This window comes from Streptomyces sp. NPDC111628 (genome assembly GCF_055635195.1).
The window spans coordinates 82,469-197,811 of sequence record NZ_JBVKBZ010000003.1; the positions used below are offsets into that span (position 1 = coordinate 82,469).

Here is a 115,343-nt window from a genome sequence, read left to right on the forward strand (position 1 = left end):
GTCGTCGATGTAGCCGGGGGCGACCGACGGGGACCAGACGAGGTTGTGGGCGCGGGCGTAGTCGCCGGCCTGCTTCCAGCCGGGGGCTGTGGCACCGGCGATGCCGTCGTAGGTGTACATCCCGGAGAAGTGCCGGATCTTGGTGGTGTCGGTGGTCTGGGCGAGCACGATGCTGTCGCCGGTGACCTCGTCCAGTGCCGTCCAGTCGGTGATGTCGAGGCTGCTGAAGATGTAGAAGGCGCCCTTGTTGCCGTGCTCCGCGGAGCGGTAGAAGGCCGGGTGATCGCCGTAGGCGGTGTTGAGGTAGCGGATGTCGGCGGCGGTCGAGGCGGCGGTGCGGCCGGCGTACGGCTCCAGGTGCCAGGCCACCTTGATGCCTTCCTTCTGCGCGGCGTCCAGGACGCCGCGGGCGATGCGGTCCTCGTAGCCGCCTTGGCCCCACCAGCTGTAGACGAGGACGCCGGCGCCGGAGCGGGCGATCCACTTCATGTGCTGTGCCACGGCGCGGGTGTAGTCGGCGGAGTCGTACGGGCCGAGCGCCGGGTACAGGTCGGCGCCGATGTCGTCGGGCGGTGCGTGGCCGCCTTGCTGCCAGTGCCGCCAGTCGCCGTTCACCGCCGGGCTGCCGTACCAGGGGTAGTAGAACAGGTGCACGTTCTGATTGAGGGCGTTGGTGGCCGGGCCGGTGCCCAGGGTGAAGGTGTCGATGTCGAAGAGCGCTCCGCTGCCGCCGGTGAAGGTCAGGACGAGGGGGCCCGCGGCGGAAGTGGTGAGCGTGGTCGACACGGTGGTGAAGGTCTCCCAGCCTCCGGTCACCGGTACCTGCGCCGAGCCGAGCAGGGGGCCGGTGGGCGAGCCGGAGCGCACCTGGATCGTGCCGCCGCCTCCCGCCGAGGACACGGTGGCCGTGAAGGTCGAGGCACCGTCCGTGGAGAGCGCGGCGTAGGCGGCCCAGTCGCCGTTGTCGATGTAGCCGAGGGTCTGGCCGCCGCTCGCCGCCGCGTGACCGGCCGCCTGCACGCCGGAGGCGGAGGTGTAGGACTCCGCCTCGGTGGCTCGGGGGCCAAGGGGCGAGGAGCAGTCGGCCGGGGCCTGCCCCGCGGCGTACCGTACGGCGCCGAGGAGCAGGTTCTTGAACGCCGGGTCGTTGTAGGACTCGGCGGTATGACCCAGGCCGGTGTAGAAGGAGCGGCCCTCGCCCTGGGGGTGGCACCACGTGATCGGGTGGTCGGCGCCCATCCCGCCGCCGTCGTAGGTGCTTTCGTCGAGGGTCTGCAGGACGTGCACGTCGGAGCGAGGGTTGGTGCGGTAGTCGTACCACTCGTCGGTGCGGGTCCAGGTGGGGCCGAGGTGCGCGGTGGCCGGGTGGGTGCGGTCCTCGTTGTCCACAGTGGCCTGCTGGACGGCGGGGTGGCTCTTGAAGTGGGCGCCCACCAACTGGTGGTAGTAGGGCCAGTCGTATTCGGTGTCGGCCGCGGCGTGGACGCCGACGTAGCCGCCGCCGTTGTCGACGTACGACTGGAGGGCGTTCTGCTGGGTGGCGTCGAGGACGTCGCCGGTGGTGTTCAGGAAGACGACCGCCTCGTAGGGGGCCAGGGCCGCGGGGCTGAAGGCGGAGGCGTCCTCGGTGGCCGTGACGGAGAAGTCGTGCTGCTGGCCGAGCGAGCGCAGGGCCGAGGTGCCGGCGGCGATGGAGTCGTGGCGGAAACCGGCGGTCCTGGAGAAGACCAGGACGTCGAAGGCGGCGGCCGCCTCGGGGGCGGCGGCGTGGGCCGGGGCGGTGGGCAGCAGCAGCGCGCCGGCCGCTGCCACGGCGAGGGCAGGCAGGTGCCGGGGAGTGCGTCGGGTGCGTCGGCTCATGGTCAGCGCCCCTTCCGTGCGGAGGTGGTGAGGGTGAAGGTGTCGATGTCGAAGAGTGCTCCGCTGCCACCGGTGAAGGTCAGGAACAGGGGACCCGATCCACCGGCGGTGAGTGGCGTGCTGACGGTCGTGAAGGTCTCCCAGTCGCCGGTGACCGGAACCGTGAGGGAGCCGAGTCGGGGTCCGGTCGCCGAGCCGGCGCGGATCTGCACGGTTCCTCCGGCTCCGCCGGAAGAGACCCTGGCCGAGAATCCGGTGGCCCCGGCGGTGGGGACGGAGGCGTAGCCGGCCCAGTCGCCGTTGTCGATGTAGCCGAGGGTCTGGCCGCCGCTCGCCGCCGCGTGGGCGGCGGCCTGCACGCCGGAGGCGGAAGTGAACGCTTCCGCCTCACGGGTGGTGTCGGCCGCGCCGGTGCCGAAGGTGAACGCGTCGAGGTCGAAGAGGTTGCCCCGGCCGCTCGGCCCGCGGAACACGAGGTACAGCTCAGTGCTGGTGGCCGGGATGTCGGACAGGCCGTTGGAGACCTCGGTGAACGCCTCCCAGCTGCCGGTGACGGGGACGTCGGCGGCGCCCAGGAGAGTGCCGGTCGCGGACCCCGCACGGATCTCGATGCTGCCGCCGGCTCCGGCGGAGGATACGCGGGCCGAGAAGCGGTCGGCGCCGGTGAGATGGTACGGCTTGAAGGAGATCCAGTCGCCGTCATCGGTGAACCCGACGGTCTTGCCGCCTTCCGCGGTGCCGTGTACGGCGGTCTCGACACCCGACCGGGCCGTGTGGTGCTCGGCCTGGCGGTGGCGGGGCTGGAGGGTGCGCACGGAGTGCCCGGTGAGGCCGCCGTTGTCGGTGTACTCGGCGTCGAGGACGCCGTAAAGGTTGGCGGCGCTGTCGTGTTCGCCGTCCTGGGGCACGTCGAGGGTGCCGTTGCAGCCGCTCGCGGAGGTGATGGAGTGGGTGTGGCTGTCGTGGCCCAGGAGGTAGGTGACCTTGACCTTGGCGCAGTCGACGGTGGTGTCCTCGGGGTCGGTGACCTGCACACGGAAGGGCATGGTGTCGCCGAAGGAGAACAGGGCGCCGTCGGCCGGTGTCTGGAGGGTGACCGTCGGTGCGGTGTTGCCGGTGGTGATCACCAGGCTGGCCGTGCCGGTGAGGCCTTCGGGGTCCTTCACGGTGAGCGTGGGGCGGAAGGTGCCCCGGGTGGTGTAGGTGTGGCTCGGGTCGGGCTGGGTGGAGGTGGAGCCGTCGCCGAAGTCCCACGAGTAGGTCAGTGGCCTGCCCTCGGGGTCGCTGCTGCCCTGGGACGAGAACCGCACCGTCAGCGGCAGGGCGCCGGAGGTTTTGTCCGCGGCCGCCTTGGCCACCGGATTGCGGTTGCTGCCGCCGACGTACTCGATCCGGTACAGGGCCTGGTTGTTGCCGCCGGTGCCGTAGTCCAGCACGTACAGCGCCCCGTCGGGTCCGAAGTCGGTGTCCATCACCTGGGTGCCGTTCCAGGGGAAGTCCTCGATGGTGCCGTAGGACCCGTCGCCTCCCACCTCGACCGTCTTGATCCACTGCCGTCCGTACTCGGCGGCGAAGAAGCGTCCGTCCAGGGACCGGGGGAACTTCACGGGCGAGTCCAGGGCCGGGTCGAAGCGGTAGACCTCGCCACCCATCGGGGACTCCGAGCCACCGCCGAACTCCGGCGGTGAGCCCTCGCCGCCGTATCTGATCCAGCTCGGCTTCGCGGGTGGCAGCTTGCTCCGGCCGGAGTTGTGCGGGGAGTTGTTCGTCGGGCCGTCGGCGCAGTCGTACTTGCCGCCGGAGGGGCCGTTGGGGAACGTGTACTCGTTGTACGTCTCGGCGGTGGTGTTGGTGCCCGTGCAGTAGGGCCAGCCGTAGTTCCCCGGACCGGTGACGCGGTTGAACTCCACCTGGCCGCCGGGACCGCGGCCGGCGTCGGCGCCGCCCGCGTCGGGCCCGTAGTCGCCGAGGTAGACCACCCCGGTCGCGCGGTCCACGGACATGCGGAACGGGTTGCGGAAGCCCATGGCGTAGATCTCTGGCCGGGTGCCGGGAGTGCCGGGGGCGAACAGGTTGCCGGCGGGGACGGTGTAGCCGCCGTCGGCGGTGGGCTTGACCCGCAGCACCTTGCCCCGCAGGTCGTTGGTGTTGCCCGAGCTGCGCTGCGCGTCGAACTGCGGGTTGCGCTCGCTGCGTTCGTCGAGGGGTGCGTAGCCGGCGGAGTCGAAGGGATTCGTGTCGTCACCGGTGGTCAGGTAGAGGTTGCCGGCCGCGTCGAAGTCGATGTCCCCGCCGACGTGGCAGCACTGGCCGCGGTCGTTGGGGACCTCGAGCACGACCTTCTCGCTCGCCGGGTCCAGAGTGTTGTCGCTCTTGAGGACGAAGCGCGAGAGGTTCAAGTGCCCCTTCCACGGGGCGAAGTCCGCGGCGCTTCCGGTGACCGGCGCGTCGCCTGCCGGAGTGTCCAGCTTCGGTGAGTAGTACACGTAGACGTATCGGTTGGTGGCGAACCCGGGGTCTGCGGCCACGCCCTGCAGGCCCTCCTCGTCGTGGGTGTAGACGTCGAGCCGACCGGCCACCTTGGTGTTGCCGGCGCTGTCGGTGTGGCGGACGGTGCCGTCCCGTGCGGTGTGCAGCACCGAACGGTCGGGCAGGACGGCCAGGGACATGGGCTCGCCCAGTTCGGCGGCACCGGTGGCCAGTTGGACCTGCTGGTAGTCCCCGGGCGGGATGTCCCGCGACGCCGCTGCCGCGGTCGACAGGGGTGCCGCGGCGGCTGCCGGGAGGAGCAACGCGAGTGCCATGAGCCATCTGAGCCCCGTACGGGGGCGCTGGGACATGTCGGAGTTCCTTCCTGACGGTGGGGGAAGTCAGGCAAGGCGCGCGCCGGCCGCGCTTGCCGCGTGCAACAGCGGCGTACCACTGCAGGGATCTTTACGCGATCTACTCAGCGAATTTCTGCTCTCTGCAGGTTAGTTGCATCGTGGTGAGGGGTTGAGGGTTTGTCAACTCCCTGAACGAAGGCGGATTGGACTACACCAAGCCTTGACAAGACGTTTCACTCACCCCTTAACTCACGCAATGAAGTAACCTCCTGCCACCCCCACCGCCGCTCGTCGCCCTGATTGCATGTCATGTGCATGATCTTTCGGCGGGCAGAACAGGACAGGGACTCGTGATCAGCGACTCTCACCTCCGCCCCACCGTGCGTACCGTGCTGGGCACAGCGGCTGTCGCCGCACTCCTCGCAGGCTTCGCCTCCTTCCCCGCCGACGCGGCCGTGTCCGCCTCGGGGCGGATCACCGGCGTAGGCGGCAAGTGCGTGGACGTCGCGGGCGCCGCCACCGCCGACGGAACGGCCGTCCAGCTCTACGACTGCAACGGCACCGCCGCCCAGCAGTGGACGACAGGCTCGGACGGCACGCTCCGCGCCCTCGGCAAGTGTCTGGACGTCACGTCCGGCGCCACCGCCGACGGAACCCGCACCCAGCTGTGGACGTGCAACGGCACCGCCGCCCAGCAGTGGACCGTCACCGCTGCCGGGGACATCGTCAACCCGCGGGCCGACAAGTGCCTGGACGCGACGGGCAACAGCTCCGCCAACGGCACTCCGCTGCAGATCTGGACGTGCACCGGAGCCGCCAACCAGAAGTGGACGGCACCGGGCGGCACCGGCGAACCGCCGACGGAACCCGGGCCGGGATCGATGGCCGTCGCGCCGTACCTCTACAACGGCTGGGGCAGCCCGCCCAGCCCCACCACCGTGATGAACGCCACCGGCGTCAAGTGGTTCACCCTCGCGTTCGTCCTGAGCAACGGATACTGCAACCCTCAGTGGGACGGGGGCCGTCCCCTGACCGGAGGAGTCGACCAGCAGACGATCAACACCGTCCGCGCCGCGGGCGGGGACGTCATCCCGTCTTTCGGCGGATGGAGCGGCAACAAGCTGGAGAGCTCCTGCGGAAGCGCGGGCGAACTGGCCGCCGCGTACCAGAAGGTGATCAACGCGTACGGCCTCAAGGCCATCGACATCGACATCGAGGCCGCCGCCTACGACAGCCCGACCGTGCAGCAACGCACCGTCGACGCGCTCAAGACCGTCAAGGCCGCCAACCCCGGCCTCAAGGTGTACGTCACCTTCGGCACCGGCCAGAACGGCCCCGACAGCAGCCTCATCGGCAAGGCCGCCGCCTCCGGTCTCACGGTGGACAGCTGGACGATCATGCCGTTCAACTTCGGCGGGGCCGGACAGAACATGGGACAGCTCACCGTCCGGGCCGCCGAGGGCCTCAAGACGGCCGTGAAGAACGCCTACGGGTACACCGACGACCAGGCCTACCGGCACACCGGGATCTCCTCGATGAACGGCATCACCGACAACGGCGAGACGGTGACCGTCGCAGACTTCCGCACCATCCTCGCCTACGCCCAGCAGCGGCACCTGGCACGGCTGACCTTCTGGTCCGTCAACCGCGACCGGCCCTGCACCGGGGGCGGAGCCGACACCTGTTCGGGCGTCTCCCAGCAGCCCTGGGACTTCACCCGCGTCTTCGCGCAGTACGCCGGCTGACCCGCGCTCTCGTTCTCCCCGCTCCCCGCGCGGGTCTCACTCCGCTCCCCCGCGCGGGTTCTCACCCCACTCCCCCGTTCCCCCACTCGAGCCGGTCCCCGAACCGGGCTCACAGGAGACGACACGATGTTCCGACTCCCGCCACCGCACACCCGCTGCGTCGTCCGCAGACCCTCCGTGCGGCGCACACCCCGCCCGTGGGCCGCCGTCCTCCCGGCCGCCGCCCTGGCCGGATCCCTCCTCACCGCCGCCCAGCCGGCCCAGGCCGCCACGGCACCCCACGCCGGTGCGCCCTCGGGCTCCCCGGCGGTCGCCGCCGCCCTGCCCACGGGCTGGTCCACCGTGGTGAACTCCGGCAGCGGCAAGTGCCTCGACGCCCGGGCGGCCGGGACCGTCAACGGCACCGCCGTGCAGCAGTACACCTGCAACAACAGCACCGCGCAGCAGTGGAGCCTCACACCGACCGGCGACGGCTTCGTGCACATCGACAACCGCAACGACGCACAGCAGGTCGTGGACGTGAGCAACGTGTCCACAGCGGACAACGCGGCCGTCCACCTGTGGACGTACGGCGGTGGTGACAACCAGCAGTGGCAGGCCGTCGACGAGGGCGGCGGCGCGTACCGCTTCGTCAACCGGCACAGCGGCAAGTGCCTCGACGTCCCCGCCGCCTCGACCGCCGACAGCGTCCAGCTGGTGCAGTACACCTGCAACGGCACGCCCGCCCAGCGATTCCAGGTCACGCCCGTGAGCAGCGTGCCCGGAGACGTCGACCTCGGCCCCAACGTGGCCGTGTTCGACCCCTCGATGCCGTCGTCCACCATCCAGGAGCGGCTGGACGCCATCTTCCGCCGGCAGGAGACCAACCAGTTCGGCTCCCAGCGCTACGCCGTACTGTTCAAGCCCGGCACCTACCACAACGACGTCAACGTCGGCTTCTACACCCAGGTCGCGGGCCTCGGCCAGTCACCCGACTCGGTGACGATCAACGGCGCCGTGCACGTGGAGGCCGACTGGTTCCCGCCGCAGAACGCCACCCAGAACTTCTGGCGCGGCGCCGAGAACCTCTCCGTCAACCCGACCGGCGGTACCGACCGCTGGGCCGTCTCCCAGGCGTCCGCGTACCGGCGGATGCATGTGCGCGGCAACCTGGAGCTCAGCGACGGCGGGTGGTCCAGCGGCGGCTTCATGGCCGACTCCAGGATCGACGGCCAGGTCCGCTCCGGCACCCAGCAGCAGTGGCTGACCCGCAACTCCCAGCTCGGCGGCTGGACCGGATCGAACTGGAACATGGTCTTCGTCGGCAGCCAGGGAGTGCCCGGCACCAGCTTCCCCAACCCGCCCTACACCACCGTCGACCGGACACCCACGGTGCGGGAGAAGCCCTTCCTGTACGTGGACGACTCGGGCGCCTACAAGGTGTTCGTCCCCGCACTGCGCGCCAACTCCTCGGCCGCCAGCTGGGCCGACGGGGACCCGGCAGGAACCTCGCTCGGCATCGACCAGTTCCACGTCGTCAAGCCCGGCGCGACCGCGGCCCAGGTCAACGCCGCCCTGGCCGAGGGAAAGAACCTCCTGGTCACCCCCGGCGTCTACCACCTCGACGAGACCCTGCGCGTGACGCGGCCCGACACGGTCGTCCTCGGTCTCGGCCTGGCCACCTTCGTCCCCGACAACGGCATCACGGCGATGACCGTCGCCGACGTCGACGGAGTGAAGGTCGCGGGCCTCCTCTTCGACGCCGGAACCACCAACTCCCGTACCCTCATGGAGGTCGGCTCCGCCGGAGCGTCCGCCGACCACGCGGCGAACCCCACCTCCCTGCACGACGTGTACTTCCGGGTGGGCGGAGCAGCCGTCGGCAAGGCCACCACCAGCCTCGTCGTCCACAGCGACGACGTCATCGGCGACCACATGTGGATCTGGCGCGCCGACCACGGCAGCGGAGTCGGCTGGAACACCAACACGGCCGACACCGGACTCGTCGTCAACGGCGACGACGTCACCATGTACGGCCTCTTCGTCGAGCACTACCAAAAGCACCAGACCCTGTGGAACGGCAACGGCGGCCGGACGTACTTCTACCAGAACGAGATGCCCTACGACCCGCCCAACCAGGCCGCCTGGATGAACGGATCCACCCAGGGCTACGCCGCCTACAAGGTCGCGGACTCGGTCACCACCCACCAGGCTTACGGCCTCGGCAGCTACTGTTTCTTCAACGCGAACCCGGCCGTCACCGCCGAGCACGCTTTCGAAGTCCCCAACACACCGAACGTGCGCCTCAGGAGCATGGTGACCGTCTCACTCGGGGGAACCGGCACCATCCGGCACGTCGTCAACGACCGGGGCGGCCCCTCCAACTCGTCCACCAACGTCGCCAACCTGGCGAGTTACCCGTGAACATCTCGCCGCATGTCTGCTGGTCCCGCCCGCAATCTGCGCACCTGACTCGGCTCGGCGAGTCCCGGTGTGAAGTGGAAGGCACTCTCCAAAGCGATGGGTGATCGTTGTCCGAGGTGGGGGTGTCGGCGTCGGGTGTTGTAGCGGTGGAGCCAGCTCAAGGCGTCGAGTCGGGCCTCGCGCTCGTTGGGCCGGCTCCTTCGACCCCGGACAGGGGTCAACCGCTGACCGTGATGTTCGAGCTTCCACTGCTCTGGTAGCCCTCGGTGGCCATGATCATGTAGTACTTGAACTGGCCCATGCTCATGCCCGCGCGCGCCCAGGCGTCGAAGTGGTTGCCGGTGGTGATGGTGCCGGAGCCGCTGGTCACCTTTGACTGCCGGACACTCCAGTACTGCTGGAAGGTCTTGGTGCCTTCCACGGACGGGGCGTTGTACCGGGTCGTCTGGTAGATGTCGTAGGTACCGCCGTCGCTGGAGACCGTGCCCTTGTACGTACCGGTGGGCCGGTAGCTGCCCCAGTTGTCGACGATGTAGTACTCCACCAGCGGGTTCGAGGTCCAGCCGTAGAGGCAGCCGTAGCCGTTGCCCGACGGGTTGAAGTAGCCGTTGTAGCGGACTGTCCTGCGTCCGCCGGTGCTCCAGCCCTTGCCGGCCACGAAGTTGCCGCAGTTGGTCCACTGGGTGCTGTAGCTGCCTCCACCGTTGAGCGTCATGGAGACGGAGCCGCCGCCGTCGGTCCAGAACGAGTAGTACATGCCGTCGGTGCCGGTCTGGTTGGTGGTGATGGTGGTGGCGGCGTGGGCGGTGCCGGGCAGCAGCAGCCCGGACGCGGTACCGAGCGCGAGGGTGCCGACGCCGCCGAGGAAGCCTCGTCGGCTCACTCCGTCGAGGGGGGCGGCGTTCTGCTTGATCCGGTCCTGCTGTGTGCGGTCCTGCTGCATGAGTTCTCCCGAAGAAGGCTGGTGGGGGGCGGGCGGCTTCTGCCGCCCGCGGCCTTGCCCGAACCACGGGGAGGGTCGCCCGGTCGCCACGCCGTGACAACCGACGCCGTACTCGGCCACATGACGTGAGCGAACAGACGGCCTCCTGTCGTTCAGTGGCCACAGCTTTCGTAGAGCGCCATGACCCTGTCAACAGTTTCGACAGAGTTTCGGAAACTTCTCCCTTGCGAGAAGAGGTCTCGGCGACACTTATTTTGCTGGTCACAGCGCTTCTCACATGAGTTTTCGCGAGAGAAGCGCCGAGGCGCGAGAGGGATATCGCGCAATCGCATGCATATCGTTCGAAAGTTTCGAGAACTCCAGGAGCAAGTCTCCAGCGGAGACGGAGGAGGTAATACGGTGCGCTTGCTGCCGTCGGCCAGCAGGGCACGGTGTATCGCACCCCGCCCCGGGACCGTGCCGCACTGAAGGGCGATGACGTCCTGGTGGTACGTGATGGATCCCGCTGCACGAGAAGGTGGCCGGCATCACGGATGGCATCGCTGCCGAAGCTCCTGCTTACTGCGGCAGGATGTCCCACTCTTGGGTGCCATCGACCAGCTGTGAGCCGACGCCCTCGAGGTATGTATCGAGCCGAGCGCCCCGCCGCGTCGCACCCTGGATCAGCCTGCTTCGGTCAAGGCCGCGTGCGCGGCAGCGAGGATCTCCCCGGAGAGTGGGAGGCCCCTGGTGGCCCGGGACAGGGCCAGCGCACCGAACAGCGTAGAGGCGGACGATGCCGTCCTGGTCGTCACAGGCCAGGAACTCGGCGAAGTCGGCCACCCCCTCGGCGTAGACGCGACGAGCGTCGCGGTGCTCGACGGCCGCGCAGGCCGCCGGCAGTTCGACTGCTTCCCGGACGTGAGCTGGTTAGACTCTCGGCACCCGGCTGCTCGAGGGGAAGACGCTTCCATGCATATGTACGGCAATCCGGTGATCAGTGGCTTCCACCCCGATCCGAGCGTGTGCCGGGTCGGTGACGACTACTACCTGGTCTGCTCCAGCTTCGAGTACTTCCCCGGGCTGCCGCTCTTCCACAGCAAGGACCTCGTGCACTGGGAGCAGATCGGCAACGTGCTCGACCGGCCGGGGCAACTGCCGCTGCCTCTCCCCGGCGCCAAGGCGTCCGGAGGCCTCTACGCCCCGACCATCCGTCACCACGGCGGCCGCTACTGGGTCATCAACACCAACGTCGACGGTGGAGGCAACTTCGTCGTCTCTGCCGAGCGGCCCGAAGGGCCCTGGAGCGACCCCGTGTGGATCGACCTGGCCGGAATCGATCCCGACCTGGCATGGGAGGAGGACGGCACCTGCTGGTGTGCCTTCTCCGGCCCCGAAGGGGGGATCAACATGGCCAGGATCGACCCCGTATCGGGTGAGGTGCTGGAGAAGCCCTTCGCCACATGGTCGGGCAGCGGCCTCAAGTACCCCGAGGCGCCGCACCTCTACCGCATCCGCGACTGGTGGTACCTGCTGGTCGCCGAGGGCGGCACGGAACGCGGCCACAGCGTGTCGGTGGCCCGCAGCCGCTCGCCGCGCGGCCCGTGGGAAGGCGCGCCCGGCAACCCCCTGCTGTCGCACAGCGGGACCGCCCGCTCCATCCAGAACACGGGCCACGCCGATCTGGTCGAGGCTCCCGACGGCAGTTGGTGGATGGTGCTGCTCGGTGTCCGCCCCCGCGGCTTCACCCCCGACGTGCACGTGCTCGGTCGCGAGACGTTCCTGACCCCGGTGGAGTGGGACCGGGACGGATGGCCCGTCGTCGCGCCCGTTCCAGTGAGCCATGCGACCCCGGGTGGTGCCTGGCACCCCCTTTCGGCCCCGTCCGCCCGTGACGACTTCGACGGGCCCGCCCTCGCACCGCACTGGATCTCGCCGTTCGCCCGCCAGGAAGGCTCCTGGTCGCTCACCGAGCGGCCTGGCTGGCTGCGCCTCGGCGCCACCGGCCCAGCCCTCGACCGCCCCGGGTACACCTTTGTCGGGCGGCGCCAGCAGCACCACGACTGCCGCGTCACTGCCCTGATCGACCCGGACACAGGACGCGGTGGTCTCTGCGTGCGCCTGGACGAGGCCCACCACTACGAGGTGGAGGCCGGGGGCGGGGAAGTCCGTGTCGTCGCCCGGATCGGGCCCCTGCGCCAGACCGTGGCCCGCCGACCGGTCCCGGCCGGGCCGCTGCACCTCACCGTGACGATCCGGACGTCAGGCCTCGTTCCCGCGTCTCCCGAACTCACCGACGGCGGGACCACGGGGCCCGACACCATCGCCTTCGGGCTCGGCGACCCGGATGCCCCGGGCAACGGGCCGCTGGCCGAGTTGGACGGGCGCTACCTTTCCACCGAGGTCGCCTGCGGCTTCACCGGACGTGTGATCGGCATGTACGCCACCGAGGGCGCGGTCGCCTTCGACTGGTTCGAGTACGCCCCGGCACCGTCCGTGTGACGCCTGTGAACGGCCTTCGGTCCGTTCCGACGTCGGCGGGGCCGCCCCGCTGTCTCGTCCCGGCAACAGTTCACTGGCAGGGTCGTCCTGTGGCGGAAGCGGAACTCTGGTCAGGCGTCCCCCGCGCTCGCTTCCCCGGGCTAGGCTTCGGGCCTGCCCTTCGTGAATGCCGCTTGCCCACTCCCAGCCGGGCTTGGGCGATACGACCCGCGGGTCGCTGGAAACCCGGGCGTCACGACGTCGTCCGCTACGCCTTCGAGCACTCCCAGCCCAACGCGTCTTGACCGGCACTGGGTCGTTGGTCCCGCTCAGGGGCGAAGTCCCTGCCCGGTTTGCAGCGTCACCCTGCCAGAGGGTATGACGCACATCAACACGACGGACGGGGATGCGCGATGGAGCCCCCCAATGCGAGGCCATCCACGGAGGCTTCTTCAGCAGCGGAAGTCGTCAACGAGGTCGGCGACTTCTTCGAAGGCGAGGAGGTGCGAATGTTGGCCGAGGTCTGGTCCACCTCGCCCCGGGCCCTCAGTTTGTCCAGCACCGCCCGGTGGGGCCGACAACGGGCCGGCCTCGGTAACCGTTTTCGGCGGATTGCCGGCCCGCGCCGGGCGGTGGCCCGGTGACACGCTCTCCCCGTCCCTGACCGGCGCAGGCATCCCCCACGCGTCCGACGTCAGACTCCCCTGACATCCCCAGGAGTGCGCGGCTCGGCGGTGAGCAGTGCGGTGATCTCGTCGGCGAGGTGCGCGCCGAGTTCGCCCCAGCCGTCCTTGTAGCCGTAGACGGCGGCCAGGGTACGGGCGTCGTAGTCGCCGTTGAGTATCTCGATGTCCGTGGGCGTGATGAGCCCCGGGTGGGCGACACCGACGGCCGCCGAGAGCTTCGTCAGCTCCTTGCGCAGGGTGCGCAGGTACACGGCGGCGCGGGTGGCCTTCGACTCCGGGTCGAGTCCACGGGCCAGCCACGGGCTCTGGGTGGCGACACCCGTGGGGCACTTGTCGGTGTGGCACCTCTGGGACTGGATGCAGCCGATGGACAGCATCGCCTCACGGCCGACATTGATCATGTCGGCGCCGAGGGCGAAGGCGACCGCGGCGTTGTCGGGCAGGCCGAGCTTGCCGGAGCCGATGAACGTCAGGTCGTCGGTCAGTCCCAGCTCGGCGAAGGTGCCGTAGACCCGGGAGAAGCCCATCCGGAAGGGCAGCGACACCGAGTCCGTGAAGGTGAGCGGCGCCGCCCCGGTGCCGCCCTCGCCGCCGTCGATCGTCACGAAGTCGACGCCGCGGTCGCCACGCGCCATCAGCGTCGCCAGCTCGTGCCAGAACTCCATCTCCCCCACCGCGCTCTTGATGCCTACCGGCACACCCGTCTCGGCGGCGATCAGCTCGACGAAGTCCAGCATCGAGTCGACGTCGCCGAACGCGGTGTGGCGCGACGGGGAGGCGCAGTCCCTGCCCTGCGGGATGCCGCGGATCTCGGCGATCTCCGGGGTGACCTTCGCCCCGGGCAGCATCCCGCCCAGGCCCGGCTTGGCCCCCTGGGAGAGCTTGATCTCTATCGCCTTGACCGGGGCGCCCGCGACCACGTCCTTGAGCCTGGCGAGGTCGAAGCCGCCGTCCTCGTCGCGACAGCCGAAGTATGCCGTGCCGATCTGGAGCACGAGGTCGGCGCCGTTGCGGTGGTATGGAGACAGTCCCCCCTCGCCCGTGTTCTGCATCGTCCCGGCCAGCGCCGCCCCCTTGTTGAGAGCCGTGACCGCGGCGCCGGAGAGGGACCCGAAGCTCATCGCCGAGATGTTCACCACGCTGTTCGGCCGGAACGCCCTGGCCCGGCCGCGCGGTCCCCCCAGGACCTTGGCGGACGGCACGGCATCGGGAAGGTCCGGCCGGCCGTGCGCCTCGGGGAGGCTGTCGGCGAACGTGCGCTGCTTCACGTACGCGCGTCCCTGCACGTGTTCGACGTCGACGTCGGTGCCGAATCCGAAGTAGTTGTTCTCCTCCTTCGCCGACGCGTAGATCCAGGTGCGCTGGTCACGGCTGAAGGGGCGCTCCTCCTCGTTGGAGGTCACGATGTACTGCCGCAGCTCCGGCCCGATGGTCTCCAGCAGGTACCGGGCATGCCCGACCAGCGGGAAGTTGCGCAGCAGCGCGTGCTTCTTCTGGACGAGGTCGCGGGCGGCCACCAGGGCCAGTGCTGCTGCGGTGGCGGTGCCGATGGTCCGGGCGCGCATGTTTCTTCCCCCTTGTCGACGGCCGGTCGCCCGCGCCGACGGTGGACGTCGTCCTGCCGTGCGGGCAGCGGTGCACGGCCGACGTCGGTGTCGGTGTCCGTTGCGGAACGCAGTGCGATGTTAGGCGGTGGACGAGAGGAGACGAGGCCCGGGGCGGCCGAGGTCCTGACAGTGCTCTGGGAGTTTCCTCGCCGACCGGCAGGCGCGTGACCCCCAAAGGATGCATTTCGGTCATTTCCATCACGCAATCGCTCGCGATTCCCATCGGGCTCTCATAAACGCTCATCACGTTTCCATCGCCTGCGGCGAGCGTTGGTCTCGCCGCACCAGACCGTGCGGCCTGACAACGAGCGGATCAGGGAGAGCGAATGATCGAGGTTCGCGGGCTGACCAAACGCTACGGCGAGGTCCTGGCCGTCGACGATCTGAACTTCAGCGTGCGTCCCGGCGAAGTGACCGGCTTCCTCGGCCCGAACGGCGCCGGAAAGTCCACCACCATGCGGATGATCCTCGGCCTGGACGCCCCCACCTCCGGGACCGCCGCCATCAGTGGCCGGCCCCTCGCCGAACATCCCGTGCCGATGCGGGCCGTGGGAGCCCTGCTGGACGCGAGCGCGGTACTGGGGAGCCGGAGCGCCTATCACCATCTGCTGGCGCTCGCGGCGAGCAACGGGCTCCCCCGCAGCCGCGTCGACGCCGTCCTGGACGAGGTGGGGCTGTCGGGAGTGGCGCGCCGGGCGGCCGGCACGTACTCGCTCGGCATGCGGCAGCGGCTCGGCATCGCGGGGGCCCTGCTGGGCGATCCGCCGGTGCTCGTGCTCGACGAGCCCCTCAACGGACTCGATCCCGAGGGCATCGTGTGGATCCGCCGGCTGATGCGGCGCATGGCCGCCGAGGGGCGGGCGGTGATGGTGTCCAGCCACCTGATGAGCGAGGTCGAGCTCACCGTCGACCACCTGGTCGTCGTCGGCCGCGGCCGGCTGATCGCCGACACCGGCATGGCGGACTTCATCGCCGCGGTCGCGCACCAGGAGGTCGTGGTGCGCAGCCCTCAGGCGGTCCCGTTCGCCGGCCGGCTCGCGGCGGCCGGAGCCGCCCTGCGGACGGGCGAGGAGGACGAACTGATCGTGACCGGGCTCGACGCCGCGCACGTCGGCGCGCTGGCCGCCGCGATGGGGGTCGAACTGCACGAACTGGCGCCGCGCCAGACGTCTTTGGAGGAGGCCTTCATGGAACTGACCCGGGAAAGTATCGAATTCTCCGCCGAAGGGGAGGCCGCGTGATGAGCCGGAGCACGGTCGCCACCCGCGTGCCACGCCTGAAGCGGCCCGCGAGGCCACGGCGCATGAGACACGAGGATCCGTCCACGGGGCCCGTGAGGCGGGCGACGTTCGGTCACAGTCTGCGCGCGGAGTGGATCAGGTTGCGCACGATGCGCTCCACCCTGTACGTGGTTCTGGCCACCCTTGGCGCCGGCGCCGGTCTGGGCATCCTGAACGGATCCTCGGCGGGCGACGAGTACGCCGTGATGTCGGCCGCGGACCGACTCACCTTCGACCCGTTGGCCACCAGCCTCAAGGGCGTCATCCTGGCCCAGCTCACCCTGGCGCTGCTCGGAGGCCTGGCCATCGCCTCCGAGTACGGAAGCCGCACGATCGTCAGCACGCTGACGGCGGTACCCCGCCGCGGCCGGGTGCTCGCGGCCAAGGCCTTCGTGGTCCTGGCGATCGCGCTGCCGACCGGACTACTGACGACCCTCGGGGGATTCCTCGCGGGCCAGTCGGCACTGGACTCCTCGGGCGCCCCGTACGTCGCGCTCGGCGACGCGGGGGCGTGGCGGGCGGTCCTCGGCGGCGGGCTCTACCTGGCTCTCTCCGCCCTCCTCGGGCTCGCCGCGGGCACCATGATCCGCAGCACCACGGCCACGGTGACGACGCTCTTCTCGACGACACTGCTCGTTCCCGCGCTGGCCCCGTCCTTTCCCAGTGCGCTGGCGGACTGGGTGGCGAAGTACTGGCCGCCTTCCGCGGGCGGTCAGATCGTGACCGGATACCACGATCCCGAGCTGCTGGGCCCGTGGCCCGGCTTCACCGTGATGGCGGGCTGCGTCGCCGTCCTGCTGGGCGCGGCGTTCTTCACCTTCCGCCGACGGGACGCGTAGAAGGATCGGTACGGGGCGACCGGCAAGAACGACAGGTACGCGCGATCACGCGACCGGAACGGGACGGACATGGCGGAACAGCTCCTGGTGGTGGAGGACGACAGCACGTTGCGTGAGCTTCTGTCCGCGAGCCTGCGACTGGCCGGCTTCGAGGTCCGGGCGGTCACGACGGGCGCCGAGGCGGTGGCCGCGGTGCGGAGCGACCCGCCCGACCTCATCGTCCTGGATGTGATGCTGCCGGACTTCGACGGGTTCGAGGTCGTACGCAGGTTGCGTGAGGGCGGACAACGGCTGCCGGCGCCGGCCGGACCCCCGCCGGTGCTGTTCCTCACCGCCCGGGACGCGGCCGAGGACCGGATCAGCGGGCTGAGTGCGGGAGGCGACGACTACGTCACCAAACCCTTCAACCTGGAGGAGCTGATCCTGCGCATCCGGGCCATCCTGCGCCGCACCGGCGGCCGGCAGCCGGACGCCGACCTGGTCGTCGCGGATCTCGCTCTCGACCCCGAGGGCCATCACGTCACCCGCGGCGGGGTGCCGGTCCCGCTCTCCCCCACCGAGTTCAGCCTGCTGAAAGTGCTGATGGAACACGTCGGCCAGGTACTGACCAAACGGCAGCTGCTGGAGGCCGTGTGGCACTACGACTTCGGCGGCGACGACAGCATCGTCGCCTCGTACATCAGCTACCTGCGGCGCAAGGTGGACGCCACCGAGCCCAAGCTGATCCACACGGTGCGCGGCACCGGCTACGTACTGCGCAGGCCCTCGCGGTGAGCAGGATGCCGAGCACCGTGACGCGTCGTATCCGGGGTCTCTCGCTGCGCGAACGTCTGCTCGTCATCACCCTGGCCCTGCTGGTGGCCGCTCTGCTCGGCAGCACCGGGATCGCCGTCGACCAGCTCCGGCGCGGCCTCGTGGCGCAGGTGGACGAGCGGGTCCGCGGCGTGGCCGAGGTGACCGCGCGGCTTCCCGTCCTGCCGGAGGTGGTCGGTGAGGACGACGCTCCGCGGGTGCGAGACGCGGTGGAGCTGCAGTGGGTGCGGGACGTCTACATCGCCTACCTGACACCCGAGGGCCGGGTCGAGCGCGTGGTCCGGCCTGCCGTACGGCAGCCACCCGCGTTGCCGCGACTCGGCCGGGCGGAGGTCGCCGAGCGTTCCGGCGAGCCGTTCACCGTCGAGGGCAGGGGCGGCGCGGGCGACTGGCGGGTGGTCGCGGTGCCGTTCACCGCCGGGCCCGGTGCCCGGAGCGGCAGCGTGGTTGCGGCCGGCTCGCTCGGTGAGGTCGACGACGCCGTGTGGCACCTGGCCGGCCGCGTCCTGGTCCTCGACACGGTCGTCCTGGCGCTTCTGGGGGTCGCCGGGTGGTTCGCGGTACGGGCGGGGCTGCGGCCGTTGCGTCGTATCGAGACCACCGCGGCGGCGATCGCGTCCGGCGACCTTTCCAGCCGGGTGCCGCGGCTGGCCGCCCCGCGCACCGAGCTGGACCGGCTGTCCACGGCACTCAACGGCATGCTGGACCGGATCGAGGCGGGCGACGCCGCTCGCGCCGACACCGAACGGCGCATGCGCCGGTTCATCGCCGACGCGAGCCACGAGCTGCGCACCCCGCTCGCCGGCATCAAGGGCTTCACCGAGCTGTACCGCATGGGCGGCATGCCCGAGCGTGCCGACGTCGACGCCTCGATGGGCCGGATCGAGCGCGAGGCCGCCCGCCTGGTCGACATGGTGGAGGAACTCCTGCTCCTCGCCCGGCTCGACGAGCACGGCACCGCCGCCGCGCTCCCACTGGACTTCACGCCGATGGACCTGCGCACCCTGGCCGTCGACGCGCTGCACGACCTGCGCGCCCTGGACCCGGGGCGACCTGTCGAACTCACCGGACTCGGTGGCGGACGGCCCGGTGCCGCACCCGTGCTCGGCGACGAGGCCCGGCTGCGCCGGGTCACCTCCAACCTCGTCGGCAACGCCGTCGCCCACACGCCGCCCGGCACGCCGGTCCGCATCGGCGTCGGCACCGAGAGCGGGCACGCCGTCCTGGAGTTCGCGGATGAAGGTCCCGGGATGACGGGCGAGCAGGCCGAACGGGTCTTCAGCCGCTTCTACCGCGCCGACCGGGCCCGCGCCCGTACGGGAGAGGGCGGCGCCGGTCTGGGGCTGGCCATCGTCGACTCGCTGGTGCGCGCCCACGACGGCCGCGTCGACCTCCGAACGGCCCCCGGCGCCGGTGCGACCTTCCGGATCCTGCTGCCCCGTGACACGTCCGAGTGACCGGGTTCAAGCAGCCCGACAGCGGTGTTCCGGCTCCGTCAGAGTTTGCCTTCCATGAGGACCGTGCGATGCCCCCCGAGCGCGCGGGAGAGTGCTTCGAGGAAGCCGGGTCCGAAGTCGGGCCAGTCCCAGAACTCGAAACCGAGGTACCCGAAGGCGAAGTAGCCGTCCGACCAGGTCCACGCAGTCAGGTCACCGGGGCGCCGGCAATGCGGGCAGGCGACTGCCGCGCTGTCTGTGTCGCTCCAGGCGCTGATGGCCTCGCTGAAGGGTTCCCACGCTCCCTCGATCTCCTCCAGCCGGTCGGTGTAGAAAGCCGCCCGACCGGAACAATGGGGGCACACCGCGAACCTGGGTTCGCCCTGACCGCAGTTGAATACGGTACGGCCGGTCTCGACCCTGAGTCCGTCGCTGGGCTCCCAGTCCTCCTGACCGACCGCCTTGCCCCAGGAGGGACCGGGCGGATGCCCCAACGGAGCCCCGAGGACACAGTCGGTGCGCTCGGCCCGAACTATCCCCTCCCTGATCAGCCAGTCGAGTCCGCTGTCTGCCAGGGTTTGGGCGTCCGCATGCGTGGCGTCGAGGTCGACGACCGTCTGAAAATAGTTCCCCATGCGGCAACAGTAGAAGCATCCGCCAACAGCACGTCACGCGCGACTTCGACACCTACCGGTCCTTCAGATCCCCGAATGTCGGAGCCGGCCCGAGAGGGGGTGTCACACGAAGTGGGCGGGGAGTTCGGTGGCGGGTACGGCGAAGCGGCCGGATGCGTGGGGACCGAGGCCGTAGTGGGTGGGAAGGATGTCCGTGCGGACGTGCGTCCGGTTCGTGCCTCGGACAGTGACGGCCGCGGTGAAGCCCTCCCCCGGCCAGGGCCGCGGGCCTGGTCGTCCCGTCTCCGGTCGCCTTGAGCAGGGCTTCCTTGCCTGTCCAGCGCGCAGCAGCGCGGCCCACCGGTGGGTGGGCGGCAGCAGCAGGTAGCGCGCAATTCCTCGGGGGTGAGCACGGCGCCGGCCAGGTCGTCCAGGTCGGGCGCTCGCGCCGGACCTGCCGACAGGTGCTCCAGGTCCACTCCGACCTCCGCACCGCGGCACACCACGATCAGCGCCCGGTCCCGGCTGTGGCTCAGGCTGAACCGCGGCCCGTACTCCAGCGTGATCCGGCCCGGGGCCACGCCGAGGTATCCCGCCAGCAGGGTGCGCAGCGCCACCCGGGCGGCTGTCCACCGCCGCCGGTCCTCCCGGAGGACGAGCCGGCGGCGCGGGCGGCCTCCTCCGCGTCGAGTACCTGCCCGGCGGCGGCAAGCGAGTCGTCCGCCGCCCGGCCGCCGCACTGGGGTGAGCGGTGTGCGCACGTCGCACGCCGGGTCCGGTTCGGTGCAGGTCGGCACGGGCGGTACGACACCGCGGCCCGTGGTGAGCGCCGAGGCGACTCTCCACGACGCCGGAGGCGGCCGAGCCGTGCCCGGTCATCAACTTCACCGCGCTGACCGGCAGTTCGGCCGTCCGCTCGCCGAGGACCTGGTGCAGCGCGCGGGCCTCGGTGACGTCGTTGAGGCGGGGCGAGGTGCCGCGCGTTGACCGTGTCGACGTCGGTGTCCACCGCCGGCCCGCAGCAGCCGGACGGCCTCCGCCATGGCGCGCAGGCCTCCGGAGCAGGTCGCCTCCAGACGGACCGGGAGCACGGCGGTGCCGAGGCGTTCGGGGATCTCCCTCGGGCAGGCGGAGGCACGGGCAGCCGGTGGCCGGGCGGTTCGTCCGGGGGCAGCGCGGTTGCGCTCGGCACCGAGGAAACCGAGAGGATGGACGTGCCACCAGATGGCGTGGCCGGACCAGAGCACGGGAGCCTCCGTCAACGGATTCCGGCGGACGGTCAACGCGTTCGAGGTGGGCCGGTGGCGGTTCCGGACGTCAGCGGGTACCGGGTGGGCGGCCGGACCGGCCGGTCGGTGAGTCGGCGAGGCGGTTCATCAGTCGGGCGGCGAGCAGCAGCACCTGCCATACGGTGTCGGTCAGTTCGTCGAGGGCGCCGTCGAGCCAGGTGTCGCGCTGGGCCGTGTCCCGGGCGAGCGCCTTGCGGCCCTCCTCGGTCAGTTCCAGCACCCGCTGCCTGCCGTCGTGGAGGTCCCGGCTGCGGCTGACCAGACCGTCGCTCTCGAGTACGGCGAAGACTCGGGTCAGGGACTGCGGCTGCTGGTGGTCGGCGGCGGCCAACGCGCCTGCCGACATGGGTTCGTTGCGCCGCACCGTCCGCTTCGATACGAACCGGCTGCACCTGCCGGCGACGGCCGTCACCATGGACACCGTGCTCGGCACCTACGCCTGGTCCCTGCTCGTCGAGCATCTCGCCGGGCTGCGTGTGGACAGCGTCGTCCAGGCCGTCGTGGTGGCGTCCGCACTGGGCCGGATGCAGCGCGCCTTCGACCACACCGACCGGCTGATGGCCTGCGCCGTGCTGCCGTGCGCCGCGGCCGAACCGCCGCCGCCCGGGGGCACGCGCCCGCCTCAGCCCCGGGCGGGGAGAGTGATGCCGTAGGCCCGCATCTTGCGGTAGATCGTCGTGCGGGAGATGCCGAGCCGCTGGGCCGCGAGCAGTTTGTTGCCGTCCGCCTCCAGCAGCGCCTGGACCAGGGTGTCGCGCTCGGACGCCTCCCAGACGCTCAGGGACCGCCTGCCCGCGCTGTGCAGGGACGGCGGCAGGTCGCCGACCTCGATCCGGTACGTACTGCGGGCCGCGGCGGCCTTGCTCAGGACGAGGCTCAGTTCGCGGACGTTGCCGGGCCAGTCGTGCCGGCGCAGCGGCGGCAGCACCTCCGGCGCGCATTCCACGCCGCCGCCGATGCGCTGCAGCAGGCAGTCGACCAGGGCCGGGAGGTCGGTGAGGCGGTGCCGCAGGGCGGGCGCCGCCGCCGCTTCGAGGAAGCAGTGCCGGAGCGACTCCGGGATGCCCGGTGCGCGCTGCAGGGTGCCGACCACCCAGGTACCCAGGGCCGCCGCCGTGTCCAGCGCTTCGGCGACGGCGGCTTCGTCCTCAGGGGTCACCTCGTCGACGTTGCGCAGGATCAGGGCGCGGCCCGGTCCGGCGGGCGCCGCGCGCAGGGCGGCCGCCGGGTCGTGCCCGGTGTGCGGGGTGCCGGGGGCGGCGGCGTCCACGACGACGGGCGTCCAGGACGCTCCCGTCAGCGCGTGCGCGGCACGGACCAGGGTGGCCTTGCCGGTGCCGGTCTCGCCGTGGAGCAGGAGCGGGGTGCGGTCGCGGGCGCAGCGCGTGACCGTGCGGGAGACCGAGTTCCAGGCCGGGTCCGTCCCGGCCAGGCCGGGCAGCGGCCAGGGCCCGGCCGGGACGGACCCGGCGCGGGATCCATGACGGAATCCGGTACGGGAGCCCGTACCGGAGCCGGAGCCGGGGCCCGGGTTGTCGGCGGGGCGGTCCGTGAAGGCCAGCTCCAGCAGGTATCCGGCCGCGCCCGCGGAGCTGTCGACCTGCCGGCAGCGCATCATGACGCTCTCCCCGCCGGTCAGCCGCACCTCTCTGCGGGTGCGGGGTGCGTGGCCGTACTCGGCGGCGGCCTCGTGCAGCAGCCGGTGGTCGTCGCCCGTCAGTCTCGCCGAGGCGGCGGTGTTGGCGAGCACGAGGTCCTGGCCGAGACAGAGCACCGGCCGGTCACCGTAGTGGGTGACCTGCTGGAACGCCTCCAGCAGGGCGCGCTGGTGCGCGCTGCTGGACTCGTACATCACGCGTTCGATGTCTTCGACGGCTTCCTGCACGAGGGCAGCCATGAGGGGGCGTGCCGGACCGTTCCAGCAGGTCAGGTTCATGGCTCCCTCGACCCGCCCGGTGACCGTGTTGCGGATCGGGGCGGCCGCGCAGGAGACGCTCTGCAGGCGTTCGTTGAAGTGCTCGGTGCCCAGGACCACGTTGGGGCGGCGTTCCTCCAGCGCGACCCCGATGCCGTTCGTGCCGACGAACTGTTCGGCGTAGTTGAAGCCGGGTGCCAGGTGGACCCGGTCCAGGTGCGCCGAGAGCCGCTTCTCCCCGACGCGGCGGTCGCGCACCCAGCCGTTGCGGTCCGTCACGATCACGCCGGCGTCCGAACCCGTCAGTGCCTGTTCCAGCCGGTCCAGAACCGGCGTGGCGGCGCGCACCAGGCGGCTCTCCCGGTCGTAGTCGGGCTGGTAGGGGACGACCACCTCGTCCGTGCCGATCCCCAGGTATTTGGAACGCTGCCAGGAGTTGAGGATGCCCTCGGGCACGACCGCCGCAGGCAGTTCCGCGTTCTGAAGGAACTTCAGGCGTGCTCGCGCGATGGTTCGGTCGCGCGCTGTGCTGTCACTGAGCATGGCGCTCCTCCGATGAGCGTGTTTCCGCCATATTACGAACGCGTTTGCACCTGTCAACGGGTGGTTCGGTGCGGCTTTTCCCCGCGTTCGCCGTGACCTGATCAGGGGCGGACGCCGGGTGTGTTCCACATTGAAAAAGTCGACGGCGCTGCCCGCCCGCACGCTGTTGAGCAGCACCGCACAAGAGCGCGGACGCTCACCGCCGAGCAGTCGAACCCTGGAGGACCCATGACTTCCGTCGACAACGCCACCCCCCGTATCGCCGTCGTCACCGGCGCGGCCCGGGGCATCGGCCGCGGCATCGCGGAGCGGCTGGCCGAGGACGGTCTCGACCTGGTCGTCGCCGACCTGCCCGGTATGGCCGAGGAGTTGGGCGCGGTGGCGGCCGGGATCGAGAAGACGGGCCGCCGGGCCCTCGCCGTGCACGCCGACGTGACCAGCAAGGAGCAGACCGATGCACTCGTCGCGGCGGCTGCGGACCGCTTCGGCCGGGTCGACGTCTACGTGGCCAACGCCGGTATCGCCCGGGTGACCCCGCTGCTGGAGACCGGCCTCGACGAGTTCGAGCAGGTCATGGCAGTGAATCTGCGCGGTGTCTTCCTCTCCTACCAGGCCGCCGCGCGGCAGATGATCGTCCAGGGCGGCGGCGGCAAGATCATCGGTGCCGCCTCGATCGTCGCGCACCGCCCCTTCGTGCTGCTCGGCACCTACTCGGCGTCGAAGTGGGGCGTACGCGGGCTGACCCAGGCCGCGGCGATGGAGTGGGCGCGGTACGGCATCACGGTCAACGCGTACTGCCCGGGGATCGTCGGCACCGACATGTGGGACCTGATCGACGAGCGGCTGGCCGAGGAGGCGGGCATCCAGAAGGGCCAGGCCATCAAGAAGCACGCGGAGGCGATCGCGCTCGGCCGGGTCGAGGAGCCCGCCGACGTCGCGTCCTTCGTCTCCTACCTGGCCTCTCGGGACTCGGACTACATGACCGGCCAGTCGGTGATGATCGACGGCGGCATCCAGTTCGCCTGACCCGAGCCGTCGGGCCCTCCTGCCCCGCACCGCCGAGCGCCCACTGGGCGTACCACCCACCGCGAACCAAGGAGTAACCGATGTATTCCAAGGACGGCGAGAACTACTTCGTCGTGGACGCGCACGTCGCCCTCTGGGACGCGCGCCGCGAGAACCAGCGCAACATCCACGGCAAGCAGTTCATCGACTGCTTCTACGACTACCACCGCAACCTGAGTCCGGCGTCGGAGCTCTGGCCGTACGAGGACTTCCTGTACCAGGGCGGCGAGCAGCTGATGAAGGACCTGTTCACCGACGGGTACGTGGATCACGCGATCTTCCAGCCGGCGCATCTCGGGGCGTTCTACAACACCGGCTTCGGGCAGACCGAGGAGGCCTTCGCGCTCACCCGGAAGCACCCCGGCAAGCTCACCTACAACCACTGCTTCGACCCGCGCTTCGAGGAGGCGGGCCTCAGGCAACTGCGCGAGGACGCCGCACGCTTCGGCCTGCAGGGCGTCAAGCTCTACACCGCCGAATGGAAGGGCGACTCCCGCGGCTACAAACTCAACGACCCGTGGACCTACCGCTACCTGGACGCCTGCCGGGAGCTGGGCATCAAGAACATCCACATCCACAAGGGCCCCACCATCCGGCCGCTGGACCGGGACGCCTTCGACGTGGCGGACGTCGACGCGGCGGCCACCGACTTCACCGACCTGAACTTCGTGGTCGAGCACTGCGGTCTGCCCCGCCTCGAGGACTTCTGCTGGATCGCCACCCAGGAGCCCAACGTCCACGCGGGGCTCGCCGTCGCGATCCCGTTCATGCACACCCGGCCCCGCTACTTCGCGCAGATCATCGGCGAGCTGCTGTACTGGCTGGACGAGGACCGCATCCAGTTCTCCAGCGACTACGCGCTGTGGACGCCCAAGTGGATCGTCGAGCAGTTCGTCGACTTCCAGATCCCCGACGACATGACGGGCGAGTACCCGCAGCTCACCGTCGCCCAGAAGAAGAAGATCCTCGGGTTGAACGCGGCCGCCATGTACGACATCGAGGTCCCGGCCGGGCTGGGCCTCGCCGAGCCGGCGGTGGTGTGACATGTGGGCCGCGCAACTCGAGGCGGCGGCGCGCGCCGCGCTCGACACCGTGTACGACCCCGAGCTGGACGAGCCCATCACCGACCTCGGCTTCGTGCGCTCGCTGACCGCCGAAGACGGCCGCGTCACCGTGCACCTGCGGCTGCCGACCTCGTTCTGCTCACCGAACTTCGCCTACCTGATGGCCTCCGACGCCAAGGACGCGCTCAGCGTCCTGCCCGGCGCCCGGGAGGTCACGGTCCGGCTCGACGACCACCACGACTCCGGCCTGATCAACCGGGGGCTGGCCGCCGACGCCGGGTACCGCGGCACCTTCGGCCACGAGGCGGAGCAGGACCTGGAGGAGCTGCGGGGCATCTTCCGGCGCAAGGCGCACACCGCCGCGATGGAACGGGCGCTCACCGCGCTGCTGCGCGCCCGGCCCGCCCTGGCCGAGGAACAGCTCGGCGACGTCGTCCTCGGCGACCTGCCGGACACCTCCGCCACCCGGGCCCTGCTGCGCCGCCGCGCCGCCCTCGGGCTCGGCACCGCCCCTGCCGACCCGGTCCTCGTGGACGACGACGGCCGGCCCTACCCGCTGGGGGAGATCCCGCTGCGGCTGCGGTTCGCCCGCTCCGTGCGCATCTCCATCGACGGCAACGCCCACTTCTGCCGGGGCCTGCTCCGTACCCGGTATCCGCAGTCCGGGGCCGACCAGTCCGCGCGCCCGGAGGAATTCCCCGCGGGCGGGAAACCCGTAGAGGCCGGGGAACCCGTACCCGCGGGTGAGCTCTTGCGGCTCTCCGCTCCAGCGAAGGAGAACGTCTCGTGAAAGCAGTCCAGGTGGTGGGCTACGGCAAGAACCTCGAGATGGCCGAGGTCCCGGCCCCCGAGGTCACCGGCCCGTACGACGTGATCGTCAGGATCGGCGGCGCCGGGGTGTGCCGTACCGACCTCCACATCCTGGAGGGACAGTGGGCCGAGAAGTCGGGGGTGGAGCTGCCGTACACGATCGGTCACGAGAACGCCGGGTGGGTCCATGCGGTCGGCAGCGCCGTCACCAACGTGTCCGAGGGCGACAAGGTCATCGTGCACCCGCTGATCACCTGCGGGCTGTGCCGGGCGTGCCGGGCCGGTGACGACGTGCACTGTGAGAACAACCGGTTCCCGGGCATCGACACCGCGGGCGGTTACGCCGAGTACCTGAAGACGTCCGCGCGCAGTGTCGTACGGCTCGACGACTCCCTCGAACCGGCGGACGTCGCCGCTCTCGCCGACGCGGGCCTCACTGCGTACCACGCGGCGGCCAAGGCGGCCCGGAATCTCCGGCCGGGCGACCGCTGCGTCGTGATCGGCGCGGGCGGTCTCGGGCACATCGGCATCCAGGTGCTGGGGGCCCTCACCGCCGCCGAGATCGTCGTCGTCGACCGCAACCCCGACGCGGTCGACCTGGCCGTCTCCGTCGGGGCCGACCACGGTGTCCTCGCCGACGGCGGCCAGGTGGACCGGGTACGCGAGCTGACCGGCGGGCACGGGGCGGAGGCGGTGATCGACTTCGTCGGTGAGGGCGGCTCCACCGGGGACGGCGTCGGCATGCTGCGCCAGGCCGGCGACTACCACGTGGTCGGCTACGGCGAGAACATCGACGTCCCGACCATCGACATCATCTCCGCCGAGATCAACTTCATCGGCAACCTCGTCGGTTCCTACAACGACCTGTGTGAACTGATGGTCCTCGCGGCGCGGGGGCGCGTGCGCCTGCGCACCGCCAAGTACTCTCTCGACCGTTTCCAGGACGCCCTGGACGACCTGGACGGCGGCCGCATCCGGGGCCGCGCGATCCTTGTCCCGTGACCCGGCCCCGGGTGGCGGAGCCCCCAGCACCAACAACGAAGGAAGCAAGGTCTTGATCTTCATCACCGCGAAGTTCCGTGTCCTGCCCGAGCATGCCGACCAATGGCCGCAGGTGGTGGAGGAGTTCACCCGCGCGACGCGGGCCGAACCGGGATGCCTGTGGTTCGACTGGTCCCGCAGCCTCGACGACCCGACCGAGTACGTCCTCGTGGAAGCCTTCCGGGACGACGAGGCCGGCGCGGCCCACGTGGGCTCGGCGCACTTCAAGGCGGCCCGGCGGACGCTGCCGCCCCACCTCGCGACCACCCCCAGGATCGTCAACGCCAACGTGCCCCAGGACGACTGGTCGCTGCTCGGCGAGATGGCGGTCGACGCGGGCTGACGCCGACGAGCGTGACAGTGGGGCGACAGCCGGTCGTACGGCTGCCGCCCCCCTTCGCCGTCAGCCGATCTCCTTGATCACCCGGGCGGGTACTCCCGCGACGAGGGTGCCCGCAGGGACATCACGAGTGACCACCGCACCGGCAGCCACTACCGCGCCGGCGCCGATGGTCACCCCCTGCGTGATCACGGCGGCCGTCCCGATCCAGACGTCGTCCTCGACGACGATCGGGGCGAAGGAGAGGTATGAGCGGCGCTCGGCCAGGGGCAGCGGATGGCCTCCGGTGATCAGGCTGGCCTTCGGAGCGATCATGACTCCGTTCCCGATACGGATGCCTCCCTTGTCCATGAAGGTGCACCCCTGGTTGACGAAGACGTTTTCCCCGAACGTCGTGTTGAGCCCGTACTCGGTGTAGAACGGCGGGTAGATCGTCACCGATTCCGGCAGCGGACCACCGAACACAACGGAAAGTAGTTCCGAGCGACCTTCACTGTCGCTGAACGGAAGCACGTTCAGTCGAGACGTCGCATCGGTCACCTCCACGATCCGCTCTGCATGACGCGCGAACTCGGGCGAATGGACATACATGATCTGCTCTGTGCGGGTAGACATGCGCTGATCCCACCACCGTGCAGAACCTTCGATCAAACAACCATCACCGCAGCAGACACAACCCGCAGTTGTGGAAGTACGCTGGACAACGTGGATGTGGAAGCGCTACGGACGTTCGTGGTCGTCGCTGAGGCCGGCCAGTTCCAGGCTGCCGCCGACGAGCTGGGGATCAGCCAGCAGGCGGTCTCCAAGCGGATCGCGGCCCTGGAGAGGCATGTCGCGGTCGCACTCCTGGTGCGCAGTTCCCGAGGCTCCCGGCTGAGCCTGGACGGGCAGGTCTTCCTGCCGCACGCCAAGAAGGTCCTGACGGCCATCGAGCAGGCCGAGCGGGCCGTCAACCCCGGAAGCCGTCCGTTGCGCGTCGATGTCCTCAATCGGCGCATCTCCCCGGCCCAGGCCGTCTACCGGTTCTACCGCTCCCGCCCCGATAGGGACCTGGACGCGGTCACGCTGGACAAGGAGAACGCCGCCCAGGCCGCCCGGGCGGTGCTCGAAGGGATGGTCGACGCGTCCTTCCGTGCCTTGCCGGCCGACCAGGTCCCGGCCGGGATCAGCGCCGAACGGCTCCTGGACGAACCCCTGGAACTCCTGGTCGGCCCCGGCCACCCGCTGGCCGACGCGCCCCGGATCAGCCCTGTGGACCTGGCCGGCCACCGCATCTGGATCCCCGGGATCAGGCCGGGCACGGAGTGGGCCGCGTTCTACCAGGCACTGTCCGAGGCCTTCGGCCTGAGTATCGACGCGCTCGGCCCCAACTTCGGTGACGAGGCCCTGATGGACGCGCTGGCGGACTCGGCCTCACTGGCCACCCTCGTCGGGCGTGGAGACCGGTACCTGTGGCCGCGAAACCACGACCTCCGGCGCATCCCGTTGCACGACCCGACGCCCATCTACCCGCACGTGCTGCTGTTCCGCGCCGGAGATCAGCACCCCGTACTGACCGCTCTCCGTGACCATCTGCGCACCACAGCCCCGCGAACCCCGCAGGACGCGTGGACGCCGGACTGGGCAGCGCACTGACCGATGGACCGAGTGGCACGGCGGCCGGCCATCGACGATGCCGTTCGTACACGGTTTTCCAGGATCGACGGCGGCAGGTGTCCCTAGCCCCTCCGCCCTGCGAGCGTGTCCAGGACGTCCGCGACCGGGGTGGGATCCAGCGGGCCGACGTGTGACGCCCCGGGGAAATCGTGCACGCGGAACCTGTTGCCGGGGGTGGACGCGTCGGCTTCCGCGATCATTCTGTCCTGGAGCGCGGTGGCTATCGTACGGTCCCTGCCGAAGCGCAGGTACGTGCGGGGAATGCGTCCCCAGTTGCCGGCCCGGCCGACCGCTCGGCCCGCATAGGCGGCGACAGGCTCGTCGGTCTGCATGCCGGCCAGTATCCGGCGGAAGTCGGCGTCGGGATAGTCCGCGCAGATCATCTCCTTCAGGAGGGCCAACTCGCCGCTGATCCCCGTACGGAAGTTCAGCCGCAACACCCCGAGCCGGTCCGGGTCACCCACCGTCAGCTCCACCGGGCTGACGGCGTTCGCGTTCTCGGGTGCCGCTGTGCAGGCGTCCGCCGTGGGCAGGACGCGGCTGGGACAGAAGGCCGCCATGTAGCAGATGTGGTGGAGCAGGTGCGGAACGGCGTCACCGACGCGGCTGACCGACACGCCACCCAGGCTGTGCCCGACCAGCACCACCGGGCCGTTCCGTGCGGCCTGCCGCACGATGCCCGTGACGCGCGCCTCGTAGTCGTCCAGCCCGAGGCCCTTCAGCGGGGAGGGCTCGACCGCCATCGCCGTGAGGTCCTGCCGCTGGTACGACTCCGCCACGAAAGCCTCCGCGCCGTGCCGCGGCTGGTCCACCATGACGACGCGGTGGCCGCGCAGCACCAGTTCCCGCGCAATCGGGATCCAGAACGCGCCGGCGCTGTGGGTACCGTGCACCAGCACGTACGTCACCGGCCCGCGACGCGGGGCGGCCGCGGCCGGCGAGGTTCCGAGGCCGGTGGCCAGCGCCATGCCTCCCACTGCGAGTCCCAGCCCACGCAGCGCCGTCCGCCGGGTGGCACCTTCTCGTTCTTCGTTCGTGTCATCCATCATGAACACAACGCTACGAACGGCCCGTTCGGCCCACCAGCGGTCCAGCACCCCCACCGGGGTGGACCCAGAACCACCCTGCCATGCGGCTCGCGGGTCCGACCCGCGACCGTGAACCACCGGACCGACGGCTGCACGCAGCTGGTCTCTCAGGGTTCATCCGCTGGTCGTGGGTCGGACGGTCGCTCACGGAGCGGGCGGGGGCTTGGGAGCGCCGCGCGGTGGGGCGATCTTCGCGTACGTCGCCGTCCCCGCGGCGGGGGCGGGGATGCCGACGGCCGCTTCCGCGGGGACGGGGGCGATGCCACCGCCCGGGATCCAGCCGCGGTCGACGACCTTCGTCTGCATGATCCAGGCACCGGCCAGGATGATCAGGCCGAAGATCAGCATGCCGATCAGACCGACGGTTCCGTCGAGCTTGCCGATGCTGCCGAGCACGGCACCGAACCAGCCGAAGTCGGCGTCGCCGAAGGTCGTGTTGGCCTCTCCGAACGAGCCGAGCGCCTTGAGCAGGATCGCCGGCAGGAACGTGATCAGCAGACCGTTGAGGAAGGAGCCGGCGGCGGCGCCGCGGCGTCCGCCGGTGGCGTTGCCGTAGACACCGGCCGCGCCACCGGTGAAGAAGTGCGGCACCAGGCCGGGCAGCACCAGGGCCAGTCCGAAGGCCGGGTTGAACACCCAGATGAGGGCCGCCAGACCCGCCAGGCCGCCCAGGAAGCTGAAGATGAACCCGATCAGTACGGCGTTCTGCGCGTACGGGAAGACGATCGGGGCGTCCAGGGCCGGCTTGGCACCGGGCACCACACGGCGGGCGATGCCCTGGAAGGCGGGCACCAGTTCACCGAGGATGGTGCGGACACCGAAGAGGATGACCGCGACGCCGATGCCGAACTGCAGGCCCTGCATCACCGACTGCATGATGTAGTTGCCCACGTCGGCCGCCGGGTCACCACCACTGCCGGCGAACGCCTTGAACGCCACGTCCTGGCCGACCTTGGCCAGGAACAGCAGGGACATCACCAGGTAGATGAGGACCATCGACAGGGCGGTGGCGACCATGGAGTCACGCAGGAAGCGCAGCCCCTCGGGCAGCTTCATCTCCTCCGTGCTGCGGCTGTTCTTGCCCACGAGCTGACCCGTGGCGCCGGACACGATGTAGCCGGCCGTGCCGAAGTGGCCGATGGCCAACGTGTCGTTGCCGGTGACCTTCTTCGTCCAGGGGTGCGCGAAGGCCGGAAGGGCAACCAGCAGGATGCCCAGCAGCACGCCGCCGCCGAGCACCACCGCGACCGAGCCCTGCCCGGCGGTGGCCATGACGATGGTCAGCAGCGTCGCCATGAACAGCATGTGGTGGCCGGTGAGGAACACGTAGCGCAGCGGTGTGAACCGGGCCAGCGCCAGGCTGACCAGGAACCCGAGGATCATCAGCCAGGCGACACGGGCACCGAACTCGCTCTGCGCGATGCCGACGATGGCCTCGTTGGTCGGGATCACACCGTGGGTGCCGGTGGTGCCCTGGATCATCCGGCCCAGCGGATCCAGGGACGAGCTGACCAGCCCCGCACCGGCCCCGACCAGCAGCAGGCCCAGGGTCGCCTTGATGGCGCCGCCGACCGTCTGCCCGACGGACTTCTTCAGAGCGGCCAGGCCCACCGCGGTGATGATGCCGATCAGGTAGGCGGGCTGGCTGAGTATCTCGTTGACGAGAAACTTCGCTATGTCTATGACCCAGTCCATGACAGGTTCTCTCTTGTCACACGTCGTAGGTGTCGCGCAGGACCGCGTCGACCTCGGTGGTGCTGCTGAAATCGCGCACGACCTTCACAGGTATGCCGACGTCACCCAGCGTTCTGGCGATCTCCTGAGAGGTGAGGATGGCGGCGGCTTCCGACGCCTTCCCCTTGGCGGAGATGGTGTCGGTGGCCTCCACCGACACCTGACGGGACCAGCCCCAGCGGTCGAGGACCTGCTCCAGGGTGTTCTTCAGGAACAGACTGGTCCCCACACCGTTGCCGCAGACGGTGAGGATCTTCTGCTCCGACAGGGCCGGCGCGGCGTCCTTGGCCGCTGCAGCCCGCGAGCCGCCCCGGCCGTCGGCGCCGGTTGGCTCGCCCGCAAGGACTCGCAGAACTTCCCCGGGGCTCGTCGCCTGCTGCAGGGTACGGACGTTGTCGCCGTCGGCGAGTATCTTCGCCAGCGCCGCCAGCGCCGCCGTGTGCGCTTGGGAGTCGACGGCGGCCAGCGCCACGACGAGTTGCACCGGATCATTGGTCTCGTGGCCGAAGGTCACGGGGGAGGCCAGCCTCACCCAGGACATGCCGGTCTTCAGCACCGCCGCGAAGGGACGGGTGTGAGCCAGAGCGAAACCCGGGGCGATGACGATGTACGGGCCGTTCTCCTCGACGTTCCGTATCATCGCCTCGGTGTACTCGGCCGTACTGATGCCCTCGTCGACCAGCACCTGCCCGGACGCGCGAACGGCGGACCTCCAGTCCTCCGCTTCGACATCGAGCCGGATACCGTCGACGGACAGAAGGTCGGTGAGTGCGCTCATGCCAGTGGAACCTCCTTCGTGGGAGTAAGTCGGTCGGTCCCAGCACATGACTGTTCCGCCGTTACACCCCTACTTGACCATCCGTGACCTGATATGTGACGCCGGTAAGCTGTGAGGTGCGTCTCGTCGCCTGCGGCAAGCAGCGCCGGTCCGCCTGCGTCCGGGCACACCGGCGAGGCGCCTGGCGATCTCGAACCTTGATTCGATTACCATCTCACCCGTGCATGAGAACCCACGTGTTCGGCGACGCGGCCGCTCCCGCCGGGAGCAACGACGTCGCCGCAGGGCCAGGCGACGCCGCATAACGTGGACCGTGACGTCGGTCGTGATCCTGACCGGCGTCGCCACCACCTATGCCATCTCCGGGGGCGACTCCGGTGAGCCGTCCACTCCCGCCCGGGCGAAGGCTCCGTCCCCACCAGCCGTCTCGGCCCGGGCGAAGGCAGGCGACGCGCCCGCGGACACACCAGAACCGCTGCCGTCGCCCACCCCGGCACAGGAGTCGTTCGATCTCGAACCGGCTCTGGCCCCCGTGACCGCGCTCTTCGGCGACAACCGGATGTCCGTGGCGATGCTGGACGTCAACAGCGGTGCCATGGCGACGTACGGACACGACGCCTTCGACACCGCCAGCATCGTGAAGGTGGACATCCTGGCGACCCTGCTGCTCCAGGCCCAGGACCAGGGGCGGAGGTTGAGCACCGAGGAGCGTGCCCAGTCCGCTGCCATGATCCAGAAGAGCGACAACGACTCCACCAGTGCCCTGTGGACCCGGATAGGCAGTGCCCCCGGGCTCGACGCGGCCAACGAACGGCTCGGCCTGTCCCAGACGCAGGGCGGTGAAGGGACGGTCTGGGGCATCACCCAGACCACGGCGGAGGATCAGATACGCCTGCTCCAGTCCGTGTTCGGCGACAAGTCGCCGCTGAGCGAGGCGTCGCGTACCTACATTCAGGATCTGATGCGGCACGTCGTGGGAAGCCAGACCTGGGGCGTGTCCGCAGCAGCCGACTCGGGCACGACCGCGCTGAAGAACGGGTGGCTCAAGCGGACTCGGACCAAGAAGTGGGACGTCAACAGCATCGGCCGGATACAGCACGAGGGCCGCGTCTATCTGATGGTGGTACTTCTCAACGGTTGCAGCACCCAGGAGGTCGGCATCAGCATCGTGGAGCAGGCGTCGCGCGCGTCCGCTGCGGCGTTCTCCCGAGAACTCAGGGAGAAGTCCACCTCGTGACGCCCGCCCAGGGCCGAACCGCCTTCTCGATGCGGTCTCCCCCGCGAGAGGGCCCACGCTGACGGACATGAACAGCGATGATCTCGACGAGCGTGTCGCCGTGGTGGCGGGCTGGGCGGCTCCCGCACTCCGGCTGGTGGATACGCGGCGCTCCATCGAGCGCCGGATGCCGCTGCACGACTCGACCCTGGCCTACTCGGTCGCTCCCTCCCGGCTTCCTCCGCACCGGCGGCGCCGAGAGTCTTCCGGCACGCCGGATGAGTGAGTGCGGCATCCCGCTGGGACGGCCCGCGGAGCCCGAAGAGGTCGCCGAAACGGTCGCGTTCCCGGTCTCGGACCGTGCCGGTGGCATCACCGGACCCCAGCTCGTGGTCGACGGCGGCACCATCCGCACCGTGTGAACCTCAACCGTCACGACATGGGAGACAGCTGTGCAGGACATCCGTGCCCTAGTCGAGGAGTACGTCGCCGCGGCGACGGGTCCCGACCGCGAGCGCCACGTCGCTCTGTTCCACGACGACGCCGCCGTGCACGACGACGGGCGCAGCCTGAGAGGGCTCGCGGAGGTGCGCCGCTGGCGCAAGGAGACACCGAACGTCGACTACGACCTGCCGCGCTGACCATCACCCCCCTGACCACGCGCGCCCGGACGACGGGCCGCCCACGAGGAGGAGCGCACCAGGGCGCAGAGACTGACGATCGGAGAATTCTCCCGCGTCACGCACCTGAGTATCCGCATGCTCCGCCGGTACCACGAGCAGGACCTGCTCGTCCCCGAGGTCGACCCGGACACCGGCTACCGCTACTACTCCCCCGGGCAGATCCGGCCGGCGCTGGCCGTCAGGCGCTTCCGCGCCCTGGGCCTCCCCGTGGCGGACTTGCGGCGATTCCTCGCCACCGAGTCCGCGGACGGTCCGGACGACGGCACCGCGCAGGAGGGCGTCGTGGCCCACCTCCGCCGGCTCGAGGACCGGCTCGGCCGCACCCAGCGGGCGGTCGAAGCGCTCCGGCAACTCCTCGCCCCGGAGGCGGAGCGGGCGGTGACGCTGGAGGAACTCCCCGCTCAGGGTGTCCTGGCGGTGTCCCTCGACGTACCGGAGTGAGCCGGCCTCGACTGGTACGGCGAAGCCATGCGGGACTTGGATGCCGCAGCCGGAGAACGCTCCGTCCTCCCACCGGGCGGTCGGTACGAGCACACGCTGTTCGCCGAAGGCCATGGCCGCGCCACCGTGTACCTTCCCCTCGAAGCACCGCTGCCACCGGACGGGCCGGGCACGGTGCACGAGCTGTATCTGCCGCGGCGGACGGCCGCGGTCGCCACCCATCAGGGACGGCACGACGACCTCGACCTGACCTATCGGCGCCGTGGGCTCCTTCGCCGCCCGCAACGCCCTGCGCTCGCAGGACCTCGTCGAGGAGGTCTGCCTCGTGGGGCCACGCGACACCGCCCGGCCCGAACGGTGGCGCACTCTCGTGGCGTGGCTGATCGCTCCGGAGAACGGCTGACCTGCGACGGACGGTGCCGTCCGCCGCCCACCCGGCCGAGGGCGCCCCGCCGGGGCCGCGGGGTCAACGGGCCGGGTGGCCTGCGATGGGCCCGCACACGTAGTTGCCCGGCTCGGCGGGATCGTCACTGATCCAGAACTGGGTCCACAGCGCGGCGAACTCGGATCGGCTGAGGTGACCGTCGGCATCCTGGTCGAGACGGTCGAACACGTCTCCGGTCGCGATCCCCTGCCCGTGCCACAGGTCGATCAGCCGCTGGTGCTCGTTCCTCGAGATGCGGCCGTCACCGTTCTCGTCCACCGCGTCGAAGACCGTGTCGGCCGTGGCCGCCACCGCGTCCTGCATGGTGGGCAGCCGGTCGACCATGGCGAGGAGGTCGTTCATGTCGATTCTGCCGTCGTTGTCCGTGTCGACGGCCTGCGAGAGGTGCTGCCACCACCCCAGCAACACGTCCTCCACCCGCGCGGCCAGTTCCCCGTCCGCCCGCACGCGGGGCAGCCGGCTCCACCGAGTCGCCAGGGCCGCGAAGTCCTCCTCCTCCAGGCGGCCGTCGCCGTTCACATCGAAGGCGTCGAACATGTCCTGCAGCTTGGTCCGCTGAAACTCACTGGCCATCACAAGCCCCTTCTCTAGCGGTGCTGAAAGGATGCTGTCCGCGCGCGTCGGCCCCCCAACAGCGTGTGAGAGCGCGAGGGGTCACAGCGACGCCACCGCGCGCCCTGGCCGTGCGCCGAGCGCCGGTTTGAACGCGTGTCGCATCCGCCCGGGGCGCCACCTCCGTCGTCTCCCGCCGTACGCCGTCGCCGACGACCACCGAGCCGTCCGGCAGGGCCGTGACGTCCACGGGATGCTGGAGCAGTGCCTGGGCGGCGGGGCCGTCGCGGTGCCCGGCCCGCGGGTCCAGCGGACGGAGTCGGGGACTTCACCTCGGCCATCACCACGGATGCCAGACGTCTCACCCCGCTGCCCCTGGTGCAGCTCGACTACGCAGTGGACGCCGATCTGTCGGGCCGCACCCACCGGAGCACGGAGCTGACCGTCACGGCCTCGACGACGGCGCCACCTGGCACCGGACGGCGCTGCGGAAGTCGGCGGACGGCTGGACGGCACGGCTCGGCGCACCGGGCAGGGCGCGTTGCGCGAGCTTGCGGACGACGGCGAAGGATGCCGAGGACAAGGGCGTCAGCCAGACCCTGATCCGCGCCTTCGGCCTGCGATGAGCGCCTGAGCGCCAAGAGGTTCGCGTGTCCCGCCCCCGGTGTCGAGCCGGAGGCGGGGCATTTCGCCAGCGGCACGAACGAGAGCCCCGCCATGACCGGCGGTGTGGCGGGCACGACCGTATGCCCGACGAACCCCACGCCCGCCGTGTGCGGACATTCCGGCGGGCCCCCGGGGCGGGCAGCCCTCGTCCGCGCCCCTCGCGCCCGGTCAGGGACGGCAGTTCATCCGGCGGCGCCCGCCGACTCCGAGGTCGGCCGGTCCTCTCCGAGCGCGGCCAGCGCTGCGGAGAGTCTGCCGCGGCTGGTGATGCCCAGGCGTGGATAGATCCGGTACAGGTGGGCTCCGACTGTCCGGTGCGAGATGAACAGGCGCTGGCCGATCTCCCGGTTGCTCAGCCCCTGTGAGGCCAACTCGGCGATCTGCCGTTCCTGGACCGTCAGACTCTCGCCCTTGCTCTGGCGCCGACGCCCGTCCGACTCCCCCGCGGCACGCAACTGCTCACGAGCCATGTCGGCCCAGGGTTGCGCACCGACCCGGTCGAACTCGTCACGTGCGAGCCGTAGAGGCTTGCGCGCATCCACGTTCCGACGCTGACGGCGCAGGCGTCGGCCGTGCTGCAGATGAAGCCGGGCACGCGACAGCGGCCATGTGTCCGGCATGGTGGAGAGCGCGGAGTCATAGCACTCGTCGGCGGTGTCGTCCGGAGCGAGGACGGCCGCACTGTAGGTGCGGGCGACGATCATCATTTCCGAGGGCAGCCGGTCCGCCAGCTCCGGCAGCTCTGCCAGCAGCTCTCGCGCCTGTTCGGTGCGGCCCGCGGCCGCGGCTGCGTCCACCAGGTCCGGGACGAGCAACCAGCGACTGGTCGAGTGGTAGTGCGGGTCGGTCTCGTCGAACGCGCGCGCGAGGATGTCGTAGGCCTCCACGGCCCGGCTTGCGAAGAGGGCGAGGAGACCGTCGACCTGTTGCGCCATGACGCTCGCGAAGGGCATGACGGGGAAGAGGCTGTGCGCTCTCAGTTCCCGGACGGTCCGAACCGCGGCTTCGCGTTCTCCACGCAGCACCGCCGCGAGCGCCGACGTGGCCTTGATGCCGAGCCAGACGATCCACTCCCCGGTCTCCTCGGCGAGTGCGATCCCTTCGGCGGACTCTTCACGAGCCTGGGCCAACTGCCCGAGGTACAGACGGGGCCAGGATCCTGCCAGAGATCGCGCGAGCAGCCCGAGGCGGCCCTGGGACCGCCATACGGAAGCCGCCTGGGCCAGGTAGCGGGTGGCACGGCCGATGTCACCGATGACCATCGAACCGCTGCCGAGGTAGTGCAGCAGCTGGCCGTCCTCGCGATCCGGCTTCAGTCTTTCGAGCCGTGCGATCAGGTCGGTCCCATGACGGTAGGGCTCCGTGTAAGCCCGTACCGTCAGGACGTGGGGGGCGTCCGGGTCGGGTTTCCACCGGTCCAGTACGGCGGCAGCCTGGGCACGCACGCGTGCGTCACCGTCCTGGAAGAAGCATCGGGCGGCCGCACGCCACAGCAGGTTCTCCGCGACGTCCGTACTGCCGACGTCGTACGCCCCCGCTGCCGCGTCGATCATGTCCTGGATGCGGCGTTGCGGCTCATCGGGTTCGAACGCGGCCTTGTCGGAGACCAGCATGAGGCGGGCCCTCTCCGTGGGGCCCGACTCCGCCATGTCGGCTCTGTCCAGCAGGATCTGTGTCTGGACACGGTCGTTGATCTCGCTGGCCAGCTCGGCCGCACGGACCAGCAGGCCGGTCTGGCGGCGTGCGTCGTGCACCAGTTCGCCTGCCTGGTGCAGGGCCGGTACGGCCGCGGCCAGTTGTCCCCGTTCCTGGGCGTCGTCGGCGAAGCGCTCCAGTTGCCCGGCCAGTTCGTCGTCCGGACCGAGCGTGGCCGCGGCGAGGTGGACGAGCCGCCGCCCGGGTGATCCCTCCAGCGTTTCGGCCAGGGCACGGTGGGTGGACAACCGGTCGGCGACGGTGGCACGCGTGTAGATCGCGGAGCGCATCAGGGGATGCCGGAACTGGGGTGTGCGACCGGCCAGCACCACCAATCCGGCGTCGACGGCCTCTTGCAGGGCGTACACGGAGACTTCGGAGCCCGCCAGACGACTTGCCACATCGAGGAGCTGGTTCAGTGGTGCGGTGGGTTCCGTCGCCAGGACCAGGAGGAACGTCCTGCACGCGCGGGTGAGCGAGTCGGTGCGGGCGGCGAACGCGGTCTCCAGTCGCTGGGTCAGAGGCAGATCGTCGAGCGGGGGCGACGTGCCCTGAGCTGCCCTCGGGAGTTCGACGAGCGCGAGAGGATTGCCGGCGGCGCGCTGCAGGATGCGGGCCCGCACCGCTTCGGCCAGGCCCGGAGCGTCGGCGTCGAGCAGTTCGGCCGCCGCTCCCGGGGAGAGGGGCTCCAGTACGAGTTCGGCGTTGGTCCCCAGGCTGTAGGCGTCCGGTGACGAGGTTCTCGCCGCGCCGATCATGAGGATGGGGAGGTCGCGGGTACGCCGGGCCACGAATCCGAGCACGTCACGGCTCGACGAGTCGACCCATTGCAGATCGTCGACGAGCAGCAGGAGAGGCTGGCGGTCGGCGGTATCGGCGAGCAGTTCGAGCACCGCCATCCCGACCCGGTAGATCTGGGGTTCCCCGTCGCTGGCCCCGAAGGCTCCGCCGAGGGCCTTCTGGTAGGGGGCCGGCAACTTCTCGGCTCCGCCGAGAACCGGTTGGAGCAGCAGGTGCAGCGCGGCGAACGGCAGCCACTGTTCGGTCTCGACACCGGAGGTGCGAAGGACTCTGACACCTTGGTCCGAAGCATGAGAACCGAACGTGCGCAGCAAAGAGGACTTGCCGACACCGGCGTCTCCGCGGACGAGTAGCGCACCGCCGTTGCCTGCCACCGTGCTCGAAAGCAGGCCGTGCAGGACCTCAAGTTCCTTGTCCCGACCGATCATGCGGTGAGCACCGATGCCGGTCCGGACGAAGCATTCCTCAGGCGCATCGTGGCCGGCCGCTCAGCCGCCGCTTCTCTTCGCACCGGGCTCAGCGTCCGCTGCACACCTCTGGTATCGGCCACGCTTCCGGATTTTACCTGTGCCTGACCTCTTCCGTCGAGGCAGATCCGGTTAAGTCATCAGTCGGATGACTGCGTGATGACTCACTGTCCACGGCCGAGCAGAGACCGCGTATCACCAGTGTCGGTACCCGCAACTCACGCAGCGCGTCCGCGCGGACCCCCGCGTCTCGGTCGCGCGCGACGGGCGAGAGTCACCACGGAGTGTCACGATGCAGCACACAGGAACCGCGAAAGGGAACTCCATGATCACCAGTGACTTCGTCCCCGGCTCCCCCTGCTGGCTCGACCTCGGGTCCCCGGACGTCGCCGGTACGGCGGCCTTCTACGGCGGCGTGTTCGGCTGGACGTACGAGGCCATGGGGGAGGAGGCGGAAGGCGGCATGTTCCGCAAGGACGGCAAGGTCGTCGCCGGTCTCGGCAGGCTCACCGAAGAAGGCGCGCGCTCCGCCTGGATGATCTACTACTCCGTCACCGACGCGGACGCCACCACCCAGGCCGTGCAGCGCGCCGGCGGCACGGTGCGGGTGGCGCCGACGGACCTGGACGACTGGGGCCGGATGGCTCAGTACAGTGACCCGTCCGGTGGTCAGTTCGCCGTGTGGCAGCCGGGCCGGACCAAGGGCGTCGAGCTCGTGGACCAGCCGGGCACGCTGTGCTGGACGGAGCTGTACACGAGCGACGCCGCGGCGGCCAAGGAGTTCTACGGCGGGATCCTCGGCTGGCAGTTCGGCGACATGGCAGCGCCGGGCGGCGAAGGCACGTACTCCCTCATCACTCCGTCCGGCCTGCCCGAGGACCGCATGCACGGCGGTCTGATGCAGCTCGACGAGCGGGATCTCACCCTGACGGACGGCCGGGCGTACTGGCACCCGGTGTTCGCCGTCACCGACTGCGACGCCGCCGTCTCCGCGGTCACGGCGCACGGCGGCAGCGTGCAGATGGGGCCGGCGGACGCGGAGGGCGTCGGCCGTCTGGCCGTGTGCCTCGATCCGTCGAAGGCGGACTTCGTGGTGCTGGCTCCGGCCGCTGGATGACCCTGGGCTCGGCGGCCGGGCAGCCCACGCGGCAGCTGATCACGTGACGGGCTCCGGCGGCGTCGAGGGGTTCGGGCCCCTGGTGCCGGTCGCCGCCGCCTGCCACGCGCCCGGGCGCTCGCCCGTGGCCTTGTGGAAGAACACCGAGAAGTTGGACGCGTCGGGGAAGCCGAGAACGCCGGCGCAGCGGGCGGCGGTCAGGCGGTCGTGCGCGAGGAGCCGCTTGGCTTCCAGCACGAGCCGTTCGACGACGTACGCCTTCGCCGTACGGCCGGTGGCCTGCTGCACCGCACGGGAGAGGGTGCGCGGCGCGTATCCCAGCGTCCGGGCGTAGTAGCCGGCGTCGTGGTGCTGGCGGAAGTGCGCTTCGACGCCGGAGCGGAACAAGTGGAACACCGGATGGGTGAGCCGTGCATCTGCGTGCGGGGCGTGCAGCCGCGCGATGAGCGCGGAGAGCAGGATTCCGGGCAGCTCCGCCGAGGAGTCACTCGGTGGGGCGGACGCTTCGAGGAGGAGATGGCTCCGCGCCGCGTCGACGAAGGGCCAGTCGGCGGCGGGGATCCTCCGGTGCGCCGCCGGGTCGGGGGAGGCGACGAGTTCGCGGGTGGCGTGGGTGACGGGAGCGGTCGGCACGAACAGCACCAGGTGCCCCTCCACCTCGGCGATGTCGTCCCACCGGTGCACCGCGCCGGGGGGAATCCACACCGCGGCCCGGTCCTGGAGCGAGTGGAGGTGGAAGTCGACCGTGACCGAACCGGGTCCGGCATCGATGACGGCAAGGACGTGGAAGTCGGCGCGCTGCGTGCCACCGTCGTTCAGCTCGCGAAGGCGGCCGAACGTCATCGTCTCGACCGAGGCGGCGCTGCGCCCGGGGGGCTGGTAGGTCATCTGCCGGATCATGCTCACGTGTCCAGTTTTCACCATCGGGCGACCAGTCACGCCGATGCCCGGTCCGGATGCGGGAGATTCGATGAACACACGGGGCAGCCGCCCCGGGCATCGAACAAGGAAGAGCCATCATGAGCACGACGCAGCACACGCTTCTGCCCGTTTACGACCATCGGACGGGGATCGGGCCGACCCTTGTGTTCCTTCACTACTGGGGTGGTTCCGCCCGCACCTGGGACCTCGTCGTCGACCGCCTGCCGGGTCGTGCCGTGCTCGCGGTCGACTTCCGCGGGTGGGGCCGGTCGAGCGCTCTGCCCGGCCCCTACGCGCTCGGTCGGCTCGCCGACGACACGCTCGCCGTGCTCGCGGACGCGGGGGTCACCGACTACGTGCTGGTGGGGCATTCGATGGGGGGCAAGGTCGCGCAGCTGGTCGCGGCCACCCGGCCCGCGGGCCTGCACGGGGTCGTTCTCGTCGGCTCCGGCCCGGCGAAGCCCGCCGCCCGGGTCACTCCCGAGTACCAGGAAGCTCTGTCGCACGCCTACGACTCCGCCGAGTCCGTGGCCGGGGCACGGGATCACGTCCTCACCGCGACCGAGCTGCCCGCCGCGCTCAAGGCGCAGATCGTGACCGATGCGCGGAACGTCACCGACGCCGCCCGTACCGAGTGGCCGCTGCGCGGCATCGCGCAGGACATCACCGAGCACACCCGCAGGATCGGCGTGCCCGCTCTCGTGGTCGCCGGAGAGCTCGACCAGGTGGAACCGGCCGGTGTACTCCGCGACAACCTGGTGCCGTACCTCTCCCGGGCCGACTTCGTGGTGGTCCCCCGCACCGGGCACCTGATCCCGCTGGAGGCCCCGGCCGACCTGGTCGACGCCATCACCACGTTCGCCACGGCGCTCTGACCGCCCCCGCGGCTCCCGGCGGGCTGGCTCGTTTTCGTCTACCGACTGTCAGTGGCATGGGCAAAGGTGGCGCATGTCCGGGCCCCGACCAGGGCCCTGCATTTCGAGTCCGTGCACCCCACCACCCAAGGGAGAAGCATGCGTACCGAGATCGTTCTGTCCCACGAAGCCGCCGAGCTCGACCTCGACCTGGACCTCCGTGTCTCCGATCTCCCGGAGGAGGCCGCGTCGTTCGGCGAGGGCACCTTCACCTCGCCCAGCAGCTACGCGATCGGCACGCGCTGCCCCATCTGTTGCTGACGGACTGAGGCCCCCTCGGGGCTCTTCCGAGCGGGGCGGTCCCGAGTCCGCCCCGCTTTCCGTACGACGGCGAGGAGCACACACGTGGCGGCGGAGTCCGAAGCCCACCAGGCAGCTGCGGTCTTCGAGGTACGGGAGCCCGTGCTGGTCCGCATGGCGAGCCGGCCGCGCGGAGCCACTCTGCCCACGGTCGATGCGGCCGAGCCGGTCTCCGGAGCGCGGCAGCTCGCCGCTGATCCCCTGCTCGGCCAGGCGGTCCGGGTCGCCAGCGGTTCGCTGGCCCACAGCCTCGCCCGTCTGACCACTGACGACGGTGCCTCCGCCCTGGGGCGCAAGCGGACCCTGAGCGCCGCGCGAACCCTGACGCGGTACGCCCGCCGCGCCGGAGCGCGCCCCACCCCGTTCGGCCTGTTCGCGGGTGTCGGCACGGCCCGGTTCGGTTCCGTGGCCAAGGCCGAGCCGGGCACCGGCCAGGTCGCGGTCCGGCTCGACGGAGCGTGGCTGCGCCGTCGGGTACTGGCCTGGCTCGAAGAGCCCTCCGTACGCCGGCGCGTGGACGTCGTACTCAACGACCTGTGTTTCGTGCGGGACGGGCGGCTGTGTCTGCGTACCGGTGGGCAGGAGCAGTCGGTGCGCGACAACGCACTGGTCGGCGCCGTGCGCGAGCGGGCGCGGACACCGGTGCCGTATGCGGACCTCCTCGGATCACTCACGGACCGCTTCCCGGTGCTCGACGCCGATCGGCTCGACGGTCAGCTGGCCGGACTCCTGCAACACGGCTTCCTGCTCACCTCGATCACCCCGCACCGCATCGACGTCGCGCTGCTCGACGCCATCGAGACGGTCCTGGGCGATGCGCTCCCCGACGACGCGCGGGCGCTGCGGGACATACGGGCGGCCTGTGCGCGGCATCAGGAGGATCCTCCTGGGCTGGGCAGCGACTCCTGGCAGGACGTCCTGGCCGCGGTCCGCCGGCTCGACGTCCCCGGCACGGCCCACGACGCGCATGCCCGGCCGCCCCTGCACGTGGATCTGCACCTGCCCGGCGAGCTCGTCGTCCCGGAGGCGGTCGGCCGGGAGGTGTGCCGGTACGCGGCCGCGATCTGGGCGATCACCCCGGAGTGGACGACGCTGGCGTACATGCGGGACTACCGCGAGCGCTTCATCGAGCGCTACGGCACCGCCTGTGCCGTGCCGTTGGGCGAGCTGGTCGACCCGCACCGCGGACTCGGCCTGCCCTCCGCATACGGTGCGGAGCCGGTGTACGGGCGCAGCGGCCCCGGCGACGAGGCGGACGGGCCCAGGCGCGCGATGATCGGCGAGCTGTTGCAGGAGGCCGTCCTGTCCGGCGATGAGCTGGTGCTGACCGACGACGTCGTAGGGCGTCTCGGCGAGGTCGCCGGGCACGATCCCGCGGCCGCGCCGCCGCGGAGCCTCGAACTCTGTTTCCAGGTGCTCTCCGAGAGCACCGCCGCGCTGGACCGCGGTGAGTTCCGGCTGCTCGGCAGCCCGCACATCGGCGCCTGGACGGCGGGCGCCACCGCGGGCCGGTTCGCGGCGGCGGCCGGTCTCACCGACGCACTCGCCCGGCTGGCCGCCGACGGCACCGAGGGCATCGACGGCTCGGTGATCACGGCCCAGGTCGAGTTGATGCCCCATGAGCCGCGCGGGCTCAACATCGTCCAAGTGCCCCGGCTGCTGCCGTACCGCATCCCCGTCGGCGTACCCGACGACCGGCGCGATCCCCGCTGTCTGGACTGGCGCTCGCTGCTCGTCGCCGCCGGCTCCGACGGACTTCGGCTGCTGCATCCGCAGAGCGGCCGTCCGGTCCGTCCCGTGCTGCCGCACATGCTGGCCCTGGACACGCAGGCCCCGCCGGTGGCCCGGTTCCTCATGGATCTCGCGACGGCCCGGCCCCGCATGTGGTCGGGCTGGAACTGGGCGGGGCACGACGCACTGCCGTATCTGCCGCGTGTCCGGTACGGACGGGTGGTGGCCGTGCCCGGGCGCTGGCTGCCGGGCCGACGGCTGCGCGACGCGGCCCGGGCACAGGGCGCCGGGGCGTGGGAGCAGGGCCTCGACGCCTGGCGCCGGCGCCTGGCCGTACCGGACCGGCTGCAGATCGCGCGCAACGACCAGATGTACCCCGTCGACCTGCGCGACCGTTGGGACCGGGACCTGTTGCGTGCCGAACTGACCGCCGCGCATCCTCGGTTCGTCCTCTACGAGGACCTGACGGCCGACGGTGCGGGGCTCGGCTGGAACGGCGGGCACAGCACGGAGATCGTGGTGCCCCTCGCGGGGGCGCGCCGGCCCGCCGGGCGCAATGCACCGGAGATTGCCGCCGCGCGGGCGCAGGGACGAACCGCCCCGTCCGTCGGGCCCGTTCCCGTCCGGCCCGTTCCCCTCCGGCAGGCACCCGTCCGGCAGGCACCCGTCCGGATCCATCTGCCGGGCGAGGACTGGCTGTTCGTCAAGTGGTACGCCGAGCCGACGGCCCACGACGCTCTGCTCACCGAGCATCTTCCGGCCTTGCTGTCCGAGGTGGAGGCCGAGGTCGACCGTTGGTTCTTCCTGCGCTACCGGGACCCCGAGCCGCATCTGCGGCTGCGGTTCCACGGCGATCCGGGGGCACTGAACGGCCGGGTGCTGCCCGCGATCAGCCGTGTGTCACGGGCTCTCGCCGAGAGCGGGGCCCTGCGGACGATGACCCTCGACACGTACCGGCCCGAGAGCGACCGGTACGGAGGCGAGGCCGTGCAGGAGGCCGCCGAGCGCTTCTTCCGCACCGACAGCCTGTCGGCGCTCGTGCAGTTGCGCGCGCTGCGGGGCCCCGCGCGGGCGCTCCCCGGCGCCGTGCTCGCCGGGCTCGGGCACGCGGTGCTGCTGGAGTCCCTCGGGGACTGGGACTGGTGCGGCTGGGTCGACCGGATGTTCACGAAGACCGTGGAGCACGAGGCCTACCAGCGCCACCGGGCCGTCGCCGACCGGCTGATCGGGCCGGGCCGTGCGGTGTCGTCGGCCGCGGAAGCACTCGGGGCGCCGTCGCTCGGCGCGCTGTGGTCCGAGTCGCCCGAGCCACGCGCCTACGGCGAGTTGATCCTGTCCGCCGCGGAGGCCGACCGCGACGAGGCCCTCCTGTCGCTGCTGCACATGCGGCACAACCGGCTGTTCGGCATCGACCGGGCGGCCGAGGCCCGCGGGTACGCGGTGCTGCGTGGCGCGGTACGCACTCATGCCGGCCGTCGGCGGCACGAGCGGGGGAACGGGAGCGCGAGCGGAAGCGGGAGCGGACGATGAGCGGCAGCACCGAGGGCGGGTCACGGGAGCCCACGATGGACGGGTCCAGCGAGGACGGGAGCCGGGCGGACCCGGCCGGCGGGTCCCCCCAGTCCCTCCGGGAGCGGGCCGGAGCCGTCTCCGCCGAGATCCTGGACCGGCTCGCCGACCCCGCCGCCACGGTGGCGGCCACGCGTATCCCCGCCGGGGCGGCGGACGACGGGGTGGCCGAGCCGATCTGGGCCGAGCTCACCCTCGGCAGCGGCAGCCCCGGACTGGCGCTGGCGTTCGCGGGCGCCTCCAGGGACGCTGCGCGACAGGTGCCGCGCGCCCACGCGTATCTCACCACGGGAACGCGCGCCGTCTCGGGGCGGCCCGGCACCGCGGGCGGGGTCTTCAAGGGGCCGGGGGCCCTGGCGTTCGCCGTGCTGCTCGCCCACCGCACCACCGGGGGCTACGTCTCCGCGCTCCGGCGCTTCGACGCCTACCAGCGCGACCTCGTGCGGACCGTCCTGCCGCCCGTGGAGGACCGGCCGCTGCCCACCATCGGTCACTACGAGTTGGTCCGTGGTCTGACCGGTGTCGGACGCTATCTGCTGGCCCGCGCGGAGAGCTGCGAGGAGCCGCTGACGGCGGTGCTCGACTACCTCGTGCGCCTGTCGCTCGGCACCGTGGAGCACCGAGGCGTGGACGTGCCGCGCTGGTGGGCCCTGGACGCGCCCCGGATCGGCTCCGAGGCGGCGTTCCCCGGCGGCCACCTCAACCTGGGCCTCTCGCACGGCGTCGCCGGGCCGCTCGCCCTGCTGGCCCTGGCCTGGGAGCAGGGTGTGCGGGTGCCGCGGCAGCAGGAGGCCATGGAGGCGACGGCCGCGCTGCTGCGGACCTGGGCGGTCGCGGACCGGTACGGCCTCTTCTGGCCCGGCTACCTCTCCTTCGCCCAGTGGCGACGGGGACCTGCCGCCTACGACGGCACCGCGAAGTGGCCGGCCTGGTGCTACGGGGCTCCCGGTGTTTCCCGCGCCCTGCAACTGGCCGGACGGGCGCTCGGCCGGGCGGACTTCTCCGACCTCGCCCGTGCCTCGGTGGAGCGGCTGCTGGTCCTCCCCCGGTCGGCCTGGGGCATCGACGACCACGCGCTGTGCCACGGTTGGGCCGGGGCCCTGCACCAGCTCGGCCGGCTCGACGAAGCGTGGCAGGACCCGCGGCTGGCCGGGCTGCGGGACGACATCGCCGCCGAACTCGTCTCCGCCTTCGACCCTGCGCTGCCGTTCGGTCTTCGATTCACCATGACGAAAGTGCCGTTCGGCTCCGACGTCTCCGGCTACCTCGACGGGGCCGCCGGTGTCGCGCTCGCCCTGGACTCGTACGCGGCGGCCGGCACACCGGCCGACTGGGACATGCCGTTGCTGCTGGCATGACCCACGGGGTCGGGACTCCGCCCAGGTCAACCTCCGAGAACGGATGGGGAGTCGGCCGCCCGACGGTGCCGGGCCTGCCGACCGGCCTCGCCTTTATGCGACAGCATTGACAAAGTTTCGCTCTTGCTCATCAATATGTTCTCCAGGGTGCCCCACTGGCAAGAGGTGCGGCGCAAATCCCTTCGGAGGGGAACCATGGGCGCACACACGGCGGTGGCGCCACCGCACGCAGGCGCCGGCACGTCGCCGGGCGAGGCCTCGGCGCCGCGCCGGCCTCGACGGCCCCGCGACGACCGGAAGGCGGCGTGGCTGTTCCTGGCGCCGGCCCTGCTCGGCTTCGCGCTCTTCTACGCGTATCCGACCGTGCGGGGCATCTACTACTCGCTCACCGACTACAGCCTCATAGCCACGCCCGACTTCGTCGGCGGGGACAACTACAGCCGGCTGATCGGCGACGAGCAGTTCTGGAACGCACTGCAGGTCACCGGCTACTACGTGCTGGTCAACATCGTGTCGCAGACCCTGCTGGCGCTGGTCCTGGCGACGCTGATGCACCGTCTGACCCGGTCGGTGGCGCTGCGGGCGATGCTACTGGTCCCCTGGCTGGTGCCCAACGTGACCGTGGGCCTGCTGTGGATGTGGCTGCTCGACACCAACCTCGGCCTGGTCAACCACGTACTGAACTCCCTGGGCATGGGCACCACGGGCTTCTTCACCTCCCCCGACTGGGCGATGCCGAGCGTGGCCGCGGTCAACACCTGGGCCTACACCGGCTACACGGCGCTGCTGCTCTACGCCGGCATGCTTCAGGTCCCGCAGTACCTCTACGAGAGCGCCTCGCTGGACGGCGCCGGTGAGTGGCGGATGTTCACCAGGATCACGCTGCCGTTGCTGCGGCCGGTGCTCTCGCTGGTGCTGGTGGTGTCACTGATCGGCTCGTTCCAGATCTTCGACACGATCGCGGTCACCACCAAGGGCGGCCCGGTCAGCGCCACGCGGGTCATCTACTACTACATCTACGAACAGGCCTTCACCAACTTCCACATGGGCTACGCCTCCGCCGTGGCCGTGGTGCTCGCGCTCATCCTCGGCGTGCTGACGGCCGTACAGATGCGCCTGCTGCGCGCCTCCCGCTCGGACCTGGCCTGAGGAGCAGACCATGACACGCATCAGGACCAAGGTCTCCCCCGGCCGGATCGCCGCGTGGGCCGTGCTCGTCGTCGCGCTGTTCGCGACCGTCTTCCCCTTCTACTGGATGGTCCGTACCGCTCTGACGCCGGCGGCCGACCTGTACACCGACTCCACCGGGCTGGTCCCGGACCACCCCACGATGATCAACTTCCTGCGGGTGCTGGGGCTGACCAGCCAGGAGGAGGCCGTGGCGGCCGGCGGCTCCGGTGCGCAGGTCGACTTCCTGCGGTACCTGCTCAACTCGGTGGTCTACAGCGGGCTGATCGCGGTGCTGCAGACGCTGTTCTGCGCGATGGCCGGCTACGCCTTCGCCCGGCTGCGCTTCCCCGGTCGCGACGTGGTCTTCGGGGTGCTCATCGCCGCGCTGATGGTGCCCCCGATCTTCACCGTGCTGCCCAACTTCGTGCTGGTGAAGGACCTGGGCTGGCTGAACACCTTCGTCGGCATGGTCGCGCCGAGCGTGCTGATGACGCCGTTCGCGGTCTTCTTCCTGCGGCAGTTCTTCCTGTCGGTCCCCCGCGAGGTGGAGGAGGCCGCGATCCTGGACGGCGTGGGCCCCTGGGGGATCTTCTGGCGGGTGGTGATGCCCATGACCCGCGGCCCGCTGCTCACCGTCGGACTCACCACGACGGTGTGGGCCTGGAAGGACTACCTGTGGCCGCTGCTGTCCGGCCGGGACGAGGAGACGCGGGTACTCACCGTCGCCCTCGGCATCTTCCAGCAGCAGTCACCCAACACCCAGCCCGACTGGACCGGGCTGATGGCCGGGTCCGCCCTCTCCCTACTGCCCGTGCTCGTCCTCCTGTTTCTCCTCGGCCGCCGGCTCGTCGAGTCCCTGAACTTCACCGGCATGAAGTGACCCGCCCCCGCGGAGCCACCGTCTGCCCCCACCGCCCCCAACCGAACCCGTACGAGCCAGGAAGGCCCCTCGCGATGAGACCCCGACACCTGCGCGCCGGCGCGGCCCTGCTGTGTCTGGCCGCCCTCACCACTCTCGTCTCCTGCGGCAGCTCGGACGAGGCGGGCGACGGGCGGACCACCGTCGACTACTGGCTGTGGGACGACCTCCAGCTGCCCGCCTACCAGGAGTGCGCGACCGCCTTCGAGAAGGCCAACCCGGACATCGCCGTCAGGATCACGCAGACCGCGTGGAACCAGTACTGGCAGAACCTCACCACGCAACTGGTCTCCGGCGAGGCGCCCGACGTGTGGACCAACCAGGCCACCTACTATCCGCAGTTCGCCGCCGGCAACCAGCTCCTGGACCTCCAGCCCTACGTGGAGCGGGACGGGCTCGACGTCTCCGCCTACCAGGCGGGCCTCGCCGACACCTGGGTGAAGGACGACAAACGCTACGGCCTGCCCAAGGACTGGGACACCATGGCCGTCGTCTACAACACCGACATGCTGAAGAGGCAGGGCGTGGATCCCGCCGCCCTCAACGACCTGACGTGGAACCCGGCGGACGGCGGCACCCTGGAGCAGGTGATCGCCAAGGCCACCGTGGACAGCGAGGGGCGCAACGGTCTCGACCCCGCCTTCGACAAGAACCACGTGAAGGTCTACGGCTTCCTGCCCGAATGGGCCGACGGCGCCCAGGGCCAGAACGGCTGGGGCAACTTCGCCGCCGCCAACGGGTTCGAGTACCTCGACAAGAACCCCTGGGGCACGCACTACAGGTTCGACGATCCCAGACTCGCCGAGACCGTCTCGTGGTTCCGGCACCTGATCGACAAGGGCTACGCGCCCCGCCTCGACCAGCAGTCGAGCGTGGCCAGGACCGAACTGCTCATCGCCGGGAAGGGCGCCATGTCGCTCGCGGGTTCCTTCACCGTCTCCAGCTTCACCGGGCCCAAGGTCAAGCAGGACTTCGGGTTCGCGCCGATGCCGGTCGGCCCGGCGGGCCGCAAGAGCGCCCTCAACGGCCTGGCGGACTCCGTCTGGGCCGGCACGGACCACAAGGAGGAGGCGTGGAAGTTGGTCAAGTACCTCGCGTCGGCCGACTGCCAGGACCGGGTCGCCGCGCACGGTGTCGTCTTCCCCGCGCTGAAGAGCTCCACCGAGAAGGCTCTCGCCGCACACGAGGCCGACGGTGACGACGTGCGCGCCTTCACCGACGCCGTCGGGACGAGGGGCGTCACCTTCCAGCTTCCCGTCACCGAGCACGGCACCGAGATCAGCCCCCTCGTGCAGGACGCCATCCAGTCGGCGATCCTCGGCCAGGAGGACGCCGCCGATGCCCTGGAGTCGGTCAACGGCAAGGTGAACGACCTCTTCGACTAGGCGCGGGCGCCTGACCTCCCCGTACCGCAAGCCCCACCCGTACCGCACGTACCGCAACGCAAGGAGACCCATGGCCCAGCTCGTAGAACTCGGCGGGCGCACCCTCGCCGTCGAGCTCGAAGGCGAAGCACCGCCCCGAGCCGTGGCAGGCGGCCTGCTGCTGCCACCCGGCCGGACGGCCGTGCTCCACGGTCTCGGGGACGCGCTCTTCTATCGTCACGGCCACAACTCGTGGAGCCCGTGCGGCTGGCGCCGGCTCTCCGAGGCGCCCCTGCGGATCGACAGCGCCGAACGCCGTCTGACCGCCGACGACACCGTGTGGGACGACCCCGCCCGCCACCACTCGTCCGCCGTCGCAGCCTTGGAGGGGCCGGACGGGCAGGTGCTGCTGCTCGGCGCGCTCGGCCTCGACGTCCCCCGCCTGACCGCCGACCGGGACACCCTCGCCGGGTGGTACGAACGGGACGGAGCGCCCTGGTTCCTCGCCCTCGGCAGCGAGGAGGAGGTGTTCGCCGCCTACGCACGGCACCTGGGCGACCGGCTCGGGCGCAGCGACAAGCGGGCCGGGAACGTGTGGTGCAGCTGGTACGCGTACTACGAGAACATCACCGAGGAGCAGCTCACGAAGGACGTCGCGGCGCTGCGCGGCCTGCCCTTCGACGTCGTCCAGGTCGACGACGGCTGGGAGCGGGCGGTGGGCGACTGGGAGGCCAACGACAAGTTCCCGTCCGGGATGCGGGCGCTGGCCGACCGGATCACGGACGCCGGGCTGCGGCCCGGACTGTGGATCGCCCCGTTCATCGTTCTGCCCGGCTCCCGCACCGCCCGGCAGCGGCCCGAGCTGCTGCTGCGCGACGGGCACGGCGAGCCGGTGGTCGCGGGGCACAACTGGGGCGTCGGCTACTGGGCGCTCGACCTCACACTGCCCGCGGCGCAGGAGCACCTGCGCGAGACGATCCGCCGGGTCGTCGGGGAGTGGGGGTTCACCTACCTCAAGCTCGACTTCGTCGGCGCCGCCGCCGTACCCGGCGTGCGCTTCGCCGACGTGGGCCGCGAGGAGGCCTACCGCACCGGCCTCTCGATCGTCCGGGAGGCGGCGGGCCCGGACGCCTACCTCCTCGGGAGCGGTGCCCCGCTGCTGCCCTCGCTGGGGCTGGTCGACGCCATCCGCAGCGGCCCCGACGTCGCGCCGATGTGGGAGCACTACGCCACACAGGACCCGTCCGACGCGCTGGCCCGCAACGCGGTCGTCAACACGGTGCACCGGTTGTGGCAGTCGCCGCTGCTGGAGGTCGACCCGGACGTCGTGTACTTCCGCAGCCGCCTCAACCTGCTGACCGACCAGCAGCAGGGCCTGCTGCGCGACCTGGCCGACGTCTGCGGCTTCCGGGCCGTCTCCGACCCGCCAGGGTGGCTGCGACCGGAGGAACTGCGGGCGATGGAGGCGTACTTGTCCGGTCGGCGGGAGGTGCGCCGGCTCGGCCGCTACCGCTTCGCGCTCGACGGCCGGGAGGTGGACTTCGGCGCGGCCGTGGCACCCGGCGACGAGCAGCGCTATCCCATCGCCTGACCTCGTACCGCACGCGGCCACCGCCACGGATTAGTAAACTCTTCAGCAATATTCGGCGGTGGCCACCGCAACGCCTCCAGGGAGCACCAACATGGCGACGACCGGAACGGACATGTCCCGGATGCGCGAGATGAACCAGCTGTCCATCGTGGGAGCACTGCGCGGCAACCCGCCCTCCACGGTCACCGAGCTGGCGTCCCGCTCCGGCCTGTCCCGTCCCGCGGTGGACGTGCTGGTGCAGTCCCTGGTCGCCGACGGCTGGGCGGAGGTCGAGGAGCCGGGGGCCAGCAGCGTGGTGGGGCGTCCCGCCCGCCGGTACCGGTTCAGGGCCACCGCCGGGCACGTGCTGGGCATCGACATCGGCGTGCACAAGATCCTCGTGGTGCTCAGCGATCTCGAGGGGAACCTGGTGCGCACCGTGCGCCACCCGGCGGCCCCGGAGGCGGCGCCCGCGGAGCGGCTGGCGGCGGTGGACCGGGTCGTCGACGAGGTGCTGGCAAGCGCGGGCATGGCCCCGGGCGACATCTGGGCGGTGACCGTCGGGGTGACCGGTCCGGTCGACGGCAGCGGCCGGACCTCGCTGTCCAGCCCGCTGCCCGGCTGGAGCGAGGCCGACCCGGCCGCCCATCTCGGCGCCCGGTTCTCCTGCCCCGTACAGGTGGAGAACGACTGCAAGCTGGCCGCCGTCGCCGAACGGTGGCGGGGCGTCGCGCAGGACGCCGACGACATCGTCTACCTCCTCGCCGGTCTGCGCACCGGCGCCGGTCTCATCCTCGACGGCGCCCTGCGCCGCGGGCACGGCGGCGCCGCGGGAGAGATCGGCGCCCTCAAGGCCGTACGGTGGCTCACCGCGCCCGACCACCTGCAGAACTGCCCGGGGATGCCGGCGACCGCCGCGGAGGGCGAGGCGGCGGCCTGGGTCTTCCAGGCCGCCCGGGACGGCGACCGGGACGCCCGGACGGCCGTCCGGCGCTACACCCGCGACCTCGCGGTGGGGGTGGCCGCCCTGGTCCTCGCCCTGGACCCCCAGGTCGTCGTCTACGGCGGCGGCTTCTCCCGGTCCGCCGACGTGGTCCTCGATCCCCTGCACCGCGAGCTGACCAAGCACTGTCTGCGGATGCCGGAGCTGCGCGCCTCCACGCTCGGCGACGAGAGCGTGGCGCTGGGGGCGGTGCGGCTGGCCCTGGACGAGGTCGACAGCCGGCTGCTGAGCGACGGTCTGGCGGCGCCGACCGCACCGCGACGCTGACGGCGGGGCCGGGCACGGACCCGGCGCCCGGCGCCCGTACGCAACACCCGACAGGAACGAAGGGACAGCCCAGTGAGCACCCGTGACCAGATACCGGACCGGCACTTGCGCGTAGGCGTCGTCGGCGTGGGACAGCGCGCGGACATGGCCGCGCTGGTGAACCGCTCCGGCACGGCCCGGATCGTGTCCTGCGCGGACCCGGACCCGCGGGGTCAGGAGGACGCCAGGCATCTGTTCGGCGCGGATGTCGCAGTGCACGAACGGTACGAGCGGATGCTCGACGACGAGCTGGACGCCGTGTTCGTCCTCACCCCCGACCATCTGCACACCGAACCCGCGCTGTTCTTCCTCGCGGCGGGCGTGGCGGTGTTCGTGGAGAAGCCGCTGACCATCACCGTCGCCGACTGCGACGCGCTGCTCCAGGCCGCGTTCCGCTCCCGCACCCGGCTCTACGTGGGCCACAACCTGCGTCACCTTCCCATGCTGCGGCGGATGCGCGAGCTGATCGACGACGGCGCGGTCGGCCGCGTCCGCGCGGTGTGGTGCCGCCACTTCGTCGGCCACGGCGGGGACTTCTACTTCAAGGACTGGCACGCGCAGCGGGCCAACACCACCGGACTGCTCCTGCAGAAGGGTGCCCACGACCTCGACGTCGTCCACTGGCTCGCCGGGGGCTACTCCCGCAACGTGGTCGCCCAGGGTGCGCTGGCCGTCTACGGCGACAACCCGCGCCGGGCCACGCAGGAGACGGTGCCGCCGGGTCAGCGCATGCCCGACTGGTTCGACCCGGAGGTCTGGCCGCCGTCCGCCCTGCGCGACCTCAATCCCGTCGTCGACGTCGAGGACATCAGCATGATGCTGGCCCGCCTGGACAACGGCGTCCTCGCCAGCTACCAGCAGTGCCATTTCACGCCGGACTACTGGCGCAACTACACCGTCATCGGCGACGAGGGCCGCCTGGAGAACTTCGGCGACGGCATCGACGGCGATTCCGCACGGATCGACGTGTGGAACCGGCGCCGCTCCGGTTACCGTGCCGACGCCGACCTCTCCGTTCCGGTCGTGGCGTCCGACGAGGAGACGCACGGCGGCGCGGACCGGGCCCTCGTCGAGGAGTTCCTGCGCTTCGCCGCCGCCGGAGGCCCGACCGAGACCTCACCCGTGGCCGCCCGCGAAGCGGTCGCCGCCGCGGTCGCCGCCACGACGTCGCTGCGCTCCGGCAGCACACCGGTCGACGTTCCCCCACTCGACCCGGCGATCGTCCGCCACTTCGAGCAGCACCAGCCCACCGGGGGGCCGACGGGAGCGGTCCGCAGCCCCGGTGAAGGTGTCGGCGGGATCTGACCGACCACCGGTCGGGTCGAGGGCCGGATTCCGGCCGCATCACGGGTGGAAGCGCCACCGGCCCTCGGTAACGACGTCCACCTTGCCGTCTCTGACGCGAACCGCCGTCTCGTCGTCGATGAAGTAGATCGGGAAGTCCGCCCGCGCGGTGATCCGATCAGCCCAGGCGTCGTCCCGCTCGGGGAAGTCGGGCGAGTAGAGGTGGGGCTTGAGGTACCAGTCGAAGAGGCCGAACGGCGGCTCCACGCTCGTCGCACCGAGTGCGTGGAGGTCCGCGGCGTCCCCGATGACGTCGGCGGAGTGTCCGGTGAGATTGCGGCTGAAGATCATCGACCCGGCGCTGACCCCCACGTAGACACGGCTCCGCAGCGCCTCCAGGAAGCCGTCGGCCAGGCCGTTGCCGGTGATGCTGCGCGCGAGGTGGTAGTGGTTGCCGCCTTCGACGTAGACGACGTCGGCGTGGAGCAGCCGGTCGAGCACCATCTGCTGGGGCAGGCCGTTCAGCTCAAGGATGTCGAACTCCTTCCAGCCGAGGCCGTGCAGGCGGTTCATGTCCGCGACGACCCACCCGTGGTCCCCGGGGTCCGCGACGGATGCCGTGGGAACGAACACGACGTTCGCCGATCCGAACGGTTTGCCCAGCATGTCCCGCAGCGCATCCCGCAGTGTCTCGTTGCGCAGGCCGCTCGCCGTCAACAGGAAGTTCATCGGGCGAGCCAAGCACGGCCGACGGACGGCACGCAAACCATCCCCGGGCCGGGTCGACGCGGCTCCGGCCGTCGTGGCCCAAGGCGTCCCGACCGGGGGTGACCCGACGGGCGGTTGTCAGTGGCGCCTGCCAGGATGCGCCGATGACCTCAAGCGACCACCCGCTGAAGGCGGCCCTCGACGAGCCGCGGGCCCACCTCCTCGATCTGATCGGTGCTGTCGAGCCGTGGGACGGCCTGGAGCGCACCCACCTGGAGTCCGCCAGCCGGTGGATCACCGGCGGCGCCCCGATCCACCGGGTGCGCAAGCCGGATGTTCCGCCCATGCACCTGGTGAGCTACTTCGCCGTCCTCGACGACACGCGCGGGCAACTGCTGCTCGTGGCGCACCGCAAGGCGGGGCTGTGGCTGCCTGCCGGAGGACACGTCGAGCCGGGTGAGGACCCGTGGGCCGCGGTGGTCCGCGAGTGCCGTGAGGAGCTGGGCATCGAGGCGGTGGCGTCGCCCGTCGCGGGCGAGCTTCCGTTCTTCCTGACCGTCACCGGAACCCGGGGGCAGGGCGCGCACACCGACGTCTCGCTGTGGTACCTCCTCGACGCCGATGCCCACACCGTCACCGACTACGACCGGGGCGAGTTCAGCGCCGTCCGATGGCTGACTCACGAGCAGGTTCTCGCCGAGCCGGCCGAACTGCTCGACCCTCACATGCACCGCTTCACACGGAAGCTGGCGTGGGCGCGGGCGGGCCGGGGTGGGTGAGAATTGCGGCGGTCCCCTGCTCGAGAGGGGCGGCTGTTGTCGGCACGTGTCCACCAAGAGTCCCGCGAGGGCGGTCCACCATGACCATGCAACCCTGGTTCAACGAGGCCAAGCTGGGCATATTCGTGCACTACGGCATCTACTCGGTGGACGGAGTGCCCGAGTCCTGGGCCCTTTTCGACCAGTTGGTGCCGCACGAGCGGTACATGCGCCAACTCGACGGCTTCACCGCCTCCGCCTTCGATCCCACCGCTTGGGCCGGGCTCTTCGCGCGTGCCGGGGCCGGCTACGCCGTGCTGACGGCACGGCACCATGACGGAGTGGCCCTGTGGGACACGCGGTTGAGCGACCTGAGCGTGGTCGGGCGCACCCCCGCGGGACGCGATCTGGTTGCCGAGTACGTGAGCGCGATGCGCGCCCGGGGCCTCAGGGCCGGTCTGTACTACTCGCACTCCGACTGGAACCATCCGGACTACGCATCGGTACGGCACCCCCGACCACCCCATCCCGAACTGGTCGACAGCCCCTACGTCTCCCCCGCCCCGGGTGCCGAGGACCCGCGTGCCTGGGAGCGCTACCTCGGCTACCGGGACGGCCAGGTGCGCGAGCTGCTCACCCGGTTCGGACCGGATCTGCTCTGGTTCGACGGCGAGTGGGAGCGCTCGGCCCAGCAGTGGCGGATGTCCGAACTGGCGCGGTTGATCCGTGATCTGGCACCCGACACGGTGTGCAACTCCCGGCTGCTCGGCCACGGCGACTACGCCACACCCGAACAGGGTCTGCCGATCTCGGCGCCGGAGACCGACTGGGAGTTGTGTCTGACCGTCAACGACTCCTGGGGACACCGGCCACAGGATGTGAACCACAAGACGGTGGGGCAACTCGTGCGGTACTTCGCGCAGACGATCGGCATGGGAGGAAACCTCCTGCTCAACGTCGGCCCGCGCGCGGACGGCACCATTACTCCGGAACAGGCTGAACGGCTCGAAGGGCTGGGCGACTGGATACGGCGCCACTCGGCGGCCGTCCACGGCACCGTGGGGGGCCTGCCGCCGGGACACCACTACGGTCCGAGCACCCTCTCCCCCGACCGCCGTACGCTCTACCTCGTCTGCTTCGACCCGCCGAGCGAGACCGTCTGCGTCCGTGGCCTGCGCAACGCCGTACGCCGGGTCAGCGTCCTGGGCGCCGGGACGGAACTCGCCCACCGGCGCACCGGTGGCCTGCACGATGTCCCCGGAGACCTGTGGATCGAGGCGCCCGCACCGGCGGACCTCGCCCCGCACGGCAGCGTCCTCGCCCTCGAACTCGACGGCGAGCTGGAGCTGTACACCGGTCCGGGCCGGGTGTGAGACGGGCGCCGACGGGGCGTCACGTCGCCGCGTCGGCCGACGCGGTTGAGCGGCGCCGACGTGGCGGGGTGGTGCCGTCCGTGTCCGCCGGATGCGGTGCGAAGGGGCCGTGCAGGGCCGCCCACTGCAGGAGAAGGATGGTCTTGCCGTCGGCGATGCGCCCGTCGCGGGTCATGGCGAGGGCTTCGGTGAAGGGCACTTCGAGGACCTCGATGTCCTCGCCCTCCTCTTCGACGCCGCCGCCGGTTCCGGTTCGGTCGGCGGGGGTGTACGGGGCGGCGAAGAAGTGCAGGCGCTCGGTGACGGAGCCGGGGCTCATGTAGGCGTCAAGGACGTGGGTGAGCGGGCCGAGGTGGACGCCGAGCTCTTCGGCCGCCTCCCGGCGGATGGCGGCGGGCGGGTCGTCCGCGTCGAGCAGCCCCGCGGCCGCCTCGACGAGCATCCCGTCCGGGTGGTCGTTGACGTACGCCGGGTAGCGGAACTGGCGGGTGAGCAGGACCCGGCCGCGTCCGGTGTCGTAGGGCAGGACGACAGCGCCGTTGCCGCGGTCGTAGGTCTCCCTCGCCTGCGTCTCCCAGCGCCCGTCCCGGCGGCGGTAGTCGAAGGTGGTGCGCCGCAGGACGTGCCAGCCCCGCGAGGTGAGCTCGACGTCGCGGACCACGACGCCGGGGTTCCGGTCGAGCTCGCGTCCCGCTCGGTCGAGGCCGGTCCGGCCACGGTGGTCCGGGACGTCCACACCCGGGCGGGCCCTCACCGCTCCGCCTGCCGGTCGAGGACCGGTATCTGCGCGACGTCGTGGTAGACGGGCAGGCCGCGACGGCGCGCGTGGGCGACGTCCTGGTCGGCTCCCCTGGAGTCGCCGGGCAGCCGCAGTACGGCGTCGCAGCGGGCCAGGAGGCGCTCCGCGGTCGGGTACAGCACCTGGTCGGCGAGGGGGTCGGTGGGGCCCGCGCCGACCGAGTGCAGCACGGGCAGGGCGATCCATTCCCCGATGACGGGGAGGTGGCCGGCGGCGAACACGGGCCACGCGGCCGCTTCGAGGCGTGCGAGGTTGGCGGCCATGGCCTGGGGGTCGCCGTCGGTGCCGGAGCGATAGGGCCCGGCGACGAGGATGAGCATGGGCTTGTCGGTCACGGGCGCTACGATACATGCAGAAACGTGCAAGAACAGGAGAGAATACGGATGCTGGCTGCTGAACGGCGGGACCATCTACTGGGTCTGCTTGCCCGGCAGGGCAAGATCGTCGCCAAGGACGTCGCCGCCGAGCTGCGGATTTCCGAGGACACCGTGCGGCGCGACCTGCGCGACCTGGCGAGCGAGGGGCTGTGCCAGCGGGTCTACGGCGGGGCGCTCCCCGTTTCGCCCGCCGTGGCGGACTACGGCGCCCGGCAGAACGTGGCCCCGGACGGCAAACGGAGGGTCGCCTCGGCGGCCGCCGCGCTGGTGCGGCCCGGCGGCGTGGTGATCCTCGACGGCGGCACGACCGCCCTGGCCGTCGTCCACGCGCTCCCCGAGGACCTCGACTGCACCGTGATCACTCACAGCCCGACGATCGCCGCCGCCCTGCTCGACCATCCGCGCGCCGAGGTGTTCGTGCTCGGTGGCCGTCTGTTCAAGCACTCGGCGGTCGCCTGCGGCGCGGCGGCGGTCGAGGCCGCGCAGAACGTCTCCGCCGACCTCTTCCTCCTCGGCGTGACCGGCGTGCATCCCGAGGCGGGACTCACCACCGGGGACGCCGAGGACGCCGCGATGAAGCGCGCCCTCGCCGCGCGCGCCGCGGACACCTACGTCCTCGCCTCGTCCGAGAAGATCGGCACCGCATCCCGGTACCGCGTCCTGCCCTGGGAGGAGATCAGCGGACTGATCACGGACACGCCGCCGCACGATCCGGTGATCGAGCGGCTCACGTCAGGCGGCGTCGAAGTGCTGGCGGCGGGCTGAGGGCGCGGCGCCGTGTCAGTCGATGTCGGGCGGCCCGGACCGGGTCAGCGTCTGCGGCCGGCGTGCAGTTCCAGCTGCTCGGCTTCGAAGCGCGCACGGAAGTCGCGATCGTGCGAGACCGCCACCACCGCCCCCGGGTAGGCGGCGAGCGCCGCCTGGAGGTCCTCGACCAGGTCGAGTGCGATGTGGTTGGTCGGCTCGTCGAGGACGAGGAGGTCTGCGGGCCGGGTCACCAGGGTCGCGATCTGCAGCCGCCGCCGCTGGCCGACGGACAGAGCGGCGACCGGGACGTGCAGGTCCTGCTCGCGGAACAGGCCCAGGGACAGGAGCTGTTCGGCGTACTCGTCCGGCAGCCCGGGCCGCCCGGCGGCGAACGCGGCCAGCAGCGGCAGCCGGGGGGCGTGCGCGGGCAGTTCCTGGGCGAGGTAGGCGATCCGGGCGGGGCGCCGTGCCGAGCCCGCGTCCGGCCGCAGGTCGCCCGCCAGCACGCGGAGCAGCGTCGTCTTTCCCGCGCCGTTCTCGCCCGTGACCAGGAGGCGCCCTGCGGGCTCGATCGCCAGGAGCCCTTCCAGCCACAGCCGTCGCCCGACCCGTACGTCGGTGAGCTCGGCGAGTGTGCCCTGCGCCGGGCCGCCGGTTGCCGACGGCAGTGCCGTCGTGAACCGGAGCGGTACCGGCGGCTGCGCCACCGGGTCGCGCCGCAGCCGGTCCAGGCGCTCCCGCACCGAGCGCACCTGCCCGCCGAGCTTCGCCTCGCTGGAGCGGCGGTGCTTGCCGAAGCCCTGCTTCGGGTCGCGGCCGGTGGTGCTCAGGCGCCGGGCGGCGGCCGCCAGCAGTTCCTCCGCCGCGGCCACCTCCTCCGTCCAGTCCGCGTACCGCTGCTCCGCTCCGCGCCGGGCGGCGGCCCTCGCGGCGCGGTAGCCGGCCCACCCGTCGCCGTACCGGCGCACGGTGCGCTCGTCCCGGTCGACCTCGAGGATCGTGGTGGCGATGCGCTCCAGGAAGCCGCGGTCGTGCGTGACGGCGACGACGGTGCCGCGGTGTGCGCGCAGGTGTTCCTCCAGCCAGCGCACGGCCGCCGCGTCGAGGTGGTTCGTCGGCTCGTCGAGGAGCAGCAGTTCGGGGGCGGCCGCCAGGGTGCAGGCGAGGGCGAGGCGCGACTGCTCGCCACCGGACAGGGAGCCGAGCAGACGCTCCCGGGTGATCCCGGCCAGCCCGAGTCCGTGCGCGGCGGCATCCACCCGGGCATCCGCCTCGTATCCGCCGCGTTCCTCGAAGGCGGTCAACAGCTCTCCGTACGCGGCGAGTTCCTCCTCCGACGCGTCGGCGAGGGACTGCTCTGCCGCACGGAGCCTTCGCTCCATGTCGCGCAGGTCGCTCAGCGCGAGGTCGACGGCGTCCTGTACGGTGCGGTCCGCATCGAGGCCGAGGGTCTGGGCGAGGTGGCCGGTTCCGCCGGGGAAGCGGACGGTGACCTCCCCGGCGTCCGGCGTCTCGGCCGCGGCGAGCAGCCGAAGCAAGGTGGACTTGCCGGAGCCGTTCTCACCGACGACGGCCGCCTTCTCGCCCGGCCGGACGGTGAAGGAGACCTGATCGAGGACGGTCCGGGTGCCGTACGACTTGGTGACGGACCTGACGGACAGCTGTGCCACAGCGGTGGCGGTGGGCAGGGCGGTATGGGCGCGATCGCGCATGGAGCTTCCCTGTGCATACGAAGGGTCTACGGGCAGCAGAAACGGCGGCAGGGGCCGTGCCCGGACTCAGACGAAGAAGAGGAAAGCCATACCGTCACCCTAACAAGACGAAGCGTCTCGCCGCAAGGCGACCACTCTGCGCTTTTGTGGAACACAGTCCGAAACGGCGCGCAGAATCAATCACGACCGCACTCTTTCCATCAGCCCGCCACGCCTCTACTGTGAGCGCGCGCTGACGGTGCGTGCTTCCGCACGCACCCGCTGCCGACGAGCCGCGGAGGAACATGACAATGCGTCACCTTCCCATGCGTGTACCGCGCGTCATCGGGCGCAGAGCCCTGGGCGCCATCACCGCCGCACTGCTCACCACCGGAGGCCTGGCGGTGAGCGCGCAGGCCGCCCCGGCCGCCGCGCCGGGCCCGGCTCCGGCATCGTCCGGCCACGAGCCACTGGCCCTCACGCCGCCGATGGGCTTCAACAACTGGAACTCCACGCACTGCAGGGACGAGTTCGACGAGTCGATGGTCAAAGGCATCGCCGACCTCTTCGTCGAGCGCGGTCTCAAGGACGCCGGCTACGAGTACGTCAACCTCGACGACTGCTGGGCACTGCCGGAGCGCGACGCCGACGGCCAACTGGTGCCGGACCCCAAGCGCTTCCCGAACGGCATCGAGGCCGTCGCCGACTACGTCCACTCCAAGGGCCTGAAGTTCGGCATCTACACCAGCGCCGGCACGAAGACGTGCAGCAGCATCGGCTTCCCCGGTGCGCTGGGCCACGAGTACAGCGATGCCCGGCAGTTCGCCGACTGGGGTGTCGACTACCTCAAGTACGACAACTGCAACAACCAGGGCATCGACGCGAAACAGCGCTACACCACCATGCGCGACGCGCTGGCGGCGACCGGCCGGCCGATCGTCTACAGCATCTGTGAGTGGGGCGAGAACAAGCCCTGGGAGTGGGCGGGCGACCTGGGCCAGCTCTGGCGCACCACCGGGGACATCAACGACTCCTGGGGATCGATGTCGTCGATCATGAAGAGCAACCTCGAGCTCGCCCAGTACGCACGTCCCGGCGGGTGGAACGACCCCGACATGCTGGAGGTCGGCAACGGCGGCATGACGGACACCGAGTACCGTACGCACTTCTCCATGTGGTCGATCATGGCTGCCCCGCTGCTGATCGGTACCGACCTGCGCACGGCGCCCGAGTCGGCGTTCGAGATCCTCACCAACGACGAGGTCATCGCCGTGGACCAGGACCCCCTGGGCAAGCAGGGCGAGGTCGTCTCCTCGGAGAGCGGCCGGTGGGTCGTGTCGAAGGAGCTGGCCGACGGCAGCCGGGCGGTCGCGCTGTTCAACGAAGGCTCCCGCGCGCAGCGGATCGAGACCACCGCGAAGGCCGTCGGCCTGCCGAAGTCGCGCGGCTACACCATGCGGGACCTCTGGAAGCACAGTGACACCAACACGACGGGCAGGATCGCCGCGACGGTGCCCGCGCACGGCACCGTGCTGGTGCGGGTGCACGCCGACAAGAAGTGGGCCCAGTACCCACCCGCCGTGGACGTGCACGCGGGCGGCGACACGGTGACCGAGGCCGGGCGGACCGTGCGGATCACCTCCGAGGCCACCGACCTGGGCGGCACCGCGGCCCACTCGGTGAGCGTCGCCCTGACCGGCCCCGACGGCTGGCGCGTCACCCCCAGGTCCGCCACGTCGGCCCGGGCCCTGAAGCCGGGCGCGACCCTGGCGACGCACTGGGACGTCGCCGTCCCCGCGGGCACGTCCACCGGCGACCAGATCCTGACGCTCACTGCCAGGCACCGCACGCACTCCGGTTCCTGGCTCACCTCCACGGCACCCTTCACCGTGCGCGTCGGCGTTCTCCTGCCCGCGGGCGAGTCCGCTCTGTCGGACGCCGATCCGCTGAGCGCCACCAACGGCTGGGGCCCCGTCGAACGGGACCAGAGCGTGGGCGAGCGCGACGCCAACGACGGCAATCCGATCACCATCGGCGGCACGACCTTCGCCAAGGGACTCGGCGTCCACGCGTCCAGCAGCGTCGAGTACTACCTCGGCGGCGTGTGCGACAAGGTGACCGCGCAGGTCGGTGTCGACGACGAGTCGGGCGACAAGGGCAGCGTCGCCTTCGAGGTCTGGGCCGACGAGACCCGGGCCGCGTCGACGGGCACCCTGACCAACGCCGACCCCGCCCACGCGCTCTCCGCCGACGTCTCCGGCGCGGACGTCGTCCGCCTGGTGGTGTCGGACGGCGGAGACGGCAGCGGATACGACCACGCGGACTGGGCGGACCTGCGGGTCACCTGCACCTGAGCCGCCTTCGGACGCAGCCGGACGCCGGTCCGACGGCTGCCGGCCCCAGCACGAAGTCGCACGGTCGGACCGTTCTGGTTGGTGCCACTCAGCGGACTTCCGTGTCAGGAGGGAGAGGGCTCCGGGCAAATGGGCCCCAAGCAGTGATAATCGGCGTCGTGAGTGGTCAGGAGCCCGAGGAAGCGACGCCGAGCCCCTCTGCTCGGAGCACGGCGCGATGGCGGACCTTCGTGCAGACCGAGACGAGCAGTGCGGTGTTTCTGCTGGCGGCGGTCGCTGTCGCCCTGGTCTGGGCGAACGTGGGTCCGCACTCCTACGAGGCGGTGTGGCAGGCCCGGTTCACCGTGGGATTCGACACGCACCGCCTTTCGCTCACCGTGCATGAGTGGATCAACTCGGGGCTGATGAGCCTCTTCTTCTTCGTGGTGGGCCTGGAGGCGCGGCGGGACTTCGACGTGGGAGAGCTGCGCGACCGCCGCTGGCTGCTGCTCAGCGCGATCGCCGGTCTGGGCAGCATGGTCGTCCCGGCCCTGATCTTCGTCGTCGTCAACGCGGGGCGGGAATCGGTGCACGGCTGGGGCACCGCCATGTCCACCGACACCGCGTTCGCGCTGGGCCTGCTGGCAGTGTTCGGGTCTCGGCTGCCCGCCTCGTTGCGCGCGTTCCTGCTGTCGATCTCCGTCGTCGACGATCTGGTCGCACTGCTGGTGATCGCCGTCTTCTACAGCGACGACATCCGTCCGCCCGCCCTGGTGGTCGCCGTCTGCACGCTGCTGGCGATCGCCCTGCTGCGCCTGGCAGGCTTCCGCAAGGCCCTGTACTGCGCGGTGCTGTCGGTGGTGGTGTGGGTGGCGCTGCACGAGGCCGGGGTCGACCCGGTCGTCGCGGGTCTGGCCGTGGGTGCCCTGGTGGCGGCCTACCCCGCACCCCGCGGGGATCTGGAGCGGGCGAGCCGGCTGTTCCGGCTCTTTCGCGAGCAGCCGACGCCCGAACTGCACCGCAGCGCCGTTCAGGGGTTGGACGCGGCGATCTCGCCGAACGAGCGGCTGGAGCAGCGGTTCCTGCCGTGGGTGAGCTTCGGCATCGTCCCGCTGTTCGCCCTGGCCAACGCCGGTATCGAACTCTCCGGCTCCGCCCTTGCCGACGCCTTCGCCTCACCCATCACGCTGGGCATCGTCTTCGGCTGCGTGGTGGGCAAGATCGTCGGCACGGTCGGATCCATGGCGGCCGCGCGCCTGCTCTCGGGTGGACGGCTGCGCCCGAACGTGGGCTGGGGGTCGGTGACCGTCGGCGGGGCGATCGCCGGATCGGCGTTCACCGTGTCGCTGCTCATCGCGTCCCTGGCATTCGAGGGTGCGGAACTCGAAGAGGCACGGATCGGCATCCTGGTCACGCTGGTCGGCGCGTTCCTGACCAGTTGGGCGGTGACCGCGGTGATCGGTCTGCTGCCGGAAAGACGCCGGGCGCGGGCGCTGCTGGGCGACGTCGACCCGCTGACGGACCTGGCCGTGCCCGTCGACGGGCGGCACGACCGCATCCGCGGGCCCGAGAGCGCGATGGTGACGGTGGTGGAGTACGGGGACTTCGAGTGCCCGTACTGCGGACAGGCCGAACCCGTGGTGCGGCAGCTCCTCGGTCAGGAGAGCGACGTTCGCTATGTGTGGCGGCACTTGCCGCTGAGGGACGTTCATCCCAGGGCCCAGCTGGCCGCGGAGGCGTCCGAGGCCGCTGCCCGGCAGGACCGCTTCTGGGAGATGCACGACCTGCTGCTCGAACGGCAAGGCGCCCTCAGTCCGCCGGACCTGCTGCGCTACGCCGGTGAGCTCGGTCTGAACGTCGAGCGATTCCGACAGGACCTCAGGGAGCATCGCGGTGCCCGGCGGGTGGCGGAGGACGTCGACTCGGCGGATCTGAGCCGGGTGTCCGGGACGCCCACGTTCTTCGTCAACGGGCGCCGCCATCACGGCGCCTATGACATCGTCGCGCTCACGCGGGCGGTGGAGCTGGCCCGGCAGCGTGCGCTGACCGGACGCCGGCCTCAGGAGCAGAGGCCGGCGCCGACAAGACGCCGTGGTGACTAGAACGGGGGGGGTGAGGCAGGCGATATATCGCGGCACTCGCACTCCCCGACCGGCTGCTGCGGGACACCAGCTCAGTCGCCCTGGGGCCCGGCAATCCCGTTGCGCCTCTCGCCTTCACCTACTTCTCCCAACTGGCCGCCGACAACGCATTGCACCAGGGTGTGCACGCGGACGCCGTCGTGGAGCCCGGCGCCGAACTCCTTCGCGCCGTCCTGACGACCCAGTACGGCAACTCGGGCCTTGCCAGAGGTCCGTTGGAGTCGACGCTCGGCCTGCGGATCACTCAGTACAGCCGGGCACACCTGGCCGACCCCGATCTGTCGGCGGCCTGACGGGCTCTCGCCTCGGGCCTGGCGCGACCAGAACCACTCCCGCCCCTCCCGGTGAAGATCGACAACTCCCTGCGCGGCCGCAGGGATTCGGGGATCCTGGGTGACCGTGACAGAAACTTTGAGCGGTACCACGCCGGGCAGTGAAATAAAGGCGCTTCTTCGGGTCCTGGACGGACAGCGACGCCACGTTCTCGGCATCCTTGACGGGCTCGACGCGAAGGATCTCCGACGGCCCGTGCTGCCTTCCGGGTGGCACTGTCTGGGGCTGGTCCAGCACTTGGCGCTCGATGTGGAGCGGTTCTGGTTCCGAGCGGTCCTCGCCGGGAACGAGGAGGTCATCCAGGGTCTGACGAGCGGTGACGAAGCGTGGAAGGTGGCTTCCGAGGTACCGGCCGTCGACGTGCTCGACCGATATCGGCGGGAGGCGGAACTCGCCGACGCCGTCATCACCGCCACCCCTGCCGACGCCGCACTGGCCTGGTGGCCGCACGACCTGTTCGGCGAACCGCACCTGCACACCCTGCGCGACGTCCTGCTGCACGTCATCACCGAGACTGCGTGCCACGCCGGCCACCTCGACGCCGCCCGGGAGTTGATCGACGGCCGCCGGTGGCTGGTCCTGACCTGAGGCGCTCCGGCCCCTGGGCGTGGAGGACGTGGCGGTGCTGGAAGTCCGTGGCGCCGCCGGGGTCGTCGTAGTGGCGGTCAACGGCTGTGCGCCGAGGCCTCGTTCGGGGATGTGACCGGGTCGGCGCCGACGGCAGGCGCGGGGGGCGCGGAGTCCTGCGCGGACTCGGACCTCGGCAGCCACAGGCCGGTGAACACGGCGGCGGCCGCAGTGACGGCTCCGGCCGCGAGGAAGACGCTGTTGAGGCCGGTCTCGAAGGAGGCGCCGCCGGACTGCCGGGTGCGGACGACGGCTCCGAGCACCGCGACGCCGAGCACCGCGCCGATCTGTCGGGTGGTGCTGCTGATGCCCGACGCGAGGCCGCCCTCCTGCGGGCTGACCGCTTGGATGGCGGCGCCCGTCAGCGGGGACATGGCCAGGGCGAAGCCGGCGCCGGCGAGTCCCAGCCGCCACCACACGTTCCCGTAACCGGTGTCGGCGTGCACCGTGCCGAGCGCCAGCAGTCCCAGGGCGGCCAGGGCGAGGCCGGCGGTGACCACGACGCGGAAGCCGTACCGGGCGGCGAGCCGGCCTGCGTACGGGCTGACGATCACCATGGCCACGGACACCGGCAGGGTCTGCAGGCCGGCCCGCAGGACCGAGCTGCCCTGGACGTACACGAAGAACTGGGAGAAGAAGAACGACGAGCCCATGAGCGCGAATCCCACCACGACCATGGCGGTGTTGGACACGGTGAACAGGCGCTGCCGCAACAGCCGCAGCGGCAGCATCGGAGCGTCGCGGCGGGCTTCGACGGCGACGAAGGCGGCGAGCAGGACCACCGCGGTGGCAAAGCTGCCCAGGATGACCGGTGAGGTCCAGCCGCGGGCACCGCCCTCGATCAGCCCGTAGGTCAGTACCCCCACTGCCAGAACGGACAGTGCGGTGCCCGGGACGTCGATCGCGGGTGCGCCGGGGTTGCGGGACTCGCCGAGGTGGCGCAGGCCGACCAGCACCAGGATCACGCCGATGGGCAGATTGACAAGGAAGATGGCGGGCCAGCCGAAGGCGTCCGTCAGTACGCCCCCGGCCACGGGGCCTGCGGCCAGACCGATTCCACTGATTCCGGCCCACAGCCCGATCGCCCGGATTCGTTCTTGCGGCACGGGGTGGGCGGCGGCGAGCAGGGCCAGCGAGGCAGGGCTCAGCGCCGCGGCCCCGATGCCCTGCAGCACCCGGCCGGCGACCAGCCAGCCCAGTGAGGGCGCGAGGCTGCACAGCAACGACGCGACGGTGAACACGGCCACACCGGTCAGGTACACCCGCTTGCGGCCGAACCGGTCGGCGAAGACCCCGCCGGACAGCAGCAGCATGGCGACCAGCAGTACGTACGCGTCCACGATCCATTGCAGTCCGGTCAGCTGCGTGTGCAGGCTCTCCTGCATGTCGGGCAGGGCCGCTCCGACGATCGTGTTGTCGAGCAGCACCATGAACTGCCCCAGGCAGGTCACCGTGAGCAGCACGGCCCGGTCCGAGCGACTGCCTACGGTCGCATGCGGTGCGGTCATGGGGTCCCCCTCCGTCGTCGGCTGCGCCCGGCCACCCGAGCGCACCTAACGCAGTCAGCGACTGCGTTAGGTGACTATAGGGAGACCCTTCCCGTAAACGCAAGTACTGACTGCGTTAAGGTGGGGAGCATGAACGAGCGACAGCGAGCCCGGCGACCCGGCGGGCGCAGTGCCCGTGTCGGTGCGCAGGTACACCAGGCCGTCACCGATCTGATCAGTGAGCGCGGCTACGGCAAGTTCACCGTCGGCGACGTCGCGGCCCGCGCGGGCGTGGCCGACAGCAGCATCTACCGCCGGTGGGGCAGCCTCGAAACCCTGCTCACCGACGTGGCACTCACCCGCCTCGATGCGCAGTCCCCGATGCCCGACACCGGGAGCCTCGCCGGCGACCTGCGTACGTACGCGGCCCAAGTGGCCCGCGAGATCACCGGGCCCGACGGTCCGGCGGTACTGCACCTGGCGGTCGCCCTGTCGAACAGCGGCCGGCCGGGGCGGCAGGCGGGGGCCGACCTGCGCGCCGAACGCACCCGGCAACTGCAGTCCATGCTCGATCGCTCCCGCGACCGCGGCGAGCCCGCACCCGACGCGCTCGACGTGCTGGACCACGTCCTGGCCCCCATGTACATCCGCGTGCTGTTCGGCGTGGTGCCGCTCACCCCTGACTACATCGAAGGGCTGGTGGACCGGCTGCTGCGGGACACGGAGCCTGATCCGTGCGCCCCCCGGCGACGGTCCGCGTCAGGGGCGGAACAGGCCGTCAGTACTCCAGCGGCAGGCAGGACGGTTCGGGGACGTTCGACCTGATCGGAGTCTGACGGTCCGGGATGCGGCCGACGGGCTCCCGGCGCGGGCGGTCACAGTCGTCCGCGCCGGGCGGTCACAGCCGTGTGGCCGTGCGGACGAGCCCGGCGAGGGCGGGGGAACTGCTGTGCGCGGGCCAGGCGATGTGGGTGACGACGGGGGGCGCATCGGTCAGGGGGACGGCGGCGTGCTCGGCCCACAGCCAGGCGCGGGCCGAGTCGGGGTAGACGGCCACGGTGCGTCCGAGGGCGATCAGCTGGGCCAGCTGCGTCTGGTCGTGAATCTCCGGGCCCGGACCGGGCGGGTACGTGCCGTGGCGGGACCAGCGGGCGAGCGGAAGACCGGGGATGTCGCTGACGTCGGCCAGTGTCAAGGTCCGCTGCGCGGCGAGGGGGTGACCGGCGGGCAGCACGGCGATCTGCCCCTCGGTCATCAGTTCCTCGCTGTCGAAGCCGGCCAGGGAGTTGAACGGCGCGTGCATGAGCGCCGCATCGGCGCGACCGTCGCGCAGCATCCCTTCCTGCTCACATGTGCCGCTCGGCAGCACTTCGATCTCGGCGGCGTCGGGCTCGGTCGCGTAGGCGTCGAGGAGCTTGTGCAGCAGCTCGTGGGACGCACCGGCCTTGACCGCCAGCACCAGGCGGTTGCGGGGGCCGCCCGGACTGTCCGCGCCACCGGCGCGACGGGTGCGGCGAGCGGCAGCGGTGGTCGCGTCGAGCGCCGCGCGGCCCTCGTGCAGCAGCATTTCTCCGGCGCCGGTCAGGGCGACGCCGCGGCGGTTGCGTTTCAGCAGACGTACGCCAAGGCGCCGTTCGAGCTGCTGGATCGCCCGGGACAGCGGTGGCTGGGCCATGCCGAGGCGCTCGGCGGCACGCCCGAAGTGCAGTTCCTCCGCGACGGCCACGAAGTACCTCAGCTCGCGGGTCTCCAGGGCCTCCATGGCCACAGCGTACCTCGGTGATACCTACCGGGTATGACAGGGCACCGCATCGGTATTGGATGCGCAGCCGGTCCGCGAGCGAGCATCGACGGCATGAGCGAAACCGTGAACACTCCCTCCGCGCCACTGCCCGGCGGCACCTGGACCCTGGGCGATCTGACCGTCACCCGCTTCGGCTACGGCGCCATGCAGCTCGCCGGCCCCGGGGTCATGGGCCCGCCCGCCGACCACGACGGCGCGCTCGCCGTCCTGCGCGAGGCCGCCGCCCTCGGGATCACCCACGTCGACACCGCCGGCGCGTACGGACCACGCGTCACCAACCAGCTGATCCGTGAAGCGCTGCACTCCTGGCCCACGTCGGTGCACATCGTGACCAAGGTCGGCGCGGTCCGCGACCAGCAGGGCGGCTGGCCCCCTGCCCGTCGGCCCGAGGATCTGCGCCACGCCGTCCGCGAGAACCTCGACGACCTCGGTCTCGATGTGCTCGACGTGGTCAACCTCCGGCTCGGCGACGCTCAGGGCCCCCGGCCCGGCTCGCTCGCCGAGCCCTTCGAAACCCTCGTCGAACTCCAGGAGCAGGGCCTGATCCGGCACCTCGGAGTGAGTAACGCGACCGCGGAACAGGTCGCCGAGGCACAGGCGATCGCGCCGATCGTGTGCGTCCAGAACATGTACAACCTCGCCTGCCGTCAGGACGACGAGCTGATCGACGAACTCGCCGACAAGGGCATCGCCTACGTGCCCTTCTTCCCGCTCGGCGGCTTCACCCCGCTGCAGTCCACGGCCCTTTCCGCCGTGGCCGCCCGGCTGGACGCGACGCCGATGTCCGTCGCCCTGGCCTGGCTGCTGCGGCGGTCGCCGAACATCCTGCTCATTCCCGGCACCTCGTCGGTGGCGCACCTGCGCGAGAACGCGGCCGGCGCGGGGCTCCCGCTCTCCGCCGAGGAATTCGCCGAGTTGGACAGAATCGGCTAGCACGCCCGCACACGCGTCCTGGGGGCCAGGAGCTCGCCCATGGACTCCTCGCGCCACCGCTGCAGGAGCTGGTGGAAGGCGGCGGCGCCATGGGGGTAGGCGGTGGGGCCGTTCGGCCTGCCGCGCCCCTCGGCGTTGTAGTAGCCGGGGGTGCATTCGGCGTGGAACCATGCCTGGTCGGGGGCGTGCTCGGCCAGGGTGGCGATCCAGGCGTCCTCGGCTTCGCGGGACGGTTCGATGAGGGCGCCCTTCGCCTCGGCGGCCGCGACGAGTGCCGCGCCGTGGACGGCGTGCTCGTCCAGTACGTGTGTGTAGTTGACGCTGCCGGCGCTCTGCACCCCGCCCAACTGGATCAGGTTGGGGAAGCCGTTGCTGGTGAATCCGTGCAGTGTGCGTGGGCCACGCGCGGCCCACGCGTCCCGCAGCCGGACGCCGCCGCGGCCCCGCACGGGGAGTCGGCCCGAGTGGATGCCGGAGACCCCGACGGAGAAGCCGGTGGCGAAGACGAGGCAGTCCAGGGGGTACTCGGTGTCCCCGACCACGACACCGCGCTCGTTCATTCGCTCGATGCCGTGGGTGTCCGCCGTGTCGACGAGGGTGACGTTGTCCCGGTTGAACGCCTGGAGGTACAGGTCGGAGAAGGTCGGGCGCTTGCACGCGTACCGGTACCAGGGCTTGAGCCGCTCCGCCGTGTGCGGGTCGGTGACGACGTCGTCGACGCGGGCGCGGATGTCGTTCATCTTGGCGGCGTCCGCGACCTCGTAGGCTGCTTCGAACGCCGCCCGGTCGCCCGTCCGGCGGAAGCTGGGCAGCAGCTTCTCCAGGAGACCGGCCGTCGCGGTCCACCGGTCCGCGACGAGGTCTTCCTCCACGGCCTCGCCCGAGACGATGCGCAGGAAGTTGTCGCGGCGCTCGCTCGCCCATCCGGGACGGTCGGCGCCGACGTCCCGAGCGGTGGTGCGGCGGTTGGCGCGCACGTCCACGGAGGACGGAGTCCGCTGGAAGACGTGGAGATGCGCGGCGTCCTCGGCCAGTTTCGGGACGACCTGGATGCCGGTGGCGCCGGTGCCCACCACGCCCACACGCTTGTCCGCGAGGCCGGTCAGACCACCCTCCGGACTGCCTCCGGTGTACGCGTAGTCCCAGCGCGAGGTGTGGAAGGTGTGCCCCTTGAACCGCTCGATGCCGGGGATGCCCGGCAGCTTCAGCTCCGACAGGGTTCCGGTGGCCGTGATGACGTAGGTCGCCCGGAACTCGTCGTGCCGGTCGGTCTCGACGATCCACTCGCCGGTCGTGTCGTCCCAGGAGAGCGAGGTGACCGCGGTCGAGAACAGGGCGTCCGCGTAGAGGCCGAACTTCTCCGCGATGCGCATCGCGTGCCGGCGGATCTCCTCGCCGGGGGCGTATTTCCATTCCGGCACGTAGCCGGTCTCGTCGAGCATCGGCAGGTACACGTGTGCCTCGACGTCGCAGTGGATGCCGGGGTAACGGTTCCAGTACCAGGTGCCCCCGAGGTCGCCGCCCTTCTCGATGACGCGGACGCGCGCGACCCCCTGCTGACGCAGCCGCGCCCCCGCGAGGACGCCGCCGAATCCGCCGCCGACGACCGCGACATCCACCCGGTCCCGCACCGGCTCGCGCCCGGCCGCCTCCCCCGCGTAAGGGTCGGCGGCGTAGTAGCCGAACTCGGCGTCCGCACCGAGGTACTGCCGGGTGCCGTCGGGGCGTACGCGTCGCTCCCGCTCGCGTCGGTAACGCTCCCTGAGTCCGGCGAGCGCCTCGGGTGTCAGCTCCTGTGAATGTGCCATGTGGGGGGCCTTGTTCCTTCCGCTTCGCCGCCAGGAAGCCACTCGACCGTGAATCGGCTGGGAAACAACGGGACTTGAGCAGCCATGGACTACGGTAACAAGTACCGGACAATGTTGTCCGGTTGGCTCCAGGTTGCTTCCGCATACTTTCGGACAGGAAGAGTGATGCACATGCGACGGCTCCCGATCCGTCCCCTCGCCGCGGTCGCCACGATCGGCGCGCTGGCCCTTGCGGGGTGCGGCACGCAGACCGGCGGTGCGCCGCGGGACCCGGGCACCGTCGGGGGTGACCGGACCATCCGCGCGCAACAGGTCATGCGCTTGACGCAGGTGCATGCCCGGACCGGGACGACCCTGCTGGAGGGCCCGGTCTTCGACGAGGACGGCGAACTGCTCGTCGTCGACGTCACCGCACCGGCCGACGAGCCGAAGGTGCTGCGCGCGAATGTCCGGAAGAGGACGTCGGAGCCCGTCCACACGGACGCTCGCGGCACCTACACCTCGGCCCAGTTCAGCCCGTACGACGGACGGATCTACCTGACCGACTTCTCCCACGGGGACATCGTGAGCCTGGCCCCGGACGGCAGCGATCCGCGGACCTTCTTCTCCGGCGAGGTCGACGGAGCGCGGATGAACCCCGACGACCTCGCCTTCGACCGGGAGGGAAACCTGTACCTCAGCGACTCACGCGGCATGTCCGAGGGCGAGGCGAAGGGCCGCGTGGTGCGGATCGACCGCGGAGGAAAGGAGGCCACCGTCCTGGCGGGCGGCCTGGCGGCGCCGAACGGCATCTCCTTCGACGCGGACTACCGCGGGCTGTGGTTCAGCGAGCTGACCCGGAACCGCCTGTCCTACCTCCTCCTGGACGGCAACGGCGGGGTGGCTTCGCGGCACACCGCCATCCGGGTCGACGGCGGGGTCGCCCAGACCGACTCGATCGCGGTGGACGCGGACGGCAACCTGTACCAGGGCCTGCACGGCCGCCCCGCGATGGCGGTCTACGACAAGTACGGTGAGCGCTTGGCCACCGTGGAGGTTCCGGCCCGCGCCGCCCGAGGGCTCGAGTCGGCGACCAACGTCGCCATCACGCCCGGCGGAACCAGGGCCTACATGACCGTGAGCGGGCCCGGCGGAGGCTACCTCTACGGCTTCGACGCGCTGGGCAAGGGCGTCCGCCAGTCCAACGGCGGCTGACCACCTCCGCTTCGCTCACTCCGCGAAGGGGCGCACCGGTCCCACCTCGACGCCGAGGAGCCGCCATGCCGCCCGTGCCCGGCGCTCCCGCTGCTCGCGGGCGGGGCCGGTGACGGCACCGGAGACCATGGCTACGGCGATCATGAGGTCGTCGTCCGCCGCGGCCAGCCGGTGGACGTCCGGCAGATGTGCCCGCAGGGCACGCTCGACCCGCTCGGACAGGTCGTGCGCGTAGGCAGGGACACTGGAGGGACTGCTCGCCCCGGCGGCGTGCAGAACGCTGATGAACGCCGCCGACTCCGTCAGGTGCCAGGTCAGGACACCGAGCACACGTGGCAGGTCCGTGTCCTGCGCCGCGGCCGTCCGCTCCACCTGCCGCACGTTCTCCTCCAGCACCGCGGTCGCCACGGCCTCCCGGTCGGGAAAGTGCCGGTACAGAACCCCCTGTCCGACGCCGGCGCGACGTGCGATCGCCGAGAGCGGAGCGTCCAGGCCGTGCTCCGAGTAGATCGCCCGTGCGGCGTCGACCAGAGCCGCCCGGTTCCGGGCAGCGGCCTTCCGCCCCTCGTTCGCGGGCCGCCGCTCCTCGGGAACACGGTGCTGCGTCACCCCGTGAGAGTACCCGGCCGGACCGGCGGAACGAGGCTCGCCCGGGCCGGGACCACGGCGTCCGCGGCGCCGTCGGCAACCCGCTGGTCCGTGACCACGGCACGGCCCTCGACAACGCCGGTACGGGCAAGGCCGAGGCCGGTAGCATGATCGAGGCGCTGCGGCAGGCTGCCGAGATGTCCACCGCCCGCCGACTCACGTACCGCGAAGGACGTTTGATGCCGCCCAACGGATCCCAGGCTCGGCGCGAGGAGATCCTGCGACTCGCCACCACCACCGGCCTGGCCGGTGTCGGGGAACTGTCACGGCACTTCGGCGTGACCGCTTCCACCATCCGCCGTGACCTCGCCCGGCTCACCGCCGACGGCCGGCTCGCCCGCACCTACGGCGGGGCCATGGCACTGAACGCGCATCCCGAGTCGTCCCTGCGCCGGCGCACCACGGAGGCCTACGCGCACAAGCGGGCCATCGCCCGGTGGGCGGCGGCCCAGGTCCAGCCGGGCGAGACGGTGCTGCTGGACGCCGGGTCGACGGTCGGGGCACTGGCGCACGAGCTGCGCACCGCCAAGGACCTGACGGTCGCCACCACCGGTCTGACGGCGCTGCAGGAACTGGCGGACGTCGAAACCGTGCACGTGGAGTGCCTCGGCGGGACGCTGCGCCCGCTCAGCCAGGCCTTCGTGGGCCCGCTGACGGAGGCGGCGCTGGAACGGATGACGTTCGACCGGGTCTTCCTGTCCGCGGACGGTGTCACGGCGGAGGGTGGGATCTGCGAGGCGGATCTGCGTCAGACCCGGCTCAAGGAGCTGATGGCCCGCCGCGCCGCGCGCACGTACGTCCTGGCCCACGCGGCGAAGCTGGGCCGTGCGCCCTTCCACGCGTGGGCCACGCTCCCGCCCGGCTGGACCCTGGTCACCGACGCATCGGCGACGGACGCCGACGTGGCGCCGTTCACCGCCCGCGGTATCGCGGTGGTGCCGGCCGATCCTCTGGAGGAGCCCCGACCGACGCCGTGAGCGGGTTGGCCTGTCCGTTGTTCCCTGGCGGGTTCACCCCCTGCGCTCCGCCACGACCGGGAGCACGGGGAGCCCGTCGGCATCGGGCGACGACTGACCCGCAGCATCCACGGCGGCGGCGACGAAGGAGGCAACCAGCCGGCGGCGGTCGTCCTGCGCCCACGCGAGGACGAGTTCGCTGTCGGGGGCGTCGGTCACGGGACGGTAGACGAGGTCGGGGTGCGGGGGCCGGGCCAGTGAGCGGGGAAGGACCGCGACGGTACGCCCCAGCCTGATCATCTGCAGGACCTCGGCCGTGTCCGTGACCTCGGGACCTGGCCTGGCCTCGGGCGCTCCGGTCCAGCGCACACCTTTCCAGCGGGGCAGTCTTTCCTGGGCGAGGTCGGCGAGAGTGACCTCCGGGCGAGCGGCGAGCCGGTGGCCCGGCGGCAGGATCGCGACGCGTCCTTCGACTGCGAGGGTTTCGTGGTCCAGGCCGGTCATGTCGTCGAACGGCGCGTACAACAGGGCGACATCGGCGCGGCCGTCGCGGACGTAGTCGGCGCGGTCGGTGGCTCCGCCGAAGAGGATGTCCACCTGGCGGGCGTCGGGCCGGCCGGCGTAGCCGGCCAGGATGCCGGACAGCAGGTTTCCGTCACCGCCGGGTTTGATCACCAGGCGCAGGTGGGCCTGCCGGTCACCGGCCCGACGGGTCTTCTCGGCGGCCGCGCCGACAGCGTTGAGTGCGTGCCGGCCGTGGTGCAGGAGCGTTTCACCGGCGGTGGTGAGGGCGACGTGTCTGCTGGAGCGCTCCAGCAGCCTCACCCCGAGCCTGGACTCCAGGCGCCGGATCGCTTTGGACAGGGCCGGCTGCGCGATCGCCAGGCCGGCCGCGGCACGGCCGAAGTGCAGTTCCTCGGCCACGGCGACGAAGTACTCCAGCTCGCGGGTCTCCAGCTCGGCCATGCCGAAAGGCTACTCCACGATCCATTCCCGTGAGGCATGGGACGAGAACGGACAGATCTTGGACGGGCGGGAAAAATGCCTGTTCGCTGGGGGCATGATTCACCACACGATGATCGTAGCGTTCGACAGTCCGATTCCCGCGAGTGAGCTGGACCAGTACCTCAAGGAATTCAAGGACCTCGTGAGCGGATCCGGTCTGGTCGAGTCCGTCGCCGCCCGGCGTCACATCCGCGTCCCGGGCGACGACCACGCCCCGGTGGCCGTCGCCAGCGCCGTCGTGCGGCTGCGTCTGGCCGACCTCGACGCCCTCAACGCGGCCTTCACCCTGCCCGGGGCCGTCGACCTCATCAAGCGCTGGCAGGGCCGCCATCCCTACAAGGCGATCTGGGTCAACCACGAGCCGCTGGACTGAGCCGACCCGCCCCCGGCCTTCGCCGGCGCCCGGGTCAGTGGGCGAGGGATACGGCGAAGGCCGGCCCAGGTCGCATCGGGGACCGGTGACGGTCTGCCTGGCCTGCTCGTCGTTCCCCGAGAGGTGGGCGGTGGGCGGGGTGGCCGGCGTTCCGGGGGCGGTCATGACCATGAACAGCGATGACCGGCACGAGCAGGACCACGGCCCACGCGCGCACGGCACGGCGCCGGTGCGGCGCGGCACGGAGCGCGGCCGGCGACGCCACCGGCCAGGAACCCGTCCGCGCCGTCGCCGTCCTGAGCGACCTCGTAGCCGCGGGCGCTGAGCAGGGCCTCCGTCCGGGCGTTGGCGGTGCGGGTGAGCCCTTGGGGCCGCAACGGGCATGATAAGCAGAGGAGTTGATGCCGCACACCGGGGATATCAGGAGCATGTGGAGGGGGCTCGGGGGACGCCGTGGGTGATGCCGTGGAAGAGGCCGGGGCGCGAGCAGTGGCGCCGGTGGGTGCGAAGCAGCGCGACGCCTTCATCTCGTACAGCCAGAGCAAGAACGCGCCGCTCGCGAAACAGCTCCAGCGCGGCTTGGAGCGGCTGGCCGTCTCGCGCTTCCGGCCCATGCGGATGAGCGTGTTCCGTGATGTCACCAGCCTGCCGGCCAACCACGACCTGTGGCAGTCGATCCAGCGCGAACTGGCACGCTCCCGCTATCTCATCCTGCTCGCCTCCCCAGAGGCCGCCGCCTCGCCCTGGGTGGCCAGGGAAGTCGACTACTGGCTGCGCGAGCGCGACACGGAGCACCTGCTCATCGCCGTCGCGAGCGGTGAGATCGCGTGGGACGACAGGGCCTGCGACTTCGACTGGCAGAAGACCACGTGCCTGCCGCGGAATCTGGCGGGCCACTTCACGGCCGCACCGCTCTGGGTGGACCTCCGGGAGATCGGGGAACGGTCCCACCACTCCATGCGCTACCCACCGTTCCGTGTCGCGGTCGCCACCCTGGCGTCGCCGTTGCACGGGCGTCCCAAGGAAGAGCTGGAGCACGACGACTTCCGGCAGCTCCGGTTCGTCAAACGGCTGAGCTGGTCGGGCGTCGCCCTGCTCGTGGCGCTGCTCGTCCTTGCGGTCTACGGCTTCTTCGACGCCGGCAGACAGCGCGAAGAGGCCCTGTCCCAGGCCCGCACCTCCGCTTCGCAGGCGCTCGCCGCCCGCTCCGGGCAACTGCTCGGGACCAGCCCCAACCAGGCCGCGCAGTACGCCCTGTACGCCGAGGAGACCAGGTCCACCCCGGAGTCCCGACGCGCCCTGGCCCAGGCCGTGGCCGCCGCCCCGTACGCCAGGCGCCGGCTGCGGGCGGACGCCGACTCCGTCACGGACCTGGAGGGTGCCTCCCGCCCGGCCCGTACGGACGTCGTCCTCAGCGCGGACGGCACGACCGCCGCGTACCGCTCGGTGTTCGACGAGGACTGGGTCGTACGCCTCTACGACGTGCGTTCCGCCCGGCAGTCGGGCGTGGTACGCGCCGATGGCACGCCCAGGGCGCTGAGTCGCGACGGCCGGGTCCTGGCCATGGAGGTCTACCTCAACCGGGTCCAGCTGTGGGACACCCGGACCGGCAGGCTCCTGCGCACGATGGCCACCGGGCACACGGAGAACCTCGCCGAGGTCGGTCACGGGCTCCTTGCCCTCGCCCTTTCGCCCGACGGACGGTGGGTGGCGGCCTCGCACTACACCCCGGAGGGTGAGGCGTTCGCGGTCGTGTGGCGCGCCTCCGACGGGCGCGAGATCACCCGGGTTCCGGTGAGCGACGCCCGGGTGGGGCTCGGCTTCTCCGCGGACGGCTCCCGGCTGACCCTGGTCGACCGGGGCCGTCGGGAGGTCCGGGAGTTTCGGACGGACTCGGCGCGCTGGGATGCGGCCCGGTCCCTGCCCGGAATACCGGGCGGCACGGCGGAGGCCCTGAAGCACAGCGAGGTTCTGCTGTTCGACGGGGCGCGCAAGGCCCTGACCCGGACGTCGAAGCGTGCCGAGGTGTGGGACCTGGACCGGCGCCGCCGCATCGCCGTCCGGTCCTTGGGACCGTACGAGGACATGACGGTCGCCGACGACAAGGGGACCTTCCTGGTGGGCGGGCAGGACGGCACGGTCCGGCTCCACGACGCCGCGCTGCGGCCCGGTACGACACTGGGCCGACTTGCCCGGCCGGCCAGCACCATCGCCGTGTCGGCCGACGGCACCCAGGTGGTCGTCGCCTCCTACGGCGGAGAGCTCAACCTCTTCACCACCGGTGTCCGACGAGGGCGGCAAGTCGCCTTGGACCAGGAGGAGTTCACTTCCGGGGATCTGACCTCGGACGGACGGATGGCGGTGCGCCGGACCGAGGGGCGCACCGAGTTCTGGGATCCGGGCACGGGCCGCAGGCTCGGCGCGATTCCGTACGCCAACCTGTCGGTGAACCTGGAGGACACGGCCTACGCGCTCAGCGGGGACAAGCGGTATGTCGGCATGCAGAGCGTGGAAGGCCTTGATGACGAAGGGCGGTTCGAGATCTGGGACCTGCGCACCGGCAGGCGCACGGACTGCGGCACGGACATCGGTGAATCCTCCTTCGCGCTGATCCGTCGCCCCGGGGTGTTCTTCCTCCCGGGCGACCGGTACGTGGTCGGCGACTGGAACGGCGCCGTGGAACTGCTCGACACCCGGACCTGCACCCGCAGCACGGTGACGGAGGACTCCGGCCGCCTCGCGCTGAGCGGGGACCGCAGGACCCTGGTTCTCCTGAGCGACGACGGTGTCGACACCTGGCGCTGGGACGGCGACCACGCCTTCGCGCATGCGGCCCGCACCACTTTGCCGGCCGAGGCCCGTCCCGTGGGCATGGGCGTCGACCACGAGGGAAAGCAGGCGGCGTTCTCCGACATGGAGGGCCATGTGTATGTCGTACGGCTCGGCTCCGGCGAGCGCGTGCGCGCCACCGGCTACCTGCCGAAGGAATCCGATGACGTGGCGTTCAGCCGGGACGGCCGTCTGCTGTTCCAGGGCTTCATGGCCGAGAGCACCCGGGGTGTGCGCGTCCTGGACGCCGCCAGCGGCGATCAGCTCGACCTCTGGACCACGGACCCCCCAGCCGGCTCCGCGCAGCCCAACGAGGGCATGCAGGTCGTCCCCGGCCCCGCCGACGACATCCTCACGCTCGGCCCCGACCACAGGGTCGTCCGCCGCACGGTCGGTGTGGAGGCGTGGCACGACCTGCTCTGCGGCCTGGTGAGCCAGCCCCTGCCGACCCGGGAACGGGACCGTTACCTGAAGGACCTGGACGTGGAAGAACCCTGCCGCTGAGGGACGACGCCCCTTCCGCGAAGCTGCACCCAAGTGATCCGGGACCCCCTAGGCTGCTGCCCCACACGGGTGTCAGCCGTAGGGAGGCCTTGTGCCACGGTCCGACGCGGGGGTCAGGGTTCGTACCCGCCTGCTGTTGATGTACAACCTCACGCCACAGGTGCACGTGCCCGACGACAGGCTCCGTCCACTGTCCGAGGCGTTCGGCCTCGGCCGGTTCACCGCCCACGTCGAAGCCGCCGGACTGCTGCTGCCCCGGCTGGTGCTGCACGAGCACGTCTCGGAGATCACGCTGCCGCCCAACGCGGCCCGGGTCGACGGTGCGGACCTCACCCTGGCTGTCACCCCTCGCCAGGACCCGCTGCTCTTCGTGGACGTCGATTTCCCGGACGACGCGGGCGACTCGGACGCGATCGCCGAAACCCTCTACGCCACCTGGCAGGACCGCTCGGCCACCCGTGTCGGCGGCGTGCCGCTGACCGCGTGGCTCGACGAGCGCTTACGGGCGTACGGCAGCACGGACCGGCCCGCGGACCAGCCACCGCTCGAGTTCGGCCGGAACGTCCACCAGAGCGTCTTTCCCGGAGCGGCCCTCGCACCAGGGCTGTTGGCCGAGCACGTGCCCGGCGACGCGGTCGGCCAGGACGTGGTGACCATAGTGCTGCGCGGCACGCTGGACAGCGGCACCGGCGCCACACTGGGCATCCGGCGGCCCGCGACGCTGAACAACGCGGGTCAGACCATGGTCGCGCACGGCAGAGGCGTGTCGTTGATCGTCGGCTACGCACCGCCGGTGGAGAACGCGTTCGGGCTGGCCGCCGCGGGCATCCTCACCGCGGTCGCGGCCGTGCACCGCATCCGACGCCAGGCGTTCGAGGCGCTGGAGCTGGACCGGGCAGCGGCAGTCGAGACGACGGACGACGCCCGTGCCCTGGTCGCGCAGCTCTCGCACCGGCTCAACGATCTCCAGCTCGACCTGAGCTTCAGCGTCGAGGTGTACGCCGACACGATCCTCATACCGGAGCTGCTGGTCGAGAGCTTCCATGCGTCACTGCGCGACGTCTCGTCACTGGCGGACGCGCTGGCCAACACCTCCCGCATCGTCGAGCGCGTGAACGCCGTCCTCGCGACGCGCCGCGTCGGCCTCGAGACGGCTTCCCAGCAGTACGCCGAGGACCGGGACCGGGTGCTGGCAGCGGTGATCGCCGTCGGCTCGCTCATCGCGCTCCCGCCCGCGCTGCTCCTCGCGTACTTCGGCGTCAACAGCAGCGACGTGGACCCGAGCAGGTCGATCCTGGACCTCCACCATTACGGTGTCGCGTACGCGATCGCCTGGCTGCCCTTCCTGCTGCTGATCGGCGTCGGCCTGTTCGCCCGCCGCCGGATATCGCTGCGCCTGCCCGCCCCGGACGATGGCACGTCCGGGCGACGCACCCGGCGTTCGCGGCGTTCCCGGCGCGGACGGTCCCGGCGCCCCGGACGGTGACGGCTCAGAGCAGCTCGGCGAGCGGCTCCACCGTGTCCCAGCGGCTGAGGTACTCCGTCGCCGCGTGCGGGTCGAAGTCGCGGTTGCTGACCCGCCGGGTGCGTTCGAGCACCGCGTCGTCCTCGGGGAAGAGCTTGCGCAGCCTCAGCGTGGCGACGATGAAGTCGTCGCGGTCGGCGACGTTCACCCAGCGCTTGAGGTGGGCCGGGGAGCGCAGTGGCTGCGGTCGCAGCCGCCCGCGGATGATCGAGCGCAGCCCGAGCGGCGAACCGAAGGTGACGAGCAGCGGCAGCGGCTGGTCGAGCCGGTGCAGCGCCTCGTAGGCGACGACGGTGCCGAGCGAGTGGGCCAGGACGGCCTTGGTGTCGGGGGTCACCCGGGCCAGCGTGGCCTCGATCGCGCCTTCCCGTACTCGCTCGTCGTCCAGGTAGGCGGCCACCTGCCCGAGGTGGAAGGCGCCGGTACTGGTGAGCGCGGCGAATCCGGAGCGGGCGATCGGGCCGAGCCGCCCCATCATCGAGATGAACATGCGCAGTGGCTCCAACGGCCCCTGCTCGGGTCCGACCTCGACGCTCAGCTCCTCCAGGGCGTCGGCGGCCTCGTCGCTGTCTCCCGGATCGGAGGCATGCCGGCGGATGTTGTCGATGATGTCCCGGGCGACCCCCTCGCCGGTGACCGCGATCGGAGGGGGCAGCGGCACGTCGAAGTCGTCGTGGGGCACGTAGTCCCGGTACAGGTGGCGGTAGTAGGCCATGGCGACCGTCAGCGCCCCGTCGTCGAGGCGGTCGGCCGCCCGGCCGTGGCCGTTGGCCCGCAGCGTCCGTGCGAGGGTCCGTGTCCAGTCCTCCCGCAGCTGCTGCTCGGTCTCGCCCTCGGGTCCGATTCCGTGCACCATGACCAGCTCGGCCATACGTCTCCCCTTCGCCGGCGCTCTCGTCGTTCGCCACCCCAACGCGTAGGCCCGGGCAGCGGTTCCCGGTGCCCGGGCACAGCCATAATGCACGCATGACAGCCGAGCGCCGCACGCTGGTGATCGCGTCCCACTGGGACGTCCGCGAGAAGAAGGACGAGGACCGGCTGGACCAACTGGAGGTTCGGGCGCATGAATTGACGGCGCTCTTGACGGATCCGAGGCGCGGTTCGTACTTACCCGCGCATGGTGACGGCCTGTTGCTGAACCCGCGGACGGTGTCGGAAGTGACCGACGCGGTGGAGGAGGCGTTCCAGGCGGCGCAGGCGGCGCGTGCCTCCTTGCTGCTCGGGTTCCTCGGCCACGGGTTTCGCCCCGAGGGTGGCCGTTTCCTCTTCCCCCTCAGCTCCACACCGGCCGCGCCAGGCCCGGAGACGGCCTTCGACCTGCCCGCCGAGGTCGGCCGGATGACGAAGCGGTACGGGGGCGTGCCGGAGTTGACCCTCGTGGTCGACGGGTGCTTCTCCGGCCACGTCCTCCTCGCCGCGGTCGAGGGCTGGGTCGGGTCCGCCATGCAGACCGGCCGCACGATCGAGGTACTGACCTCCTCCAACGACCGTGTCTCCTACGACCTGCAGTTCTCTCGGGTCCTCGCCCGGCTCGTCCGCCACGGGGACATCCGGCTCGAACCGTTCCTGGAGACGAGGGCGGTGCGCCTGCGGGTGCAGACGCTGGTCCGGCGTCAGATTCCGCAGGCGGTCTCGTTCAACGGGGGCACCGGCTCCCACCAGGCGCCGTCGGAGGCGTGGATCGCCCGCAACGTGGCGCACGACCACAAGCTGAGCGTGCTGGCCGGTTCTCCCGACCAGCAGGTCCTGGTGCCCGCCCTGCGGCACTTCCAGCCGCCCGCGGAGCTGGCCCGCATCGCCCGGCTCGTCCGCCTGAACCGGCTCGTGGCCGTGGTCGGCGCCATGGGCACGGGCAAGACGACGATCGCCACCGCTCTCGCCCGCCCCGAGCTGCTGCCCGAGGACGAGGCGGAGACCGCCGCGACGGTGTGTGCGGTCGTGCGGCTCGGCGACGCCGCGTGGACGTCCGGGACGGCCGTCCAGCAGACGGTCCGGCAGCTGCGCAGGTATCTGCCGGGTTTCGACACCGCGCGTACGGCATACCGGGCACGGATCCCCCAGGCTCGGCGGGCGCTGCTGCCGAGCACGGTCGCGGAGGTGGCGGGACCGCTCGGTCTGATGGAGGCGCGCGAGCCGGTGCGGGTGGTCGTGGACGGCCTCGACCAGGTGAAGGACCCGACGAGTCGCGCCGCGCTGTTCACGGAGCTCGGGGCGCTGCGGGACGCCGCGCCGGAGTGGTTCGGTGTGGTCGCCACCGTCCAGGAGTGGGTGGCGCTGCCCGACCACTGGCAGCGGCTGCCGGTCCCGGTGCCCGACGGCCGGAACCTGCGCGCCTATCTTCGGGCCCGGCGGGTACCGGAGGACGCCCAGCAGGTGATCCTGGCCCGACGGGACGGGAACTGGCAGCTCACGAGGGTCCTGGCCGATTTCGGTCCGTCCGAGGCGTCCGAGGCCGGTGAGGGACTGGCGGACGCCTACGACCAGGCGCTGGCCCCGCTGCGCAACCACGCCGCCGCCCAGGGCGCCTCCGGCCGGCTCGACCCGGTCCTGATCGTCGTGGCCGCCTCCGGCCCCGGCATGATCCTCCCCCGGCCGCTGCTCGTCCGGGCGGCCGGGAAACTGGGCGGCCCGGCCGACGACGAGGCGCTCGGCGTGGCGCTGCGTCTCCTCGACGGCCTCATGGTCCGCTCGCCCGACCCGTCGGGCACCGAACTGCTCGGCGTGTACCACCCGTCCCTCGTCGAGTACGTGGCCGAGGAGCATGACCTGGTGGAGGGGCATCGCGCACTGTGCGACACCCTGGAGATCATGGCTCCCATGGAACAGCACACGCCCGACGACCCGCTGCACCGCTACGCCGAGCAGGCCGAGGCCGAGCATGTGTGGCAGGCCGCTGTCGCCGCGCCCGACGAGAACGCCGCCGCGGCGCTGTACGGGCGGCTCCTGGCCGCCCTGGAGCTGCGCGCCGCACCGGAGGCGACGGTGAACCGGGCCCGCTGGGCGGGCTGGGCCGAGCGCCTCGTGGGGCGCCTCGGCGCGGACGCGCCGGTGGCCCTGAGCGCGCGGGCGCGTACGGCGTACTGGACGAGCAAGTCCGGCGCGTACGGGCGGGCCCGCGAGGTGTACCGGGAGCTGTTGCCGGACCAGCTGCGGGTGCTGGGCGCGGACGCTCCCGAGGCGCTCGAGACCCGCGCGCGCATCGCGTACGCGACCGGAGAGACAGGTGACTTCGCCGAGGCCGTGGCACTCCACCGGGAGGTGCTCGCCGACCAGGAGCGCCTCCTGGGCCCCGACGATCCGCGCACCCTGGACACCCGGCACCACATCGCGTACTGGACGGGTCGCGGCGGCGCCCGGCAGGAGGCGCTGCGGCTGCACGAGGGGCTGTTGCCCGACCTGGAACGCGCGCTGGGCCCGGCGGACGTGGCCGTGCTGGAGGAGCGGCACTACATCGCATACTGGCACGGCATGCTGGGCCGATACGAACAGGCCCTGGAGCTGCACGCCGAGCTGTTGAGGGACCGGATCGAGGCGTTCGGCGAGGAGCACGAGCAGGTGGTGTTCAGCCGGATGAACATCTGCAAGTTCCTGGGCGAGTCGGGGCGCCTCCAGGAGGCACTCGACGGCTACGGCGAGCTGCTGCCGCTCGTCACCCGGGTCCGCGGCGCGTACCACCCGAACACCTTCCTGGTCCGGCTGAACACCGCCCGGTTCGTGTGGGAGACGGGCGACGCCTCCGGCGCGCTGCCGCTGCACGAGGAGGTCCTCCGGGACCAGCGGGAGGTTCTGGGCGACACCCACCCGGCCGTCATGATCACCCGCTACAACATCGCCATGCTGAAGGCCGAACTCGGCGACCCGCTCACGGCGCTCACCGAGCTGGACGTCCTGCTGGAGCAGCGGCTGGCGCGCTATGCCGACCCGGAGCATCCGGAGGTCATCACGACGAGGTTCGGCCGGGCGCGGACCCTGGCTCGGCTCGGGGAGGCGGAGCGGGCGGTGGCCCTGCTCCGTGGGGTCGTCGCCGACCGTGCGCGGGTGCTGGGCGAGGAGCACCGGGACACGCGCGGGGCGCGGGAGGAACTGGAGGGGCTGCTGGGCGGCTGACCGGTGGCAACCTGTGCGCAGGGTCGAGAAGTTGGCGTGATGGAAGGCTCTAGGGTGGGTCGCATGGACGCTGTGGACGACCTGATCAAGGACCCCCACCGGGCGTACCGGCACCTGCGCGGTACGTCACCCGTGCATCCGGTCGCCGGCCCGGACGGGACCACGGCCTGGTTGGTCACGCGCTACGACGACGTGCGCCAGGCGCTGTCTGATCCCCGGCTCTCGCTGGACAAGCGGCACTCCACGGACGGATACACAGGCTTCGCCCTGCCGCCCGCGCTCGATGCCAACCTCCTCAACATGGACCCGCCCGACCACACCCGTATCCGCCGTCTGGTCGGTCGTGCCTTCACGCCGGGCAGGATCCAGCAGTTGCGCGGGCCCATCCAGAAGACGGCGGACCAACTCCTCGACGCGCTGGGCGAGCACGGTCGCACCGATCTGATCGCGTCCTACGCCGCTCCCCTGTCGATCACCGTCATCTGCGACCTGCTCGGTGTACCGGACGAGCACCGCGTCGATTTCCGCGGCTGGACACACGCACTCGTCGCTCCCGACCCCGCCCGTCCGGCGGCGACCCGGGACGCCGTCACCGCGATGCTCGGCTTCTTCACCGGGCTCCTGGCGGACAAGCGCCGACGGCCGGCGGACGATCTGCTCTCCGACCTGATCCGCGTGCGGGAGGCGGGGGACGCGCTGAGCGAGGACGAGCTGATGTCGCTTGCCTTCCTCGTCCTCGTCGCGGGCTTCGAGAACACCGTGCATCTGATCGGCAACGGCCTGCACAGCCTGCTGCAGCACCCCGAGGAGATGGCGCTGCTGCGCGAGGAGCCCACTCGGCTGCCGGACGCCGTCGAGGAGCTCGCGCGGTTCGAAGGGCCCGCGCTCCTCGCCATCAGGCGCTTCACCACCGAGGACGTGGTGCTCGGTGGGGTCACGGTGCCGGCCGGACAGACGGTCCTGCTGTCCCTGGCCGCCGCGAACCGTGATCCGGAGCGCTTCGACCACCCGGACCGGCTCGACCTGGGGCGGGAACCGACCGGGCATCTCGCCCTGGGACTCGGCATCCACTACTGCCTGGGGGCCGCACTGGCCAGGGCGGAGGCGGAGATCGCCCTTGGGACTCTGCTTGTGCGCCTCCCCGGTCTTCGGCCTGCCGACGGCGAGCCCCGGTGGCGGCCCTCGATGCGCTCTCGCAGCCTGACGGCCCTGCCGGTCAGCTACTGACGGACTCGGCGTCCGGCTCAGCCCATCGCGCCTTCCCCGCGTTGCCGCAGCCGCCGGCGCATTCCGCCGATCATCGGCATGGTCAGGCCGGCGAAGAGGAACAGGACGGCGAGCCCGCTCAGTGCCGGGCTCAACGCCTCCTCGACGTCGAGGGACCACGGGTGGTCGAGTGTGTGGAAGACGATGTACGACCCCTTGGACATCGTGTACCCGACACCCAGGACGGCCGCGACGGAACACAGGGCGAAACCGACGCCGGTCCAGGGGCGGGCGGTCCGGCTGCGCCGGGCGGTCCGGCCGCACATGAAGGCGAGCTCGCCGCAGGTGACCAGGACGTAGGAGAGGTAGATGAGCAGGTAGGCCGCCACGGACGGGTGGTCGACGTACGCCGTGGTGAACTCGACGTCGTCGCCGTTCGTCGCGACGAAGAGCGGGATCATGACGGCCAGCTCGACGGCGGCGGCGAACAGCCGCTGGTACATGGCGGTTCGCAGGTACTCCGGCCGGTAGGCCAGGTCCACCATGGTGATCTGGAGCGACGCGCACCAGAGGATGGCGCAGATGTGCGCCACCAGCTTGCCCGCGTTGTCCAGGCCGGTGACCTCCTCGGCCACCCGGGCGACCGCGGGTACCGCGAAGAAGACCCCCACCGTGCACACGCCGAACGCCACGGCGATCAACCACGTGAACACGCGCGGGTTGTGCAGGGCTCTCCGGGTGCAGAGCACGGTGGCGATCACCCCTGCCGCGGTGCAGGAGCCGAAGATTATGCCGTCCAAGGGGAGACCTTCCAGCGCATCTCAGAGACCTTCCAGTGCATCGGCCGCGTATTGGGCGGCTTCGGTTCCAGTCCGTCGTCGTCGGGTCTTGGTCGGCTTCTCCACGCCCGGGCGGTCCGGAACGGACGGCAGGCCGAGGTCTTCCCGCCGTCCCTCCAGATACGCGACGACATCGCGCACCTCGCTCTGCGGCAGGTCGCTCAGCAGGGCGAGCACACGGCGGGCCAGCGGGTCCTCGAAGGCTTCGAGCGCCTCGAGGTCGTCGTAGCCGGGATGCGGCAGCAGGTAGGCCGGCGGCACGTCGCCGAGAGCCTGGCACAGGGCGAGGACGGTCTTGATGGTCGGGTTGTCCTGCTGACCGTTGGCGAGTTTCGCGATGAGTGCGAACGACGTCGATGTGGGCGGATCGGGCAGCTCGTCGACGGCCTGTGACAGGGTGCGGGAGACATACGCCCTGCCCCTGGCGTCCTTTCGGCCGGCCATGAGCGACTTCAGCTTCCGCGCAAGGGAGTTCGGTCGCGGGCCCGGCACCGCGGCGCCCCTCAGGGGCCCTCCCTCGTCACCGCTCACACCCACGTAGAGGTCTCTTCCGCCATCACCGATCCTGCTTCTGTGTACTTTAGTTGACACACCGTCGGACGCAAGGGCAGGATCGCATGATCGGCCGGCTTCCGTGCTGAGAGGAGCGCCACTTGAGGCAGCACGGCTTACGTGCCCCGGAGATCGGCACGGGCAGGCCGCACTCCGCGAGGATCTACGACTACCTGCTCGGCGGCAAGGACAACTACAAGGTGGACCAGGAGGCCGGTGACGAACTCGTCGCCGCCGCCCCCGAGGAACGCATCGGCGCCCGGGCCAACCGCGCCTTCCTGGAGCGCGCGGTCCGTCACGTCGTCGGTTGCGGCCTCCGGCAGATCCTCGACATCGGCACCGGGCTGCCCCATTCACCCAACGTGCACGAGATCGCCCTCGGGACGGCCCCGGACGTGCGCGTCGCGTACGTCGACAACGACCCGATCGTGACGGCGCACGCGGACGCCCTACTCCGCAGTTCCGACGCGATCGGCGTCGCACGCGCCGACCTCCGCGACCCGCGGGACGTCCTCGACCACCCCGGCGTCCGCGGCGTCATCGACTTCGACGAGCCGGTGGCGCTGCTACTCGTCTCGGTCCTCCACTTCCTCACGCGGGCGCAGGAGCCCGAGCGGGTCGTCGCCACCCTGCGCGAGGCACTGCCGGCCGGCAGCTTCCTGGTGCTCTCGCACGCCACGGGCGACTTCGCCGACCGCAGGACGGCGCAAGCCGTCTACGACAGGGCCGCCGCCCCTCTCAACCTGCGCTCCCACGCCGAGATCGAGCGGTTCTTCGACGGCTTCGACCTGGTCGGGCCCGGCCTGGTTCCGGTCCCGCTGTGGCGGCCGGACACACCGCCGACGGCGCAAGCGGCCGGGGTCGGCATCTACGGGGCCGTGGCCCGCCTCACGCGTTGAGGCGCCTGCCGATCGAGAGGAACGCCTGCACGAGGGGGACCCGAGGGACCGCCGGGGAGACCACCTCGGAGGCGTAGTGGACGACGACCAGGTCCAGAGCGGGTGAGACGAACAGGCGCTGCCCGTGGATGCCGCTGGCCATGAAGGATCCGTAGGGGTCGTTCAGGATCCACCACAGGTCGTGGTACGAGAGGGTGGCCGGCGAGCCGGGCGGCGCCGCGGGGAAGCGAACGCGCCGCGGGTAGCCGTCGGGGACACTCCCGGCCAGGGCGGTCACCGCTTCCGGCACGATCTGGCGGTCGCCGACGGCCCCGCCGCGGCGGACGAGTTCGCCCAGGCGGGCCACGTCGCGCGCGGTGGCGCTGAAGCCGCCGCAGGCCGCCTCGGCGCCGTCCGCGTCGAGGAGGTAGTAGGCGTCCTCCTCCGCCCCGATCCGGGACCAGATCATCTCGGACATCAGTGCCGAGGTGCTGAGTCCGGTGATCCGCCGCAGGACCTCGGCGAGCGCCTCGACGTTGCCGTTCTCGTAGCGGAACTCCGTGCCGGGCTCGCCCGTGGCCCTGGCGGTGGCGAGATGCTCGCGGATGGTCGCGGGCCCCGAGTAGCCGTAGGGACGCAGTCGCGGAGCGAGCACGGCGAAGTAGCGCTGCGCCTCCAGGGCCTTGTCGTACGGGCGGCCGGCGTAGCTCATCCGCGTGCCCATGTGCATCAGGTGGTCGACCTGGGCTTCGCCGAAGGCGGTGCCGGAGAGTTCGGGCACGTACCGGGCGACCCGCGCGCTCCGGTCGAGGTGTCCTTCGTGGGCGAGGGTCGCGGCCAGGAGACCGAGGTAGGCCTTGGCGGCGGAGGCGTTGAAGTGCGGGACGTGGCCCTCGTAGCCGTGCCGGTACTCCTCGTGGACGAGCCTGCCCCGGTGCAGGACGAGCAGGGCGTCGGTCTCGGCCTCGGCGAGCAGTTCCGCGAGGGTGAGGGTACGTCCGTGCGAGCCGGTGAGGCCGAGGTCGTCGAGGGCGCCCGGCGGCGACGCCGGCAGGTCACCGGGGCCTCCCCGGCCCCGCCAGACGCGACGACTGGGCATGATCTCCCGGCCTGCCGTCGTGTGTCGTCGCGCCCAGGCCGAGTCCGTGAATCCTCGTGCCCAGACGAGGTCGGCCAGTGAGTCCGTGCCGGTCACGTGTCGCTCCGCTCGTTCGGAATCAGCTCATCACGAGATCGATACCGTACACACTGTTCGGAAACAGAGGAAGGGGGCGGCGAGGGGCGGCAGGGGGCGGCCGTCCGGGTGTGACTACCGGGGTTCGGCGCCCTGGCCTCCGGGGAGGTCGACGGCTCCGGGGGCGTCCACCGGGGTCAGCCCGGTGGCCCAGACCCTTCCGTAGACGGAGAGGTCCCGCAGGTGGGCGGTGATCTGCTCGGCGGTGTAGCCCGTGTCGTTCTCGACCCACCAGCCCAGCACCGAGATGAGTTCGCCGGTCCACGCGCGGGCGACGATGCCGAGCGGGATCCTCGGCTCCACGCCGAGTTGCCGCGCCCGGTCGCGGAAGGCCGTCTCGGCGTGTGAGCGGATGAGTTCGGTGAACTCCCGCAGCGCCCGCCCGTCGCCCTCCCCCCGCAGAATCACCTGGTAGACGCCTCGTTCCTGGGCGGCGTGTTCGAAGATGTACTTGACCGGCAGCCCGGTGAAGCCCTGGGCGTGCGCCTGGCGAACGGCCGGCAGCAGACGCTCGCGGTCCTGCGCGAGGTCGCGGACGATGCCGACCAGGAGATCCTCCTTGTCCCGGTAGTGCGCGTAGAAGGTGGCCCGGCCGATGTCGGCCCGCTCGGTGACCTCCTCGACAGTGATGGCCTGGAACCCCTTGTCCAGCACCAGTTCGACCAAGGCCTTGCGGAGCGCGGCGCGCGTCCGCCGGACGCGGCGGTCTTCGGGCTTCATGTCCACTTCGATTCCTTCTCGTCAGGACCGTTGACCCGACCCTAGCGCTGCCCGTACCTTGCCGGACAACACGATTAATACTGAACAGACTGTTCTGAAACTCTGGAGGCGGCAATGAATCTCGGGCGTTACGTGCGCCGGACAGCCGGGCACCACCCGGACGCGGAGGCGGTGGTCTGCGGGCACGTCCGGTTGACGTATGCGGAACTCGACGACCACAGCGACCGGCTGGCGGCCGCGCTCACCGGGATGGGCCTGGGCCGGGGCGAGCGCGTGGCGACGCTCGCGGCCAACCGCGCGGAGCTGGTCGTCACGGAGGTGGCCCTCTACAAGGCGGGGCTGACCCGGGCGCCGGTCAACGCCCGCCTCGGCGACGGCGAAGTCGCCCATCTGCTGCGGGAGTCGGACGCCCGCGTCCTGCTCACCGACGCCGCCCACCTGGACACGGCGCGACGGGCGGTGCCCGGGTCGGCCGTGAAGGCCGTCATCGGCTACGACGGTCCCGCCGGTCTCGGTCCGGGCTACGCGGAACTCCTCACGGCCACCTCCCGCGAGGCCGTGGACGTGGAGTGCGCCGAGGACGACATCGCCGTCCTGCACTTCACCTCGGGCTCCACCGGCAAGCTCAAGGCGGCCGTGCAGACGTACGGCAATCGGCTGGCCCTGCTGCGCAAGTCGGTGATGAACCGGGCCACTCGGGTGGGTACGGGCGACCGGCAGATCCTCGCCGGTCCCGTCACCCACGCCTCCGGCATGCCGCTGATGGGCATCTTCTTCGCCGGCGGATGCGCCGTCGTGCTGCCGCGCTGGGACGCCGCGGAATTCCTCGCCACCGTGGAACGAGAGCGTGCCACCCACGCGTTCCTCGTCCCGACCATGGTCAACACGGTCCTCGCGCTGGAGAACGCCCGCGACCACGACCTCTCCAGCCTCCGCCATCTGCTCTACGGCGCCGCACCCATGTCACCCGCCCGCGTCCGGGCGGCCTGGGATCTCTTCGGCCCCGTGCTCAGCCAGGGCTACGGATGCGGCGAGACGACCTCCGGGGTGCTGTTCCTCTCCACGGAGGACCACCGCCGCGCCGTCGAGGGCGACGACGAGGAACTGCTGCTCTCCTGCGGCCGCCCGCTCACCGAGGCCGAGGTGCGGATCGTCGACGACGGCGGCGACCCGGTGGCGGACGGCGAGATCGGCGAGATCGCCGTCCGCGGGCCCGACGTCGTTCCCGGTTACCACAACGAGCCGGAACTGACGGCGCGGAGCTTTCGCGACGGCTGGTTCCTCACCGGCGACCTGGCGCGGCGGCGCAGCGACGGATACGTCTTCATCGTCGACCGCAGGAAGGACATGATCATCTCCGGCGGTTTCAACATCTACGCCGTCGAGGTCGAGTCCGTCCTCCACCAGCATCCCGGCGTCTTCGAGGCCGCGGTCGTAGGTGTACCCGACGAGCAGTGGGGCGAGGCGGTCAAGGCCGTCGTCGTCCCGCGGGCGGGGGTCACGCTCGACGCGGAGGAGCTGATCGCCTTCTGCGCCGAGCACCTGGCGCGCATGAAGAAGCCCCGCTCCGTCGACGTCGTCGCCGCGCTGCCCCACAACCCCAACGGCAAGATCGACCGCCGCGCCATCCGCGACACCTACTGGTCCGGCGCCGAGCGCCGCGTCCACTGAACAGGGAACCACTCCATGCCCTACACCCTCACCCCCCGCTACGACGACAACCCCCGCCTTCAGGATCTGGTCGGCCGGCTGCGCGCCTACCTGACCGACGAACTCCTCCCCTACGAGCGGGCCCACGGCATCACCCCCGAGAGCAAGCTGGACCGGACCACCCTGGAAGGCGTCTGGAAACGCAGCGCCGAGCTCGGCTTCTACGGCATCAGTCTGCCGCCGGAACTCGGCGGCCAGGGACTGAACTTCACCGAACTGTGCGCCCTGAAGGAGGAACTCACCGCCTCCGCGGCGGCGTTGTCCCACTCGGTCCTGGGCGACATGGGCGGGCCGCTGCGCGTCGGCGCGATCGTGAAGTACGCCACCGACGAGCAGCGGGAGCGCTACCTCCTCCCGGTGGTCCGGGGCGAGCGCGCCTGCTGCTTCTCCCTCACCGAACAGGACGCGGGTTCGGACGTACGCCGCATGCGGACCACCGCGACGCTGGACGGCGACAGCTATGTGCTGAACGGGCACAAGGTGTTCAGCTCCGCCGCCCCGTTCGCCGACTTCGCGGTCGTCGTCGCCCGGATGGCGGACAGCGAGGAGACGTACAGCGCCTTTCTCGTCGATCTGGACACCCCCGGCTGCCGGGTCCTGGACGGCGCCGTGCCCATGTCGGGCCAGCAGATGGAAGGCGACCTCGTCTTCGAGGACTGCCGCATCCCCGTCGCCAACCTGCTCGGGGAGACCGGCCAGGGGCTGCGCATCGGCATCGGCCGCATCACCCTCAACCGGCTGCTCCACTGCCCTTCCCTGATCGGTGCCGCGCGACGGGCCTGGGACCTGTCGGTCGACCACGCGAAGACCCGCGTCGCGTTCGGACAGCCGCTGCTCGCGCTCCAGGCCATCCAGCACAAGCTCGCCGACATGGCCACGGACCTCTACGCGGCCCGGTCGATGGTGCTCGCCACCGCCGCGAAGGCCGACCGCGGCGAGAACATCGCGGTGGAGGCGAACATGTGCAAGCTGTTCACCGCCGAGGCCTGCTTCCGCACGGCGGACCAGGCCGTGCAGATCCACGGCAAGGACGGCCTGACACGCGGTCACGAGGTGGAGCAGATCTTCCGGTCCCTGCGCATGTTCCGGATCGTCACCGGCACGACCGAGATCCACAAGAACGCCATCGTCAAGGCACTCGTCTGACCCGGCGGCACCGGCGGTCCGCACCCGCCGGTGCTCGCCCCGCATCCGCAGGAGTCACCCATGGCAGTCCGATTCTCCGCGCCCCCCGCCGACCGTTCCGCCCGCCGGCCCGCCGGCCGTCCGTACGACCGCCGCCGGGCGTGGCTGGTGACGGCCATGATCGTCACCTTCATGGTCATCAACTTCGCCGACAAGTCGGTCCTCGGTCTCGCCGCTGTCCCGATCATGGACGAGCTGAACATCAGCAACAGCACCTACGGGCTCATCTCGAGCTCCTTCTACCTGTTCTTCAGTCTCTCCGGACTCGTCGTCGGGTTCTTCTCCTCGCGTGTCTCGAGCAGGACCATGCTTTTCGTCATGGCGCTGCTGTGGGCGGTCGCCCAGCTGCCCGTGCTGGCCGTGGCGGCGGTCCCTACCCTGATCGCGGGCCGCGTCCTGCTGGGTGTCGCGGAAGGCCCGGCGGCCTCGATGTCCATGCACGCGCTGTACAAGTGGTTCCCGCCCGAGCGGCGCGGACTGCCCTCGGCCCTGCAGATCGGTGGCGCCGCGATCGGCACGCTGGTCTCCGCGCCGGTACTCACCTGGCTGATCACGGATTTCGGATGGCGATCGGCGTACGCCGTCCTCGCCGTGGTCAGCCTGCTGTGGGCGTTGGTGTGGCGGCGGACGGGCCATGACGGACCGTTCGACGAGACACGCCCACCACGAGCCGACGCGCCACGGCCCGTGAAGCACCTTCCCTACCGCAGACTGCTGCTCACCAAAACCGTGCTGGGCAGCATCGCCAGCGCCTTCGGAGCCGCCTGGGCGCTCGCTCTGGCCCATGCCTGGCTGCCCGCCTACCTCAGGACCCAGCTCGACATGAGTGCTCATGCGGTGGCGACCGCCATCAGCGCCATCTCCGCCCTCAGCCTCGTACTGCTGCTGACCGTCTCGCCCCTCGTGGATGCCCTCAAGGCGCGCGGGGTGTCCAGCCGCTGGTCCAGCGGTGCGGTACAGGGGGCGTCGGTGTGTGTCGCCGGCTGTGCCATGGCCGCCTTTCCGTTCACCGACGGCGTCGTCGTCCGTCTGCTCCTGATCGGGGTGGCCTTCGGCACGGTCGCCGTCGCGATCCCCTTGCACTACGTGACCGCCGCCGAGGTCGTTCCCGGGGCCCAGCGCGGTGCCGTCTTCGGCATCGTCGCCGCGACGGGCACCCTCCCGGGACTGATCGCCCCCTTCGTCACCGGTCGCCTCATCGACACGGCGGACACGGCGTCCTCCGGCTATAGGACCGCGTTCCTCATCGCGGCCGCGGTGATGCTGCTGGCGGGCGCCACGGCCGTCACCGCCATCCGGCCGGAACAGGACGCGCGACGGCTCGGCCTGCTCCACCCCGCGACCGACCCCGAGAAGGGTGCACACACAGGAATCCGATGAACCGGCGCCGCTTCGTCCGAAGAGGTCGACATGGGGACGGGTGTGGATCATGGCCTTGACCGGGCGGTTCCCGCAGTGCGGCTACATGTACGGCACCCGTTGCGCGGTCTTGCCCGAGCGCAGTGTCACCAGGGCGTCCGCTTGGGAGAGTCCGCTCTCCTCGACGACGCCGCGCACGCTCTGGGCCTCGCGCACGAGTGCGAAGGCGACCTGCCCGCGGGAATCCGTCCGGTATCCGTAGACAGCGGGACGTGGCAGGGAGTTGTAGGAGAAGTGCGAAGAGAAGTAGTACGCCCCGGTGTCGTAGAGGGCCACCACGTCGCCCGGTTCGACGGCCGGCAGCTCACGCCCGGTCGCGGTCAGGTCACCGGCGAAACAGCATGGGCCGGCGATGTCGACGACCTCGGCCGGGCCGTGCTTGGGCCGGCCCGCGGCGTCGAACACCCCGACGCGCAGCGGCCAGGCGTCCGGCATGAAGACCGTGCGGGTGGCCACCTGCGCGCCGGCGTGCGTGACCGCGATCCTGCGGCCACCGGCCGACTTGGTGTACTCGACGATCGAGCCAATGGTGCCGCTCTTCGCGAGCAGGGAACGGCCGAACTCGGTGATCAGGGCGTAGCGGCCGTCGAACAGCCCGGGTACGGCGGAGCGGAGCTCGGCGACGTGGTCCGCGTACGTCGGACGGTCGTCCTCGCTGTCGAAGTTGACGGGCAGGCCGCCGCCGATGTCGAGCCCGGTGATCTGGGCGCGTCCCAGCTCCTTGTTGATGCGCTCGGCCAGTTCGTACGCCGCCCGGACCCCTTGGGCGATGAGCGGCAGCGGACAGCCCTGGGAGCCGACGTGGGCGTGCAGCCGGTTGAGCCAGGGCCGGCGCGCGAAGGCCTCGATCACCGCGTCGACGGCGCCCTCGTCGCGCAGCGCGACGCCGAACTTGGAGGTCGCGGTGGCGGTGCTCATCGCACCGATGGCTCCCGCGCCGATCTGCGGGTTCACCCGCAGTCCGATGGGCCCGGAGGCCTCCCGGCCGGCCAGCAGGCCGTCCACGCGGGCCATCTCCTGGAAGTTGTCCAGGTTGATCGCGATGCCGTGGGCCAGGGCGAACTCCAGCTCCTCGACCGTCTTGGCAGGGCTGTCGAACACCAGCCGGTCGTAGGTGAATCCGGCCGCCAGCGCCTGCTCCAGCTCGCCGGGCGAGGCCACTTCGCAGCCCATGCCCGCCTCCGCGAGGAGCCGCAGCACGGGCACCAGCCCGCACGCCTTCGCCGCGAACGTGTGCTGCACCGGGGCTGGTCCCTCGAACGCGTCGTTCAGCGCGTCGACGGCGGCGAGCACGCCGTCGACGTCGAGGAGACCGACCAGGGGCGCTCGCGGGCCCAGCAGGCCGTCCTCGACCGCCCGTGCGAGCGCGGCCTCACGGGCGCTGCCGCGTTGGTGGAGGGAACCGGAAGTCACTGCACCACACTCCAGAGGTGTCGGTCGTGCACGGCGCTCGCGGAGCGGCCGGCCGTTCTGCCTCGTACAGCTTCGCTCCGCCGAGCCCGGTAAGTCTTCGTGCCACACGACCATGGCGGGGGCAGTTTCCTGTGCAACGGGACAGCTCAACGATCAAGATGCTCGGGTGACCGCCACGGCTCCGGAGAACCGGGGCCTCACTCCGTGCGTCGCGCCAGCCGCAGTCCGACGTCCGCCAGGAGCCGCACGGTGGGGTCGGCCAGGTCGACACCGAACAGCTCCCGAGCCCGCCGCAGCCGGTACCGCAGGGTGTTCGGATGCACGTTGAGGCGCTGTGCGGCCGTGCCCGTGTCACCGAAGGCGTCGAGGTAGGCGCCGACCGACGCGCCGTACTCCGAGCCGTGCGCCCGGTCGTGCTCGACCATCGCGTGCACGGGGCCCGACAGGCTCTCCCACAACGGCGCGATCAGGTCGAGCAGGCGCAGCGCGGACACCTCGGGAACGACTTCGCCGAACGCGGCCACCGCGGAGACCACGTCCGCGGCCGGCCGCCGCGCGGCCCGCTCCCGCAGCACCCGCACCACCAGCTCCGCGGCCTCGCGCGACGCGGGCAGCCCCGACAGGTCCGCCGCGACCGGGCCGACGCCGGCGAACACCACACCGCGCGGCACCGACCGCGCCGTCGCCGCCAGGGCCCGCGCCGGGTCCGTCTCGCCGTCCTCCGCCGGAAGCAGGACGTACAGCCGCCGCCCCGACCGCGCGGTCACGCAGCCCGGCCGGTACGCCTCGGCCTGTAGCGCGAGCACGTCCAGCATCCGCTGCTCGGCGGCGCCCCCCGTCGCCGGGGCGGGCACGACCGTCAGGTCCCGGCTGTCGTACGCCTCCGCGACCAGCACCGTGTACGGCCGGCCCGGCGCGAGCCCGGCGTCGTGCGCGACGCGGGCCGCTTGGCCACTGCCGTCGAGAAGCGCGTGCACCGCGCCCTCCCGCGCCCGGGCCGCGGCCCGGCCCCACGTCTGGTGGTGGGCGAGGTGCGGCACGGCGGCCCGCGCCGCCGTGTGCAGCGCCGCCGCCGCGTCCTCGGCCAGCGGCCGGCCGTCGGCGGCGGCCCAGAGGGACCCGAGGATCTCCGACCCGTGGCGCACCGCGACGGCCAGCCGTTCCGCGTACCGGTCGTCGGCGGGCAGACGTACGACGCCGTCAGTGTTCCACAGGGCCTGGAAGAAGCCGCTCTCCCGCAGTTCGTCCACCCGCCAGCGAGGCACCTCCTGCCCGAGGATCGTCAGCCGGCGCATCGGGTCGGGCTCATGGTCCATCCGCGAGTAGGCGAGCACCCGCGACTGCGGGTCCTCGATCGTGATCGCGCCCCCGACCAGGGCCGCCACCGTGTTGGCGAGCTCCGGGAGGTCGCCGAGCCGCAGCCCTTCCACCCCGGTCCCTCCGGTCGGGGCGCTGTGCGCCAGAGCGGTGCGCAGCCGGCCGAGCACCTCGGTCCACCCCTGCCCCGGCCGCCGGGTGAGCAGCGCGGTGCGCCCCGAGGCGGCCGCCTCCAGCAGTGCCGCCCGCGGCCCGCGGGCCCCCCGCCTCAGCACCACGGCCGCGGCTCCGGCCCGCTGCGCACCACGCAGCACGTCGATCGCGTCCGGCGAGGCGGCATCCACCCCGACCGCGAGCAGGATCAGTCCGGACGCCGCCCAGGTGCCGTCGTCCCGCTCCTCACCCGGGTCGTGCAGTACCACGTCGGCCACCGGCACCCCGGATCCGCGCGGCGCCACGACGACATCCAGCATTCCGGGGGCGATCAGACGGAGGATCTGCTCGAGCGACGGCCTGCCGTCGCGCCGGTCCGGTTCCCTTGCTGCCATGCGTCCATCATGGTCGGCCGAGCGGCCGCCTTCTCCCGGGCGGCCGCCCGGGGGTGAGGACTACCGCCAGGACCACCGCTGCCAGCACCGCGGACATGACGGCGAAACCGGCGGAGAAGGTGGCCGCCTGCGCCGCCAGGCCCAGCGCGAGGGATCCGAGCCCGGTGCCGGCGTCGTAACCGATGTTCCAGGCGACGGAGGTCACGTGCCGGTTCTCCGGGCCGGCGAGGTCGAAGGCCTGCACCAGGGTGAGGCTCTGGAGCCCTCCGTACGCGGCTCCCAGCAGGAGCAGTCCGGCGAGCAGGGGGAGGACGGGCTCGCCGTCCGAGCCGACGGCCAGGGCGATCAGTGCCAGTCCCGCGCACGCGGTCGAGGCGAGGAGGGCGGTGATGGGCCGCAGGGCGATCCTGTCGGCCAGTTCTCCGCAGCCCCAGCGGGCCGGAGCGGCCGTGGCGGTGAGCGCGAGCAGACCGGTGGCGGCGAGGGTGGGGGTGCTCGTGAACTGCGGGGCGAAGGTGAGCACCGCTCCGCCTGCTGCCGTGACCAGGAGCAGGACGGTGAGCGGAAGCAGGATGCGCCGGAGCACCGTGGTCGCGGGGGCGGGGTGCCCGGTACGGCCGTCCTGGGCGGGCGGACCGTCCGTGCGGGCCTCGACCGCGCGGCCGAGGGACCGGGTCCAGGGCAGCGCGAGGACGGGGAGAACACCGCAGGCGACGATCGCGGGGAGGGCGAACGTTCCCATCAGCCAGGGTGCCGCCGGGGTGAGGACGACCTGGGGCAGCGCGACGGCGAGTCCGTAGAGGCCGATGGCCGCCCCCTGGCGACCGCGCGGGGCCAGGGCGGCCGCGGCGGTGGCGCCGCAGACGGTGACGATGCCGAATCCCGCTCCGCGCAGGGCGGTCGTCACCAGGATGGGCACCAGGTGGTCGCTGAGGCTCTGCAGGAGGGCGGGCAGGCCGAGCAGGAGGGCTCCGAGGGCCAGGGTGCGGGGCCAGCCGATGGTGCGCAGCGCCGTTCTGACACACAGCTGGGCCAGGACGGTCGCGGCCATGAGGACGGCCGTGACGAGTCCGGCGCCGAACTCGTCGGCGCCCCCGGCCACGGCCCACGCCGGTGAGACGGGGAGCAGCAGGGCCAGTCCCGCGAAGCAGAAGGCTCCCACCGTCAGCAGGTGGGGTATGCCCGGGGACCGCAGGACGGATTCCGTCGCTCGTTCAGACATGATTTTCGATTGTCCTTGATCTCCGAGCAGTCGTTCCAATGACAGTGAGAGTAAGGGTCACGTCTTCGCTGCTGGTGGGCCTGTGGCTGACGGCGGTTCCGCCTACCGGAAGCCGAGGTGCGGATCGGTGGTACCGGTCAGTTCCGCGCTGGCCGCCCACAGGCGTGCGGCGACCTCCGGGTCCGCCATGTGTGCGGGGACCGGCTCACGTCGCGGTTGGCCACGCAGGCCGAAGACCCTCGGCCCCCACAGCTGCCCTCCTTGTACGTCGGGGTCGAGGACGGCACGGACGACGGGCCATGCTCCGGCGTCCTTGCCCTGCACCATGAGCGCCGCGGGCAGGCCGCGCAGCCGCTCGCCGGGGGTCGGCACGCTGACCGGCGGGCGGGGCGGGGTGAGGGCGTCCAGTGCGCCACCGGGGTGGGCCACCACGCTGAGCACCGTGCTGCCGACGGCACGCAGCCGGCGGTCGAGTTCGAAGCCGAAGCACATCTGCGCGAGCTTCGACCGGCCGTAGGTGCGCTTGGGCCGGTAGTCCCGGGTCGACTGCAGGTCGTCGAGGTCCAGCCGCTCGGATCGCGCCGCGAAGCTTCCCAGCGTCACGATGCGGCCCGCCGGCGCCGCGGACAGAAGGGGCGCCAGCCATCGCGTCAGCGCGTAGTGGCCGAGGTGGTTGGTGCCGAACATCAGCTCGTGGCCGTCCTCGGTCTGCCGACGGGGCGGGTCGTCGAGCGCGACCCCCGCGTTGTGGACCACCGCGTCGAGACGACCGAGGTCCAGCGCCAGACCGTCCGCGGCGGATTTCAGGGTGGACAGGTCGGCGAGGTCCAGGTGCAGGTGCCGCACCCGCGCGCCCGGGACGCGTGAGCTGATCGAGGCAAGGGCGGCGTCGACCTTCGCGGGGTTCCTGCTGCCGATGACGACGAGGGCGCCGGTGGCGGCGAGCTGCTCCGCGACGAAGTAGCCGATCCCGGCGTTCCCCCCGGTGACGAGGAAGTTCCGTCCCTCGGCAGACGGCAGCCGGTGTACGTCCCACGGTCGGTTCTGGGATGCGGAAGACACGATGACAGACTCCTTGTGCTCGGGCAGCGTGCTCGTGAAGAGCACCGACTCGCCCAAGGTCGCTCCCCCGGCCGACAGATCGCCGACAGATCACACCTACCGCCGACAGACGACCGACACATCCGCGCCCATGCCCCCGCCCACGCCTTCACCCTGTCCGGACGAGGAAGCACTGGTCGGCGGCATCGGTACAGGGTTCCTCGATCGCTTCGGCTCCCACGGTGGTGTCGTCGTCGGCGATGCCGATGTTGAGGACGAGCCTTGACCTCGACCGGACTTGAGGTTGGAGGGTGAGCGGGACGTTGCCTACAGCGAAGGGTGCTGCTCATGCACGCGATCCAAGTGGCCTCGTTCGGTGCTCCGGACGTGCTGACCCTGATCGACCTGCCCGATCCCGTGCCCGGCCCCGGCCAGGTCGTCGTCGGCATGGTCGCGGCGGACGTCATCTTCCTGGACACGCTGTTGCGCGACGGCTGGGGTCAGGACCTCTTCCCGCGAACCCTGCCGTACGTGCCGGGCGGTGGCGGAGCGGGCGAGGTGCTGGCAGTAGGTGACGGGGTGGACCCCGCCTGGGTCGGCCGGAGCGTGGTCGTACGAACCGGCACCGGATACGCCGAACAGGTCGTCGCGGGTGAGGCGGAGATCATGCCGGTCCCCGACGGGCTGGCCGCCGTGACGGCGGCCGCACTGGTGCACGACGGCGTGACCGCCCTCGGCTTCCACCGGCTCGGGGCGCCGCAGAAAGGGGAATGGGTACTGGTCTCGGCGGCGGCCGGCGGGGCGGGCACACTGCTGGTGCAGTTGGCGGTCGACGCCGGGGCCCGGGTGGTGGCCGCCGCGTCCAGCGACGCGAAGCTGGCCCTGGCCCGTGACCTGGGCGCCGAGGCCGTCGTCGACTACACGCGGGCGGACTGGGTCGAGCGGGTGCGCGAGGCGACCGGCGGCGGCGCCGGGCTCGTCTACGACGGCGCGGGCGGGGCGCTCGGTGCGGCCGGCGTCGACGCGCTCGCGGACGGTGGACGCTTCGTCACCTACGGGACCGCCGACGGATTCGCCGCCCCGGACCGGGAATCCGCCGCGCGCCGAGGCATCCGGCTGCTCATGCCGCTCATGGACGGCCCTCCGGACCGGGAGACCGTCCGAGAACTGCTGGGCCTGGCCCTGGACAGCGCCGCCGAGGGGCGCCTGCGCCCGGCCGTCGGCGCCACCTACCCGCTGGCGCGGGCCGCGGACGCCCACCGCGCTCTGGCCGCGCGTACGACGGTGGGCAAGTCACTGCTTCTGATGGGCGGCGAGCAGGACGGCGAGTAGGACGGCGCGCACGGGCGGCACGGGCGGCACGGGCGGCACGGGCGGCACGGGCGGCACGGGCGGCACGGGCGGCACGGGCGGCACGGGCGGCACGGGCGGCACGGGCGGCACCAAGAGATTGACAACGCCGGAGCGTCAATCCTGGCGATCTTGGTGTTGGTCCCGACCGGCGGGGCGATGCCATGCTGAGGCGCCCCATCGGCATGCAGCGAGAGGCGGTCCCAGTGGACGTGTTCAAGACCCGGCACGGTTCGGTCCGGGGCTTTCGGGCCTCCGGCGACGTCGTCGCCGTCCTCGGTGTTCCGTATGCCGCCGCGCCGTTCGGCGTCCACCGGTTCCGGGAGCCGGCCCCGGCTCCGGCCTGGGCCGGGGTGCGGGAGGGCAGGAGATTCGGTCCGGTCGCCCCGCAGTCCGCGCGACTGCCCGGGGCGCCCGTGTGGTCTCCCGGTGACGAGGACATCCTCACCGTCAACCTGTGGACGCCGGTCCCGGACGGTGGCCCCCTGCCGGTGCTCGTCTGGATCCACGGCGGTGCCTACACCTTCGGATCCTCGGCCCAGCCCGACTTCGACGGCACGGTACTGGCCCGTGCCGGGCTGGTCGTGGTGACTCTCAACTACCGCATCGGTTTCGAGGGCTTCGGCCACGTCCCGGCGGACGGGCCGATCGTCCACCCCGACAACCGGGGGCTGCTCGACCAGGTCGCCGCCCTGCGGTGGGTGCGCGAGAACATCGCCGCCTTCGGTGGCGATCCCGGCAACGTCACCGTCGCCGGCCAGTCCTCCGGCGCCGCCTCGGTCGCCTGCCTCATGGTGATGGACCGCGCCCGCGGCCTGTTCCACCGCGCCATCGCACACAGCCCCGCCAGCCCCTGTTACACACGCGACATCGCGGCGGCGACCACGCGCGAGGTCGCCGCCGCGGCGGGCTGCCCGGCCACGTCGGCGGGCCTGGTCTCCGCGACTCCGCAGGCCCTGGTCGCCGCCGCCGACCAGGTGGTCGACCACTACCGGCACGACCCCGCCTCCGGGTCCCGCCACTACGACCCCTCGCTGTACGCCCCCGTCCTCGACGGCGACGTCCTGCCCACCGACCCCCTCACGGGGATGGCGGCCGGTGCGGCCAGGGACGTGGACCTGCTGGTGTGCCACACCACGGAGGAGTACTGGCTGCTCGACGCCGTCGGCAGCAGCGCGAAGGTCACCACCGACGGGCAACTCGCGCGCTTCGCGGCGGACTTCGGCCTCCCCGACGGCCTGGTGGCCGGATACCGCGCCACGCTGCCGCAGGCCCCGGTGCTGGACGTCTACCTCGCCGTCTTCGGCGACCTGCTGTTCGGTGAGTACGCCAACCGCCTCGCCGAACTCCACGCCCGGGCGGGCGGCCGGACGTTCCGCTCCCGCTTCGACCGGCGCCGTACCGATCCGCGCGCGGTGGTACGCGCCTGGCACTGTGCGGACGTTCCCTTCGCCTTCGGAAACCTGGACGACGAGCGTCTGGCCTTCCTCATCGGCGGCGCACCCACCGCCGCGGACCAGGAACTGGCACGCCGAATGGTGCGCGCCTGGGCCGACTTCGCCGCCACCGGAAACCCGGGCTGGCCGCCTGTCCGTGACTCCACGACCGAGGTCAAGGTGTGGACTGCCGGCCATCACGCCGCCGACACCGGCGACCGGGCCACCGCCGTCCGAGCTCTCTGGGCCAGGGCCGACTTTCCGGTCCTACGCCCCTGAACCGGGGCGCCAGGCGCACCAGGAACCGGTGAAGATCAACTGATCGGCGCAACAGTGAATCGTTACGCCGGGTGAACGGTGCCGCCATGGATCAGAGCGGCTGCCCCGATGCTGTGAATCTGGGCGTCGTATCGAAACAACGGATCGGCAGGCACCGGCAGTCCCGTCTGGCGATCCCCCACCGTTTGGAGCTTTCCTTGCCGCTTCGTCGTATCGTGACCAGCGCCCTCGCCTCCCTCGCTCTGGCACTCGCCTCCGCCGGCGCCCTCACCCTGAGCGCCGGTCCGGCCGCAGCGAATCCCTGTGGCTTCTACGAGACCGCCTCCGACGCCTACTACAACCACTGCACCTCGGACGGCTCACACATCGTCATCGAGATCGACGACTGGGGGCCCAACAGCGAACGGTGTGTGGTACCCGGAGTGACCTGGATCGGCTCCAGCTCGGACATCGACGGCGCCTGGTACACCGGCCGCACCTGCTGAACCCAGCAGCGGGGACGGCCGGCTGCACCTCGAACCAGGTCGTATCGCCACCTCCGAGGCCCAGTCTCTCGGCTCAGGAGTTCTGTGTCCCCGGCCGGGGCTGACGTCTGGTACGTCAGCCCCGGCGGCCGAAGACCTGTCGGGCCGTGCCGAGATCCAGGAAGACGGTCTCCCCGGTGGCGTCGTCCAGACCGTCGTTGTCGGTGACGGCGTAGACGTGGCCGTCACCGCCGACCGTCAGACCTTCGAGCTTCTCCTGCGTCCAGCCGTTGGTGGCCTGCAGGTCCGGCAGCACGTCGATCGCGAGCCTCTTCGGCAGGACCCGCAGGGCTCCCGGGGGCGCCGCCGACTTCGGCAGATCCACCGTGTAGATCCGCTTGACCCTGGCGGCAGGGCCGTTGAGTTTGTCGCGCTCGATCACCGCGAGCCGGTCTCCGACCACGGTGACCTCGGACAGCCCCATCCAGTCACCGGCCGTGCCGGTGGATTCGAGCCGGTAGCCGTACCAGCTCCAGCTGCCGGACGCCACGTCGTAGCGTCCCAGCCGCACGACACCCGCCGGGTCGCCCGCGGCCTCGCGCTGGAGCGCGGCCCACACGACCTCGTGACCGTGCCGGTCCGTGGTGGCGGTGACACCCTCGAAGCCCTGCTTGCCGAGGCCCGCGGCGACATCGGCCGGCAGCGGGACGACCTGCCGGGTCACGCCCCGCGCGTCGAGCCGGACGAGCTTGTTGCCCGCGCCCGTCCCGCCCTCGACGGCGAGCCAGAAGCCGCCCTGCGGCCGGGCGTGGATGCCCTCGGCGTCATAACCCACCGGCCGCCCCTCGGCGTCCTTGACGGTCAGCTCCCGGGTGATGACGGCGGGGCGGCGGGCCGTGTCGACGGTGAGGATGCGGGTGGTGGAGTACGCCGCGTCGGTGACCGTGTAGAGCCGGTGCGGCGTGCCCGGTGCCGCGGACAGCGCGCCCAGCGCTCCCCAGCCGATCGGGGCGCCGCGGTCGTCGTCGGCCGAGACGATGTCCGGGAACGAGGGGGCGTGCCCGGTGCCCCGCCCCAGCCGGAACAGGCTCACGGACGCGCGCACCCCCGCCTCGGCGTCGTCCTCCTCGCTGGAGACCGCGAGCAGTCCGCGCGACGGGATCGGCAGCAGGCCCTCGGGGCCGTTGGTGGCGGGCAGCACCTGGCAAAAGACCGGCCGGGTGGGGCGGCTGACGTCGTAGACCGCGACGAAGTTGTCGCGCTCCGAGCCGACGAAGGCGTAGGGCACGCCGTCGTACTCGGCGATCGCGATGCCTTCCGGCTCGGCGCCCTTCTTCCCCGACCGGCCCTCGTTGTGCAGGCCGTGGCGTACGGCGAGCCGCTCGAAGCCGTTGCCCGCGTCCCAGACCGTTCTGCCGGTGCGGCTGTCGAACACGGACCAGCCGCGGGTACCGCCGCGCCAGTCGCCCTCGTTGGCGGTGGCGAGGTAGCGGTCGTCGATCCAGCCGACGGCGTCGGGCTCGCGCGGGAGGTCCTCGATGGACCCGGTCTGGTCGATCCTGCCGTCGGATGCGGTGTCGATGCCGCGCACCGAGGCCGTGCCGGCGCTGAACGCCTTGGCGATCCGGCCGGTCGGCAGGTCGATCAGGACGACACCGTTGTTCTCCTGGAGGGTCACCGCGAGCTGGTTGCGGCTGTTGATCGAGACGTACTCCGGCTCCGGGTCCGTCGGTTCGGCGATTTTGGCCTCGGCCAGCACGGGCAGCGCCCGGCCGTCGGCCCGGGTCAGCGGAACCGCCCGGGTCCGCCAGTGCGCGGGGGCGGCGCCCCGGCCCAGGTCGACGATCTGCACGAAGCCGGCCGGTGCCTGCGGCAGGTCGCCCTCGTCGCGGCCGGGCGGTGTCGCCTCCTCGTCGCGTTCGTTCTCGACCGCGATGGCGGCGTACCGCTTGTCCTTGCTGAGGGCGACGGAGTCGGGCTGCCCACCGAGGTCGAAGCTCGCCACCCGCTTGCGGTCGCGCAGCGAAACGACGTCGAGCCGTCCGGAGGGCCGTGCGTGGCTCGCACTGGTGTTGACGACCACCAGGACGTACTGGCCGACCACGGTCACCGAGGTCGGCTCGTCCTCGGCGTCGCCGAGCCGGGCCAGCGACAGGGTGCCGAGGCCGCGCGGGTGGCCGGGGTCGGAGATGTCCAGGAAGCCGATCCGCCGGGCCACCGCGTCGGTGTGCACGAGGGTGCGGCCGTCCTCGCTGACCGAGGAGATCTCCGCGACGGTCCCGGCCGCCGCGTCCTCGCCGGCCGGACGGTTGTGGAAGACCGGGTAGGTGGCGGTGCGCTCGAACAGGCTCGGCCGCCCCTGCTGATGCTGCTTGGCCTGCTGCCCGCGATGCTGCTGCCCGTGGTGCGGCTGCTCCGCCCACGCGGCTCCCGCGGTCGCCAGGCTGCCGGCGACCACGACCAGGGCGGCCAGCGCCGCGCGGGTTCTCTTGCTCTTGGGGGACATCTTTCCTCCGGTCCGGTCCACTCCGTCACCGGACGTTTTCAGCCGAGGGCGAGTGCCACGGGGACGGCGGGTGAACGGCGGGAGAAGTCCGGGAGGCCGCGGCTCCGGCTCGTACGGCATGCCGCGAGACGAGCCTCGGTCGGGACCAACTCGCCACCGACGGCTCCGTGGTGGGTGCCCAGGAGCTACCGTGCCGTACGGAGCGCCTCTCTTCGGACGGCGGGGTGCTCGTCTCGACGGAGCGGACGAGTGCCGCGGTCACCCGGTCCCGCTCGTCGACGCGGTGGGCGTGCGGCCAAGGAAGGACGCACGCGTGCGCCGAATACTGCTGCTCGCCCCGTTGTTGCTGCTCGCCTCCGGCTGCGGACTGGCCCAGTCCTCCCGGAGCGAGGCGACCGATGCCGCACGGGAGGCAGCCAGGACGGTGGATGAACGGCTGTACGACCAGCGCCCCCGCACGGCGGAGGAGGTCGGGCGGGCCGCCTCGCGGCTGGACGGGGTGGAGGTGATGCGGGTGACGGGTACCTCCACACACGAGGGGGACGGCATCGACGTGGTCGTCCGCACGTCCGGCTCGGCGTACAACTCGTGGGTCGATCTCGAGGAGATCACCGTGCGCAGCTGTTTCACGGTACGGGTGTCCCCCAGGTCGCGGTGGCGCGAGGACCCTCACGACGTGGACTGCCCGGAAGGCCCCGTGCTGACCTTCGCCCCGCCACCAGAGCCGCCCCGGCTGCCCGCCGAGGAGCTTCGGGCGGGACTCCCCCGGGTCCCGGCGGGCGGCCGGGTGGACGAGACCGAGGTTCGCCGTACGCTCGCCGCGCTCGACCTCGATCCGGCGATCCGGACCGAGGTGAAGACGGACGGCGGCCGGGTCGGCGTCCTCCTCTCGGTGCAGGGCGACCACTTCGACCCGCAGGACTGTCTGCTCGCCCGCGTGGTCCCCGGCGCGACCGAGGTCTGGGTGCCGCCCCGCATCCAGCGGATGCCCGGAGAGGGCGGCTGTACCGTCGCCAACGCCCTGGACCCGGCACCGGCACCGCACTGACAGCGCTCCGCCCACCGCGCACAATGGACTCCGTAGCCGGCACAGTGGCCGTCGGCGGAAGGAGAAGCGTGGGCGGAATTCCTTCGAAGGGCGTCGTCTCCGGGATGCGGGAGGCGGCGCGTGCCCTGCTCGCCGTCCTGGAGCCGGAGCAGGTACGTGAGCTGCGCGCCGTGCCCGACCGGTTGGACGCGCCCGAGTTGCGCGAGTGGACGTATCTGCCGGGCCCGCGCCGCGGACTCTCCACCGAAGGGCTCGACGGCCGGCAGCGCGAGGTGCTCGACGCGTTGCTGACCACGGCGCACAGCGCGGCGGGCGCGGAGCTGGTGCGCGCGGCGATCGAGGTGGAACGGCACCGTCGCGCCCGGGTGGGGCGCCCGGGTCCGGACCGCTACTGGGTGCGGCTGCTCGGCGACCCGGAGGGTGACGAACCGTGGGGCTGGCGGCTGAACGGCCACCACCTGGCCGTCCACGTAGTGGTCACGGGGGCCGGGATCCGGGTGACCCCGCACTTCGTCGGCGCGGAACCGGCTCGCACCGGAAACGGCCCGCGGGCCGGCCTCCGGCCGCTGGGCCCGGAGGAGGACCTGGCCAGAGAGCTGATCACGAGCCTGCGCGGCACCGCGCGGGCGTCGGCACTCTTCGCCGCCACGCCGCCGGACGACATCCTGACCCGGGCCGACCCGTTCGCCGATCCGGGTCTCCTTCCCGAGGGCCTGTCGTACGACCGCCTGGCGCCGGGGCAACAGCGCCTTCTGGAGCGTCTGGTGCGCCGCTATCTCGACCGTGCGCCCGAGGCGTACGCGCGCGAGTGCTGGTCCGACGCCGTACACCGTGGGCTGGGTTCCCTGTCCTTCGCCTGGGCCGGCGGCCTCGCCCCGGGAGAGCGGCACTACTACTGCGTCCGCGCCCCGGATTTCCTGATCGAGTACGACAACACGCAGGACGACGGCAACCACGCCCACTCGGTCTGGCGGCACGTCCGCCACGACTGGGGAGCCGACCTGCTCCGCGGGCACTACACGGAGCAGCACTTCTAGAGACCGTCACCGGTGCGGGCGCAGACGGAGGATGTGACACGTTGGACAGTGAACCGGATGCCGTGTCGGGAACCTCGCTGCAGCAGAAGATCCAGGGTGTGCTCGACGAACTCGTCGGCACGGGGGCCGAAACGGGCTTGCAGGTCGCCGTGTACCACCACGGTGCTCTCGTCGTCGACGCCGTGGCCGGTGTCGCCGACAGCCGGACCGGGCGCAGGGTGACTCCTGGGACCCCGTTCTTCGGTTTCTCCGCCGGCAAGGTCATGACGTCGCTCGTCGCCCACCTGCTCGTCAAGAGCGGTCGGGTCGGGTACGACACGCCGGTGGCCGAGCTGTGGCCGCGGTTCGGCGCCCACGGCAAGGGGACCGTGACTCTGCGGCACGTGCTCACCCACTCGGCCGGCGTGCCGGCCATGCCCCGTGACGTCGGTCCCGGCGACCTGGCCGACTGGTCGCGGGTGTGCACGGCGCTCGCCGACGCCGCACCGCGGTGGCGCCCCGGGACCAGGACGGGATACCACTCGTTCACCTACGGCTTCCTCGTCGGCGAGATCGCCCGCCGGGCGACGGGCAGGCCGATGCGGCAGCTCCTGCGGGAGTGGGTCACCGAGCCGCTGGGCCTCGAAGGGAGCCTCTACTTCTCGGTGCCCCGGACCGACCTGGCCCGGCTGGCCCACCTCGAGGATGCCCGGCCGCCCGCGGTCGCCGCGACAGACGACGGAGCCGTCCTCGCTCCGTGGGAGCTGCGGCCGACCGCGGAGCTGGGCAACAACGCCGAGGTCCTCCGGGCCGACGTCCCGTCGGTCGGCACCTTCACCGCACGGGGAGTCGCCGCCATGAACGCCGCGCTCCTCGACGGCCGGCTCATCGCCCCGGGGCAGCTCGCAGAGGTGACGGCGGTGGCCTTCGAGGGCACCGACCAGGTCTTCGGCCACCACGTCCGGCTGGGCCTGGGCTATCCGCTGGGCGGTGTCGGGACCCGGACGGGCGAGGCGCTCACCACGTTCGGCTGGATCGGTGGGGGTGGCAGCTACGTCTGTGCCGACACGGCGGCCGGCATCGCCCTTGCCGTGACCAAGACCCTCCTCACACCCCATTTCGACACCGCTCGACGCCTCACGGATCTGATCACGGCCGAGCTCGGCCCGCCGGCCTGAACGACGGCCCGGTCCTCGTACACACCGCCACAGCCCTCTGCGGGCCCCGGTCGACGGAATATATGGACAGCTCGTTCATTTCATGGTTATATGAACGTACCGTTCATTAGAGCGCCCGCACCGACTTCCAGGAGATCCCCATGAGCACCACCGAGAGCAACCGCGTCGCCCTGGTCACCGGCGGTTCCGGCGGCATCGGCCGAGTGGTGGCCGAGCGCCTGGCCCGGGACGGGTTCGCCGTCGCCGTCCAGTACGCCGGCAACCGGGCGAAGGCCGAGGAGACGGTCGCCGCGATCAACGCCGCCGGCGGCCGGGCACTCGCGGTCGGCGGCGACGTCGCCGACGAGGACGCGATGGGCACCGCCTTCGACACCGTACGGTCGGCCTTCGGCGGCATCGACGTGGTCGTCAACACCGCCGGCATCATGATCCTCGCGCCCGTCGAGACCCTGGACCTCGCCGACCTGGACCGGATGCACCGCACCAACATCCGCGGCACCTTCGTCGTCAACCAGCAGGCCGCCCGCACCGTGCGGCCCGGCGGGGCCATCGTCAACTTCTCCACGTCAGTGGTCCGCACCCAGCTGCCCACCTACGGCGCCTACGTCGCCAGCAAGGCAGCGGTCGAGGCCATGACCCTCGTCCTCGCCCGGGAACTGCGCGGCCGGGACATCACGGTCAACGCCGTCGCCCCCGGCCCCACGGCCACTCCCCTCTTCCTCCAGGGCAAGGACGAGGAGACCGTCGACAGGTTCGCCAGGGCGACTCCCCTGGAGCGCCTCGGCCGCCCCGAGGACATCGCCGAGACCGTCGCCTTCCTCGCCGGACCCGCCCGCTGGATCAACGGCCAGGTCCTCTACGCCAACGGCGGCCTCGCGTAACCGCGTCCCGCGGCAGAACCCCTCCCCCTTCTTCTCCTCCCCACCGAAAGGACCCGCTCATGTCCCCCACCGGCACCGTCGTCGTCATCACCGGCGCCTCCAGTGGCTTCGGCGCCCTCACCGCCCGGGCGCTGGCCGACGCCGGCCACACCGTCCACGCCGGGATGCGCCACACCGCCGGCCGCAACGCGCCGCAGGTGCGGGCGGCCGTCGACTACTCGCGCGAGCACGGTGTCGACCTGCGTCCGGTCGAACTCGACGTGAACTCACAGGCCTCCGTCGACGCCGCCATCGCGGGCATCGAGGCGGAGCACGGCCGCATCGACGTCCTCGTCCACAATGCCGGGCACATGTCGACCGGCCCCGCGGAGGCGTTCACGCCCGACCAGCTCGCCGCGCTCTACGACGTGAACGTGCTGTCCACGCAGCGCGTCAACCGCGCCGCCCTGCCCGGTATGCGCCGGCGCGAGCAGGGGCTGGTGCTCTGGGTGTCCAGCAGCAGCGTCAAGGGCGGCACCCCGCCCTACCTGGCCCCGTACTTCGCCGCGAAGGCCGCGATGGACTCGCTCGCGGTGTCCTACGCCGCCGAACTCGCCCGCTGGGGCGTGGAGACATCGATCGTCGTGCCCGGCTCGTTCACCAGCGGCACCAACCACTTCGCCCACTCCGGCCACCCTGACGACACCGCCGTCGAGGCCGAGTACGAGACCCGGTACGCCGGGCTGATGGAGCAGGTGGCGGACAAGCTCGCCGCGCTCGCGCCCGAGGGGGCGAGCGCGACGCTGGTCTCCGACGAGATCGCCCGCATCGTCGCCCTGCCCGCCGGCCGGCGACCCTTCCGCGTCCACATCGACCCCGCCGACGACGGTTCCCAGGAGGTCTCGGACACGGCCGACCGCGTCCGCAGCGCCTTCCTCGACCGCATCGGACTCGCCGACCTGCTCGGCGTCGAGCGCTGACACCCACCGAGGAGATCACCGTGACCACCGTCGAAACCCCCTCCGCCGTCCGCGCGTTCGTCGACGCCACCAACCGGGGTGACTCCGAGGCGTTCGCCGCGGCGTTCACCGAGGACGCCCGCCTGTACGACTGGGGCCGGGAGTTCCACGGCCGCGACGGGGTGCGCGCCTGGGACCGCACCGACAACATCGGCGTCCAGGCCCACTTCGAGCTGGACGCGGTCGAGCGCGGTCCCGGCCCGGACACCTGGGTCGCGACGCTGACCGTGTCCGGCAACGGTCACAACGGCACCGGCCCCATGACCTTCCGCCTGCGCGACGGGCTGATCGCCGCTCTGTCGATCACACCGTGACACCGCGCGCCGTCGCGGACTCCGGCGGTTGGACCGTGCCCGGCGCCCACGGCGAGACTGTCACCCGACCCGCCCCATCGATCAGGAGTACAACGTGGCGAACGACGCGAACGGCCGGCCGGACCCGGGGAGCAGGGGCCGCGGACGACGCCCCGCCGAGGAGGTACGGGCCGAGGTCCTGCACGCGGCGGGCGAGCTGCTGCTGGCCGAGGGGACGGCACAGCTCACCTTCGAACGGGTCGCCAGGGTTTCGGGGGTCAGCAAGACCACTCTGTACAAGTGGTGGCCCTCGAAGGGGGCCCTGGCCCTGGACGGCTACTTCCACGCCGTCGAGGACACGCTCGCCTTCCCCGACACCGGGGACGTCCGCGCCGACCTGCTCGCCCAGCTGCGCGCCTTCACCCACCTGATGACCCGGACCCCGGGCGGACGCATCCTCACCGAGCTGATCGGCGCCGCACAGACCGACGCCGACCTGGCCGCCGCCTACCGGCAGCTGTACTCCGCACAGCGTCGCGCCCTGGCCGCCGAACGGCTGCGCCGCGCCCGGGAACTCGGCCAGATCCGCCCCGAGGTCGACGTGCAGGTCCTCGTCGACCAACTCTGGGGCGCGGTCTACCACCGGCTCCTGATCCCCGACGAACCCGTCGACGACGCCTTCGTCACCGCCCTCGTCACCAACCTCCTGGACGGGGTGTGCCCCCGGCCCGTCTGAACGAGGCGGGCCGGGCGCCCCCACACCACCGGCCGGAACACCGCCGGCCGGCCGGACCGCGGGCACCGGTCTCAGGCGTCCGGGACCCAGCTGCCGTGGAGTCCCAGGGGTACCCGGCCGGGCAGCCGGACGCGGGCCCGCGGACGGCCGCCGAAGTCCTGGGCGGAAAGGATCACCAGGTCGGTCGCGCCGCGGTCGGGGTCGTTCACGTACGACAGGACGTAACCGTCGTCCTCGTCCCGGGCCCCGCGCCGCGGGACGAAAACCGGTTCGCTGACCGCCGCGCCCCGGGGGAAGCGGTGGGGCTGCCTGCTGCCCCGCAGCATGTCGTGCTTCACCAGGTAGTTGGTGAACTTCTCGTCCGGGCACGCTCCGTCGACGGTCTCGTAGGCACGCCACATCTCGGCCGCGCACGCGGTGTAGGCGTAGCGGTGCCGCCGGGCGACAGGGACTCGTTGATGCGGGGGAACTCCTGCGGGCGGTCGTCCAGACGAGTGCTGCGGACCCGGGCCGCGCCGAGGTCGACGGTCCACCGGTCGAGCGTCGGTGACCCGGTGGCGGAGGGCCCGCCCGCGCCGCGCGGCGTAGAACGGCGCGGGGAAGCCGATGTACTCCAGCACGACCGTGTCGCCCTGGTCGTAGGCGTTGAGCGTGTGCGAGTAGTACACGGGGTCGATCTCGAACCAGCGGGGGGGTGCCGCCGGCGCACGGCAGCAGCCCGAGGCGCATGGGGTGCCGGTCGTTCCACACGTAGGGGACGATCGCCCCGGCCTCCGCCGCGGCGCCGTCGAAGGTGATCGGTACGTCCACGATCACCACGTACTTCGACGACGATGTGCCGCACGTGGTCCCAGGTGGGGTAGTACGCGATCGCGTGCAGCTCGTCGGCCACCGCGTCGTACTTGGTGTGGGCGGCAAACGCTCCCCTCTGCGTCGCGCGGAAGTCCTACGGGCGCAGGGTGTTGAGTTCGCCGTCCAGTTCGTACGGCAGGGGGCCGCCTTCCTGCATGGCGAGGATGCGGCCGTGGTAGGGGATCACGTGCGTGTTGCACGGGAAGTCGTCCGGCGGCGCCTGGCCGGGGCAGGTCTCGCCCAGTTTCGCCGTCACCTGCGAGGAGCGCACCCAGCGGTTGCGGTACCCGCGCGTCCGCCCCGCAGCCGTACCCCGTGCACCATTCCGTCGCCGATCATCCAGTGGTGGGCCCGGACGTCCTCGATGCCCAGCGCGTTCGGGCCGTTGCGCAGGTAGCGGCCGTCCAGATCGGCCGGGATGCGGCCGACGACGTTGAGGTCGAAGGCGGTCAGCTCCTCGGTGACCGGCGCGAAGGCGCCTTCCAGGAACGGGGTCGCGGGCGCTCCGCCGCCCTTCGGCGCTGCGGGAATCGCCTGCGCCGCGGCCGAGTGGAAGCCGGGTCCGAGGCCGCTGCCGACCACGCTGCCCGCCGCCGCGACCGCGGCGCCCTTGAGGATTCTCCGCCGTGAGTGACT

94 protein-coding genes and 4 pseudogenes (1 of these 98 cut by a window edge) are annotated in these 115,343 nt (G+C 71.4%); 60 read left to right on the forward strand and 38 right to left on the reverse strand.

All coding sequences use genetic code 11. The features are described from left to right. Positions 1-1,860, reverse strand: the 5' portion of a protein-coding gene (locus tag ACZ7MF_RS15375) for a glycoside hydrolase family 99 protein (RefSeq protein WP_471477304.1). It extends 300 nt beyond the left edge of the window; only the first 1,860 of its 2,160 coding nucleotides appear in the window; its start codon is at positions 1,858-1,860; its stop codon lies beyond the left edge, outside the window. 2 nt (positions 1,861-1,862) lie between these two features. Next, positions 1,863-4,700 carry a carbohydrate-binding protein gene (locus tag ACZ7MF_RS15380; RefSeq protein ID WP_471477305.1) on the reverse strand — a complete coding sequence of 946 codons (2,838 nt, stop codon included), beginning with the start codon at positions 4,698-4,700 and terminating at the stop codon, positions 1,863-1,865. Positions 4,701-5,065: 365 nt separating this feature from the next. Here ACZ7MF_RS15380 and ACZ7MF_RS15385 point away from each other — a divergent pair, with 365 nt between their 5' ends. Next, complete coding sequence (locus ACZ7MF_RS15385) at positions 5,066-6,430, forward strand: ricin-type beta-trefoil lectin domain protein (protein WP_471478829.1); 1,365 nt, start codon at positions 5,066-5,068, stop codon at positions 6,428-6,430. Between the two features lie 126 nt (positions 6,431-6,556). Further along, positions 6,557-8,833 (forward strand): RICIN domain-containing protein, encoded by a 2,277-nt coding sequence (locus tag ACZ7MF_RS15390; RefSeq protein ID WP_471477306.1) that lies wholly within the window; start codon positions 6,557-6,559, stop codon positions 8,831-8,833. Between the two features lie 217 nt (positions 8,834-9,050). Here the strand turns inward: ACZ7MF_RS15390 and ACZ7MF_RS15395 are convergent, their stop codons facing one another. Together ACZ7MF_RS15395 and ACZ7MF_RS15400 are read right to left on the reverse strand one after the other, a co-directional pair. Continuing rightward, entirely contained in the window at positions 9,051-9,776 is a 726-nt protein-coding gene (locus tag ACZ7MF_RS15395; RefSeq protein WP_471477307.1) for a glycoside hydrolase family 11 protein, read from the reverse strand. Between the two features lie 662 nt (positions 9,777-10,438). Further along, positions 10,439-10,634: pseudogene (locus tag ACZ7MF_RS15400) on the reverse strand (TetR/AcrR family transcriptional regulator); the annotation flags it as partial. A gap of 93 nt (positions 10,635-10,727) precedes the next feature. Here ACZ7MF_RS15400 and ACZ7MF_RS15405 point away from each other — a divergent pair. Continuing rightward, the gene (locus ACZ7MF_RS15405) at positions 10,728-12,257 is read left to right on the forward strand and encodes a glycoside hydrolase family 43 protein (protein WP_471477308.1); all 1,530 of its coding nucleotides are present in this window, start codon (positions 10,728-10,730) and stop codon (positions 12,255-12,257) included. A gap of 673 nt (positions 12,258-12,930) precedes the next feature. Here ACZ7MF_RS15405 and ACZ7MF_RS15410 read toward each other — a convergent pair. Next, a complete protein-coding gene (locus ACZ7MF_RS15410) occupies positions 12,931-14,487 on the reverse strand; it encodes an FMN-binding glutamate synthase family protein (RefSeq protein ID WP_471477309.1) in 1,557 nt (518 codons plus the stop codon). A 368-nt stretch (positions 14,488-14,855) separates the two neighbouring features. On the opposite strand from ACZ7MF_RS15410, the gene ACZ7MF_RS15415 reads away from it, so the two are divergent. The 4 genes from ACZ7MF_RS15415 (at position 14,856) to ACZ7MF_RS15430 (ending at position 18,918) form a co-directional block, all read left to right on the forward strand. Then, positions 14,856-15,770: an ABC transporter ATP-binding protein gene (locus ACZ7MF_RS15415; RefSeq protein WP_471477310.1), complete on the forward strand. Its 915-nt coding sequence runs from the start codon at positions 14,856-14,858 to the stop codon at positions 15,768-15,770. Between the two features lie 149 nt (positions 15,771-15,919). Then, a complete protein-coding gene (locus ACZ7MF_RS15420) occupies positions 15,920-16,648 on the forward strand; it encodes an ABC transporter permease (protein ID WP_471477311.1) in 729 nt (242 codons plus the stop codon). Positions 16,649-16,717: 69 nt separating this feature from the next. Continuing rightward, entirely contained in the window at positions 16,718-17,422 is a 705-nt protein-coding gene (locus tag ACZ7MF_RS15425; RefSeq protein WP_471477312.1) for a response regulator transcription factor, read from the forward strand. A 17-nt stretch (positions 17,423-17,439) separates the two neighbouring features. Then, the gene (locus ACZ7MF_RS15430) at positions 17,440-18,918 is read left to right on the forward strand and encodes a sensor histidine kinase (RefSeq protein ID WP_471477313.1); all 1,479 of its coding nucleotides are present in this window, start codon (positions 17,440-17,442) and stop codon (positions 18,916-18,918) included. A 38-nt stretch (positions 18,919-18,956) separates the two neighbouring features. Here ACZ7MF_RS15430 and ACZ7MF_RS15435 read toward each other — a convergent pair whose 3' ends face one another. The 3 genes from ACZ7MF_RS15435 to ACZ7MF_RS15445 all read right to left on the reverse strand — a co-directional run bounded on the left by ACZ7MF_RS15435 (position 18,957) and on the right by ACZ7MF_RS15445 (position 21,146). Continuing rightward, the gene (locus ACZ7MF_RS15435; protein WP_471477314.1) at positions 18,957-19,532 is read right to left on the reverse strand and encodes a hypothetical protein; all 576 of its coding nucleotides are present in this window, start codon (positions 19,530-19,532) and stop codon (positions 18,957-18,959) included. A 102-nt stretch (positions 19,533-19,634) separates the two neighbouring features. Beyond that, a complete protein-coding gene (locus tag ACZ7MF_RS15440; protein ID WP_471478831.1) occupies positions 19,635-20,732 on the reverse strand; it encodes a hypothetical protein in 1,098 nt (365 codons plus the stop codon). 96 nt (positions 20,733-20,828) lie between these two features. Next, positions 20,829-21,146, reverse strand: coding sequence for a transcriptional regulator, SarA/Rot family (locus tag ACZ7MF_RS15445; RefSeq protein WP_471477315.1), 318 nt, complete (start codon positions 21,144-21,146; stop codon positions 20,829-20,831). Here ACZ7MF_RS15445 and ACZ7MF_RS15450 point away from each other — a divergent pair. Further along, complete coding sequence (locus ACZ7MF_RS15450; protein ID WP_471477316.1) at positions 21,145-21,453, forward strand: hypothetical protein; 309 nt, start codon at positions 21,145-21,147, stop codon at positions 21,451-21,453. The two genes, ACZ7MF_RS15445 and ACZ7MF_RS15450, sit on opposite strands and share 2 nt — an antisense overlap. Here the strand turns inward: ACZ7MF_RS15450 and ACZ7MF_RS15455 are convergent. Next, the gene (locus ACZ7MF_RS15455) at positions 21,423-23,258 is read right to left on the reverse strand and encodes a sigma-54-dependent Fis family transcriptional regulator (protein ID WP_471477317.1); all 1,836 of its coding nucleotides are present in this window, start codon (positions 23,256-23,258) and stop codon (positions 21,423-21,425) included. The two genes, ACZ7MF_RS15450 and ACZ7MF_RS15455, sit on opposite strands and share 31 nt — an antisense overlap. Positions 23,259-23,486: 228 nt before the next feature. On the opposite strand from ACZ7MF_RS15455, the gene ACZ7MF_RS15460 reads away from it, so the two are divergent. The 5 genes from ACZ7MF_RS15460 (at position 23,487) to ACZ7MF_RS15480 (ending at position 27,581) form a co-directional block, all read left to right on the forward strand. Next, entirely contained in the window at positions 23,487-24,284 is a 798-nt protein-coding gene (locus ACZ7MF_RS15460) for an acetoin reductase (protein WP_471477318.1), read from the forward strand. A gap of 80 nt (positions 24,285-24,364) precedes the next feature. Continuing rightward, entirely contained in the window at positions 24,365-25,366 is a 1,002-nt protein-coding gene (locus ACZ7MF_RS15465) for an amidohydrolase family protein (RefSeq protein ID WP_471477319.1), read from the forward strand. Position 25,367: 1 nt separating this feature from the next. Continuing rightward, the gene (locus ACZ7MF_RS15470; protein WP_471477320.1) at positions 25,368-26,177 is read left to right on the forward strand and encodes an iron-sulfur cluster assembly protein; all 810 of its coding nucleotides are present in this window, start codon (positions 25,368-25,370) and stop codon (positions 26,175-26,177) included. After that, positions 26,174-27,199: an NAD(P)-dependent alcohol dehydrogenase gene (locus ACZ7MF_RS15475; RefSeq protein WP_471477321.1), complete on the forward strand. Its 1,026-nt coding sequence runs from the start codon at positions 26,174-26,176 to the stop codon at positions 27,197-27,199. The genes ACZ7MF_RS15470 and ACZ7MF_RS15475 overlap by 4 nt, the downstream gene beginning before the upstream one ends. A gap of 52 nt (positions 27,200-27,251) precedes the next feature. Further along, positions 27,252-27,581, forward strand: a complete 330-nt coding sequence (locus tag ACZ7MF_RS15480) for a putative quinol monooxygenase (RefSeq protein WP_471477322.1) — start codon at positions 27,252-27,254, stop codon at positions 27,579-27,581. Between the two features lie 60 nt (positions 27,582-27,641). Here ACZ7MF_RS15480 and ACZ7MF_RS15485 read toward each other — a convergent pair whose 3' ends face one another. Next, a complete protein-coding gene (locus ACZ7MF_RS15485; protein WP_471478833.1) occupies positions 27,642-28,169 on the reverse strand; it encodes a DapH/DapD/GlmU-related protein in 528 nt (175 codons plus the stop codon). 114 nt (positions 28,170-28,283) lie between these two features. Between ACZ7MF_RS15485 and ACZ7MF_RS15490 the strand changes: the two genes are divergently transcribed. Further along, positions 28,284-29,213: a LysR family transcriptional regulator gene (locus ACZ7MF_RS15490; RefSeq protein WP_471477323.1), complete on the forward strand. Its 930-nt coding sequence runs from the start codon at positions 28,284-28,286 to the stop codon at positions 29,211-29,213. Positions 29,214-29,296: 83 nt separating this feature from the next. Here the strand turns inward: ACZ7MF_RS15490 and ACZ7MF_RS15495 are convergent, their stop codons facing one another. From ACZ7MF_RS15495 to ACZ7MF_RS15505, 3 genes are all read right to left on the reverse strand, one after another. Then, positions 29,297-30,289 carry an alpha/beta fold hydrolase gene (locus tag ACZ7MF_RS15495; RefSeq protein ID WP_471477324.1) on the reverse strand — a complete coding sequence of 331 codons (993 nt, stop codon included), beginning with the start codon at positions 30,287-30,289 and terminating at the stop codon, positions 29,297-29,299. A 177-nt stretch (positions 30,290-30,466) separates the two neighbouring features. After that, positions 30,467-32,017 carry a PTS ascorbate transporter subunit IIC gene (locus ACZ7MF_RS15500; RefSeq protein ID WP_471477325.1) on the reverse strand — a complete coding sequence of 517 codons (1,551 nt, stop codon included), beginning with the start codon at positions 32,015-32,017 and terminating at the stop codon, positions 30,467-30,469. A gap of 16 nt (positions 32,018-32,033) precedes the next feature. Beyond that, a complete protein-coding gene (locus ACZ7MF_RS15505; RefSeq protein WP_471477326.1) occupies positions 32,034-32,834 on the reverse strand; it encodes a PTS sugar transporter subunit IIA in 801 nt (266 codons plus the stop codon). Between the two features lie 220 nt (positions 32,835-33,054). Between ACZ7MF_RS15505 and ACZ7MF_RS15510 the strand changes: the two genes are divergently transcribed. The 5 genes and pseudogenes from ACZ7MF_RS15510 to ACZ7MF_RS15530 all read left to right on the forward strand — a co-directional run bounded on the left by ACZ7MF_RS15510 (position 33,055) and on the right by ACZ7MF_RS15530 (position 35,577). Next, positions 33,055-34,071 (forward strand): serine hydrolase, encoded by a 1,017-nt coding sequence (locus ACZ7MF_RS15510; protein ID WP_471477327.1) that lies wholly within the window; start codon positions 33,055-33,057, stop codon positions 34,069-34,071. Positions 34,072-34,222: 151 nt separating this feature from the next. Continuing rightward, positions 34,223-34,472, forward strand: a pseudogene (locus tag ACZ7MF_RS15515) (SDR family oxidoreductase); the annotation flags it as partial. Positions 34,473-34,502: 30 nt separating this feature from the next. After that, entirely contained in the window at positions 34,503-34,691 is a 189-nt protein-coding gene (locus ACZ7MF_RS15520) for a nuclear transport factor 2 family protein (protein WP_471477328.1), read from the forward strand. Positions 34,692-34,808: 117 nt separating this feature from the next. Beyond that, positions 34,809-35,174: a MerR family transcriptional regulator gene (locus tag ACZ7MF_RS15525; RefSeq protein WP_471477329.1), complete on the forward strand. Its 366-nt coding sequence runs from the start codon at positions 34,809-34,811 to the stop codon at positions 35,172-35,174. A 262-nt stretch (positions 35,175-35,436) separates the two neighbouring features. Next, a complete protein-coding gene (locus ACZ7MF_RS15530) occupies positions 35,437-35,577 on the forward strand; it encodes a hypothetical protein (RefSeq protein WP_471477330.1) in 141 nt (46 codons plus the stop codon). 63 nt (positions 35,578-35,640) lie between these two features. Here ACZ7MF_RS15530 and ACZ7MF_RS15535 read toward each other — a convergent pair whose 3' ends face one another. Continuing rightward, positions 35,641-36,192, reverse strand: coding sequence for an EF-hand domain-containing protein (locus ACZ7MF_RS15535; RefSeq protein ID WP_471477331.1), 552 nt, complete (start codon positions 36,190-36,192; stop codon positions 35,641-35,643). A gap of 827 nt (positions 36,193-37,019) precedes the next feature. After that, complete coding sequence (locus ACZ7MF_RS15540) at positions 37,020-39,761, reverse strand: ATP-binding protein (protein WP_471477332.1); 2,742 nt, start codon at positions 39,759-39,761, stop codon at positions 37,020-37,022. Between the two features lie 364 nt (positions 39,762-40,125). On the opposite strand from ACZ7MF_RS15540, the gene ACZ7MF_RS15545 reads away from it, so the two are divergent. Next, positions 40,126-40,917, forward strand: coding sequence for a VOC family protein (locus ACZ7MF_RS15545; protein WP_471477333.1), 792 nt, complete (start codon positions 40,126-40,128; stop codon positions 40,915-40,917). A gap of 39 nt (positions 40,918-40,956) precedes the next feature. On the opposite strand, the gene ACZ7MF_RS15550 is transcribed toward ACZ7MF_RS15545, so the two are convergent. Continuing rightward, entirely contained in the window at positions 40,957-41,841 is an 885-nt protein-coding gene (locus ACZ7MF_RS15550; protein WP_471477334.1) for a helix-turn-helix domain-containing protein, read from the reverse strand. Positions 41,842-41,936: 95 nt separating this feature from the next. On the opposite strand from ACZ7MF_RS15550, the gene ACZ7MF_RS15555 reads away from it, so the two are divergent. The 10 genes from ACZ7MF_RS15555 (at position 41,937) to ACZ7MF_RS15600 (ending at position 55,347) form a co-directional block, all read left to right on the forward strand. Further along, entirely contained in the window at positions 41,937-42,713 is a 777-nt protein-coding gene (locus ACZ7MF_RS15555) for an alpha/beta fold hydrolase (RefSeq protein ID WP_471477335.1), read from the forward strand. Positions 42,714-42,851: 138 nt separating this feature from the next. Beyond that, the gene (gene lanA / locus ACZ7MF_RS15560; RefSeq protein WP_356867514.1) at positions 42,852-43,013 is read left to right on the forward strand and encodes an SCO0268 family class II lanthipeptide; all 162 of its coding nucleotides are present in this window, start codon (positions 42,852-42,854) and stop codon (positions 43,011-43,013) included. Between the two features lie 84 nt (positions 43,014-43,097). Further along, complete coding sequence (locus ACZ7MF_RS15565; RefSeq protein ID WP_471477336.1) at positions 43,098-46,313, forward strand: lantibiotic dehydratase; 3,216 nt, start codon at positions 43,098-43,100, stop codon at positions 46,311-46,313. Next, positions 46,310-47,710 carry a lanthionine synthetase C family protein gene (locus ACZ7MF_RS15570; RefSeq protein WP_471477337.1) on the forward strand — a complete coding sequence of 467 codons (1,401 nt, stop codon included), beginning with the start codon at positions 46,310-46,312 and terminating at the stop codon, positions 47,708-47,710. Before ACZ7MF_RS15565 ends, ACZ7MF_RS15570 begins: the two co-directional genes overlap by 4 nt. A gap of 195 nt (positions 47,711-47,905) precedes the next feature. Beyond that, positions 47,906-48,859, forward strand: coding sequence for a carbohydrate ABC transporter permease (locus tag ACZ7MF_RS15575; RefSeq protein ID WP_356867508.1), 954 nt, complete (start codon positions 47,906-47,908; stop codon positions 48,857-48,859). A gap of 10 nt (positions 48,860-48,869) precedes the next feature. Beyond that, positions 48,870-49,760 (forward strand): carbohydrate ABC transporter permease, encoded by an 891-nt coding sequence (locus ACZ7MF_RS15580; protein WP_471477338.1) that lies wholly within the window; start codon positions 48,870-48,872, stop codon positions 49,758-49,760. A 74-nt stretch (positions 49,761-49,834) separates the two neighbouring features. Then, complete coding sequence (locus ACZ7MF_RS15585) at positions 49,835-51,184, forward strand: ABC transporter substrate-binding protein (RefSeq protein ID WP_471477339.1); 1,350 nt, start codon at positions 49,835-49,837, stop codon at positions 51,182-51,184. Positions 51,185-51,254: 70 nt separating this feature from the next. Further along, on the forward strand, positions 51,255-52,754 hold the full coding sequence (locus ACZ7MF_RS15590) for a glycoside hydrolase family 36 protein (protein ID WP_471477340.1): 1,500 nt from the start codon (positions 51,255-51,257) through the stop codon (positions 52,752-52,754). A gap of 91 nt (positions 52,755-52,845) precedes the next feature. After that, complete coding sequence (locus tag ACZ7MF_RS15595; RefSeq protein WP_471477341.1) at positions 52,846-54,003, forward strand: ROK family transcriptional regulator; 1,158 nt, start codon at positions 52,846-52,848, stop codon at positions 54,001-54,003. Positions 54,004-54,147: 144 nt separating this feature from the next. Next, positions 54,148-55,347, forward strand: a complete 1,200-nt coding sequence (locus tag ACZ7MF_RS15600) for a Gfo/Idh/MocA family protein (protein ID WP_471478835.1) — start codon at positions 54,148-54,150, stop codon at positions 55,345-55,347. Between the two features lie 39 nt (positions 55,348-55,386). Here ACZ7MF_RS15600 and ACZ7MF_RS15605 read toward each other — a convergent pair whose 3' ends face one another. Continuing rightward, positions 55,387-56,055: a Type 1 glutamine amidotransferase-like domain-containing protein gene (locus tag ACZ7MF_RS15605; RefSeq protein ID WP_471477342.1), complete on the reverse strand. Its 669-nt coding sequence runs from the start codon at positions 56,053-56,055 to the stop codon at positions 55,387-55,389. A gap of 143 nt (positions 56,056-56,198) precedes the next feature. Between ACZ7MF_RS15605 and ACZ7MF_RS15610 the strand changes: the two genes are divergently transcribed. Continuing rightward, positions 56,199-56,813, forward strand: a complete 615-nt coding sequence (locus ACZ7MF_RS15610) for an NUDIX hydrolase (protein WP_471477343.1) — start codon at positions 56,199-56,201, stop codon at positions 56,811-56,813. 80 nt (positions 56,814-56,893) lie between these two features. Then, positions 56,894-58,165, forward strand: a complete 1,272-nt coding sequence (locus ACZ7MF_RS15615) for an alpha-L-fucosidase (RefSeq protein ID WP_471477344.1) — start codon at positions 56,894-56,896, stop codon at positions 58,163-58,165. A 19-nt stretch (positions 58,166-58,184) separates the two neighbouring features. On the opposite strand, the gene ACZ7MF_RS15620 is transcribed toward ACZ7MF_RS15615, so the two are convergent. Both ACZ7MF_RS15620 and ACZ7MF_RS15625 read right to left on the reverse strand, forming a co-directional pair. Next, positions 58,185-58,919, reverse strand: a complete 735-nt coding sequence (locus ACZ7MF_RS15620; protein WP_471477345.1) for an NUDIX domain-containing protein — start codon at positions 58,917-58,919, stop codon at positions 58,185-58,187. Then, entirely contained in the window at positions 58,916-59,299 is a 384-nt protein-coding gene (locus ACZ7MF_RS15625; RefSeq protein WP_471477346.1) for a DUF4406 domain-containing protein, read from the reverse strand. Before ACZ7MF_RS15625 ends, ACZ7MF_RS15620 begins: the two co-directional genes overlap by 4 nt. Positions 59,300-59,347: 48 nt before the next feature. Here ACZ7MF_RS15625 and ACZ7MF_RS15630 point away from each other — a divergent pair, with 48 nt between their 5' ends. Continuing rightward, complete coding sequence (locus ACZ7MF_RS15630) at positions 59,348-60,106, forward strand: DeoR/GlpR family DNA-binding transcription regulator (RefSeq protein ID WP_471477347.1); 759 nt, start codon at positions 59,348-59,350, stop codon at positions 60,104-60,106. A 44-nt stretch (positions 60,107-60,150) separates the two neighbouring features. Here the strand turns inward: ACZ7MF_RS15630 and abc-f are convergent, their stop codons facing one another. Beyond that, positions 60,151-61,800 (reverse strand): ribosomal protection-like ABC-F family protein, encoded by a 1,650-nt coding sequence (gene abc-f / locus ACZ7MF_RS15635; protein WP_471477348.1) that lies wholly within the window; start codon positions 61,798-61,800, stop codon positions 60,151-60,153. A 290-nt stretch (positions 61,801-62,090) separates the two neighbouring features. On the opposite strand from abc-f, the gene ACZ7MF_RS15640 reads away from it, so the two are divergent. The 4 genes and pseudogenes from ACZ7MF_RS15640 to ACZ7MF_RS15655 all read left to right on the forward strand — a co-directional run bounded on the left by ACZ7MF_RS15640 (position 62,091) and on the right by ACZ7MF_RS15655 (position 67,174). Beyond that, positions 62,091-64,133, forward strand: coding sequence for an NPCBM/NEW2 domain-containing protein (locus tag ACZ7MF_RS15640; RefSeq protein ID WP_471477349.1), 2,043 nt, complete (start codon positions 62,091-62,093; stop codon positions 64,131-64,133). Positions 64,134-64,291: 158 nt separating this feature from the next. Next, on the forward strand, positions 64,292-66,214 hold the full coding sequence (locus ACZ7MF_RS15645; RefSeq protein WP_471477350.1) for a Na+/H+ antiporter NhaA: 1,923 nt from the start codon (positions 64,292-64,294) through the stop codon (positions 66,212-66,214). A gap of 29 nt (positions 66,215-66,243) precedes the next feature. Then, positions 66,244-66,543 (forward strand): annotated as a pseudogene (locus ACZ7MF_RS15650) (AraC-like ligand-binding domain-containing protein); the annotation flags it as partial. 88 nt (positions 66,544-66,631) lie between these two features. Next, entirely contained in the window at positions 66,632-67,174 is a 543-nt protein-coding gene (locus ACZ7MF_RS15655; RefSeq protein ID WP_471478838.1) for a DinB family protein, read from the forward strand. Between the two features lie 77 nt (positions 67,175-67,251). Here ACZ7MF_RS15655 and ACZ7MF_RS15660 read toward each other — a convergent pair whose 3' ends face one another. Further along, a complete protein-coding gene (locus ACZ7MF_RS15660; protein ID WP_471477351.1) occupies positions 67,252-68,721 on the reverse strand; it encodes an MFS transporter in 1,470 nt (489 codons plus the stop codon). A gap of 129 nt (positions 68,722-68,850) precedes the next feature. Between ACZ7MF_RS15660 and ACZ7MF_RS15665 the strand changes: the two are divergent. Then, positions 68,851-69,414 (forward strand): annotated as a pseudogene (locus tag ACZ7MF_RS15665) (TetR/AcrR family transcriptional regulator); the annotation flags it as partial. 184 nt (positions 69,415-69,598) lie between these two features. On the opposite strand, the gene ACZ7MF_RS15670 reads toward ACZ7MF_RS15665, so the two are convergent. Continuing rightward, positions 69,599-70,462: a LysR family transcriptional regulator gene (locus ACZ7MF_RS15670; protein ID WP_471477352.1), complete on the reverse strand. Its 864-nt coding sequence runs from the start codon at positions 70,460-70,462 to the stop codon at positions 69,599-69,601. A gap of 93 nt (positions 70,463-70,555) precedes the next feature. Between ACZ7MF_RS15670 and ACZ7MF_RS15675 the strand changes: the two genes are divergently transcribed. Next, entirely contained in the window at positions 70,556-71,437 is an 882-nt protein-coding gene (locus ACZ7MF_RS15675) for an oxidoreductase (RefSeq protein WP_471477353.1), read from the forward strand. Here ACZ7MF_RS15675 and ACZ7MF_RS15680 read toward each other — a convergent pair. Beyond that, positions 71,434-73,245 carry a flavin-containing monooxygenase gene (locus ACZ7MF_RS15680; protein ID WP_471477354.1) on the reverse strand — a complete coding sequence of 604 codons (1,812 nt, stop codon included), beginning with the start codon at positions 73,243-73,245 and terminating at the stop codon, positions 71,434-71,436. The two genes, ACZ7MF_RS15675 and ACZ7MF_RS15680, sit on opposite strands and share 4 nt — an antisense overlap. A gap of 171 nt (positions 73,246-73,416) precedes the next feature. On the opposite strand from ACZ7MF_RS15680, the gene ACZ7MF_RS15685 reads away from it, so the two are divergent. Then, complete coding sequence (locus ACZ7MF_RS15685) at positions 73,417-74,439, forward strand: SMP-30/gluconolactonase/LRE family protein (protein WP_471477355.1); 1,023 nt, start codon at positions 73,417-73,419, stop codon at positions 74,437-74,439. Between the two features lie 15 nt (positions 74,440-74,454). Here the strand turns inward: ACZ7MF_RS15685 and ACZ7MF_RS15690 are convergent, their stop codons facing one another. Then, positions 74,455-75,048 (reverse strand): TetR/AcrR family transcriptional regulator, encoded by a 594-nt coding sequence (locus ACZ7MF_RS15690; RefSeq protein ID WP_471477356.1) that lies wholly within the window; start codon positions 75,046-75,048, stop codon positions 74,455-74,457. A gap of 218 nt (positions 75,049-75,266) precedes the next feature. Here ACZ7MF_RS15690 and ACZ7MF_RS15695 point away from each other — a divergent pair, with 218 nt between their 5' ends. Beyond that, a complete protein-coding gene (locus ACZ7MF_RS15695) occupies positions 75,267-76,064 on the forward strand; it encodes a DeoR/GlpR family DNA-binding transcription regulator (protein WP_471477357.1) in 798 nt (265 codons plus the stop codon). 33 nt (positions 76,065-76,097) lie between these two features. Here ACZ7MF_RS15695 and ACZ7MF_RS15700 read toward each other — a convergent pair whose 3' ends face one another. Further along, on the reverse strand, positions 76,098-77,009 hold the full coding sequence (locus tag ACZ7MF_RS15700) for a LysR family transcriptional regulator (RefSeq protein WP_471477358.1): 912 nt from the start codon (positions 77,007-77,009) through the stop codon (positions 76,098-76,100). Positions 77,010-77,118: 109 nt separating this feature from the next. Here ACZ7MF_RS15700 and ACZ7MF_RS15705 point away from each other — a divergent pair, with 109 nt between their 5' ends. From ACZ7MF_RS15705 to ACZ7MF_RS15715, 3 genes are all read left to right on the forward strand, one after another. Continuing rightward, positions 77,119-77,421: a hypothetical protein gene (locus ACZ7MF_RS15705; protein WP_471477359.1), complete on the forward strand. Its 303-nt coding sequence runs from the start codon at positions 77,119-77,121 to the stop codon at positions 77,419-77,421. Between the two features lie 453 nt (positions 77,422-77,874). Next, positions 77,875-80,754, forward strand: a complete 2,880-nt coding sequence (locus ACZ7MF_RS15710) for a toll/interleukin-1 receptor domain-containing protein (RefSeq protein WP_471477360.1) — start codon at positions 77,875-77,877, stop codon at positions 80,752-80,754. A 166-nt stretch (positions 80,755-80,920) separates the two neighbouring features. After that, positions 80,921-82,240 (forward strand): hypothetical protein, encoded by a 1,320-nt coding sequence (locus tag ACZ7MF_RS15715; RefSeq protein WP_471477361.1) that lies wholly within the window; start codon positions 80,921-80,923, stop codon positions 82,238-82,240. A 4-nt stretch (positions 82,241-82,244) separates the two neighbouring features. Here ACZ7MF_RS15715 and ACZ7MF_RS15720 read toward each other — a convergent pair whose 3' ends face one another. After that, on the reverse strand, positions 82,245-83,150 hold the full coding sequence (locus ACZ7MF_RS15720; protein ID WP_471477362.1) for a hypothetical protein: 906 nt from the start codon (positions 83,148-83,150) through the stop codon (positions 82,245-82,247). A gap of 95 nt (positions 83,151-83,245) precedes the next feature. On the opposite strand from ACZ7MF_RS15720, the gene ACZ7MF_RS15725 reads away from it, so the two are divergent. After that, on the forward strand, positions 83,246-86,386 hold the full coding sequence (locus ACZ7MF_RS15725) for a tetratricopeptide repeat protein (RefSeq protein WP_471477363.1): 3,141 nt from the start codon (positions 83,246-83,248) through the stop codon (positions 86,384-86,386). A 63-nt stretch (positions 86,387-86,449) separates the two neighbouring features. Continuing rightward, complete coding sequence (locus tag ACZ7MF_RS15730) at positions 86,450-87,613, forward strand: cytochrome P450 family protein (protein ID WP_471477364.1); 1,164 nt, start codon at positions 86,450-86,452, stop codon at positions 87,611-87,613. Positions 87,614-87,630: 17 nt separating this feature from the next. On the opposite strand, the gene ACZ7MF_RS15735 is transcribed toward ACZ7MF_RS15730, so the two are convergent. Both ACZ7MF_RS15735 and ACZ7MF_RS15740 read right to left on the reverse strand, forming a co-directional pair. Continuing rightward, complete coding sequence (locus ACZ7MF_RS15735; RefSeq protein ID WP_471477365.1) at positions 87,631-88,392, reverse strand: hypothetical protein; 762 nt, start codon at positions 88,390-88,392, stop codon at positions 87,631-87,633. A 21-nt stretch (positions 88,393-88,413) separates the two neighbouring features. Further along, on the reverse strand, positions 88,414-88,875 hold the full coding sequence (locus tag ACZ7MF_RS15740) for a hypothetical protein (RefSeq protein ID WP_471477366.1): 462 nt from the start codon (positions 88,873-88,875) through the stop codon (positions 88,414-88,416). Between the two features lie 209 nt (positions 88,876-89,084). Here ACZ7MF_RS15740 and ACZ7MF_RS15745 point away from each other — a divergent pair, with 209 nt between their 5' ends. Then, positions 89,085-89,882, forward strand: a complete 798-nt coding sequence (locus tag ACZ7MF_RS15745) for an SAM-dependent methyltransferase (RefSeq protein ID WP_471477367.1) — start codon at positions 89,085-89,087, stop codon at positions 89,880-89,882. Here the strand turns inward: ACZ7MF_RS15745 and ACZ7MF_RS15750 are convergent. Together ACZ7MF_RS15750 and ACZ7MF_RS15755 are read right to left on the reverse strand one after the other, a co-directional pair. Further along, a complete protein-coding gene (locus ACZ7MF_RS15750; protein ID WP_471477368.1) occupies positions 89,872-91,056 on the reverse strand; it encodes a serine hydrolase domain-containing protein in 1,185 nt (394 codons plus the stop codon). The genes ACZ7MF_RS15745 and ACZ7MF_RS15750 overlap by 11 nt on opposite strands. A 114-nt stretch (positions 91,057-91,170) precedes the next feature. Next, on the reverse strand, positions 91,171-91,815 hold the full coding sequence (locus tag ACZ7MF_RS15755) for a TetR/AcrR family transcriptional regulator (RefSeq protein WP_471477369.1): 645 nt from the start codon (positions 91,813-91,815) through the stop codon (positions 91,171-91,173). 114 nt (positions 91,816-91,929) lie between these two features. Between ACZ7MF_RS15755 and ACZ7MF_RS15760 the strand changes: the two genes are divergently transcribed. The 3 genes from ACZ7MF_RS15760 to ACZ7MF_RS15770 are packed head-to-tail and all read left to right on the forward strand — an operon-like array spanning position 91,930 to position 96,090. Beyond that, complete coding sequence (locus ACZ7MF_RS15760; RefSeq protein ID WP_471477370.1) at positions 91,930-93,486, forward strand: acyl-CoA synthetase; 1,557 nt, start codon at positions 91,930-91,932, stop codon at positions 93,484-93,486. A 15-nt stretch (positions 93,487-93,501) separates the two neighbouring features. Continuing rightward, positions 93,502-94,671 (forward strand): acyl-CoA dehydrogenase family protein, encoded by a 1,170-nt coding sequence (locus ACZ7MF_RS15765; RefSeq protein ID WP_471477371.1) that lies wholly within the window; start codon positions 93,502-93,504, stop codon positions 94,669-94,671. A 60-nt stretch (positions 94,672-94,731) separates the two neighbouring features. Further along, positions 94,732-96,090 (forward strand): MFS transporter, encoded by a 1,359-nt coding sequence (locus ACZ7MF_RS15770; protein WP_471477372.1) that lies wholly within the window; start codon positions 94,732-94,734, stop codon positions 96,088-96,090. A gap of 81 nt (positions 96,091-96,171) precedes the next feature. On the opposite strand, the gene ACZ7MF_RS15775 is transcribed toward ACZ7MF_RS15770, so the two are convergent. The 4 genes from ACZ7MF_RS15775 to ACZ7MF_RS15790 form a co-directional block, all read right to left on the reverse strand. Next, positions 96,172-97,542 carry a diaminopimelate decarboxylase gene (locus ACZ7MF_RS15775; protein WP_471477373.1) on the reverse strand — a complete coding sequence of 457 codons (1,371 nt, stop codon included), beginning with the start codon at positions 97,540-97,542 and terminating at the stop codon, positions 96,172-96,174. A gap of 197 nt (positions 97,543-97,739) precedes the next feature. Beyond that, entirely contained in the window at positions 97,740-99,407 is a 1,668-nt protein-coding gene (locus tag ACZ7MF_RS15780) for a PucR family transcriptional regulator (protein WP_471477374.1), read from the reverse strand. Between the two features lie 7 nt (positions 99,408-99,414). Next, the gene (locus ACZ7MF_RS15785) at positions 99,415-100,629 is read right to left on the reverse strand and encodes an MFS transporter (protein WP_471477375.1); all 1,215 of its coding nucleotides are present in this window, start codon (positions 100,627-100,629) and stop codon (positions 99,415-99,417) included. Between the two features lie 102 nt (positions 100,630-100,731). Further along, the gene (locus ACZ7MF_RS15790; protein ID WP_471477376.1) at positions 100,732-101,691 is read right to left on the reverse strand and encodes an SDR family NAD(P)-dependent oxidoreductase; all 960 of its coding nucleotides are present in this window, start codon (positions 101,689-101,691) and stop codon (positions 100,732-100,734) included. 327 nt (positions 101,692-102,018) lie between these two features. Between ACZ7MF_RS15790 and ACZ7MF_RS15795 the strand changes: the two genes are divergently transcribed. The 3 genes from ACZ7MF_RS15795 to ACZ7MF_RS15805 all read left to right on the forward strand — a co-directional run bounded on the left by ACZ7MF_RS15795 (position 102,019) and on the right by ACZ7MF_RS15805 (position 105,220). Next, positions 102,019-103,002: a zinc-binding dehydrogenase gene (locus tag ACZ7MF_RS15795; protein ID WP_471477377.1), complete on the forward strand. Its 984-nt coding sequence runs from the start codon at positions 102,019-102,021 to the stop codon at positions 103,000-103,002. Between the two features lie 203 nt (positions 103,003-103,205). Next, positions 103,206-104,735 carry a carboxylesterase/lipase family protein gene (locus ACZ7MF_RS15800; protein ID WP_471478840.1) on the forward strand — a complete coding sequence of 510 codons (1,530 nt, stop codon included), beginning with the start codon at positions 103,206-103,208 and terminating at the stop codon, positions 104,733-104,735. Between the two features lie 197 nt (positions 104,736-104,932). Further along, positions 104,933-105,220: a DUF6355 family natural product biosynthesis protein gene (locus ACZ7MF_RS15805; RefSeq protein ID WP_361001517.1), complete on the forward strand. Its 288-nt coding sequence runs from the start codon at positions 104,933-104,935 to the stop codon at positions 105,218-105,220. Positions 105,221-105,335: 115 nt separating this feature from the next. Here ACZ7MF_RS15805 and ACZ7MF_RS15810 read toward each other — a convergent pair whose 3' ends face one another. Then, the gene (locus tag ACZ7MF_RS15810; protein WP_471477378.1) at positions 105,336-107,705 is read right to left on the reverse strand and encodes an esterase-like activity of phytase family protein; all 2,370 of its coding nucleotides are present in this window, start codon (positions 107,703-107,705) and stop codon (positions 105,336-105,338) included. Between the two features lie 313 nt (positions 107,706-108,018). Between ACZ7MF_RS15810 and ACZ7MF_RS15815 the strand changes: the two genes are divergently transcribed. The 7 genes from ACZ7MF_RS15815 to ACZ7MF_RS15845 all read left to right on the forward strand — a co-directional run bounded on the left by ACZ7MF_RS15815 (position 108,019) and on the right by ACZ7MF_RS15845 (position 113,855). Then, positions 108,019-108,753, forward strand: coding sequence for a translation initiation factor IF-2 (locus ACZ7MF_RS15815; RefSeq protein WP_471477379.1), 735 nt, complete (start codon positions 108,019-108,021; stop codon positions 108,751-108,753). Positions 108,754-108,821: 68 nt separating this feature from the next. Further along, the gene (locus ACZ7MF_RS15820) at positions 108,822-109,790 is read left to right on the forward strand and encodes a DUF3500 domain-containing protein (protein WP_471477380.1); all 969 of its coding nucleotides are present in this window, start codon (positions 108,822-108,824) and stop codon (positions 109,788-109,790) included. Positions 109,791-109,831: 41 nt separating this feature from the next. Then, complete coding sequence (locus ACZ7MF_RS15825) at positions 109,832-110,947, forward strand: serine hydrolase domain-containing protein (RefSeq protein WP_471477381.1); 1,116 nt, start codon at positions 109,832-109,834, stop codon at positions 110,945-110,947. Positions 110,948-111,087: 140 nt separating this feature from the next. Beyond that, positions 111,088-111,828: an SDR family oxidoreductase gene (locus ACZ7MF_RS15830; protein ID WP_471477382.1), complete on the forward strand. Its 741-nt coding sequence runs from the start codon at positions 111,088-111,090 to the stop codon at positions 111,826-111,828. Positions 111,829-111,887: 59 nt separating this feature from the next. Then, positions 111,888-112,787 (forward strand): SDR family oxidoreductase, encoded by a 900-nt coding sequence (locus ACZ7MF_RS15835; RefSeq protein ID WP_471477383.1) that lies wholly within the window; start codon positions 111,888-111,890, stop codon positions 112,785-112,787. A 20-nt stretch (positions 112,788-112,807) separates the two neighbouring features. Continuing rightward, positions 112,808-113,140 carry a nuclear transport factor 2 family protein gene (locus ACZ7MF_RS15840; protein WP_471477384.1) on the forward strand — a complete coding sequence of 111 codons (333 nt, stop codon included), beginning with the start codon at positions 112,808-112,810 and terminating at the stop codon, positions 113,138-113,140. 94 nt (positions 113,141-113,234) lie between these two features. Next, complete coding sequence (locus tag ACZ7MF_RS15845; protein WP_471477385.1) at positions 113,235-113,855, forward strand: TetR/AcrR family transcriptional regulator; 621 nt, start codon at positions 113,235-113,237, stop codon at positions 113,853-113,855. Positions 113,856-113,926: 71 nt separating this feature from the next. Here ACZ7MF_RS15845 and ACZ7MF_RS15850 read toward each other — a convergent pair whose 3' ends face one another. The 3 genes from ACZ7MF_RS15850 to ACZ7MF_RS15860 form a co-directional block, all read right to left on the reverse strand. Continuing rightward, complete coding sequence (locus ACZ7MF_RS15850; RefSeq protein ID WP_471477386.1) at positions 113,927-114,523, reverse strand: carotenoid oxygenase family protein; 597 nt, start codon at positions 114,521-114,523, stop codon at positions 113,927-113,929. 278 nt (positions 114,524-114,801) lie between these two features. Beyond that, positions 114,802-114,963 (reverse strand): hypothetical protein, encoded by a 162-nt coding sequence (locus ACZ7MF_RS15855; RefSeq protein ID WP_471477387.1) that lies wholly within the window; start codon positions 114,961-114,963, stop codon positions 114,802-114,804. Next, positions 114,960-115,289 carry a carotenoid oxygenase family protein gene (locus ACZ7MF_RS15860; RefSeq protein WP_471477388.1) on the reverse strand — a complete coding sequence of 110 codons (330 nt, stop codon included), beginning with the start codon at positions 115,287-115,289 and terminating at the stop codon, positions 114,960-114,962. The genes ACZ7MF_RS15855 and ACZ7MF_RS15860 overlap by 4 nt, the downstream gene beginning before the upstream one ends. Positions 115,290-115,343 lie beyond the last annotated feature (54 nt).

Bases quoted from the DNA above. Each gene is read 5' to 3' on its own strand.
- ACZ7MF_RS15380 (WP_471477305.1), bottom strand. From the start codon at position 4,700: ATGTCCCAGCGCCCCCGTACGGGGCTCAGATGGCTCATGGCACTCGCG.
- ACZ7MF_RS15390 (WP_471477306.1), top strand. From the start codon at position 6,557: ATGTTCCGACTCCCGCCACCGCACACCCGCTGCGTCGTCCGCAGACCC.
- ACZ7MF_RS15395 (WP_471477307.1), bottom strand. From the start codon at position 9,776: ATGCAGCAGGACCGCACACAGCAGGACCGGATCAAGCAGAACGCCGCC.
- ACZ7MF_RS15405 (WP_471477308.1), top strand. From the start codon at position 10,728: ATGCATATGTACGGCAATCCGGTGATCAGTGGCTTCCACCCCGATCCG.
- ACZ7MF_RS15410 (WP_471477309.1), bottom strand. From the start codon at position 14,487: ATGCGCGCCCGGACCATCGGCACCGCCACCGCAGCAGCACTGGCCCTG.
- ACZ7MF_RS15415 (WP_471477310.1), top strand. From the start codon at position 14,856: ATGATCGAGGTTCGCGGGCTGACCAAACGCTACGGCGAGGTCCTGGCC.
- ACZ7MF_RS15420 (WP_471477311.1), top strand. From the start codon at position 15,920: ATGCGCTCCACCCTGTACGTGGTTCTGGCCACCCTTGGCGCCGGCGCC.
- ACZ7MF_RS15425 (WP_471477312.1), top strand. From the start codon at position 16,718: ATGGCGGAACAGCTCCTGGTGGTGGAGGACGACAGCACGTTGCGTGAG.
- ACZ7MF_RS15435 (WP_471477314.1), bottom strand. From the start codon at position 19,532: ATGGGGAACTATTTTCAGACGGTCGTCGACCTCGACGCCACGCATGCG.
- ACZ7MF_RS15450 (WP_471477316.1), top strand. From the start codon at position 21,145: ATGGGTTCGTTGCGCCGCACCGTCCGCTTCGATACGAACCGGCTGCAC.
- ACZ7MF_RS15445 (WP_471477315.1), bottom strand. From the start codon at position 21,146: ATGTCGGCAGGCGCGTTGGCCGCCGCCGACCACCAGCAGCCGCAGTCC.
- ACZ7MF_RS15455 (WP_471477317.1), bottom strand. From the start codon at position 23,258: ATGCTCAGTGACAGCACAGCGCGCGACCGAACCATCGCGCGAGCACGC.
- ACZ7MF_RS15460 (WP_471477318.1), top strand. From the start codon at position 23,487: ATGACTTCCGTCGACAACGCCACCCCCCGTATCGCCGTCGTCACCGGC.
- ACZ7MF_RS15465 (WP_471477319.1), top strand. From the start codon at position 24,365: ATGTATTCCAAGGACGGCGAGAACTACTTCGTCGTGGACGCGCACGTC.
- ACZ7MF_RS15470 (WP_471477320.1), top strand. From the start codon at position 25,368: ATGTGGGCCGCGCAACTCGAGGCGGCGGCGCGCGCCGCGCTCGACACC.
- ACZ7MF_RS15485 (WP_471478833.1), bottom strand. From the start codon at position 28,169: ATGTATGTCCATTCGCCCGAGTTCGCGCGTCATGCAGAGCGGATCGTG.
- ACZ7MF_RS15500 (WP_471477325.1), bottom strand. From the start codon at position 32,017: ATGGACTGGGTCATAGACATAGCGAAGTTTCTCGTCAACGAGATACTC.
- ACZ7MF_RS15505 (WP_471477326.1), bottom strand. From the start codon at position 32,834: ATGAGCGCACTCACCGACCTTCTGTCCGTCGACGGTATCCGGCTCGAT.
- ACZ7MF_RS15525 (WP_471477329.1), top strand. From the start codon at position 34,809: ATGCTCCGCCGGTACCACGAGCAGGACCTGCTCGTCCCCGAGGTCGAC.
- ACZ7MF_RS15535 (WP_471477331.1), bottom strand. From the start codon at position 36,192: ATGGCCAGTGAGTTTCAGCGGACCAAGCTGCAGGACATGTTCGACGCC.
- ACZ7MF_RS15540 (WP_471477332.1), bottom strand. From the start codon at position 39,761: ATGATCGGTCGGGACAAGGAACTTGAGGTCCTGCACGGCCTGCTTTCG.
- ACZ7MF_RS15545 (WP_471477333.1), top strand. From the start codon at position 40,126: ATGATCACCAGTGACTTCGTCCCCGGCTCCCCCTGCTGGCTCGACCTC.
- ACZ7MF_RS15550 (WP_471477334.1), bottom strand. From the start codon at position 41,841: ATGGTGAAAACTGGACACGTGAGCATGATCCGGCAGATGACCTACCAG.
- ACZ7MF_RS15555 (WP_471477335.1), top strand. From the start codon at position 41,937: ATGAGCACGACGCAGCACACGCTTCTGCCCGTTTACGACCATCGGACG.
- lanA (WP_356867514.1), top strand. From the start codon at position 42,852: ATGCGTACCGAGATCGTTCTGTCCCACGAAGCCGCCGAGCTCGACCTC.
- ACZ7MF_RS15570 (WP_471477337.1), top strand. From the start codon at position 46,310: ATGAGCGGCAGCACCGAGGGCGGGTCACGGGAGCCCACGATGGACGGG.
- ACZ7MF_RS15575 (WP_356867508.1), top strand. From the start codon at position 47,906: ATGGGCGCACACACGGCGGTGGCGCCACCGCACGCAGGCGCCGGCACG.
- ACZ7MF_RS15580 (WP_471477338.1), top strand. From the start codon at position 48,870: ATGACACGCATCAGGACCAAGGTCTCCCCCGGCCGGATCGCCGCGTGG.
- ACZ7MF_RS15585 (WP_471477339.1), top strand. From the start codon at position 49,835: ATGAGACCCCGACACCTGCGCGCCGGCGCGGCCCTGCTGTGTCTGGCC.
- ACZ7MF_RS15590 (WP_471477340.1), top strand. From the start codon at position 51,255: ATGGCCCAGCTCGTAGAACTCGGCGGGCGCACCCTCGCCGTCGAGCTC.
- ACZ7MF_RS15595 (WP_471477341.1), top strand. From the start codon at position 52,846: ATGGCGACGACCGGAACGGACATGTCCCGGATGCGCGAGATGAACCAG.
- ACZ7MF_RS15600 (WP_471478835.1), top strand. From the start codon at position 54,148: ATGGCCGCGCTGGTGAACCGCTCCGGCACGGCCCGGATCGTGTCCTGC.
- ACZ7MF_RS15605 (WP_471477342.1), bottom strand. From the start codon at position 56,055: ATGAACTTCCTGTTGACGGCGAGCGGCCTGCGCAACGAGACACTGCGG.
- ACZ7MF_RS15610 (WP_471477343.1), top strand. From the start codon at position 56,199: ATGACCTCAAGCGACCACCCGCTGAAGGCGGCCCTCGACGAGCCGCGG.
- ACZ7MF_RS15615 (WP_471477344.1), top strand. From the start codon at position 56,894: ATGACCATGCAACCCTGGTTCAACGAGGCCAAGCTGGGCATATTCGTG.
- ACZ7MF_RS15630 (WP_471477347.1), top strand. From the start codon at position 59,348: ATGCTGGCTGCTGAACGGCGGGACCATCTACTGGGTCTGCTTGCCCGG.
- abc-f (WP_471477348.1), bottom strand. From the start codon at position 61,800: ATGCGCGATCGCGCCCATACCGCCCTGCCCACCGCCACCGCTGTGGCA.
- ACZ7MF_RS15640 (WP_471477349.1), top strand. From the start codon at position 62,091: ATGCGTCACCTTCCCATGCGTGTACCGCGCGTCATCGGGCGCAGAGCC.
- ACZ7MF_RS15660 (WP_471477351.1), bottom strand. From the start codon at position 68,721: ATGACCGCACCGCATGCGACCGTAGGCAGTCGCTCGGACCGGGCCGTG.
- ACZ7MF_RS15670 (WP_471477352.1), bottom strand. From the start codon at position 70,462: ATGGAGGCCCTGGAGACCCGCGAGCTGAGGTACTTCGTGGCCGTCGCG.
- ACZ7MF_RS15675 (WP_471477353.1), top strand. From the start codon at position 70,556: ATGAGCGAAACCGTGAACACTCCCTCCGCGCCACTGCCCGGCGGCACC.
- ACZ7MF_RS15680 (WP_471477354.1), bottom strand. From the start codon at position 73,245: ATGGCACATTCACAGGAGCTGACACCCGAGGCGCTCGCCGGACTCAGG.
- ACZ7MF_RS15685 (WP_471477355.1), top strand. From the start codon at position 73,417: ATGCGACGGCTCCCGATCCGTCCCCTCGCCGCGGTCGCCACGATCGGC.
- ACZ7MF_RS15695 (WP_471477357.1), top strand. From the start codon at position 75,267: ATGCCGCCCAACGGATCCCAGGCTCGGCGCGAGGAGATCCTGCGACTC.
- ACZ7MF_RS15700 (WP_471477358.1), bottom strand. From the start codon at position 77,009: ATGGCCGAGCTGGAGACCCGCGAGCTGGAGTACTTCGTCGCCGTGGCC.
- ACZ7MF_RS15705 (WP_471477359.1), top strand. From the start codon at position 77,119: ATGATCGTAGCGTTCGACAGTCCGATTCCCGCGAGTGAGCTGGACCAG.
- ACZ7MF_RS15720 (WP_471477362.1), bottom strand. From the start codon at position 83,150: ATGGCCGAGCTGGTCATGGTGCACGGAATCGGACCCGAGGGCGAGACC.
- ACZ7MF_RS15725 (WP_471477363.1), top strand. From the start codon at position 83,246: ATGACAGCCGAGCGCCGCACGCTGGTGATCGCGTCCCACTGGGACGTC.
- ACZ7MF_RS15730 (WP_471477364.1), top strand. From the start codon at position 86,450: ATGGACGCTGTGGACGACCTGATCAAGGACCCCCACCGGGCGTACCGG.
- ACZ7MF_RS15740 (WP_471477366.1), bottom strand. From the start codon at position 88,875: ATGGCCGGCCGAAAGGACGCCAGGGGCAGGGCGTATGTCTCCCGCACC.
- ACZ7MF_RS15755 (WP_471477369.1), bottom strand. From the start codon at position 91,815: ATGAAGCCCGAAGACCGCCGCGTCCGGCGGACGCGCGCCGCGCTCCGC.
- ACZ7MF_RS15760 (WP_471477370.1), top strand. From the start codon at position 91,930: ATGAATCTCGGGCGTTACGTGCGCCGGACAGCCGGGCACCACCCGGAC.
- ACZ7MF_RS15765 (WP_471477371.1), top strand. From the start codon at position 93,502: ATGCCCTACACCCTCACCCCCCGCTACGACGACAACCCCCGCCTTCAG.
- ACZ7MF_RS15770 (WP_471477372.1), top strand. From the start codon at position 94,732: ATGGCAGTCCGATTCTCCGCGCCCCCCGCCGACCGTTCCGCCCGCCGG.
- ACZ7MF_RS15780 (WP_471477374.1), bottom strand. From the start codon at position 99,407: ATGGCAGCAAGGGAACCGGACCGGCGCGACGGCAGGCCGTCGCTCGAG.
- ACZ7MF_RS15785 (WP_471477375.1), bottom strand. From the start codon at position 100,629: ATGTCTGAACGAGCGACGGAATCCGTCCTGCGGTCCCCGGGCATACCC.
- ACZ7MF_RS15795 (WP_471477377.1), top strand. From the start codon at position 102,019: ATGCACGCGATCCAAGTGGCCTCGTTCGGTGCTCCGGACGTGCTGACC.
- ACZ7MF_RS15800 (WP_471478840.1), top strand. From the start codon at position 103,206: ATGCAGCGAGAGGCGGTCCCAGTGGACGTGTTCAAGACCCGGCACGGT.
- ACZ7MF_RS15810 (WP_471477378.1), bottom strand. From the start codon at position 107,705: ATGTCCCCCAAGAGCAAGAGAACCCGCGCGGCGCTGGCCGCCCTGGTC.
- ACZ7MF_RS15830 (WP_471477382.1), top strand. From the start codon at position 111,088: ATGAGCACCACCGAGAGCAACCGCGTCGCCCTGGTCACCGGCGGTTCC.
- ACZ7MF_RS15835 (WP_471477383.1), top strand. From the start codon at position 111,888: ATGTCCCCCACCGGCACCGTCGTCGTCATCACCGGCGCCTCCAGTGGC.